The sequence below is a fragment of the Bartonella rattimassiliensis 15908 genome, assembly GCF_000278215.1.
GTDB lineage: Bacteria > Pseudomonadota > Alphaproteobacteria > Rhizobiales > Rhizobiaceae > Bartonella > Bartonella rattimassiliensis.
Map to the genome: position 1 here is coordinate 22,337 of NZ_JH725068.1, position 115,343 is coordinate 137,679.

At 36.7% G+C, this 115,343-nt stretch carries 96 protein-coding genes, 1 other RNA gene and 3 pseudogenes (1 of these 100 cut by a window edge); 51 read left to right on the forward strand and 49 right to left on the reverse strand.

Annotated features, from left to right (window positions below):
* Nucleotides 1-385: 385 nt before the first annotated feature.
* The 8 genes from MCY_RS06620 to MCY_RS06655 all read right to left on the reverse strand — a co-directional run bounded on the left by MCY_RS06620 (nt 386) and on the right by MCY_RS06655 (nt 4,957).
* Nucleotides 386-814, reverse strand: a complete 429-nt coding sequence (locus tag MCY_RS06620) for a hypothetical protein (RefSeq protein ID WP_007347597.1) — start codon at nt 812-814, stop codon at nt 386-388.
* Between the two features lie 197 nt (nt 815-1,011).
* The gene (locus MCY_RS06625) at nt 1,012-1,512 is read right to left on the reverse strand and encodes a hypothetical protein (RefSeq protein ID WP_019224163.1); all 501 of its coding nucleotides are present in this window, start codon (nt 1,510-1,512) and stop codon (nt 1,012-1,014) included.
* Complete coding sequence (locus MCY_RS06630) at nt 1,448-2,518, reverse strand: DUF1376 domain-containing protein (protein ID WP_007347599.1); 1,071 nt, start codon at nt 2,516-2,518, stop codon at nt 1,448-1,450. The genes MCY_RS06625 and MCY_RS06630 overlap by 65 nt, the downstream gene beginning before the upstream one ends.
* On the reverse strand, nt 2,508-2,873 hold the full coding sequence (locus tag MCY_RS06635; RefSeq protein ID WP_007347600.1) for a DUF1376 domain-containing protein: 366 nt from the start codon (nt 2,871-2,873) through the stop codon (nt 2,508-2,510). Before MCY_RS06635 ends, MCY_RS06630 begins: the two co-directional genes overlap by 11 nt.
* A complete protein-coding gene (locus tag MCY_RS06640) occupies nt 2,873-3,340 on the reverse strand; it encodes a crossover junction endodeoxyribonuclease RuvC (protein ID WP_007347601.1) in 468 nt (155 codons plus the stop codon). The genes MCY_RS06635 and MCY_RS06640 overlap by 1 nt, the downstream gene beginning before the upstream one ends.
* Nucleotides 3,341-3,387: 47 nt before the next feature.
* The gene (locus tag MCY_RS06645; RefSeq protein WP_007347602.1) at nt 3,388-3,603 is read right to left on the reverse strand and encodes a hypothetical protein; all 216 of its coding nucleotides are present in this window, start codon (nt 3,601-3,603) and stop codon (nt 3,388-3,390) included.
* Nucleotides 3,604-3,615: 12 nt separating this feature from the next.
* On the reverse strand, nt 3,616-3,963 hold the full coding sequence (locus MCY_RS10085; RefSeq protein WP_244427268.1) for a dATP/dGTP diphosphohydrolase domain-containing protein: 348 nt from the start codon (nt 3,961-3,963) through the stop codon (nt 3,616-3,618).
* Nucleotides 3,964-4,639: 676 nt separating this feature from the next.
* Nucleotides 4,640-4,957: a hypothetical protein gene (locus tag MCY_RS06655; RefSeq protein WP_007347604.1), complete on the reverse strand. Its 318-nt coding sequence runs from the start codon at nt 4,955-4,957 to the stop codon at nt 4,640-4,642.
* Nucleotides 4,958-5,063: 106 nt separating this feature from the next.
* Between MCY_RS06655 and MCY_RS06660 the strand changes: the two genes are divergently transcribed.
* The 8 genes from MCY_RS06660 (at nt 5,064) to MCY_RS06695 (ending at nt 10,094) form a co-directional block, all read left to right on the forward strand.
* On the forward strand, nt 5,064-5,396 hold the full coding sequence (locus tag MCY_RS06660) for a hypothetical protein (RefSeq protein ID WP_007347605.1): 333 nt from the start codon (nt 5,064-5,066) through the stop codon (nt 5,394-5,396).
* 228 nt (nt 5,397-5,624) lie between these two features.
* Nucleotides 5,625-6,035 (forward strand): hypothetical protein, encoded by a 411-nt coding sequence (locus tag MCY_RS06665; protein WP_007347606.1) that lies wholly within the window; start codon nt 5,625-5,627, stop codon nt 6,033-6,035.
* A gap of 45 nt (nt 6,036-6,080) precedes the next feature.
* Entirely contained in the window at nt 6,081-6,473 is a 393-nt protein-coding gene (locus MCY_RS06670; protein WP_007347607.1) for a Rha family transcriptional regulator, read from the forward strand.
* 9 nt (nt 6,474-6,482) lie between these two features.
* The gene (locus MCY_RS06675) at nt 6,483-7,244 is read left to right on the forward strand and encodes a phage antirepressor Ant (protein ID WP_007347608.1); all 762 of its coding nucleotides are present in this window, start codon (nt 6,483-6,485) and stop codon (nt 7,242-7,244) included.
* Nucleotides 7,245-7,256: 12 nt separating this feature from the next.
* Nucleotides 7,257-8,084, forward strand: coding sequence for a phage recombination protein Bet (bet, locus tag MCY_RS06680; protein ID WP_007347609.1), 828 nt, complete (start codon nt 7,257-7,259; stop codon nt 8,082-8,084).
* A gap of 1 nt (nt 8,085) precedes the next feature.
* Nucleotides 8,086-8,709, forward strand: a complete 624-nt coding sequence (locus tag MCY_RS06685) for a lambda exonuclease family protein (RefSeq protein ID WP_007347610.1) — start codon at nt 8,086-8,088, stop codon at nt 8,707-8,709.
* Nucleotides 8,710-8,829: 120 nt separating this feature from the next.
* A complete protein-coding gene (locus MCY_RS06690; protein WP_007347611.1) occupies nt 8,830-9,042 on the forward strand; it encodes a hypothetical protein in 213 nt (70 codons plus the stop codon).
* 8 nt (nt 9,043-9,050) lie between these two features.
* A complete protein-coding gene (locus MCY_RS06695) occupies nt 9,051-10,094 on the forward strand; it encodes a tyrosine-type recombinase/integrase (RefSeq protein ID WP_007347612.1) in 1,044 nt (347 codons plus the stop codon).
* Between the two features lie 85 nt (nt 10,095-10,179).
* Here the strand turns inward: MCY_RS06695 and MCY_RS10370 are convergent.
* The 3 genes and pseudogenes from MCY_RS10370 to MCY_RS06705 form a co-directional block, all read right to left on the reverse strand.
* Nucleotides 10,180-10,278, reverse strand: a pseudogene (locus MCY_RS10370) (SRPBCC family protein); the annotation flags it as partial.
* A 796-nt stretch (nt 10,279-11,074) separates the two neighbouring features.
* Nucleotides 11,075-11,641, reverse strand: a complete 567-nt coding sequence (rsmD, locus tag MCY_RS06700) for a 16S rRNA (guanine(966)-N(2))-methyltransferase RsmD (protein ID WP_007347613.1) — start codon at nt 11,639-11,641, stop codon at nt 11,075-11,077.
* Complete coding sequence (locus MCY_RS06705; protein ID WP_007347614.1) at nt 11,622-13,025, reverse strand: pseudouridine synthase; 1,404 nt, start codon at nt 13,023-13,025, stop codon at nt 11,622-11,624. The genes rsmD and MCY_RS06705 overlap by 20 nt, the downstream gene beginning before the upstream one ends.
* Nucleotides 13,026-13,294: 269 nt before the next feature.
* Here MCY_RS06705 and MCY_RS06710 point away from each other — a divergent pair, with 269 nt between their 5' ends.
* Nucleotides 13,295-13,741, forward strand: coding sequence for a nucleoside deaminase (locus tag MCY_RS06710; protein WP_007347615.1), 447 nt, complete (start codon nt 13,295-13,297; stop codon nt 13,739-13,741).
* 306 nt (nt 13,742-14,047) lie between these two features.
* Nucleotides 14,048-14,516, forward strand: a pseudogene (locus MCY_RS09185) (integrase arm-type DNA-binding domain-containing protein); the annotation flags it as partial.
* Between the two features lie 250 nt (nt 14,517-14,766).
* Here MCY_RS09185 and MCY_RS06720 read toward each other — a convergent pair.
* The 17 genes from MCY_RS06720 to gshB all read right to left on the reverse strand — a co-directional run bounded on the left by MCY_RS06720 (nt 14,767) and on the right by gshB (nt 40,151).
* Nucleotides 14,767-15,258: a hypothetical protein gene (locus MCY_RS06720; protein WP_007347616.1), complete on the reverse strand. Its 492-nt coding sequence runs from the start codon at nt 15,256-15,258 to the stop codon at nt 14,767-14,769.
* Between the two features lie 179 nt (nt 15,259-15,437).
* Nucleotides 15,438-18,353, reverse strand: a complete 2,916-nt coding sequence (gene ileS / locus MCY_RS06725; protein ID WP_007347617.1) for an isoleucine--tRNA ligase — start codon at nt 18,351-18,353, stop codon at nt 15,438-15,440.
* 249 nt (nt 18,354-18,602) lie between these two features.
* On the reverse strand, nt 18,603-20,348 hold the full coding sequence (locus tag MCY_RS06730) for an outer membrane protein (protein WP_007347618.1): 1,746 nt from the start codon (nt 20,346-20,348) through the stop codon (nt 18,603-18,605).
* A gap of 2,143 nt (nt 20,349-22,491) precedes the next feature.
* Nucleotides 22,492-23,361: an outer membrane protein gene (locus MCY_RS06735; RefSeq protein ID WP_007347619.1), complete on the reverse strand. Its 870-nt coding sequence runs from the start codon at nt 23,359-23,361 to the stop codon at nt 22,492-22,494.
* Nucleotides 23,362-23,698: 337 nt separating this feature from the next.
* Nucleotides 23,699-24,532 (reverse strand): outer membrane protein, encoded by an 834-nt coding sequence (locus tag MCY_RS06740; protein ID WP_007347620.1) that lies wholly within the window; start codon nt 24,530-24,532, stop codon nt 23,699-23,701.
* 1,491 nt (nt 24,533-26,023) lie between these two features.
* Nucleotides 26,024-26,335 (reverse strand): hypothetical protein, encoded by a 312-nt coding sequence (locus tag MCY_RS06745; RefSeq protein ID WP_007347621.1) that lies wholly within the window; start codon nt 26,333-26,335, stop codon nt 26,024-26,026.
* An 802-nt stretch (nt 26,336-27,137) separates the two neighbouring features.
* Complete coding sequence (locus MCY_RS06750; protein WP_007347622.1) at nt 27,138-27,758, reverse strand: ribonuclease D; 621 nt, start codon at nt 27,756-27,758, stop codon at nt 27,138-27,140.
* A complete protein-coding gene (locus tag MCY_RS06755; protein WP_007347623.1) occupies nt 27,751-29,145 on the reverse strand; it encodes a M20/M25/M40 family metallo-hydrolase in 1,395 nt (464 codons plus the stop codon). The genes MCY_RS06750 and MCY_RS06755 overlap by 8 nt, the downstream gene beginning before the upstream one ends.
* A gap of 86 nt (nt 29,146-29,231) precedes the next feature.
* The gene (gene mutM, locus MCY_RS06760) at nt 29,232-30,107 is read right to left on the reverse strand and encodes a bifunctional DNA-formamidopyrimidine glycosylase/DNA-(apurinic or apyrimidinic site) lyase (protein WP_007347624.1); all 876 of its coding nucleotides are present in this window, start codon (nt 30,105-30,107) and stop codon (nt 29,232-29,234) included.
* 265 nt (nt 30,108-30,372) lie between these two features.
* Nucleotides 30,373-31,650, reverse strand: coding sequence for an aminopeptidase (locus MCY_RS06765; RefSeq protein ID WP_007347625.1), 1,278 nt, complete (start codon nt 31,648-31,650; stop codon nt 30,373-30,375).
* 174 nt (nt 31,651-31,824) lie between these two features.
* The gene (locus MCY_RS06770) at nt 31,825-32,661 is read right to left on the reverse strand and encodes a cell wall hydrolase (RefSeq protein WP_007347626.1); all 837 of its coding nucleotides are present in this window, start codon (nt 32,659-32,661) and stop codon (nt 31,825-31,827) included.
* Nucleotides 32,662-33,642: 981 nt separating this feature from the next.
* Nucleotides 33,643-34,359 (reverse strand): phosphate signaling complex protein PhoU, encoded by a 717-nt coding sequence (phoU, locus tag MCY_RS06775; protein WP_007347627.1) that lies wholly within the window; start codon nt 34,357-34,359, stop codon nt 33,643-33,645.
* Between the two features lie 21 nt (nt 34,360-34,380).
* Nucleotides 34,381-35,139, reverse strand: a complete 759-nt coding sequence (gene pstB / locus MCY_RS06780; RefSeq protein WP_007347628.1) for a phosphate ABC transporter ATP-binding protein PstB — start codon at nt 35,137-35,139, stop codon at nt 34,381-34,383.
* Nucleotides 35,140-35,193: 54 nt separating this feature from the next.
* Entirely contained in the window at nt 35,194-36,483 is a 1,290-nt protein-coding gene (gene pstA, locus MCY_RS06785) for a phosphate ABC transporter permease PstA (RefSeq protein WP_007347629.1), read from the reverse strand.
* Nucleotides 36,480-37,940 (reverse strand): phosphate ABC transporter permease subunit PstC, encoded by a 1,461-nt coding sequence (gene pstC, locus MCY_RS06790; protein ID WP_007347630.1) that lies wholly within the window; start codon nt 37,938-37,940, stop codon nt 36,480-36,482. The genes pstA and pstC overlap by 4 nt, the downstream gene beginning before the upstream one ends.
* A 76-nt stretch (nt 37,941-38,016) precedes the next feature.
* A complete protein-coding gene (locus MCY_RS06795; protein ID WP_007347631.1) occupies nt 38,017-39,063 on the reverse strand; it encodes a PstS family phosphate ABC transporter substrate-binding protein in 1,047 nt (348 codons plus the stop codon).
* A gap of 149 nt (nt 39,064-39,212) precedes the next feature.
* Nucleotides 39,213-40,151: a glutathione synthase gene (gene gshB / locus MCY_RS06800; RefSeq protein WP_007347632.1), complete on the reverse strand. Its 939-nt coding sequence runs from the start codon at nt 40,149-40,151 to the stop codon at nt 39,213-39,215.
* An 86-nt stretch (nt 40,152-40,237) separates the two neighbouring features.
* Here gshB and MCY_RS06805 point away from each other — a divergent pair, with 86 nt between their 5' ends.
* On the forward strand, nt 40,238-40,993 hold the full coding sequence (locus MCY_RS06805) for a molybdopterin-synthase adenylyltransferase MoeB (protein WP_007347633.1): 756 nt from the start codon (nt 40,238-40,240) through the stop codon (nt 40,991-40,993).
* 1,529 nt (nt 40,994-42,522) lie between these two features.
* Here MCY_RS06805 and MCY_RS06810 read toward each other — a convergent pair.
* Nucleotides 42,523-43,068: a c-type cytochrome gene (locus MCY_RS06810; RefSeq protein WP_007347634.1), complete on the reverse strand. Its 546-nt coding sequence runs from the start codon at nt 43,066-43,068 to the stop codon at nt 42,523-42,525.
* A gap of 104 nt (nt 43,069-43,172) precedes the next feature.
* Between MCY_RS06810 and MCY_RS06815 the strand changes: the two genes are divergently transcribed.
* From MCY_RS06815 to truB, 25 genes and pseudogenes are all read left to right on the forward strand, one after another.
* Nucleotides 43,173-43,904, forward strand: a complete 732-nt coding sequence (locus MCY_RS06815; RefSeq protein WP_007347635.1) for a 3-deoxy-manno-octulosonate cytidylyltransferase — start codon at nt 43,173-43,175, stop codon at nt 43,902-43,904.
* The gene (locus tag MCY_RS06820) at nt 43,901-44,764 is read left to right on the forward strand and encodes a prephenate dehydratase (protein ID WP_007347636.1); all 864 of its coding nucleotides are present in this window, start codon (nt 43,901-43,903) and stop codon (nt 44,762-44,764) included. The genes MCY_RS06815 and MCY_RS06820 overlap by 4 nt, the downstream gene beginning before the upstream one ends.
* 557 nt (nt 44,765-45,321) lie before the next feature.
* Complete coding sequence (locus MCY_RS06825; protein ID WP_007347637.1) at nt 45,322-45,729, forward strand: hypothetical protein; 408 nt, start codon at nt 45,322-45,324, stop codon at nt 45,727-45,729.
* Between the two features lie 1,594 nt (nt 45,730-47,323).
* An RNA gene (gene ffs, locus MCY_RS09190) (signal recognition particle sRNA small type) lies at nt 47,324-47,421 on the forward strand.
* A 209-nt stretch (nt 47,422-47,630) separates the two neighbouring features.
* Nucleotides 47,631-49,571, forward strand: a complete 1,941-nt coding sequence (locus tag MCY_RS06830) for a DNA polymerase III subunit gamma/tau (protein ID WP_007347638.1) — start codon at nt 47,631-47,633, stop codon at nt 49,569-49,571.
* 14 nt (nt 49,572-49,585) lie between these two features.
* Nucleotides 49,586-49,909 (forward strand): YbaB/EbfC family nucleoid-associated protein, encoded by a 324-nt coding sequence (locus tag MCY_RS06835; protein WP_007347639.1) that lies wholly within the window; start codon nt 49,586-49,588, stop codon nt 49,907-49,909.
* Between the two features lie 30 nt (nt 49,910-49,939).
* Nucleotides 49,940-50,545: a recombination mediator RecR gene (recR, locus tag MCY_RS06840; RefSeq protein ID WP_007347640.1), complete on the forward strand. Its 606-nt coding sequence runs from the start codon at nt 49,940-49,942 to the stop codon at nt 50,543-50,545.
* Between the two features lie 64 nt (nt 50,546-50,609).
* Nucleotides 50,610-51,143: pseudogene (locus MCY_RS06845) on the forward strand (putative sulfate exporter family transporter); the annotation flags it as partial.
* 668 nt (nt 51,144-51,811) lie between these two features.
* The gene (locus MCY_RS06850) at nt 51,812-52,099 is read left to right on the forward strand and encodes an H-NS histone family protein (protein WP_007346479.1); all 288 of its coding nucleotides are present in this window, start codon (nt 51,812-51,814) and stop codon (nt 52,097-52,099) included.
* 827 nt (nt 52,100-52,926) lie between these two features.
* Nucleotides 52,927-53,613: a tRNA (adenosine(37)-N6)-threonylcarbamoyltransferase complex dimerization subunit type 1 TsaB gene (tsaB, locus tag MCY_RS06855; RefSeq protein ID WP_007347642.1), complete on the forward strand. Its 687-nt coding sequence runs from the start codon at nt 52,927-52,929 to the stop codon at nt 53,611-53,613.
* Entirely contained in the window at nt 53,613-54,104 is a 492-nt protein-coding gene (rimI, locus tag MCY_RS06860; protein ID WP_007347643.1) for a ribosomal protein S18-alanine N-acetyltransferase, read from the forward strand. The genes tsaB and rimI overlap by 1 nt, the downstream gene beginning before the upstream one ends.
* 31 nt (nt 54,105-54,135) lie before the next feature.
* Nucleotides 54,136-55,524 carry a tRNA (N6-isopentenyl adenosine(37)-C2)-methylthiotransferase MiaB gene (gene miaB, locus MCY_RS06865; RefSeq protein WP_007347644.1) on the forward strand — a complete coding sequence of 463 codons (1,389 nt, stop codon included), beginning with the start codon at nt 54,136-54,138 and terminating at the stop codon, nt 55,522-55,524.
* Nucleotides 55,525-55,641: 117 nt separating this feature from the next.
* Complete coding sequence (locus MCY_RS06870) at nt 55,642-56,727, forward strand: PhoH family protein (RefSeq protein WP_007347645.1); 1,086 nt, start codon at nt 55,642-55,644, stop codon at nt 56,725-56,727.
* A gap of 47 nt (nt 56,728-56,774) precedes the next feature.
* Entirely contained in the window at nt 56,775-57,266 is a 492-nt protein-coding gene (ybeY, locus tag MCY_RS06875) for an rRNA maturation RNase YbeY (protein WP_007347646.1), read from the forward strand.
* An 84-nt stretch (nt 57,267-57,350) separates the two neighbouring features.
* Nucleotides 57,351-58,376, forward strand: a complete 1,026-nt coding sequence (locus tag MCY_RS06880; RefSeq protein WP_007347647.1) for a hemolysin family protein — start codon at nt 57,351-57,353, stop codon at nt 58,374-58,376.
* Nucleotides 58,357-59,973 carry an apolipoprotein N-acyltransferase gene (gene lnt / locus MCY_RS06885; RefSeq protein WP_007347648.1) on the forward strand — a complete coding sequence of 539 codons (1,617 nt, stop codon included), beginning with the start codon at nt 58,357-58,359 and terminating at the stop codon, nt 59,971-59,973. Before MCY_RS06880 ends, lnt begins: the two co-directional genes overlap by 20 nt.
* Before the next feature lie 149 nt (nt 59,974-60,122).
* Entirely contained in the window at nt 60,123-60,536 is a 414-nt protein-coding gene (locus MCY_RS06890; RefSeq protein WP_007347649.1) for a helix-turn-helix domain-containing protein, read from the forward strand.
* Nucleotides 60,537-60,667: 131 nt separating this feature from the next.
* Nucleotides 60,668-61,936 (forward strand): methionine adenosyltransferase, encoded by a 1,269-nt coding sequence (gene metK / locus MCY_RS06895; protein ID WP_007347650.1) that lies wholly within the window; start codon nt 60,668-60,670, stop codon nt 61,934-61,936.
* On the forward strand, nt 61,933-62,634 hold the full coding sequence (locus tag MCY_RS06900; protein ID WP_007347651.1) for a tRNA (guanine(46)-N(7))-methyltransferase TrmB: 702 nt from the start codon (nt 61,933-61,935) through the stop codon (nt 62,632-62,634). Before metK ends, MCY_RS06900 begins: the two co-directional genes overlap by 4 nt.
* A 127-nt stretch (nt 62,635-62,761) precedes the next feature.
* The gene (gene rimP / locus MCY_RS06905) at nt 62,762-63,412 is read left to right on the forward strand and encodes a ribosome maturation factor RimP (protein ID WP_035008732.1); all 651 of its coding nucleotides are present in this window, start codon (nt 62,762-62,764) and stop codon (nt 63,410-63,412) included.
* 50 nt (nt 63,413-63,462) lie between these two features.
* Complete coding sequence (nusA, locus tag MCY_RS06910) at nt 63,463-65,094, forward strand: transcription termination factor NusA (protein ID WP_007347653.1); 1,632 nt, start codon at nt 63,463-63,465, stop codon at nt 65,092-65,094.
* Complete coding sequence (locus MCY_RS06915) at nt 65,095-65,730, forward strand: RNA-binding protein (protein WP_007347654.1); 636 nt, start codon at nt 65,095-65,097, stop codon at nt 65,728-65,730.
* Nucleotides 65,727-68,246, forward strand: coding sequence for a translation initiation factor IF-2 (infB, locus tag MCY_RS06920; RefSeq protein ID WP_007347655.1), 2,520 nt, complete (start codon nt 65,727-65,729; stop codon nt 68,244-68,246). Before MCY_RS06915 ends, infB begins: the two co-directional genes overlap by 4 nt.
* 125 nt (nt 68,247-68,371) lie before the next feature.
* Entirely contained in the window at nt 68,372-68,779 is a 408-nt protein-coding gene (rbfA, locus tag MCY_RS06925; protein WP_007347656.1) for a 30S ribosome-binding factor RbfA, read from the forward strand.
* Between the two features lie 4 nt (nt 68,780-68,783).
* A complete protein-coding gene (gene truB, locus MCY_RS06930; RefSeq protein WP_007347657.1) occupies nt 68,784-69,746 on the forward strand; it encodes a tRNA pseudouridine(55) synthase TruB in 963 nt (320 codons plus the stop codon).
* Nucleotides 69,747-70,957: 1,211 nt separating this feature from the next.
* Here truB and MCY_RS06935 read toward each other — a convergent pair.
* Nucleotides 70,958-72,586, reverse strand: coding sequence for an MFS transporter (locus MCY_RS06935; protein ID WP_007347658.1), 1,629 nt, complete (start codon nt 72,584-72,586; stop codon nt 70,958-70,960).
* A gap of 314 nt (nt 72,587-72,900) precedes the next feature.
* Here MCY_RS06935 and rpsO point away from each other — a divergent pair, with 314 nt between their 5' ends.
* From rpsO to MCY_RS06950, 3 genes are all read left to right on the forward strand, one after another.
* On the forward strand, nt 72,901-73,170 hold the full coding sequence (rpsO, locus tag MCY_RS06940; protein ID WP_007347659.1) for a 30S ribosomal protein S15: 270 nt from the start codon (nt 72,901-72,903) through the stop codon (nt 73,168-73,170).
* Nucleotides 73,171-73,420: 250 nt separating this feature from the next.
* The gene (gene pnp, locus MCY_RS06945; RefSeq protein WP_007347660.1) at nt 73,421-75,616 is read left to right on the forward strand and encodes a polyribonucleotide nucleotidyltransferase; all 2,196 of its coding nucleotides are present in this window, start codon (nt 73,421-73,423) and stop codon (nt 75,614-75,616) included.
* Nucleotides 75,617-75,689: 73 nt separating this feature from the next.
* Entirely contained in the window at nt 75,690-76,685 is a 996-nt protein-coding gene (locus MCY_RS06950) for a class I SAM-dependent methyltransferase (RefSeq protein ID WP_007347661.1), read from the forward strand.
* Between the two features lie 19 nt (nt 76,686-76,704).
* Here MCY_RS06950 and hslU read toward each other — a convergent pair whose 3' ends face one another.
* Nucleotides 76,705-78,012: an ATP-dependent protease ATPase subunit HslU gene (gene hslU / locus MCY_RS06955; RefSeq protein WP_007347662.1), complete on the reverse strand. Its 1,308-nt coding sequence runs from the start codon at nt 78,010-78,012 to the stop codon at nt 76,705-76,707.
* Nucleotides 78,013-78,594: an ATP-dependent protease subunit HslV gene (gene hslV / locus MCY_RS06960; protein WP_007347663.1), complete on the reverse strand. Its 582-nt coding sequence runs from the start codon at nt 78,592-78,594 to the stop codon at nt 78,013-78,015. It lies immediately after the preceding gene.
* A 218-nt stretch (nt 78,595-78,812) separates the two neighbouring features.
* Here hslV and MCY_RS06965 point away from each other — a divergent pair, with 218 nt between their 5' ends.
* The 4 genes from MCY_RS06965 to MCY_RS06980 all read left to right on the forward strand — a co-directional run bounded on the left by MCY_RS06965 (nt 78,813) and on the right by MCY_RS06980 (nt 83,323).
* The gene (locus MCY_RS06965) at nt 78,813-79,802 is read left to right on the forward strand and encodes an asparaginase (RefSeq protein WP_007347664.1); all 990 of its coding nucleotides are present in this window, start codon (nt 78,813-78,815) and stop codon (nt 79,800-79,802) included.
* A gap of 175 nt (nt 79,803-79,977) precedes the next feature.
* On the forward strand, nt 79,978-80,922 hold the full coding sequence (coaA, locus tag MCY_RS06970; protein ID WP_244427355.1) for a type I pantothenate kinase: 945 nt from the start codon (nt 79,978-79,980) through the stop codon (nt 80,920-80,922).
* A 13-nt stretch (nt 80,923-80,935) separates the two neighbouring features.
* Nucleotides 80,936-82,336 carry a leucyl aminopeptidase family protein gene (locus MCY_RS06975; protein WP_007347666.1) on the forward strand — a complete coding sequence of 467 codons (1,401 nt, stop codon included), beginning with the start codon at nt 80,936-80,938 and terminating at the stop codon, nt 82,334-82,336.
* 132 nt (nt 82,337-82,468) lie between these two features.
* Nucleotides 82,469-83,323: a C40 family peptidase gene (locus tag MCY_RS06980; RefSeq protein WP_026088045.1), complete on the forward strand. Its 855-nt coding sequence runs from the start codon at nt 82,469-82,471 to the stop codon at nt 83,321-83,323.
* Nucleotides 83,324-84,202: 879 nt separating this feature from the next.
* Here the strand turns inward: MCY_RS06980 and mutT are convergent.
* The 3 genes from mutT to MCY_RS06995 all read right to left on the reverse strand — a co-directional run bounded on the left by mutT (nt 84,203) and on the right by MCY_RS06995 (nt 87,049).
* Nucleotides 84,203-84,616 carry an 8-oxo-dGTP diphosphatase MutT gene (mutT, locus tag MCY_RS06985; RefSeq protein WP_007347668.1) on the reverse strand — a complete coding sequence of 138 codons (414 nt, stop codon included), beginning with the start codon at nt 84,614-84,616 and terminating at the stop codon, nt 84,203-84,205.
* A gap of 114 nt (nt 84,617-84,730) precedes the next feature.
* A complete protein-coding gene (argJ, locus tag MCY_RS06990; RefSeq protein ID WP_019224509.1) occupies nt 84,731-85,963 on the reverse strand; it encodes a bifunctional glutamate N-acetyltransferase/amino-acid acetyltransferase ArgJ in 1,233 nt (410 codons plus the stop codon).
* A gap of 132 nt (nt 85,964-86,095) precedes the next feature.
* Nucleotides 86,096-87,049, reverse strand: a complete 954-nt coding sequence (locus MCY_RS06995) for a peptidylprolyl isomerase (protein WP_007347670.1) — start codon at nt 87,047-87,049, stop codon at nt 86,096-86,098.
* 434 nt (nt 87,050-87,483) lie between these two features.
* Between MCY_RS06995 and secA the strand changes: the two genes are divergently transcribed.
* From secA to prmC, 4 genes are all read left to right on the forward strand, one after another.
* A complete protein-coding gene (gene secA, locus MCY_RS07005) occupies nt 87,484-90,201 on the forward strand; it encodes a preprotein translocase subunit SecA (RefSeq protein WP_007347671.1) in 2,718 nt (905 codons plus the stop codon).
* Nucleotides 90,140-90,631, forward strand: coding sequence for a Fur family transcriptional regulator (locus MCY_RS07010; RefSeq protein WP_007347672.1), 492 nt, complete (start codon nt 90,140-90,142; stop codon nt 90,629-90,631). Before secA ends, MCY_RS07010 begins: the two co-directional genes overlap by 62 nt.
* A gap of 218 nt (nt 90,632-90,849) precedes the next feature.
* Nucleotides 90,850-91,926, forward strand: a complete 1,077-nt coding sequence (gene prfA, locus MCY_RS07015; RefSeq protein ID WP_007347673.1) for a peptide chain release factor 1 — start codon at nt 90,850-90,852, stop codon at nt 91,924-91,926.
* On the forward strand, nt 91,923-92,789 hold the full coding sequence (gene prmC, locus MCY_RS07020) for a peptide chain release factor N(5)-glutamine methyltransferase (protein ID WP_007347674.1): 867 nt from the start codon (nt 91,923-91,925) through the stop codon (nt 92,787-92,789). The genes prfA and prmC overlap by 4 nt, the downstream gene beginning before the upstream one ends.
* On the opposite strand, the gene nrdF is transcribed toward prmC, so the two are convergent.
* Genes nrdF through nrdH form a run of 4 tightly spaced genes read right to left on the reverse strand, consistent with a single transcriptional unit; the run spans nt 92,786 to nt 96,526 of the window.
* Nucleotides 92,786-93,760, reverse strand: coding sequence for a class 1b ribonucleoside-diphosphate reductase subunit beta (gene nrdF, locus MCY_RS07025; protein WP_007347675.1), 975 nt, complete (start codon nt 93,758-93,760; stop codon nt 92,786-92,788). The genes prmC and nrdF overlap by 4 nt on opposite strands.
* 11 nt (nt 93,761-93,771) lie before the next feature.
* Entirely contained in the window at nt 93,772-95,922 is a 2,151-nt protein-coding gene (nrdE, locus tag MCY_RS07030; RefSeq protein ID WP_007347676.1) for a class 1b ribonucleoside-diphosphate reductase subunit alpha, read from the reverse strand.
* Nucleotides 95,904-96,302 (reverse strand): class Ib ribonucleoside-diphosphate reductase assembly flavoprotein NrdI, encoded by a 399-nt coding sequence (gene nrdI / locus MCY_RS07035; protein ID WP_007347677.1) that lies wholly within the window; start codon nt 96,300-96,302, stop codon nt 95,904-95,906. The genes nrdE and nrdI overlap by 19 nt, the downstream gene beginning before the upstream one ends.
* Nucleotides 96,302-96,526, reverse strand: a complete 225-nt coding sequence (gene nrdH / locus MCY_RS07040; RefSeq protein WP_007347678.1) for a glutaredoxin-like protein NrdH — start codon at nt 96,524-96,526, stop codon at nt 96,302-96,304. The genes nrdI and nrdH overlap by 1 nt, the downstream gene beginning before the upstream one ends.
* A 677-nt stretch (nt 96,527-97,203) precedes the next feature.
* Between nrdH and MCY_RS07045 the strand changes: the two genes are divergently transcribed.
* From MCY_RS07045 to MCY_RS07055, 3 genes are read left to right on the forward strand one after another with little or no spacing between them, the layout of a single operon-like run.
* Nucleotides 97,204-97,956, forward strand: a complete 753-nt coding sequence (locus tag MCY_RS07045) for an ABC transporter ATP-binding protein (protein WP_007347679.1) — start codon at nt 97,204-97,206, stop codon at nt 97,954-97,956.
* Between the two features lie 3 nt (nt 97,957-97,959).
* A complete protein-coding gene (locus MCY_RS07050; protein ID WP_007347680.1) occupies nt 97,960-98,829 on the forward strand; it encodes a metal ABC transporter permease in 870 nt (289 codons plus the stop codon).
* Nucleotides 98,830-98,838: 9 nt separating this feature from the next.
* Entirely contained in the window at nt 98,839-99,756 is a 918-nt protein-coding gene (locus MCY_RS07055) for a metal ABC transporter solute-binding protein, Zn/Mn family (RefSeq protein ID WP_007347681.1), read from the forward strand.
* A 1,594-nt stretch (nt 99,757-101,350) separates the two neighbouring features.
* Here the strand turns inward: MCY_RS07055 and MCY_RS07060 are convergent.
* The 7 genes from MCY_RS07060 to MCY_RS07090 form a co-directional block, all read right to left on the reverse strand.
* Complete coding sequence (locus MCY_RS07060; protein WP_007347683.1) at nt 101,351-102,397, reverse strand: sn-glycerol-3-phosphate import ATP-binding protein UgpC; 1,047 nt, start codon at nt 102,395-102,397, stop codon at nt 101,351-101,353.
* A gap of 2 nt (nt 102,398-102,399) precedes the next feature.
* A complete protein-coding gene (gene ugpE / locus MCY_RS07065) occupies nt 102,400-103,251 on the reverse strand; it encodes a sn-glycerol-3-phosphate ABC transporter permease UgpE (RefSeq protein WP_007347684.1) in 852 nt (283 codons plus the stop codon).
* Nucleotides 103,252-103,260: 9 nt separating this feature from the next.
* Nucleotides 103,261-104,145, reverse strand: a complete 885-nt coding sequence (gene ugpA, locus MCY_RS07070; RefSeq protein WP_007347685.1) for a sn-glycerol-3-phosphate ABC transporter permease UgpA — start codon at nt 104,143-104,145, stop codon at nt 103,261-103,263.
* Between the two features lie 95 nt (nt 104,146-104,240).
* Entirely contained in the window at nt 104,241-105,575 is a 1,335-nt protein-coding gene (ugpB, locus tag MCY_RS07075; protein WP_007347686.1) for a sn-glycerol-3-phosphate ABC transporter substrate-binding protein UgpB, read from the reverse strand.
* A gap of 823 nt (nt 105,576-106,398) precedes the next feature.
* The gene (locus MCY_RS07080; protein ID WP_007347687.1) at nt 106,399-107,121 is read right to left on the reverse strand and encodes a glycerophosphodiester phosphodiesterase; all 723 of its coding nucleotides are present in this window, start codon (nt 107,119-107,121) and stop codon (nt 106,399-106,401) included.
* Nucleotides 107,122-107,329: 208 nt separating this feature from the next.
* Nucleotides 107,330-108,886, reverse strand: a complete 1,557-nt coding sequence (gene guaA, locus MCY_RS07085; protein WP_026088044.1) for a glutamine-hydrolyzing GMP synthase — start codon at nt 108,884-108,886, stop codon at nt 107,330-107,332.
* Nucleotides 108,887-109,018: 132 nt separating this feature from the next.
* Nucleotides 109,019-110,305, reverse strand: a complete 1,287-nt coding sequence (locus MCY_RS07090) for an RsmB/NOP family class I SAM-dependent RNA methyltransferase (protein WP_007347689.1) — start codon at nt 110,303-110,305, stop codon at nt 109,019-109,021.
* A 496-nt stretch (nt 110,306-110,801) separates the two neighbouring features.
* Here MCY_RS07090 and MCY_RS09655 point away from each other — a divergent pair, with 496 nt between their 5' ends.
* On the forward strand, nt 110,802-110,948 hold the full coding sequence (locus tag MCY_RS09655) for a hypothetical protein (RefSeq protein ID WP_007347690.1): 147 nt from the start codon (nt 110,802-110,804) through the stop codon (nt 110,946-110,948).
* A 175-nt stretch (nt 110,949-111,123) separates the two neighbouring features.
* Here MCY_RS09655 and guaB read toward each other — a convergent pair whose 3' ends face one another.
* From guaB to MCY_RS07105, 3 genes are all read right to left on the reverse strand, one after another.
* On the reverse strand, nt 111,124-112,623 hold the full coding sequence (guaB, locus tag MCY_RS07095) for an IMP dehydrogenase (RefSeq protein ID WP_007347691.1): 1,500 nt from the start codon (nt 112,621-112,623) through the stop codon (nt 111,124-111,126).
* A gap of 159 nt (nt 112,624-112,782) precedes the next feature.
* Nucleotides 112,783-114,354 carry a phospholipase D family protein gene (locus MCY_RS07100; protein WP_007347692.1) on the reverse strand — a complete coding sequence of 524 codons (1,572 nt, stop codon included), beginning with the start codon at nt 114,352-114,354 and terminating at the stop codon, nt 112,783-112,785.
* Between the two features lie 455 nt (nt 114,355-114,809).
* Nucleotides 114,810-115,343, reverse strand: the 3' end of a protein-coding gene (locus tag MCY_RS07105; RefSeq protein ID WP_007347693.1) for a sigma-54-dependent transcriptional regulator. Its footprint extends 852 nt past the window's final position; the window shows 534 of its 1,386 coding nt (coding positions 853-1,386); its start codon lies off the right edge, out of view — the gene reads right to left on this strand; it ends in the stop codon at nt 114,810-114,812.

Genomic DNA, 115,343 nt, shown 5'->3' on the forward strand with positions numbered 1-115,343 from the left:
TGCGGTGTAAAGTCACACCGTTAACAACGCGGGTTTCATTAGTAAGTTCATATTTTGGAGATGTTTCTTGATTTGTAACTGTAGCTGTCATGCTAGTAGTCCTCGTGAATATTAAGTTTGTTATTGACAACCCATAAGGGCGCCGGGTGCTAACAAACACGGTCACAAGTCCGTCGTTACACTTTTCTCATAAAGAGTATTGTATGGTGTAACCACACCCGACAAAATCGTTATATGCCAACGATAGCATAAAAGAAAGTCAGTATTTTAAAGAATGGGAAAAACCTTTTCGTGGTTTATCCGCTTGTGATTTAGTGTTGTTAAGCACTTGCCAACCTTAATAAACGACCTTTTCTTTAAAGTCAATACGTATTTTTTATTTTTTTCACTTTTTTTCATTTTGATAATTACCCAATTGAATATCAAGCGCTTTTTCTAACTCACTGTCTATATCATAAGCTTGTGAATAACACTTCTCACCATCATCTCTAATCTCACAAATCAACTGATCTTTCACTGTACGTTTTTTGATTTTCTTATTCACCTCATCTATTAAAGGTTCATAACTCAATACGCTTTTTGGTAAATCACCTCCGTATATCCACGCTTTCACTTGTGCCTTGGTACTGTAATCAACTCTCTCTGGCTTTTCATGATACTGCCCGCCTTCAAATTCCTCGTATTCTCTTGATCCATCATCATATTCATAAAGATTATAAAAATACTCTGCTACCCCTAATCCCCATGGTGCATGCCCTCTTGCCATGGCTATAAATTTTTTTCGCACCGGCTGTTTACGATTTATTAAAAACATCTGTTTTAATATTTCCTAATCTAAATTCATAACTTTACCAATGGATTTATTTACCTCAAAATGGGCTGTACAGAAGCGTTTTTAATTTCGATATGGTTTACACCATAAAGTATCCAAATCGCTCTGTACGGTACCTTTTTATCGATTTAAACCCATATCTAATCCAGTATGAATACCAAACTTCACTAATTTGCTATCTAATCAATGTGCTTTACAATCCCACCAAGGCCATTAAAAACCTCTTCAAGCCTTTGTTTTTGAGCAAATGTAATGGGTTTGGAAAGCTCTATCGATGCTTGTTCTTTCAACTGCTGTTCACGTGTATTCAAAATCGCCTTGCGTACAAGATTGGCTTTCGTTAAAAGGTTGTTTTCCAAATCACGACACAACCTTACAAGTTCACGGGTGCTCGGAAAAAACGTATCTGATAAACCATCTATCTCATCACATAAAATCCGTTTAACCGTTGTCATTAGTGACCACGCAGAAACATTTTCCAAAACCATTCCATAAGTCAACGCCATGCCTTCATGATCTGCCTGTTGTGATATTTTCAAACCACATGATAACATGCGAATAGCCTTGGCTATATCCTCTTTGCTTGCTTTCACTGCAAACAGCTCTTGCAATTGATCACCAGCCTCTAAAGCAATCGCTTCCTGCTGTTTCGTTAATTGGCTGCCATCTTTCAAAATCAATGGAAAGCCCGGGGCTATCATCTTGTGAATGTGCTTCAAAGTACCCTCGATTTCCGATATCAAGGATGCTGTCTGCGATACGTTCCCCAATGCTTTTTTGCTTTTGAGTGTAATTTCCATAATTCCCACCTTGTTTATTTTTTGGATTATCTTTTGAATTTCTTACCCAATTGCGCCATGTTGCTTGCCAATCACGCTTGCTAGCGTCCTTACCTGCCTTGGCATTCCAAAAATCTCTAAATTTTGCGATTTCAACTTTCACACGCTCTGGAGGCAAGCCCTCTGTGAGAGCAAAATCGTAATCGGGTTCAAAATCTGCAGGCAATCGACAGCCTCTATCAGCTTTAACCCGCTTGGCTCTTTTGAGAACGCTTGCTTGCTCGTGAATGAGAGGTTGGTTTTCTGATGACGTTGCGTTTTGATCTGATTGGCTTTCAATCGCATCAACCTCGAGTGACGCTTCAATCAAATCCGTTGTTTCTAAATCTTCAAATTCAATTTCTTTTTTTGATAATACGATAGTATTATTTTTTTTATATATATTTGTATTGTTTGTATTGTTTGTTATGGCATCACAAGCATCATGCTTAGCATCATGCTTAATATTACAAGCATCATGCTTAGTATCATGCTTAATATTACAAGCATCTTTTGTATTTTTATCCCATCTTGCCTTTGCTGCCTTCTGTGCTCTCTCTGAAAACTTATTCAAATTCTCATTAGAGTTGTTAAGTTCCTCTTCAACTTGTAAACTCCACAAACGACCGTCTTCTAAACGTATCAGTCTCTCATCACTCAATAAAAAGTCTAGCGCTTTATTAAAAGCTTTTACTGAGCAACCAGAAATGCGTGCTAATATAGAGGCATTCTCAAGAATTGGCTGTCTCTTCTTATACATAAGCAATGTCAACATCATATAAGTCGATATTTGATGCGACGTCATTCCACTCGCTTCAGATACCCAATCAGAAGGAAAACAACGAACCCAAGCTAACTTAGTTGACATGCATTGCCTCCCCTCTTTTCTTACTCCACCTTGCTATTGCTGCTTTTGAAGCTCTTGCTGAAAATTTGCTGTTGGTATCATGAAAAGCTAATGACTTATGCCATAAGCTGCCATTCTCTAAACGCGTGATATGACCAGTGCTGATTAAACCCTCTAACGCCTTTTGAAACGTTTTCACTGAACACCCACACCAACTCGATAAATAAGACGCATTATTGATAAGAGGCGCTTTCCTATCATTCATTAGCAACACAAGTGTTGTATAAACAGCCTTCTCGGTCGATTTTAAGCCCATAAGATCTTTTAAAAACTGATCTGTACTAAACTTTACCCACGCCACTTTATTACTGGACATCACTCTAAGATCTCCTTCTCTTTAACCAAATATAAAATTGCTAAAGCATCCGCTTCATTATCATCACAAGGCACATGCCCTTTCGAACGCATTGCCTCTATCATCTCTTCTTTCGACGCATTCCCCTTCCCCGTCGTCGCTTTCTTAATCGTACTTACTGGTATCCCCTCATACGGTATCTGATGATGTTCACACCACGCCGTTAACGTTGCTAACAAGCCACCGTAAACATGCGCTGCATCAGTTCCAACATGACGCCTCACCTCTTCAAAATACACCGCGTCAATGCCACCTGCTGTTTGCTTTATCTCCGTTAGCCACTGCTTAAAGCGTAAATAACGCATCCCACCCCCTTCAAAACGACGGGGTTGGAAATTAATGGTACCACTTATGATACTATCGTCCCCTCCACGTATCGCCCACCCTGTCTTCGTACCTAGATCAAAACAAAGGATTGTATGAAGCATCTAACTCACCAGTATTTAAAATGATTGTTTTTTCTTAGAATGGTGCTTTAAATGACTTCTCTGCACACAATTTTACTGCAATTCACACAATAAGAAACGTTAGGAAGAGATAATTTTTGAATGAGCTTTTCTTGCTCGTTTATTATTTCACCTTTTTCATCTATCTCTTGTCTAAGCATTTTTATGTTTTTTAAATTGGTATAAATCGCATAACATGAAAACCAATTAACAATACAAGATACAATCAGTGCAATTAAGCTCATCTCTCTCCTCACTTACTTTTCTTCTTTAAACCGGTCATCACGACCAATCTGTTTTGCTTCGCATTCCATTAAGAAAAGAAGGCAACAAACCGCATGTGCCAAGTGTGATAAATCACTCTCAGCATCCTTACTTTCTCCACCAAACCATGCTAATAAATGACGCAAAGCTGCACCGTGAAAACGGCTCCAATCCATGCCATGACGCCAATTGTTTGCTCCGTATTTCTTGGCTCCAAACTCTAAAACTTTACCGATTTCAAGCAGTGCCAACGGCGGTACAAGCTCTAAACGTGGCTTGCCGTCATCATTCTTATGCGCTTCATTGGCTCCATTTGAGCTTTGTGAAATGTGTTTACGCATGTAAACTTCGTCGTTATCGCGAAAATCTTCATAATCACAAACATCTGCATTGCCGTAAATCTTGGCATGCTCTCTAATCTTGGCTTGCCCGTGTACTAACGCGTTATCATAAACTTTAGACTCATTGAAAACTTCAGCGTTGCCAAAAACCTTGGCTTGACCGTAAACACGAGACTTATTGTAAACTCGTGCATTCTCATAAATACGAGAATTGCCGTAAACTTCTGCTCCCCCTTTTACGAGAGCATTCTCATAAATTTGTGATTTACCATAAACACGGGTATGATCACCACAAACCTTAGCATTGCCATAAATCTGTGCTTGATCATAAACATAAGCATTATCAGAAACATCTGCACAACCATAGACCTTGGCATGTCCAAAAATACGTGCCCCGCCACCAACACGCGCATCACCATAAACCTTGGCATCTCCATAAACATAACCATTACCATAGGGTCTATCCGAACCAACTACCCAGCAATCTCCTTCGTGACTTAAGTTACCTTCATGTTCTATAAAACCACCTAAGTCACCTGCTTTTACTTTTCCAAAATCTCTTAATGCACGTATACGTTTAAGTGATACTATATGATGTAAAAACTCAGCAGGTTGACCAAGTCTAATCTCATGCTCCGTGAATTCATATTTCTTTTTAACAGCCATCATAAGCTCCTTAAGGCTGCAAACTATCGACGGTGGGATCAACACCGCAGCTCTTGCAAATTCTCGTTATTGGGGGGCATTGCTCTTGCATTAATTTTTGCAAGCGCTCAGGATAAAAAAAATCTTCTGGACGCAAATCTATACCATGATCACGGGCGTAATTTAAAAGCATCACTTGATATTTAGCTGGGATAATGCCGCCTTTACCCTCTCGCTTTTCAAAAGGATAAGCCCATTTATAAACAGCAGAAACATGACATTGAGAAATCAACGACACGCGTTTTGCACCGCCTAAATATTTTATAATCATAACTGCTGGAGTAATCATGTAATCCAAAATTTTCTGTCATATATTTACGTATTACGCAAATATAAACAAAATTTTCGTAATACGCAACATTGATTATTTAATAATTTTAATAGAGAAAAATAAAATGGATTTTCAAAAGCTAATAAAAATGTGGATTAATGAAAAATTAAATGAAATGGGGCATGGAAGCCGTAAGGCTTTAGGGCAACATTTAGGATTGGGTCCATCATCTATTACGCGCTTATTATCGATTGATGACTCTGACTCTAAAGCCTACCGTGATATCACCGCAGAAGAGCTAGTGAAACTACATAGTTTCTTTAAGGAGTATCCTCCGTATCCTGCTTTAAGCAAAATAGATCAAGATTTTTATGATCTATATTCGTCTTGTAATGAAGAAGAACGGAGGGCAACTTTAGCGTTTCTTCATACTTTAATCGAATCAAAAAAGCGATAGTTGCTATTTTTTCTTCATTTGATAATTGTAAAAATTTTTTTTTTGCAATCTTATAACCTTTCATAAAATCTCCAAATATCTATAAAAAAACACACTAATTTAGATAAATATTCATAAAATAATTTTCGTAATACGGTATTTTTGATATTGACATTACCGTAAAACGAAAATATGTTCACTCCATATCTTAGAAAATAACTTTTGCCAATAGGCTGTATGGAGGCATTTGTGACAAAACCAGTGTTTATAAATTCTGATGAAATTCTCTTAGTAGTATGCGAAAATGAAGAACAAAATCTCGCTAAATCTGGCCCGTTCTTAGAAGAAAAGGACATGATCAAATTTATCGACCAAGCCGATAATGCTGTTCAAATCTTCCGTGTGGAACCAACAACTAATCGTTGTGAAGATATTTCTGAAGATCTTGCCGAATGCTATCTTAAAGAATGTGAAGAACAGTGTTTCAATGGAAATATACCCCACGACTTTGTTCTACATAGCTCTGCATACGGTTTTTTTTTAGACGAAATCGAACAGCAGCGATATGAAGATGAAACTTACGGTACTTATGAACAGCAGCACCGTCTAACTCTTTCGGATGTCATTCCAAACTACCCTTCCTATAGAGGGCGTTTTTAAGAACGTCCCCTCTTTCCTCTTATTAAATATCTAATGGAGTGAAACGTGCCTAATCTTATAGAAGCAATAGAAAATGATTTTAATACCCAAACCCTTCCAACCATGTCTAGTCGTGAAATTGCAGAGTTTTGTGATAAACGACATGACCATGTTATGCGGGATATTCGTAAAATATTTAGAGAACTTAAAATCGACCTGAGTAATTTTGCTGGATTATACAAAGATTCAAAAGGGCGTACTCTTCCTTGTTACCATCTTCCTAAACGTGAATCTCTTATTGTCATTTTAGGTTACAACACTGTATTACGCGCAAAAATCATAGATTATTGGAAAAAATTAGAAGAGCAAGCTGCTAATCCTCAAATCGATTTTGCGAATCCTCAAACAATGACAGCTATCATAATGCATCTTAAAAATAAAATTAAACAAACTGCATAGGAATTCATCATGAATACTCTCATAGAGATAAAAGAACAAATCATTGATCAGGAAATCGTTCAGACAGTAAATGCACGTGATCTGCATGCATTCTTAGAGGCAAAACGTGACTTTTCAAATTGGATTAAGGACCGTATTACAAAATACAATTTTATCGAAGGACAAGACTTTGTAAAAACACAAGATTTGCGGTCGCCAAATTTGGCGAGCGCAAAATCTAGAGCTGTTATCGCGATTAACTACTACCTCACACTCGATAGAGCCAAAGAACTTTCTATGCTTGAGAACAATAAGAAAGGTAGAGAGGCTCGTTTATACTTTCTCGAATGTGAACGGCGTGCAAAGCAGGCAGTAACACCACAGCAAATCGATTACTCAAGTCCACAAGCAATGATTGGATTTTTGAATTACCTACAAGGACAAATAGATCAAAAAAACACTCTCATTAAAGAGTTAAAACCAAAAGCAATGGCTTTGGAAAGCTTACAACGTACAGATGGGCTCTTCGGGTTGACTGAAGCGGCTAAAATTCTCGAAATGCAACCAAGACAGTTCATTCTCTTCTTACAGAAAAAAAGATGGGTGTATCGACGAACTTTCGGGGCGCATTTATTGCCTTATCAAGACAAAATCCAAAAAGGTCTTATGGATTGCTCAACACACACTGTTCAAACTGAAAATGGAACAGAAAAAGTCATTCCTTCAGCAAAAATCACAACTAAAGGCATGGGGATGCTGTCTCAAGAAATTAAACGACAAAACATGCATTAAAAGGAAACAAACATGACAAATTCCCCTTTAACAACAATGGCTAGCAGATATGGATTTTCTCACGAGCAATTCCGTAAAACTATTATCAAAACATGTATCAATCATAACTTCTCTGATGAAGAATTCGCTGCTTTTATATCCGTAGCAAATACTTATGGATTAAACCCTTTAACAAAAGAAATCTATGCACTCCCTAAAAGAGGCGGCGGCATTATCCCTGTTGTCTCTATTGATGGATGGATTAAGATCATTAAATCTAATCCTCAATTCGATGGTATGACTTTTCAAGATCAAATCGATAACGATGGGAATCTGATCGCTATCAAATGCGCTATTCGTCTCAAAGGCATTAAAGACCCTATCGAAGTCACTGAATATTTAAACGAATGCAAACAAAAAACTGACACTTGGCAAAAATACCCAGCGCGTATGTTACGCCATAAAGCAACCATACAATGTGCACGATATGCTTTCGGTTTTTCCGGGATCTATGAAGAAGATGAAGCTGATCGGATCAATGAAGCAAGCCATAATACACAAGGACAATTTGTTTCTCATGCCATGCTCGAACAAATCAAAGAGTTAATCACACAAACAAAAACCAATGAAAAAAGTCTTCTCTCTTATGCAAACGTAGAAAAACTAACAGATCTGTCTCAAGAAAAAGCACTAGAGGTTTTAAGCCTTTTAGAAAAAAAGCAAAATATCCAAAGAGAAAAAACTCTCGAATACCTCCCTCAACAAAATCAAACAAACACACCTATACAAGAGGCCGAATATATTCATATTCAAGATATCGAATATGTCCCAACTCAACAAGAGCAACAAATGGCGGTGTGAAATGGAACAAAGAACTGCACAATGGTTTCAAGCAAGGCTAGGAAAAGTCACCGCTTCAAACGTTTATAACGTCATTAGTAAAACAGCAAAGGGAACCCCTACAAGCAAATATGAAGATTACAAAATCAAACTCATAACAGAACGTTTAACGGGGCAAACAAGCCCTTATTATGAAACCGAAGATATGAGATGGGGCATTGAACATGAAGAAGATGCTCTAAAAGAATATGCATTCATTTATGATACTGAAGTCACTCAATGTGGTTTCATCCAACATCCCACAATCAAAATGGCTGGGGCTAGCCCTGATGGGCTTATTGATAAGGACGGATTAATTGAAATCAAATGCCCAAGATCGACTACCCACATGCGTTTCTTTATCGATAATGAGATCAAACCAGAATATCATGCGCAAATGCAATTCCAAATGGCTTGTACAGAACGCAAATGGTGTGATTTCATAAGCTATGATCCACGTTTTACAAACCAAGCATCTCACTTACGCATGAAAGTCAAACGCATCTACCGTGATGAAAAACAAATCAAAGAAATTAATCAAGCCGTCGAAGCTTTTTTAGCAGAAATAGAACAAGAGATACAACGAATCTCAACAAAAGCCGCTTGAAATTATGGGGGTGCTTATCCTTACCAATGCCTCCTAGCACCCCCGCCCTTCATAACAATTTTTAATCAATGCGTGATTCACGCCACAGGTGAATTGCATCTCAATGTAAGGAGAAAAGATATGGCGCCTCGTCTAGCTACCATAACACAACCTGCCATTGCTCGGGCTTTAAGAGAAGCTAAAAAACAAGGCTGTGAACTCATAGAAATCAAACCTACTGGTGAACTGCTTATCTATCTGAAAGCAGATATCCCATTACCAAATTCAACAACACATCCTGATAAATTATGGAATTTATCGCGTGATGATTATGAATTTGATATCGTCTTATAGGTGATACCATGCCAAAACCACGCCCTCCTCATCTTGTGAAACAAATGACCAAAAGTGGCAAAATTGTATGGTATGTACGTATCGGTCATGGAAAACGCATTAGAATCCGTGGGACCTATGGAACGCAAGAGTTTGTTGATAACTACAAAAGTGCCCTTGTCGAATTACAAGGGTTAATACTCCCTAAATCCAAAACCGGTAAACTGGTTGAAGGATCATTTGCATGGTTGCTTAAACAATACTTTAACAGCTCCAATTGGCATAGCCTTTCTAAAACTACGAAAAGGCAAAGAGAGCTCATTCTTATGAAAATATGCGACTCCATAGGAAACATTCCATACCAAGCAATTAATAAGAAACATATCATAGCCGGTGTTGAACGGCGTAAAGAAACGCCAGCAATGGCTAGAGAATTTCTGAAAGTACTTAATGGGCTTTTTAATTGGGCAATTGACCAAGGTCTTTTGGAAAACAATCCCACGTTAGGCGTCAAAAAACCTCCTCTAAAAAATAAAGGGGGCTTTCCTGTCTGGACAGAAGAAGATGTCGAAAAATATTATAAAAGATGGCCACATGGTACCCATGAACGTGTTTGGATTGATGTTCTTCTTTACACGGGGTTGCGCCGTGGTGATGCGGTTCGTATTGGTTGGAAAGATGTGAAAGATAATATCATTCATCTCAAAACAGAAAAGAGCCAATTTAAAACAGATGTTTTTCTACCCATTTTACCAGAATTAGCAAAAACACTTAAAACTGGCCCCATAGGTGATGAAACATTCATTTGTAATAAACACGGGAAAAAAATACCCAAAGAAAGCTTCGGGCTTACATTTTATAATGCTTGTACCCAAGCAGGTATCAAAAAAACAGCCCATGGCTTAAGAAAATTAGCAGCAACACGTGCTGCTAACTCAGGGGCAACAGTCTCACAATTGAAAGCACTCTTTGGCTGGACAAATGATGCCATGGCATCTCTGTATACAAAGAGCGCAGATCGCAAAAAACTCGCTCTTGAAGCCATAAAAAAGCTTCAAAAAGATGGGGGATAGAGCCAAAAAAACGTAATAGAATCAGTAATCTTTAGATTACCTCATATTTGTTTAATATAATTGATTTTATTATAATGTAATATGCCCAGCAAGGCCATGTTGCTACGTCTTCCCACATAAACCAAATCTGCTCTGCACTTGCTTCTGTATTAATTTCTTCGCTATGTGTCCATTTAAACGTGATAATCTCCCCTTTTTTATAAAAATCACTTAATCTTTAGTGTTAAAAAATTAATACATAGATAACCCTTAAAGCTGCAAAACGATAAAATATTTAATATTCTCAAGTGTATTTAATAGGTAATAATTTAATAAACAAGCGATATTAATAAATTAAATACACAAACGTTCAATATAAATGAACACTATTTTCTATCTTAAATAAAAAGATCTGTTTTTTTAAGTTCATACAATAACAAAGATAGAATTTACTCACCATTTGGGATATAAATGTAGGCTATATAGCTTAAAGTTTTCAGCATTTGATAAAATGTTGAGGATCAATGTTTCACCAAAAGAAATGAGACAAAAAGGTATCATTGTCGTGAAATATATATTCTATTGGAGAAGAAATATTCATTGGTAATCAAGTTTAATAATACACTAAAGCTTTAACAATGCATTTCGCTTTTAATGTAGCTTAAATTAACAAACCAGTACATAACTTACAAAAATTAGCAGCAACACATGTTTTTCATTCAGATGCAATAATACCATATCTCAAAGCAATTTTTGGCTGAATAGAAGATTAGAGAACCTCACTTTAATATTATAACGTAAAAGGTTTTCTCTTGGAGCTATAAAAAAACTTCAAAAAATAGAGAGATTGAGACAAAAAGCATAATGAAATTAAAACGCATCAATTTCTTTGACATGAGAAGCTTTTATTGATTTTCTTCTTAACCTTTAAAGAAACCATATCAAATAAAGAAAACTGTAAAGAAGCGTTTTTTCATCCTACCAGATAAAAAAGAACTTTCTCAAGATGTCAGCGATCGTAATTTATAAAAACGTATTGCTGTCTCACCATAAAAACGCTCATCATCTAGATAAAACACGTCAGGTAAATGAATTATTGTATCTTTTTTTTCTTCAAGTACAAAGAGTGTATCAGCTTTTGCCCACCCTCCTCGCAAAGCTTCTACAAAAGCACGTTCTCCTAAACAACGGCTATAGGGAGGATCAGCACAGATAACATCAAATGGAAGCATTGTTCCAATATTGCCAAGTTTGGTTGCATCACGACGCAAAATCCGTCCTATCGACTGTAATTCAAAGGCTTCTATATTTTTTTGAAGCAACCCACGCCCCTCAACCGAGTTTTCAACAAAAACAGCAGCCTTTGCTCCACGTGAAAGTGCTTCGATACCTAAAGCACCAGTACCAGCAAATAGATCGAGAATGCGTTTATTAATCCAAAATTGCTCTTCACGGCTAGAAAGAATATTAAAAAGATTTTCACGCGTACGATCACTCGTTGGACGAATCGACTGATCAATAGGCGAAAACAAAACACGCCCAGCAAATTTACCGCCGATGATCCGCACGTAGACCTCCAAACCGCTTCAAAGTTTTTGCACCATCACCATGTGATTTAGATTTTTTCATAGCACCATCAAACGATTTTACTTTTTTCTTTCTCTTAAAAGAACGCTCCTCACAACCACCTTTTATCATTTTTTCTTTATTCTTTAAGAAGCGATCTTTCTTACCAAAGGTATGCGTCTCTTCATAAGATGTCTTGCCACGTTTTTGAACAAAAATTCCCTTCCTTTCTTTTTGCAAATGATTGTCTTTTAGTTTTTCCTTACCTCGATAAAAGGATTTTTTATCAGCCAAATTGCTCTTATGATCATGTAATTTCCCTTCATTATGAGAAGACTTTCTATGTACATTCTGCGGACGTGCTCCAGGAGCCATCCAAACATTAGCACGGCGAGAACGCGGTAGAAAACATTTTGCTTTTTCCTCCTCATTTTTTCCCTTATTCTTCACATTCTCATAAGACTTTGCTCTTAATCGTACACGATAATGCTCAACAGAACCATCTCTCGCTCTACGCCGTATCGCGCTTTCACTCGAGAAAACCCAACCATCATTTGTAACAGAAAGATCTTTCTGACCTTTCTTTTCTGCCACAACTGCAGAATTTGAAAATGGCTTAAGAATAGGAGCATCAAAATCTGCATTAGCCTGCATAATCAAATACTCTCCCAACTGATCTCGTAACATCCGACCTTTTAACTCTTGTACGGCTCCTTCTGCTAAATCAGAGAGATGAAATGGACCATAAGATACACGTATTAACCGATTAACTGATAATCCCAACGCCCCTAAAACATTCTTTATTTCACGATTTTTTCCTTCTCGCAAAGCGACAGAAAGCCATATATTCGACCCTTGTTCACGTTCAATTGAAGCTTCAATCGAACCATAAAAAATACCATTAATCGCAATACCATTTTTAAGATTATCCAACGCGCTCTGCTTTACTCTTCCATGAGCACGGACGCGATATCTGCGAACCCACCCCGTTACAGGAAGCTCTAATACACGTGCTAAACCACCATCATTGGTCAATAGCAGAAGCCCTTCTGTGTTAATATCAAGCCTTCCAACAGAAAGAACACGCGGCATTCCTTTTGGTAAATTACTAAATACGGTCGGTCTGCCTTCAGGATCACGGTTTGTAGTAACAAATCCTGCTGGCTTATGGTAAAGCCATAAACGCGTTCGTTCTATAGGAGATAAAGGTTTGCCATCAACTTTAATAACATCAGAGCGGCTAACATTAAAAGCAGGCGTTCTCACAACTGCACCATTCACAGAAACACGCCCTGCAACAATCATCATTTCTGCATCTCGACGTGAAGCAACACCTGCACGCGCTAACCTTTTAGCAATCCGTTCACTCTCATTATTCTCATTCATTTGCGTTTCAAACCAATCTCTACCAGTATGTTCAGAAAACTATTCGTATGCACCATACTGTTTATCCTAAAAGAGGAGGTAGCATAATCATTTATCATTTTCTATCCTTTAACGATAATAATATATCTATTGACTTGCAAATTTGTTTTAAACGCTTAAAAAAATAGATATATTCCTTTCATTATAAAAGCGTATAAATTATTCATTTTCCATAGCATTCCTTATCGAGAAATCTTTAGAGTTTCTATGCCTTTAGCAGAAAGAATATTATGACTTTGACACACATGGAAATAGCCCTTTTGGAAGCACAATGGGCTGCAAAAAAAGATGAGGTTCCCGTAGGCGCTGTCATTACACGCGGAAAAGCTATTATTGCACGTGCTGGTAACTTTATAAAATCTGCCTATGATCCTACAGGACACGCAGAAATGCGCGCAATTCGTATGGCCTGCGAAACATTGCAAAGTGAAAGGCTTCCTGATTGCGATCTTTATGTAACACTGGAGCCCTGTGCTATGTGTGCTGCTGCTATTTCATTTGCACGTATAAGACGTCTCTATTACGCAATAAATGATCCCAAAGGAGGAGCTATAGAAAATGGCCCACGTTTTTATCAACAACCAACCTGTCATCACAAACCTGAGATTTATTCTGGTTTTCAGGAAAAAGAAGCTGCTCAACTGCTTAAAGATTTTTTTGTACAAAAGCGATACTAAAAACAATTCTTCATCCATAACTTTCACTCTTTAGAACCTATCCTGTTTCTAAAAAGACTATTAATCCTTCGATATACTGAAAGCTATTTCGAAACATTTTTTCTATCATATCCTTTTAACACTACATATTGCTTCTATTAGATGATACATTCACTTATTATTTATAAGAATAATTTATTGTCCTTTATATAAAATATCGTGGAATATTCTCATTTCAAATAACGTTGAACCAATAAAAATCACTTTTTTACACTTCTACAAATGGGATGAGCGCGTGGATAAAATTTATATAAAAAAGAACTAAAAATGCCTCTTATGAACTATCTTTATGCAAGTGCTGTCGAACATTGGAGGCTGGAAAATATAATGATGGTGCTGGCTTGCTTCTCCACAAACATAAAGATGGGGATGCTCAATGGATTTACCGCTATACCATTCACTGGCGCCGTCGTGAAATAAGTTTGGGTACCTTAAGAGATGTTTCTTTAAAACAAGCGCGTGAAGCTGCAACAAAATGGCGTTCTATTTTACGTGAGTAGCGTAACCCCATTAAAGAATGCAATAAACAAAAACGTGAGACAAGAAGCAATCTCCATCATTTAAAAAACATTGTTTTGGATACTTTTGAAAGTCACAAAGCTGAATTAAAAGAGGATGGTAAGAATGGGAACTGGTTTATACCCTTAAAATTCATATTCTCCCCAAATTAGGCTGCATTTCCGTTTCAGAGATTATCCAAACAGAGATACGCAATACACTTGCCCCTATTTGGCATAAAGGTGACGATACGTAAAGGTTTTATCCTATATCATCCAAACAAGCGCGTTGTGAAACCGATTTAAAATCTTTAGAAAAATTCCTTGTGAAAGAGAGACACCAAACTACTCTCTCAATGCTATTAGCATATTGCTATTTCACAGAAATAATAATCTTTTCATATCAGTACTATAATTCTGGGTTAATGAAAACTTTATATGATAAGTATTGGAAGGACACTTAACATATTTTAATATTTTTTCTTTTCCCTAGCGACCAGTAGGTGTAATCTTTGCTGGTTGGCGATAATTTAAAGGTGGTTCCGTGAGATAGCGACGGTATTTTGGACTTCCAACTTGTGCTCTCTGACGACGTGAATATTCTCGTCGTTGTTTTGCATTCAACTGTGAAGAATTTTCTGAACCAACGCCATTAAATGAAGACTCTTTGTGAAGAAAAGAAGTATTTTCTTGATGTTGTTTCGATTCTGCTATTTTATTGACAAATCTATCTTGTTGTGGCAGCGGTAAAAATCTACGTGAACGAGGACTTGGTATCACAAGTTTTGGATGAGGCTTCATAACAAGCTGACTGCTGTTATTTGTTGGTGTTAATGAAGCAATATTAGCAACATCTTCAAAAAACTGTATCGAAACTGGTTTATCGGTCCCATAGGTAGGAGCAGATAAATTGCACCCTGTTAAAACACAGCATATACCTAAAATTGCTATTGGAAATATTTTTACTTCACGTTTTCTCACTACTTATTCCATTTCCCAAGTATACGGATGATTAATATTCCCGCTATTTACAAGAGAACGATCCATACACAAGTTTCCCCCCTGCAGATAAAACAACGCGGGATTTATCTCATACCATAAAAAACTATATTAATCAATATGAGAAATCTACTTGTATTTCTTTCCCTTGATTTAAAATTTTAAATCTTACCAAGAATCTGTAATTCCCGCAAAGCAGCTGCATCACGAGCAGATACGTCCGGATAAGCTTGATCACTCCCAACATCTTGCGTATAACGCCATGATCGAGCACATTTTTTTCCCAACGCCTTCTCTGGATATACACCAACACCTTCAACATCACTCAAAGTAAAAGCATTGGGAGGCACTACATCCTGCGTAATTGTTAGAGCACTGGTGATACAGATCTCCGCCATATCCACATTTTCTAATGCCTCTCGTAAAACCGGATCGGAAATAAAAACAATAGGAGCAGCTTCCAAAGAAGAGCCAATACGCTTATCAGCACGTTCAAGTTCTAGAGAACCTGTCACAACTTTACGGACCTGCCGAATTTTTTTCCAACGCTCAGCCAAAGATTGGTTTTGCCACTCTTCTGGTACAGAGCAAAATTGCTCCAAATGCACTGATGGCTTTTCTGGATAACGCTCCAACCAAGCTTCTTCCATAGTAAAAGGCAACATTGGAGCGAGCCATGTTACCATACGCTCAAAAATCTCACGAATAACCTGCAAAGAAGCCTTACGTTTTTTTGATGAAGGTGCATCACAATATAGAGAATCCTTGCGGATATCAAAATAAAATGCCGATAACTCAATGATTGAAAAATCTAATAATGCACGCATAACTTTTTTAAAATCAAACTCATCGTAAGCTCGATTGATTAACTGGTCAAGTTCAAAAAGCCTATGCAATATAAATTTCTCAAGATCAGGTAATACACAATAAGATATTTCTTCTCCTTCATCATGCGCTAAAATTCCAAGCATCCAACGAATTGCATTCCGTAATTTACGATATGAATCCACATTTGTTTGAAGAATTTTCTTTCCTAAACGCTGATCCTCCCAATAATCTGTTGTCATTACCCAAAGACGAAAAATATCAGCTCCAGATGTTTTAATGATTTCTTGCGGAACAACCGTATTACCTAAAGATTTAGACATTTTCTTACCATTCTCATCCAAAGTAAAACCGTGTGTAACCACTGCCTTATAGGGAGAGCAAGCACGTGTACCACAACTTTCCAAAAGAGAAGATTGGAACCATCCACGGTGTTGATCAGAACCTTCAAAATAAACATCTGCAGGCCACTTTAAATCAGCCCTATCTTCTAATACAAAGCTATGGCTTGCTCCAGAATCAAACCAAACATCCAAAATATCATAAACCTGCATCCAAGGCTCATGCGCACGATCACCCAAAAAACGTTCACGTGCCCCTTCAGCAAACCATGCATCTGCCCCTTCTGCTTCAAAAGCCCGTAAAATACGCTCGTTTACGCCTTCATCTTTTAGAACAATACCATCCTCATTTGCAAAAATACAAATAGGAACTCCCCAAGAACGCTGACGAGAAAGAACCCAATCAGGGCGATCTTCTATCATAGCAGCTAGGCGATTTTGCCCAGAAGATGGCACAAAACGCGTTTTTGACACAGCTTCTAAAGCCCGACTGCGTAAAGTTGAACCATCCCCAAGATCTTTATCCATTGAAATAAACCATTGCGGCGTATTTCGAAAAATAACGGGTTTTTTTGAACGCCAACTATGGGGATAGGAATGTTTTAAACGACCACGTGCAAACAATCGATCTGCTTTAATTAAAGCATTAATGACCTCTTTATTGGCATCGCCCATTTTTCCATTATCATCAATAACACGTGCTGGTCCCCCTTCACGATCCGGTCCTAAACCTGGAACATCTTTGGTATAGAAACCCGCATCATCAACAGGAAATGGTATTGATGAATCAATTCCCGCTTGCTCTAATAGAGGCTTATAATCATTCCAAATTTCAAAGTCCTCACGCCCATGGCTTGGTGCTGTATGGACAAAACCTGTACCAGCACTCTCTGTTACATGGGCTCCTTCAAGCAGCGCTATCTTATAATTATACCCTCCAGCCAAACCTTTGAGTGGATGAGAAAGAACAAGAGCTTTCAATTCGTCAGTAGAAATAACACGCAAACGATTTAAAACAAGTTTAGCTTTTTCTGCACAACTCATAGCTAGAGCATCTGCAAAGAAGAGCTTTTCTCCTGCTTGAGGACCGAAATCATTTTCCGCACTTTCAACTTCGTAAAGACTATAAGCAATCTGCGAAGAATAACTCACTGCGCGGTTAGCAGGAATTGTCCACGGTGTTGTTGTCCAAATAACGACATAAGCACCATATAAATCATCAGAATTTGCTTCAAAAACAGGAAACTTAACCCAAATCACCTCTGATTCATGATCATGATATTCAATCTCAGCCTCTGCCAAAGCCGTACGCTCCACAACAGACCACATCACCGGCTTGGAACCACGATAAATCTGATCTGACATAGCAAATTTTATCAATTCACTCGCAATGCGTGCTTCTGCATGAAAAGCCATTGTGGTGTAAGGTGTATTAAAATCCCCCACGACACCAAGACGTTTAAATTCTTCACTTTGAACTGTCACCCAATGCTGTGCAAATTCACGGCATTCTTGACGAAACTCATTAAGAGATACCTCATCCTTATTTTTTCCTTGTGTTCGATATTTTTCTTCAATTTTCCATTCAATTGGAAGCCCATGGCAATCCCAACCAGGAACATAGTTTGCATTAAAACCCCGCATTTGGAATGAACGGACAACCACATCTTTTAGAACTTTGTTTAAAGCATGCCCGATATGAATATGACCATTCGCATAAGGCGGGCCATCATGAAGAACATAAAATGGACGATCTTTTGCTTGTTGCCGCAATTGCGCATAAAGTCCTATATTTTCCCAACGCGCCATCAATTCAAGCTCTTTTTGCGGAAGCCCTGCACGCATAGGAAAATCTGTCTCTGGGAGATAAAGAGTTTTTGAATAATCTATTGTTTCATTTTTCACAGTCATTGTGAAATATTCCTATCCACTTTTACGATTTCATTTTTGCATAACTTCCCTGAACCCTGCAACTCTAGTTTTTATCTATAAGGAAAGCCGAGCTTATCATTCGTATTAAGCAGTGATCAAGAAAATATATCATCACATTTTATGGGCTTTATCATGAAACTCACAAGAAAAAAAATAAAAAATGATCTTAAAAAAAAATAAAGGCTCCACTCTCAGTGAAGCCTCTTAGAAATTTACTTTAAAAAAAGATTAGAATTTGTAAGCTACACCAACACGGAAATCATTGGTTTTGTAATTAACTTCAAATTTTTCCTTTGCAAATTTCTTTTTACCAAAATCGAAGTAACGATATTCTGCACGTACAATCACATTATCCAGCAACGCGAAATCAATACCACCACCAATAGTGTAACCAATCATTGTTTTGGTTTCATCGGTTAGATTTTTAGAAGAAATGGCGCCTCCATCTTCATTTTTAACCGATATTGATACAGTGTCTTGGAATTGCCCATAAGCAATACCACCAGCAAGATAAGGCATAAAGCGATCAGCAGCAAAACCGATCCGTACTCGTGTAGCACCACCCCAGTTTTGTTTGAAAGTGTGGCTTAAAGCTTCAACTTCATCCTCTTGGTCAAGACCAAGCTCAGAAGCTACCTTTTTCATCTGTTCTACACCGTATACACTGGAATCGCTCTTATTCTCTGCCACTTGGGCGCTTTGTGCGCCATGTCCAGCCACACTCTGTCCACCATGTGGGTGAGTACCGTGTGGGTAACTACCAGAACCATGTCCGTGATGTGAGCCGTGCGGATTAGCATTACTTCCGTTACCATAGGCACTAGAATGACCTCCGTGTTGGGCTCCACCTGTTCCATTGGAAACGTTTGTTTCTGATCCAGATGCTCCTGATCTCGCTAATTTTAGTCCCGCACTCGGTATTGTTTTTTCTGCTGCTGTTTTTACTATTGGCCGATTTGATTCTGTTCCTGTTGATGAAACACTTAAGGATACTGGTTTTTTTTCAACCGTTTGAACGGGAGTTGATGTTACAGAGGTTCTGGATTCATTTACTCTCGCTTCTAGTTGCTGTCCGCCTGTGTCTGATCTTGCCAACGAGAGTGATGCTGATCGCTCTGAAGCTCCAGCCTCTGTGTTGGAGGATGATGGCTTAGGTGCAACTGGTTGCGGTCCACTTACCCCACTTACCGATGACGTTAATTGCATCCTGTTTGTTCCAGTGTCGGAGGATCCCGGTTTAGATCCAGGAGCAGATTGTGCTGAACTCTTTAACGCTGTATCTCCCACTGATTTTGTTTGAGATTCTGTCACTTCGTTAGAGGAAGTTTGTGGTCCTGCAGGTGTTGGCGAGCCCAATGCTACGCTCCCCTCCACTGATTTTTCTCCTGTTGCGGGACTAACACTTTTTGTCGATCCTTTTGGTAAGTTCCCTGTTGCTTTTAGTAGCTGAGTTGGTGAAGCTGGTCTCGTTGCAACTGGTTTCACTGCAACTGGTTTCGCTGCAACTGGTTTCGCTGCAACTGGTTTCGCTACCGGAGGTGCCGATGCTGCTGATCTGCGAGATCTTCCTACTGTATTCTCTACTGTAGTGCTATCAGCTGCACCTATAGTAATAGTCTTTGTGTGTTTTTTCCCAGATAGCATTAAATCTGTATCGATACTAAAAATGAAGTTATCACCAAGATCAATATTAGAACCTGCATAAAAACCACCGATAAAACCTGAAAGTTTAGGAGAGACCTCTTTATCCAGTGGAAAACTTTTATCTTGATCAATAAGCGCCAGATCAGCTTTGCTCGAAAAACCACCAGCTTGAACACCTAAATAAAGACCTGTCCATGAAAAAGTAGGTACAACAATGGCAGAGGAAGTCGATGATGCTGGTTGTTGAAGAATCTGAACATCAGCAGCTAATGCTGTAGACGCTGAAATTAAAGAAAAAACAGATGCTGTTATTAAACGTTTTGTGTTCATAAAATCTCTCCAAATATCCAAAATGACATGTATATAGAGCATCTTTTTTGAAAGATCTGTAGCAAAAATGACACACTCACAAAAAAATAAAGAATTTTTTAAAATAAAGCTTCTTAACTATTTAGTGTTGAATCCAATGAGAATTTATAAACTAAATTACACTAAAAATTATGTGTATTAATAATTGGATTTATTTCCATTAAATTTTTACATGACTGTTAATGACAACATTCTTTGCAAATTTCTTTTTAGCTAATCTAAATAACGGTATTCTGGACTCAACAGAACATTATCTATCATTACAAAATCAACGCTAGCCCAAACTGTGAAACCAATCATTGCCTTTTTTAAAACCAAATACCATCAGAATTTCATCAAATAAAATACTCATAAAAAACTTTAGATTATTTGGGAAAATATCTCCATTCTTTTACATCATTCTGATTTATAAAGATAACTTATTTTATGTTAAATGAAAAAGCCTAATATTGTAGAATTCTCTCATTTAAAACCTGTTTATGGTAATTTAACCAAAACCCTGTATCTTATATGCCACAACAGGATTCGTGTGTATAAAAAACATTAAAACAAGACTAGAAGTGCCTCTATGAACACTCTTAACAGCCACAGTTTATCCGCACATTGGTGGCTAGCAAAGTGTATGATAATGCCAAGTATATGATCTGCTAAGTTGCTATTTTATTCAGCCTACTCTTTTTTATTAAGTGTAAAGGTGTGATATTCAATGAATTTTATATTATACTGTAGCTTTATCATTTTATTCCATTCACGGATACTGACATGAAGTGTGTATGATATACCTTGAGAAATATTTTTTTTAAATAAATGTATGAATACGCAAAAAAGTATACTCTGTTTAGGGCATTCTATTTTGCATGAGCGGTGTGATCCCTGTAGAGATAAGTAAGTGTAAAGCCAGATATGTTATGTGGTTATTGTTTGACTCAGTGTTTGATCAAAATCTAGAATATTTCTCCAATCTATTGTCGGTACGTTTTGTGCTTTATGGCGTTGTTTTTCTAACAAGGCTCGTGCTTTTGTCGTTGCCTGTAAATCAACCTATAATCCCAAGGCAGCCGTATGTTAGAAACAAAGATTGAAACAGTTTCATGTTTTACAAGCTATATCAGCCTTTGTACGCCAGATAGGAGAAAAATGGTATTGCGTATCTCTGTTTGTAATCTCTGAAACGAGAATGCAGCCTAATTTAAGAAGAATATAAAGACACAAAAACGAAAACCACTTCCCATCTTGTTGTCCTCCTTTAATTCGGCTTTATGATTTTCGAAAACCTCTAGAGCAATGTCTTTTTAAAAACGAAGATTACACATGTGCTTCACACTTTTGTTTATTGCATTCTTTAATGAGATTCGCTCCTAATGCAAAACAGAATGCTTCAAATGGGAAATATACTTGTATTGCCAATTCATGCGCTTACTTTAAAAAGGCATATCTCAAACCTCTCAAGTCCATTTCATAATGTTTCTTGTGGTGCAACAATGTTCGTAATGTAATAGTATTTGTTCATGAATAATATAAAATTTATAGAGCACGACCATCTTTATGCTTAATAAAAGAGAAAGTCGGAACCATCACACATTTCGCCAACTCTCAAATGTTGCCGATAATCCTTGACACTTGAAAGTATTAAGAGACATTTTTACATCTTTTCTAGTATTTTACCCCCACATTAGCCCCCTTTGTAACGTCACAAGAAAGTGATACAACGATTTTGATTGATTCAACATAAAATAAATTTTAAATGAGTGTATTCTACAATGCTCAGGACTCTCATTCAACATAAAAAACGATTAATTATTTTTATAAATCAATATATTGCCCCATTGCAAGATGCAATAAATAAAAACACAAGACAATGCGTCATCTTTATTATTTATCAGGCTCATTATTTATAAAAACATTGTTTTAAATACTTTTGAAAAATATAAAGCTAAATTAAAAGAAATAGACAAACTTTTTTCTTTGAAGTCTTATAATACAAAATGATATAATAAAAATAAAAGGAATTAAGAGAGATTAAAATAGATGGTTAATAAAACAAAGTCCTCGTTTAACGAGGACTTCATATTTTTTTGTGCCTATCGATTTTATTTTGATAAAATTAGAATTTGTAAGCAACACCAACACGGAAATCATTGGTTTTGTAGCTGAATTCATATTCATCATTTGCGAATTTCTTTTTACCAAAATCGGAGTAACGATATTCTGCACGCAACAGAACATTATCTGCCATTGCAAAGTCAACACCACCACCAATAGTGAAACCAACCATTGTTTTGGTATCATTAGCCCAAGTACCACCAGTCAAAACTACCTGGCTCGGCTGATCGTTCTGAGCTTTCTCTTGACTAACAGTTTGATTTCTTGTTCCTGCAACGGATTGAATGCCCTGTACCTGTGCATAGGCAATACCACCGGCAATATAAGGCATAACACGGTCAACAATAGCAAAACCGATACGAACACGTGTTGCACCAGACCATTTTTCTTTGTAACTATGCGTTTTCGTTAGTTTGTCTTGGGCTTTAAACCGTTGATCATCTTTTAATTCAACTTTAGCTTTTTCCAGGGCAGTATTAAATTTTGTTGCTTGATCCTCTGTAAGAGTCAATTCACCGACTTTTTTTGTTTCTTCACGGCCTGCCCAAACTGCATCAGTTTCAACACCTAAAATGATACCATTGCCGAGATCTACGTTAGATCCTGCATAAATACCACCTATGAAACCAGAAGGTGTAGGTGTGTTATCCTTTTTGAAAAGTTCTTTGTCTTCTCCTGAACTAGTTACTTTAGTTTTGCTTGAGAAGTTGCCAACTTGACCACCGATATAAAAACCTGTCCAAGAAAATGAAGGGACTGCCGCGATGACTGCTGGGGCTGTTTCACGAGGAATAATAACATCAGCAGCTTGTGCCGCAGAAGCTGAAATAAACGCGACAACAGAAGTCGCTATTAACGATTTTGTATTCATAATTTTGCTCCTAATTTATTTATGAGGCAGTGTTACAAAATTATAAAAAGAAAATCTGTAGTAAAAATGATACAGTCATAGAAAATGGAGAGGGGACCCAAAACAAAACCACTTCATTGCTTTGTTTTGCATGAAAAACTATAAATTAAATGTAAAAATAACCCATTGATTTTAAATGTGATTATTTTTTCCTTTATGAAAAAAACTTATTTAAGAAAATCTGAATAATACCTTTCCACACCCACAATAAATATGGGATATGTGATAATATAGCAACAGAAAAATAACAGAGGCTCTGTCAAAGACAGAGCCTTTTTATTATTTAACCGGCCATCTGTTAAAATTTGTAAGCAACACCAACACGGAAATCATTGGTTTTGTAAGAAGTCTCATATTTATCATTTGAGAATTTCTTTTTACCAAAATCTGAGTAACGATATTCCGCACGAACAATAATATTATTGGTCATTGCTAAATCAACACCAGCACCAAGAGTGTAACCAACAAGAGTCTTTTTTTCATCAGATAAAGTACCAGAAGCGATTACTTTATCTGAATCTTTATCCGTTATTGAAATCAACACACTATCTTGAAGCTGTGTATAAGCAATACCACCAGCAACATAAGGCATGATACGCTCAGCTGCAAAACCAATACGTACGCGTGTTGCGCCAGCCCACTTTTCTTTAAAAGTGAAACTATGTGTTCGTTTAACACCGTTTTTAAGTGCATCTTCACCAATATTAATTCCAGATTCTTTTAACATCCTCTTAATATAATCTGCATGATCTAGAGTAATAACATATGTTTTTCCTGTCTTCGTATCATCTTTATTAGACCACATGATATCTGTATCAGCACCTAAAATAAGGCCATTGCCGAGATCGATATTGGAACCTGCATAAATGCCCCCCATGAAACCAGATAGTTTAGGCAAAAAATCATCACTCACCGGAATCTTTTTTCCGTTAGCGAGAATATCCATTTTCGTTTTACCCGAAAAACCACCAATCTGCCCACCAAGGTAGAAACCTGTCCAAGAAAAAGATGGGGCAACAATAACGGGAGCAACAGGTGTTGGACTCGGAGGAGCAATAACATCCGCTGCCTGCGCCGCTGAAGCTGCAACAAAAGCGAAAGCAGAAGCTGTTATTAACCATTTCATATTCATATTTTCTCTCCATAGCTGAATATTTTTGAACACGTCATTTCATATAGAGCCCCTTCTCCAGATATCTGTAGTAAAAATGATACACTCATAAAAAAAACAAAAAGCTAATCACCACACCCTTAATTGTTTGATCCGTAATAAATGAAAATTAAACTATGCTAATGCATAATGTCGTTTTCTTATCACATTTACTCTTCCTTTATAAATTTCCCAAAAAACTGCATCATCCCACCCCTATCTGTAAAGTCTATGCTATTGATTATGGAAAATATTATATTTGATAATGTCGTTTATATTTCATCTGCAATATTAAAGATGCTCTTTTTACTATAAAGGAGCCAAAATCATTCCTATGTACATTACAAACAAGCAAGTGTGTGAGGATAAAATAGTTACAAAAAACTAAGCATGTCTTTTATGAACACTCTCAATATCAAGAACAACGAAGACTGTTATAATATTGAGAACAGGCAAACACTCTTTTTCCATTGAAATGCTACAAATAACATTTTTAGCTTCACCTTTCGCATCACCAAATCTGAATAGCTATTTGATTGTTTTTTCATCATTGAAAAGCATGCTTGTATCGCACAAACAAGACTTCCAATACTCCATGAATTGCAACAAGACCCCATAAAATTTTCTCATGCACGCTCTTTGTTTTTTAGGCATTTATTGTTTTTTTAAATCTTGACCATTTTTTTGCTTCTCTTAAACTTAGAAGAGCTTTGTTCACAACTTCAGTCTTACTTGTACTCTTTTATAGACTATATTATAAAAAAACGCTTATAAGACCAAACGCTGATGTGATAAACATTGAAACTTATATAAAAAGCTCTTTAAATCTGAAAAGATAAAAGGTCTTTCTTAAAGTTCTCAACCCATACTTTCTTTAAAAAGCATGAATTTGGCAAACACTCTGGCAGAAAAAATATTTTCTTTTATTTAGATCAAAATATTTTTAACCTCGTCGAAACACCTATCAAAAATCAAAAGTCAATCATTAATCTAGTTACTCCTCAACTTGTACGAAATATCCTTTCACATCCTGTCACTAGACAGCCTAGATTCTTGTCAACTGAATTTTTTTTGGTTTCTACTCATGTAATTCACTTAAATTAAAGACTCTTTCAACGAGTTCTGCAACACACCCTACTCCCTACTCTAAAAGAATTTATCAAGGAGCTTTATATGACTTATATAACCCCAGCTAAAATGACCGTATTTACAACCTAATAAAGTAACCCTAAATCTACAGATTATATTCGTCTAAATTCACGGACTTTATAACGAGCGATTGCCCTTATATTGTGTACTCTTTACCAACATCTACCTACTCATATCTTTTTCGAACACTATTTCTGGTCCTCATAGTGCACAATCAGAATCCCCTTTGCAAACAAATACCCCCCACTTTTTAAGTGATAAAAACATCTTACTTCTTCAACTCCCAAGCATATGTTACATTTCTTAATGTTGTTCTCTTACTTTTTAAAAACTCATTGGACCTCGTGTAAATAGGCTTGGCCGTCCTCTTCTCCCTCTAGGATTCTGGCCTCTTTTTTTACCAGAGTATGATACAGGTACCAACTCAACTGATGTTAAGCATTGGCCGTTATTTCCGCAAGAAAGTTCTATTTGAAAAACTTCAGATAAAATCTTGCTAAGCTGTTCACCAAAAAAGTGATCTCTCGAAGCAGATGTATTCTGTATAAACTTTTGAGAAGACAAAAAAGGAGAACCCTGAGCTACAGAAATTGAAACAAAAGTAGCAAAAGTTGTCATAAAATATTTTATATTCATAAATCTAACCTCATAAAATATCCATAATGAATTTTATCTAGTGCTTTCATTAAAAGTTTCCAGAAAAAATAATATGTTTATAGATAAAAAATGAGAATCCTTAAAAACAAAGCTTTCGAAGATTTTAATTTTAAAATAAATGCAAATTGTCCTGCTCTGCAAACATAGAAATCACTTGTTTGAAAATAAATTAAAGATATGAAGTATCCTCTAAGGATAATAAACTACATAAATCCTACCTCAATATATTGATTTATTTATAATTTAAAATACATTCCTATTGGATTAGCCCCCTAAATATCGCAAGATTCTTTTATTTCAAACTTTATTCATGATGCATTAAGCAAAATTATTTGCTTACACATCATAAATAAAGTTGACATATGGATAAAACACTTCAAAAAAGAAATTGCTTCTTATGAAGTCGTTTAAATACAAAACTATTGTAACATTTTGATTTAATAAAAAGCGCTACTGCTGACTTATTTCTAAAACATTTTTCCAAAAATCGTTCTTTGCATTGTTCAATATCATTGTGGTTACCTTTATATATTAAAGCCTTTAATCTACCATGTGTTTCAAGCTTCTCCTCAAAACTGCTTTTTTCAAATAAAAGCTGTTACAAACACAAAAAATATGAATTCATAAATGGTCTTTTATTGCCTAAACTTTAAAGAAACAGTACTTAAGAATGATATTATAACTCTTATCAGAAAAGATAAGAGGAAAAAATGTTCGGCATTATGAGCATTTTATCCTCTCGCATCAATAATTAACTTCATTTAAAAGCCAATTCTTAAAATTAGCTATGCGCAAAAATATCAACTTCCGCCCACCCTAAAAGGTCGAGTTTAGCTCTCATAGGCAAAAATTGAAAGCATGCTTTGGCAACACTTTCTCGCTTTTCACGTCTTAAACGTTCTTCCAATATAACCTTTAAACGATGCAAATATAACACATCTGATGCAGCATATTCAATTTGTGCCTGTGACAACGTTTCTGCCGCCCAATCCGAAGATTGTTGCTGTTTAGAAATATTCACATTTAGCAATTCATTACAAATTTCTTTCAAGCCATGACGATCTGTATAAGTACGCGTGAGTTTTGAAGCGATTTTTGTACAAAAAACAGCTTCTGGCATAACACCAAATGTATGCGCTAAAACAGCAAGATCAAAACGCCCAAAATGGAATATTTTGATAACTGTATTATCTTCAAGAAGCTTGACCAAATTAGGCGCACTCTTTTGTCCTTTAGCAATCTGTATAAGATCAGCAGTACCATCTCCAGAAGAAAGCTGAACAACACATAAACGATCACGATGCGGTTGTAACCCTAAAGTTTCGGTATCAATTGCAATAGCATCAGTTTTATAATTGTCTAAGTTTGGTAAATCACCTTGATGAACACGAATCTCAGCCATTTATCCTCCTATTTGCGAAAGCTGCAAGAATACGCGCCCAAGACCGCTGCCCCTTATGAAACGATTTTAAATTATACTTTTCATTGGGAGAATGAATACGATCATTATATAATGCAAATCCAACCAGAACAGATTCCATCTCAAGAATTTTCTGAAAATCTCCAACAACCGGAATTGATCCCCCCATAGCATCAAGTACAGCAGGATTGCTCCATTCTTGCGATAAAGCCTCTCTTGCTGCCTCAATAAAAGGTGAATCATAAGGAATTTGAATCGCAGAAGAACCACCATGCTCCTTAAATTTAACACTACAATCAGAAGGAACAAGGCTGTTCACGTAATGACGAAAAGCTTGGCGTATCTTCTCTGGATCTTGTTTATGCACTAAACGAAAAGATACCTTCGCATTCGCTTGAGAAGCGATAACCGTTTTGATTCCTTCTCCTTCATACCCACCACTAATTCCATTAATTTCTGCTGTAGGACGCGCCCATACAAGTTCTAAAATGCTCCGCCCTTTTTCACCAACAGGAACGGAAAGTCCTATAGGACCAAGAAAATTTTCAACCGTACAATTAAGCTCATTCCATGACTGTAAAATATGCGGAGGTGTTTCTTCAACCCCATCATAAAAACCTGGAAGCGTTATCCGACCATTGTCATCATGAAGTCCTGCTAAAATTTTCGTTAAAATATGAATAGGATTAGCTGCAACCCCTCCAAAAGCACCAGAATGCAAATCACGATTGGCTGCTGTAATCGTGACCTCTTCTCCTAAAATACCCCGAAGAGCAATACAAACAGATGGTGTATCTGTATTCCACATTGCTGTATCACAAACCAATGCATAATCAGCCTTAAGCTCATCCCTATTTTCTTTTAAAAAAGGAACAAGAGAAGAAGAACCACTTTCTTCCTCTCCCTCAAATAAAACAGTAACTTTAATGGGTAGCTGTCCTGTTTCTTTCTTAAACGCACGACACGCCTCAATAAAGGTCATGAGCTGACCTTTGTCATCGGAAGCTCCACGAGCACAAATAACTTGTTCTCCATCTCTTTCTTTTAAAGAAGGTGAAAATGGGTCACCCTCCCATAAATTCAGTGGATCAACAGGTTGAACATCATAATGTCCGTAAAATAACACATGCAAACAATCATCTGAAGGTCCTGGGTGATGCCCAACAACCATTGGATGCCCCGGTGTATCGCGGCGTGAAGCCTCAAAACCAATGCTTTTTAAATCTTCTACTAACCAATCAGCTGCTTGACGACATTCATCCTTATAAGCTGGGTCTGTAGAAATCGATTGAAAACGTAAAAGAGAAAAAAGGCGTTCAAGGCTCTTTTCCATATTCTCATCAAGATGTGTTAGTACTTTATTCAACATAAAAAAACTCTCAAGCCTTGTATATTCATAATAATTGTAAAAAAACTGACTTTAAGCCTCTTGTAGAATTTTGCAAGACACCTTATTCATTTTTGACACTGTGAGCAGTAAAAGCTTGAACGTCCAGCCTGTAAAATACGTAGAATAGGCGTTCCGCATTCCAAACATTCTTTACCTTCTCGTCCATAAACTGAAAAAGTATGTTGAAAATAACCAAGTGAACCATCAATATGCATATAATCACGTAACGAAGAGCCTCCAGATAAAACAGCTTCGGAAATTACATTGCGTATATTCTGCGCTAAGGAATCTGCAAATTCGCGTGCACGGGCCGTTTTTAATGCCAATGTAAATGCACCACGTTGTGGAGACAAACGACTCCTCCAAAGTGCTTCGCAAACATAAATATTTCCAAGTCCTGCGACAATAGACTGATCAAGTAAAATGCCTTTGAGAGAAATTTTTTTATTAACAAAAGCATTTTGTAAATAACGACCAGAAAACGAGTTACTCATAGGTTCAAGCCCTAACTTATTTAAAAGTGGATGTTCATAAAGCTTGTCCGTCTCGACTAAAAGCATAAACCCAAAGCGACGCACATCATTATAAATAAGATGATAAACTTCACCATTCCTTGTATGGATATCCATGACAAAATGGTCATGCTTAACCAATTTACTGGTCGTTGAAAAAGTTTTTCTTAAAAAATCATTCTCTATACGCCATGAACCAGACATCCCTAAATGGCTTAAAATTGTTTCATCTTGAGAAAGATGAAATAATAAATATTTTGCACGCCGGCCAAGTTCTATAATTGTCCTGCCGATAAGGCGCTCAGAAAAAGCCTCAGGAAAAGGAAAGCGCAAATCTCTACGATTAAGTTTGACAGATACTATCTTTGCACCAGTTACTACAGACTCAAGTCCACGACGAACTGTCTCTACTTCAGGAAGCTCAGGCATTACTCTTCTTTAATGATTTATGTTATGCACTTTATAATAATTTATGTAACTTCTAATCGTATCACTGGTAAATTTACTTTCTCTCCTCATAAAAAAATGAAATATCTCAATAGATTTGCTTTGTAAAAAACTCAGATTCTTATTGAGTGCATTTTACTTGGCTTCCTATTCATGCGATTTACTTCACTGATCTACAGTAAAGCCCTGCCTTCCACGTACTCTAAAAACACTTCAAGTGTCAAGGAAGCTTACAGACCCTCCCATCTCAAATGACAGTGTTTACGGCATAACAGGATGAAGCCCATTCACCCTTATGAAATACAGGAACCCTTATACCATCATGAGTAATGCCATCTATATCAATTTCACCAGAACCAATCATCCAGTCGATATGAATGACACTTTTATTACCACCACGTGCTGCAATCTCTTCTGACGTCAATGATTCTCCACCTAAAAAGCATTTGGAATAACACTGTCCTAAAGCAATATGACATGCAGCATTTTCATCAAATAAGGTGTTATAAAAAAGGAGGTTACTCTTAGAAATTGGTGAAGAATGAGGCACAAGGGCAACCTCGCCCAATCGGTTTGCACCCTCATCACTTTGCAAAACCTTCTGTAAAACTTCCTGGCCTGTTGATGCACAGGCTTCAACAATACGCCCCGCTTCAAAACGCACTTCAATATTATCAACCACTGTCCCTTGATAGGAAAGGGGCTTTGTTGAACGAACAAAGCCTTCAACCTTATGAGCATGAGGAGTCGTGAAAACTTCTTCTGTTGGAATATTAGGATTACAAACAACACCATTTTGAGCAATGGATGCACCACCATGCCATTCATGATCATCTGCCAAACCAACCGTTAAATCAGTCCCTGGCCCTGTGAAATGCAAAGCAGAAAAACGCTGCTCATTAAGCCAAGATGACCGTTTCTTCAAAGTTTCATTATGGACAGTCCACGCACGCACCGGATCTTCTTCTGTAACACGTGAAGCAGAAAAAATCGCATCAGCTAATTTCTTAATCGCCTCATTAAGGGGTAAAGAAGGAAACATCGCTTCAGCCCATCCTGCTGTTGGGTAAGCAACAATCGACCAATTGACAGCAAAATTCGATATTTTTTTGAGAGCAGGCTGGTAAGCTAACGAAGTAGCCTTATTCAAACGCGCAACCTTATCAAAATCTTGATTGGAAAGGAGCAAAGGATTATCACCAACGATCGCTAAACGTGCAGCCCCATTTTCAAAAGCCTTCGCCATCCCCTCATAGAGCCAAGAAGGAGCACAGTCAAAACTAGCCGTATGAGCATTTTCAAAACGTATAAGTGATAACAGATCATCACTAAAAATTGGTGTAATGATACCAGCACCAACTTTATAAGCATGATACGCAATACGTCGAACAAAAGGTAATGCTGAAACTGGAGCAGTTAAAATAAGATCCTGCCCCTCTTGTAAATTCAGTCCCACTTTTACCGTAATTTCTGCAAGACGATTAAGCATTTCAGGCGAAATCGTCTTATGAATATCAAAGCACATCACCAATACCCTTCTTTATTTAAATAAAATACGTTCTTTACGTCGTCATATTCTAAATTGTTTTCCAAGATCCTCTGAGATTACTTCCTCCATCTATATTTGTGAGTGTCATTATTGCTAAAGGGTTCCTTTAATTCATAAATCACAACGAATCTTTCTTTTATTATGCAAAAATTATCGGCTTATGTACCGTTTTTCTAACATTGCAACAATTGCATTTAACTGATCTGATGAAGGCAATGGCATAATCGACTTATTTTCCTCTCTCCTAACTAGATGTTGAGGTGCATAGGTGGGAATGGGAACTTTATCAAGCTGTACCACAGCAAAAGGCGTAGGATGTAATATCTTGGACTGTGCCACCTGTGTCGAAGGCGATGCCCCCTTTTCTGTTCTTATTCCCCTACTTTCTAAACTTTCATCCATAAAGCTTGGCGCATTACTAGAACGTTCTTGAGCAAAAGCATAAGCAACATCATAAGGGCGATTATTCGTAGGAACTTGAAGAGACCCATCACGTGATCGTTTTTCATAAAAAGCATTTCCTCCAGCAACATGGACATAGTGCATATTTCTGTAAGGAAAAGACAAACCAGCCGTATGAAAAAACTTAGCGTGTTTAACTTTTTTATCTCGTTCACCCCGTAAAACAGCATCAGCTGCCTCTCTCACGCGAGCAATAGATGCTCTCTCCGTCATAGGACGCGTTAAAACACCAGGAGCAAACTGCTTATATTGACCAACAACACCACAAATCGTCTTAGGAAAGGCAGTTGAATTAACACGATTCATAACAACCGTTCCAACGGCAATCATTCCTTCACGGCTTGTACGATTTGATTCAAAATACATCGCTCGCATAAGGCATTGGCGCTCTGTTAATGGATACGGAACTGTTTTTGTCTTATCATTATTTTCTTTTCTAGTATCTAAATGATTTGCAGCGCAGCCCACAACAACTAATGGTGCTATGCAACAAGTAACAAAAACATTCCAATGATTTTTTTTCATCTTATGTAATATATTCCTATTAATCTCTAAGCTATTCAAATTCTGAAATGAGCTTTAAATGTATGCTTAAATAAAGTACACAACTAAGTGTTACTACTCAGTAAAATACTAATACAAGCAGCTATAAAAAACATCTATGCAAAATAAAAAATAAAAAACTCTTAATTTATAGATCAATATTTTTGCTCTTCATAGGAAAACATAGATCATAATAATCTTCATGTTGCAATCCCAATAAATCATATGTTTCTCGAATACTCTCCACTCATTCTACATATGAAAAAGATTTGAGTACGACTGACACCAATATTGAAAAAATAATATAGATATCCCCTTTAATATAAACTTTAAAAAAATAATCAGAAAAAAAAATTTCTTTAGAAAATTTTCCCCCAATCACAATTTGAATGATAATATCATTCAATATATAAATATATCAAATCAAGAGTTAACAATCTTCCGTGCTACCTTGAAAAACCTTTTTTGCTTTTTTGTAATTTTTCATAATATATCTCTCATATTCTTCCTTTTTACAAAGACATATCTTAAGGTTTGTCATATCTATTTCACGTCAGCGCCCATGAAGATTATAACGATAAAGCCCTCCATGAATAAGATAAAATTTATAAAGCACCTTTATTTTTATGCTTATGAAGAAGAAAATCAGCACCATCACATTATTTCCCATCTCTTGGGTGTTGCTACAGCCCTTAGTACTTGAGAGTATTTATTAAGAGGTATTTTTACTCTTTTTTGTAGTGTTTTACCCCCATGCTAACCGTACTTGTGACGCGTCAAAGTATGATTTTATTGCTTCAACATAAAACAGGTTTGGAATGAGAGAATCCTATAATATTCAGACCTATCAGTGAATATGAAAAAACATAAACTATCTTTATATGGCTTATAGTATAGCTGTACTTTAAAAAATTCTTAATATATCTATAAGCTTAATTTTACACACCGAAGAAAAATTTGAATCTATTTTTTCTCATCTATCCCAACTTTATAAGTAAGATCATCACGAGGACGATCAAAAGACATATGATAACCCGTTATGATATAATGCAACATTTCAGCAATATTGGTAACATGATCACCAATTCGTTCAATATTTTTTAAACAAAACAGTAAGTGCGTACAAACTGTAATATTGCGCATATCTTCCATCATATACGTTAAAAGTTCACGAAAAAGAGAAGTATATAAAGCATCAATCTTTTCATCGCGCTCACGTACAGCATCAACGCGTTCTAATAGGCGACTCGTATAAGCATTTAAAACTTCTTTTAATTGATTAAGTGCTAAAGCTGTAATGGTTTCAAGTCCATGATAAAAGGAAGCGGATTGACGGATTTCTGAAAGTGCAACAGTCCTCTTAGCAATGTTTTTGGCCATATCCCCAATCCGCTCAAGATCAGAAGAAATACGAATAGCTCCAATAATTTCACGCAAATCAACAGCCATCGGTTGACGTTTGCAAATAATAGCAACCGCTTTTTCATCAATGTCACGTTCTGCTTCATCTAAAAACACATCATCGGCAATCACGGCCGTTGCAAGTTGAAGATCACTACACACAACCGATGCGATAGAACGTTCAATCATTCTTTCTGCATGGCTCCCCATTTCTGTAATTCTTGCTTTTAAATATTTTAGTTCTGCATCATAAGAACGGACAGTATGGTTCATAGACATATCTTATACTCCTTAATTCACCTATCCAAAACGCCCCGTAATATAATCTTGCGTTCGTTGTTCTTTTGGTGAGGTAAAGATCATTTCAGTCGCACCAACTTCCACCAAATGCCCTAAATGAAACATAGCTGTATATTGAGAAACACGTGCGGCTTGTTGCATGGAGTGTGTTACGATAACAATTGTATAATTTTGCCGCAACGCATCAATAAGCTCTTCAATCCGTGCCGTCGCAATGGGATCAAGTGCTGAACAGGGCTCATCCATCAAAATAACTTCAGGACTCACTGCAATGGCACGCGCAATACACAAACGCTGTTGTTGCCCTCCTGATAAACTTGTTCCAAGGTCATGAAGACGGTCTTTTACTTCTTCAAACAAACCAGCCTGCCTTAAACTCTTCTCAACCACATCATGAAGTTCAGAGCGTGTTTTAACTAAACCATGAATGCGTGGACCATACGCAACATTCTCAAATATAGATTTTGGAAAAGGACTAGGCTTTTGAAAAACCATTCCAACACGAGCACGCAATTCTACAACATCAATCCTCTGGTCATAAATATTTTCTCCATCTAAGGTAATAAAACCCGTTATTTTAGCACCTTTAATCGTATCATTCATACGATTAAAACAACGCAAAAAAGTCGATTTCCCACATCCTGATGGACCAATTAAAGCAGTCACTTGATGTTCAGGAATATCAAGCGTAATACCATGGAGCGCTTCTTTGTCTCCATAAGAAACCTTTACATCCTGACCACGCATTTTAATCTTCATTACAAAAACTCACCTTACAAAAATCTTATCAAAGTTGTTTTTTTATTAAAATTACTAGCGGCGTTCAAATCGTCGACGCAAAAAAACTGCAACAATATTCATGATCGCAAGAAAAATCATTAATACAATAATAGCCCCCGACGTCTTTTCAACAAAAGCGCGCTCTACTTCACCCGCCCACATAAAAATTTGAACAGGCAATGCCGTTGCTGGATCCATGGGAGTCGTAGGAATATTCACAACAAAAGCAACCATTCCAATCAAAAGTAAAGGTGCAGTTTCACCCAAAGCCTGGGCTATTCCAATAATTGTTCCTGTCAAAATACCTGGCGCGGCTAAAGGAACAACATGATGAAAAATCATTTGTGTTTTTGACGCCCCCAAACCTAAAGCTGCAGCACGAATAGAGAGAGGAACAGCACGCAGAGCAGAACGTGTTGCAATAATGATCGTGGGGAGTGTCATAAGTGCTAAAACAAGACCACCGACAAGAGAGGCTGAACGTGGCAATCCCCAAAAATTAACAAAAATAGAGAGTCCTAAAAGACCAAATACAATCGAAGGAACAGCTGCAAGATTATTGATATTAATTTCAATAAAATCTGTAAATTTATTTTTGCATGCATATTCTTCCAAATAAAGAGCCGTTGCTATGCCTATCGGGAGCGAAACCAATAAAACGATGCCTACCATATAAAGAGAACCAATTATCGCAACACCTAATCCCGCAGTTTCAGGACGACTTGAAGCACCACATGTAAAAAAACCAAAATTAAATGTTTTATAAAGCGTACCATCCTGCGCTAAACGGTTTATCCATTCTACTTGTCGATTAGAAACTTTACGATTTTTTTCTGCGATATGTAGATTAATTTGCCCCTTATAAGCAGAATCGATATCCGCAGCTGCCAAAACTTTGATTTTTTGCATTGTACCAATCAGTTTTGGATTCTTTGTCACCATTTCACGGAGTTGAACACGTACACCATTTGAAAACATACGGTCGATATCCCGCAGAGAGGCGCGATCATTGTGATCAACATCAAGTTTCTTCGCTAAAGCATTGCGTACAAGAAGCGGATAATTCGCGGTTATGAGGACTTGTGGATTTGTAGTACGTTGACCACTTGGATCAATAATCTTTTCATCCAAATAAATCGACAATGTCATTTGACTTTGAAAAAAAACTGTATAGCCTTGACTAATGATAGATAATAAAAGCGCAAATAAAAAAAACAAACCAATAAAAATGGCAATCAAACCATAAGCGCGAAAACGGCATTCAGCCCAATAGCGACGCTTCAGGCTAATATTGCGACGAGGCAAAAGAAGCTTTTCATTCATTCATATTGTTCCCGATATTTATGCACAATATAAAGAGCTAGAATATTCATCAAAAGTGTCATAACAAAGAGTGTCATCCCCAAGGCGAAAGCCACCAGAGTTTGTGGAGAGTTAAACTCAAAATCACCGGTCAATTGATTAACAATCTTAACAGTCATCGTAGTCATTGCTTCAAAAGGATTGAGTGTTAAGTTCGCAGCAACACCTGCCGCCAAAACGACAATCATTGTTTCCCCAATTGCACGCGATGCCGTCAACAAAATTGCCCCCATAATCCCTGGAAGCGCTGCTGGCATAACGACTTTCTTAATTGTTTCAGATTGCGTTGCTCCTAAACCATAAGAACCTTCACGTAAAATGCGTGGAACAGCCGTAATAACATCATCCGACAAAGAAGAAACAAAAGGAATCAACATAATTCCCATTACAACTCCGGCAGTCAAAACACTTTGTGCCATAATAAAACCAACCCCACCTGAGAGAGAAACAGAGAGATCACGTAAAAATGGCCCTACAACATTCAAAGCAAAAAAACCATAAACAATGGTTGGGATACCAGCAAGAACTTCCAACAATGGCTTCACAACTGCCCGCAACCGTGCAGAAGCATACTCAGCCATATAAAGAGCTGAAAATAATCCTATAGGTACAGCAAAAAGCAAGGCAACAAATGCAATATAAAGTGTACCAGCAAGGAGCGGTATTAAACCGAATTGTCCTATTTCACCGTTTGAATCATTCGCGGAAAAACGCGGATCCCAAACTGTTCCTAAAAAGAAATTTGAAAAGGATACAGATTGAAAAAAGCTTACTGTCTGAAAAAACATAGAAAGTGCAATGGCTATTGTCGTCAAAACTGCAACGATAGAAGCACAAACCAGTCCAATAATAATCAAAGATTCAACCTTATTACGCGCTCGTTGATGAGGAGCAATTTGCATAAATCCATAGATTAAACCAAAAGACGCAATAATAAAAAAGAAACTATGACCAATAACCTGAAGCTTTTCAAAAGAAAATACCCATGACTGTGCTATTTTAAACACATCATCCGAAACTTCTTGAGGTAAAATAATCCCCTTTGCAAATAACTGTGCCTGCACTTCCCTATAAGAAGCGGTAGAAAGATCCCCTTCAAAGCGATAAAGCATTCTGACGAGACTTCGAAGAGTCTCCCATAGTAGATCATGATTTATAGGTTTTGTTACATGCGCACTATAGGCCCCAAATTCTCGAGAGGCATTATATTCTAAATAAATTGTACTCCCAGCATCCCAAAAAATTAAAAAAATAACGGCCGGAATAACAGTAATCAAAAATGTCCACCAGCCATAATAATACGCACGAGAATGCATTTTATATTGTCTGTATTCAAGAGTGCGTGCTCGCATATAAGAAATACAAAAGCCACAAAACCCGAGACTTAATAACAGCAAAATAATGAAGGAAATTCGCATTTTATCTTTCAGTTTTTATAAAAAAATAGCACCGAAAACTTCTACTCCGGAAATCCAACAAATTATTCCCAGCAAGTTATTTCACCGTCATTACTCGACCAGCAGAAAAATTAGAACGCTGTACCTGACGCTCCTTTTCAGGAGAAACAATTAAACCATATTCAGCCAAAGGACCCTCTGGACCAATCATTTGATCAGAAAGAAAAAAATCAACATACTCTCGCAAACCTTGAACAATATTTAAATGTTCTTTCTTAATATAGAAAAAAAGAGGACGAGAAACTGGATATTGACCACTAGAAATCGTCTCAACGGTTGGCGGAAAACCATTAATATCGGCAACCTTTAGCCTATCAGCATTATTTTGATAAAAAGATAAACCCAAAATACCAACTCCTGTTTTATTAGAAGTTAGACGTGCAAACGTTTCTGAATAATCACCATCAATATCAACCGCTTTTCCATCTTTTCGTACCGCAATACAAGCTGCGTGTATCTCTTTATCATCCATCCCTAAAGACTTCATCGTCTCAACTGCTCCACTCTCTTTACAGCCTACAGCAAGTAATTTTTCTTCAAAAACTTCACGCGTTCCATGCTTTTCTCCAGGTATATACGCTGCTATCGTCCAATTAGGAAGAGTATTATTAACTGCATTCCATTTCGAAATATTATTGGGCTGCAACTTTCCATCTATGATAACTCGAGCAGCAAGAGCTTTATAAACATCCAGCGGCTGTAACTTCCAATCAGGTCCTTTAATATCTGTTGCAAAAACAATGCCATCATACCCAATGCGTATTTCCTCAACATCTTTTACGCCAGCATCAAAACAAGACTGTAATTCACTTGATTTCATTGCTCGCGAAGCATTAACAATATCAACAGTGTTTTCCCCAATACCACGGCAGAATTCCTTAATACCAGCTCCTGTTCCACCCGATTCGATAACAGGAACCTTAAAATGAGGATAAATCTCTCCAAATGTCTCAGCAACAATCTTTTGATAAGGTAAAACTGTAGATGAACCAGTAATCTGTATTTGATCACGTGCATTGCCTACATTTGCTGACAGTAGCAATGCAAAAACCAATCCTACTCCCATTGCTAATCCTCTGCTCATCTATAGACTCCCTAAAATTGAGGAAAAAACCTCTTTGTAATATTTATACCATGCGGTCATTTTAGTTCACATGTACAATATCACAAATATAAAAAACAACATGGATTATTTTTTTTACAAAATCATGTTTTGCTCTTCTATTAAATAAATTAATTTAAACGTTGGGATTCAATAACATCCCAAAACAGATGGGCAACATCTGTACCAGCAAAACGTTTAATTTCACGAATTCCCGTAGGAGACGTCACATTAATTTCTGTTATATAACCTCCAATCACATCAATCCCTACAAAAAGAAGACCACGTTCCTTTAAAGCTGGACCAATACGTTCACAAATCTCATAATCACGTTTTGTTAACTCAATATTTTCCGCGCGACCTCCAACATGCATGTTAGAGCGTACATCTGTTTTTATCGGAATTCGGTTAATAGCTCCAACAGGTGTACCATCAAGCAAAATAATCCGTTTATCTCCTTTTCGCACTGCCTCTAAATAGCGCTGAACAATGAAAGGTTCGCGATAAATTTCCGCAAACATTTCCAGAAGCGATGCTAAATTGTGATCATCTTGTTTTAAATAAAAAACACCAGCCCCCCCATTCCCATAAAGTGGTTTAATAATAATATCGCCAAATGTCTCTCTAAAAGCTGTGATTTCTTCAATATCTTTAGTAATTAATGTTTCTGGCATCAAATCAGAAAATTCGGTAACAAAAATTTTTTCTGGACTATTGCGTACCCACACCGGATCATTCACAATAAGTGTTTTAGGATGAATACGTTCTAACAAATGAGTCGTGGTGATATAACTGAGATCAAAAGGGGGATCTTGTCGTAGAAGCACCACATCCATATCTGTTAATTCCGTGCGAAAAGGCCTTCCTAATTGATAGTGGTTCCCTTCTTCATCATGTACAGTCAAGGGCTCTAGTCGTGAAATCACACAACCATCGCATAAAGATAAACGATCTGGTGTATAATGGAAGAGAGAATGTCCACGTTCTTGTGCCGCTAAAGCAAGTGCGAATGTCGTATCCCCTTGAATCCGAACTGTTGAAATATGATCCATCTGAATGGCAATTTTCATAAATAAATCCTCCCTGTCTAAAAGCAGACTAGTCTATGCACCATAAACTTAGTAAACAATAAAAGAATTATGACAAGAGAAAACTCATGACACAAGAACCAGATACAAAATTAAGCAACGAAGAAATCAAACGCTATGCACGCCATATCATTTTGCCTGAAATTGGTGGTGCCGGGCAACAAAAACTAAAACACGCGCGTGTTCTTGTTGTGGGAGCCGGTGGTCTTGGTGCTCCCATCTTAACCTATTTGGCTGCCGCAGGTGTTGGAACCCTTGGAATTGTAGATAACGACACCGTTTCACTTTCCAATTTACAACGCCAAATTATTCATACGACAAATGCCATCAATCAAAGAAAAACAGACAGTGCTGAAACCACTATAAAAGCAATAAATCCCCACGCTATGATTGAAAAACACACCCTGCGCTTAGATAAAAGTAATGTAGATAAACTGCTGAATGCTTACCACATCATTATTGATGGAAGTGATAACTTTACAACACGCTATCTTCTTGCTGATCACGCTGCCCAATGCAAAAAACCTTTAATAAGTGGTGCTGTAGAACGTTTTAATGGCTCATTAACTGTGCTTATGCCGTATAAAAATAATAATCCTCACTATCGTGATTTATTTCCTACCCCTCCTGCTCCCGGTACTATCCCAACATGTGCTGAAACTGGAATCATCGGTGTTTTACCCGGCATTATTGGAACCCTACAAGCAATGGAAGCAATTAAAATGATCACAAATATCGGAGTTCCACTAGTAGGAAAAATTCTCCTTTATGATGGATTATTAGCACAATTTCGTGTCATTACCTACTCCAAAAAAATACCATAAATATTAAAAAATTTAGAGAATCATGATTTATTCTCCCTTCTGTTCCCTTATATTCTTCTCGTGTATTCTGAAACTGTAAACATCAATATTTCCGTAGTATTATTGGAACTCTACGCGTAATAAAAACCACTAATCTTATCGCAAATATCGTTTGTAGAAAAAATCCTCTTCTGTAATTGATTATCAGCGTAATTTTATGTTATCATTTATAAACAGTCAGAGATTCATGAAAACATGGCTGTTATCAATGTTCAAGGATCTTCTAGGTGGATCAAAATATAATCAGAAAGATGATATTCAACTATCTCTCCATTCATACATGATAACCTCTTCATGTGAGACAGTGTTTTAATAGCTCTAATCTGCCTTACAAAGGGATAACTTCGTGATATTTTTGTAAATGATGTAAAAATGCCTGCACACTTGCATCAATAAAAAGCGTTTATTCATCAAAAATTCAGAGCAATCCGTTTTTTCTGTTCCTAAAAAATACAGAGCTAATTAATGGAGCACAGAAAAAACACGATCAACTTCTCATAAAGTTTTAATCACACAACCATTGCATTCAAAAATAAAAAAAACTGTGATTCATAAATTGATAACCATTCAGCATAATTTCACTTACAAGAATATGTAAGGAAGTGAAACAAAAGGATCTTTAAAAACAATCTAAAGATCACACCATAAAGAACACATTTTCTTAAAAGTAAAATTGCTGACGAATATCATTAAAAGTAATCTGCACCTTGGACAACAACATCCCTATAAATGTAAACTCCAATGTTCTTTTTCTGAAATTGCCCTCTATGATCTCTGTTGTTTAATCAACATGAATTATAATATCTATACCCTAGAAAACATCATATAATTCTTTCGTTCACTGTAAAGATTCTTTTTAACCAGAAACTAAACACTGTTTTTTTTACGTTGCATCAAAATAGGTGCACCCTCATCTGTTTAAAGAAGTTCCCCTTAGATTTTTACCCACAACTGCTTTGTGATAGAAATGTTAGAAATTTTGGAACTCTTGATTTATTGAACTATTTTTAATAGCTTTTTCTTTTCTCATAGCAAGCATACACTGATTTATAACTTATCGTTTCACGTATTATTAAGTGAACACTCCAAATACTGTAATATTTTCTCATTTCACTCCCTTTCCTTATATCAAATCAATCAAAACTATTATCATCCCATAAGTGGGCATAGCATGGAGCAAAAATTCCTCCTATGAACTATCTTAAATAAGACTATTTTAACATTAGGAACTGAAATAATATGATGGAGCCTAGATCTTATACTATTCATGGAAACCGTGATAAAATGAGCTTGAATATATTGAGAAAAATCTTTTAAAACAAGCGTATGAATGTGCAACGTTAAGTGTGTTCTGTTTTACATGATAGGCTTTTCCCCTATCAAAACATCAAGAAGAGCTCTTTTGATAAAATCCTAAAACCAAAATTACAAAAAATCGGATTTCTTTCTAAAATAAACATCTATAATACACATTAGCTGGCGTGTTCGCTTTATTTATTATCCAGTGGTAAAGGAATGGGATGATCTGATAAACTACGCAGATAAAGTAAAAGATCAGCACGATCTTGGTCATTTTTAATTCCGCGGAAAGACATAATGGTTCCAGGAAATGCTTCACGTGGAGAATGCAGATAACGATCCAAAGTGATAAAGTCCCATTTTTGATCTGAATGCGCACGCAATGCCCGTGAATATGCAAAACCTTCTTCTGATGCCAAAGGGCGATCAACAATTTCCCAAAGAACTGGACCAATGCGCCTTAATTCATTGCGTTCAGAAGCATGACATAGGGCACATTGGCGGAAAAGTTTACGCCCATTTTCAATATTACCTTGTTGAAGACGGCTATTTAGTGATAAAGAGACATCAGATGTTTTTTGTTTTTCTTGAAGCGTATCATTCTTAGTAACTGTGTGATAATATTGAACTGATGTAGAATAATCGTAAACTATATCGCTGAGGGTGGAAATTCCTACAACAATGACCAACACACATAAACAAGCAAAAACAAAATAGATAACTTTCAAGTGATTCATAAAAACTCAAATATTCACGTTTTCATTACCAATTTTAGTTTAAACTTTTTCCGTATAACACACAACCTCATAAATACACTACAGATGGTATTTGGAATCTTGCAATGACTCTTAAACCAATTATTCTTATTCCTGCCCGTATAGGCTCAACCCGCCTTCCTAAAAAAGCTCTCGCTGAAATCGGTGGAAAACCGATGATTGTTCATGTTGCAGAGCAAGCCCAAAAAGCGTCAATAGGGCGTACAGTCGTTGCAACAGATCATAATGATATTGCTAAAACTGTTGCAGATTATGGTCATGAATATATCATAACACGAAATGATCATAAATCTGGATCTGACCGTATTTACGAAGCTTTAATGCACATTGATCCTGAACAACGCTACAATGCCATTTTAAATATACAAGGTGACCTCCCAACAATAATGCCTCGTGAAATTATTTGTACACTACGACCTTTAGAAAACAGCTGTACCGATATTGCAACATTGGGTGCCAAAATCATTGAAGAAAATGAAATAATAGACCCTAATGTTGTCAAAATCATTGGTACACCACTTTCTCCAAATCGTCTTCGTGCTCTTTATTTCACTCGTGCTACAGCCCCCTATGGAGATGGTCCTCTTTATCATCATATTGGAATATACGCCTATAAGCGCCAAGCACTTGAGAAATTTGTATCATTCAAGCCATCTACACTTGAGAAACGTGAAAGACTTGAACAATTACGTGCATTAGAACATAATATGCGTATCGATGTGGAAATAGTTGATACAATTCCTTTAAGTGTAGATACACAGTGTGATCTCGATAAAGTACGTAAGATTTTAGCATGAAAACACTAAAAAAAACCAAAAAAATCTCTTTCCAAGGAGAATACGGTGCTAATTCTCATATTGCTTGCTCTAATATGTTTCCTAATATGGATGCTATTCCCTCTGCTACTTTTGAAGATGCCCTTAATTTAGTGGAAAACGGGAAAGCTGATCTTGCTATGATCCCTATTGAAAATACTCTTGCTGGACGCGTTGCAGACATTCATCATCTTTTACCGCAGTCATCTCTTTATATTATTGATGAATATTTTTTACCTATCCATTTTCAATTAATGGTTTTGCCCGGCGTTACACATGACGAAATTAAAACCGTCCACAGCCATCCGCATGCCCTTGCTCAATGCCGAAAAATCATACGAAAAAACGGTTGGAAACCTGTTGTTTCTGCTGATACCGCTGGAGCAGCAAAATTTATTAAAAAAAATGCTCAACGTTCACAGGCAGCTTTAGCACCTTTAATTGCAGCAGAGCTTTATGAACTCGATATTCTTGAAAGAGATGTTGAAGATAACCCTCATAATATTACCCGTTTTGTCATTCTTTCACGCTCCAAGCGACATGTTCCCAAACCTACAAACGGCGAAAAAATTATCACTAGCCTTCTTTTTAGAGTGCGCAATGTCCCCGCTGCTCTCTATAAAGCTATGGGAGGATTTGCAACGAACGGTATCAATATGACAAAATTAGAAAGCTATCAAATTGGTGGAAATTTCAATGCAACACAATTTTTTGTTGATATTGAAGGACATCCTGAAGACCCTATGATGAAACTCGCCTTAGACGAATTGTCTTTCTTTTCTGCAGAAGTGCGCATTATCGGTACTTATCCGGCACAAAACGATCGAACATCGCATATATAAAAATAATTAAGCTACCATCATTTTTTGCTCATATCAAAAAATATCGCAAAAACCCCCATGATGCAATGTATCTTGGAAGAACTCATTTTTTCTACTAAACATCCTTCATAAACACTGAAGAAGAAAAAATAATTCATAACAGAATATATAAATTATCTCGATAATATCTTTTTACGAATTATTTCATTATAAACAGCAATTTAACTTGTACAAAAAACAATATACAAAAATGCTAGTAACAACCAGAAATAAAAACGCTTATATTATCTATTTGCCTTTATATACTAAAGGGGAAATTCTTAAGAAAGTTCATTTTCTATAACAATTTATTCCAATAAAAATAACAAAAGTTTCAATTAGCTTTAAAAACAATTTAAATTATCCGTTAGAGTATATGCATAATGGAGCATTTAAATATTCATTAGATTGAAATTATTCTGAACATAATTTAATGCTAAGAACGCAAATTAGCTTTACTTTTGATGTTAAGTTCTAACTTTCATATTTATAAAAGCTGATTCATGATTCACCCCATTCTCGGAAAAAGAGAGAGGATAATGAAGAAAATCTTCACGCAAGGATTATTAGTTGCAAATATTTTCGCTTACTCTAGCATTGCATTTGCCGGTTTTGGTGAGGAAAAATGGCATTTTGCGCCAGATGAAAGCGTTACAATTATTCCCTCCGATATAATTCGTCAAGGAGCTGAATATTCTTGCAAGGTCTTTAATCCAAAGAAAGTGTCCTTTACTTTATCGTATTCCACTCCTTCTGATTTAAACAAATTGAGAATTGTTGTTGATGATGAAAAAAAAATAATTCACGATAAAGAAAAAAAGATCTTTACAATGAAAAATATAAAATCTCTTCACATCAGCTTTCCTTCATCAGGAAATTACATTTTTAAAAATATTACGAAGAAAAAAGTTATTGGAACAAATTGTGATACAGGAGATTATGATTAACAATATTTCTAATCAACATTTAAGTTTCAGAAAAATTATCCTGTTTTTTATTTTTTTCAAAATCCAGCATCATGAACTACTAAAGATAATTGCTGAATAGGTGCTTTTATACTGATAAGGTAAATTTAAGCTGCTCAGAAAGCTAGATATTAAAGGGTTTTTGTAAAAACTAAAAAAATAAACTTAAATTGTTCTGTATTCTCTACCATCAGATCTTATTTTAAATAAGAATATAACTTTTATCTTCGCAATTCATCCATTTTAAGTACTATAAGTACATCATAAAAAAAATCCCTTATCAATTAAGAAAAGAAATAAAAATGGCTTTATAGAGGCATTTCTCACTGAATTTCCAATTATATTCATTCAAACTTCTTGTAAAATTCATATCATTTCTCTCTTCTTGTTAAAGAATTTAATTATTTAAAGCTATAAAATGTCGCTTATATAAAAATACCTTTTACAGTTATAAAATCATAAATCTGTGCCACTATTATTGTTCTATAGCTTTTAAGGTTGCATCTTCGCTTACATGAGTACAATCCTTAAAAGATATATAAACTCTTTTTACAAATAATGGAGACTCATATATTGATTCATCTTGTGATAAGCATCAATATTTTTAATGAAGAAAATCAATACTCAAGAAAAAAAGCGATAATATCTACTCAGTCTTCAAATTTATAGATGTTCAAAGATTTATAGATGTTAAAGGAAAAAATATTATGTATTTTGATATTCTCATTTACCATAGAAATGATGGGGTATCTTATAAAGAAATATATTAACTTATAACAATAAGTATTTTATTTTCTTATATTTAATTGTAACTATGAAGATAGTAATTTTTTTCCATCTTTATTATTTATATTGAATCGATTAAAATCGTTTCCTTTAAAGTTATAAGTGGAAGTGTGGAAGTGATGTTGGGTAAGCAATTACTTCTTACGAAGCCTCTCAAATATAAAGAATTGTAATATTGAAGTACTTTCAAGAGTATGAAGGTACTTTCTTATAATTTTATTAAACATAAAAATGGTGGTGCACAATGAATTTATAATTCAGCAGTAATATGTATACACTTGACAAGCGATGTTGTGAAATAGCATGAGGAGCATAGAAAAGTATTTCTTAAAACATATCAGTGGATAATATTTATTCTGTTTGAGATGTTCTGTTTTGTATGAGAGGAAAAACACCATTAAGTTAGTGTTTTATAATTATTCATAAATAATATTCTTTCTCTAATTTTTTATTTTAATTAATTACATGATCTATAGATTTTAGTTATTTTTTACCATTGCAAATTTTTAATGATTTAACTTCGTCGTTTTAAAACAGACGTGCCTTTCCAAAAACTCTTACAGGTTTGAGCTAATAAGCGTATCCTGGCAACCTATCATTCTTTTAAACAAAGCAAATATTTCAGACAAAATAAATATGAACAGCCACCGCTATGAAAACTGATAAATCCTCAATCCTTTTGTTGTTTCTATATCAATAAATTAAATGCAAAGAAAAATTCTTCATCGTTCTTATGATATTTTTCGTTTCTGAGCTTGATTTTTCATTTTAAATAGACAATATGAACGTGGGAGGTTGGTGGTGGACGAACTACTCGCCAACTGGGTCAGGTCTGGAAAGAAGCAGCCCCAACGAGTTCTAGTACGGGTCATCGTGCTAGCCTCCTATTTTGTTGAAGATTTTTTTATGCTGTCTTTTAGCGAAGTATTTTAATCTTCAAAGAAACATCGATATGCAATGAATAAAGGGATTTGGTTTTCTTTAAATAAATTGTCTCATAAATAATTTGATTAAGAAAAAATCCTTTTAAGAATACAATATTTGCCTATGCCTTTGTATTATCAATACGCATAAGAACTTCGAAATTGGAAACATTTATGGAAAATGTACCGGTAGAAATGGCCTATCGTGTTCTTGCTCGTAAATATCGACCTCAAAACTTCTCTGACCTTATTGGTCAAGAAGCTATGGTGCGTACTCTCACCAATGCCTTTGAAAAAGGTCGCATTGCACAAGCGTGGATGTTAACAGGGATTCGTGGCGTAGGTAAAACCACAACAGCACGTATTTTGGCACGTGCACTCAATTATAAAACAAAAGATATTAATCAACCAACAACCATATTAGACTCTCTTGGAGAACATTGCACACAAATTATCGAAGGACGTCATATCGATGTTATAGAAATGGATGCCGCTTCTCATACGGGAATTGATGATATTCGTGAAATTATTGAACAAATACGCTATCGCCCTGTTTCTGCACGCTACAAAGTTTATATTATCGATGAAGTACATATGCTCTCAACACAAGCCTTTAATGGTTTGTTGAAAACTCTTGAAGAGCCACCATCCCATGTAAAATTTATTTTTGCCACAACCGAAATTCGCAAAGTTCCTATTACAATCCTTTCGCGTTGCCAACGTTTTGATTTGCGACGTATTGAATCAAAAGCTTTGAGTACGCATTTGCGTCAAATTGCGAAATATGAAAAAGTGGACGTAGAAGATCAAGCACTCGCTATGATTGTTCGTGCTGCGGAAGGTTCAGCACGTGATGCATTATCCATTTTTGATCAAGCGATTGCCCATAGCAATGGCAATGTTAATGCTATTGCAGTACGTACAATGTTAGGGTTAGCTGATCAAGCGCGTATTATTGATCTCTTTGAATTTATCATGAAGGGTGATGTTGTAAATGCATTACATGAATTACGCAATCAATATGATGCAGGCGCTGATCCTCTTACTATACTAACAGAACTAGCCGATTTTAATCACCTGGTTACACGTTTACGTTTCACACCAGAAATAGTGGAAGACTTCTCACTGACTGAAGAACAACGTTTAAGAAGTTTAGACTTTTCAAAAAAGCTTTCCGTTCCTGTGTTATCCCGCAACTGGCAAATGTTACTCAAAGGTTTACAGGAAGTTAATCAAACTGCACGTCCACTTCAAGCAGCTGAAATGCTTTTAATTCGTCTTGCTCATACAGCTGACCTACCAACTCTTGATGAGGCTTTAAAAAAGCTTACGCAAGAAAAAACACCTCTCACCTTTGTTAAAAACTCTTCTCATCAGGAATCTACGAATGCAAATAGTATAATAAAAGAAGGAACGGTCGATTTCTATGCTTCCTCAAGCGTTTCAAGTATATTACCAGATCAATCAGATTTAAAAACATCCTTGAAAAACCAATTAGACTATGCCTTACAACCAGAAAATTTAGTTAAAAATCAAACTATTGATAAAACCAACATCCAAGAAGTAATAGAGACTCTTGAAACCTCTCAATCTACTGATCTTTCTAAAAAAACTATAGATTTATCGCATTCTGTCACGCAAACAACAGAAGAGTTTGCTGAGCCTAAAATTCTAGCGATTAATTCTTTGCACGATATTGTTAAACTAGCCGAACAGCATAATGACACTCCTTTCAAGCTTCTTGTTAAAGAATTTATTCATCCTGTTTCTTTTGAATCTGAGCATATTACCTTAAGACTTTCTGAAAATACTCCTCAATTTTTTGCTCATGATATAGAAAAAAAAATATCTCTATGGACTAAAAAACGCTGGACAATAACTTTTGTTAATGAAGGAGGTGGGCCAACCTTACAGGAAGAAAGTATAGCGATTAAAAAGACTCTTCTTTCCAATGCTGAGACAGATCCTGATATCGCTAAAATTCTCAACCATTTCCCAGAAGCAAAAATTGTCGATATTCGACTCAATAAAAAAGAAAATGATCTTGATTTACTCCCCAATACCTTTAAAAATGCCGATATCTTTACAAATAAAAATGATATCAATAATGAATGAGGATACCTATTCCTATGCGTGAAATGATGAGCATGATGAAAAAAGCCAAAGAAATGCAAGAGAAAATGCAGAAAGTTCAGGCAGAAATAGCTAATCTGCAAGCTATGGGCACTGCGGGGGGTGGTCTCGTCCATATCACTTTAAATGGCAAAAATATTATAACAGCAATTCAAATTGATCCTTCATTACTCAACCCTGAGGAAACTGAAATTCTTGAAGATCTTATTGTAGCGGCTTATAATGAAGCAAGAACAAAAATCGAAGCCCTTATAGAAGAAAAAACCAGAAGTATGACGGCAGGACTACCACTCCCTTCAAATTTCAAGCTTCCATTTTAATGAAACGGACTTCTTCCGTGGAACAAAAATATGTCTAAATACATTGCAGGGCCTGAGATTGAACGTCTCATTCAAATTTTAGCGCGTATACCAGGTCTCGGGCCGCGGTCAGCGCGTCGTGCTGCGCTTCATCTTATCAAAAAAAAGGAGACAGTGCTGGAGCCTTTAGGAGCAGCAATACAAGCAGCTATAGAAAAAGTTGGCATTTGTTCTGTTTGTGGAAATGTCGATACCGTTGATCCTTGTTCAATTTGTACAGATTCACGCCGTGATGATACAACAATCATTGTAGTTGAGGATATTGCTGATCTGTGGGCTCTCGAGCGTGCAAAAACTTTAGCCGCACGTTATCATGTATTGGGTGGACATCTCTCCCCTTTAGATGGAATAGGTCCTGACGAGCTTAACATTGCCCCCTTAATACAACGCGTTGTACAAAACCCAATTACAGAAATTATTCTTGCTGTCAATGCTACTGTCGAAGGGCAAACAACCGCTCACTACATCACTGATCAGCTTTCTAATTTTTCAGTTAAAATTACGCGACTTGCTCATGGTGTCCCTGTAGGGGGAGAGCTCGATTATCTTGATGATGGAACTCTAGCAGCAGCCTTACAAGCAAGAACCAATCTTTAAGAATTTTTTCGCTGTTATCTCTTTTTATTTGCTATAATTTCTTGATTATGCAGGAGATATTAAAGTGATAAAAAAGTCTCTCGCTTGTAAACGATTTCTTGGTATCCTAGCATGTTTACTCGTATCAATCTTTGCTTACGGTTTAGAAGTCATATAAAAACAGCTTTTTAGGCAAGTATGATTAGAAAATCTTTTCTTGGCAATTCTCTTAGGATCCATCATCCATAGTTGTTGTCCTTTGCCAATATATTTTCAAAAAGGTATAGTCTTTTATGCAAAAACAATTATTGAATTTGATATCGTTTTTCTAGGAGCAAGCATTAGTGTACACGCCGTTTTTTCAACCGGTTGGAGCTTGCTTGCTAATATCGTATTCGTTATATTCGTAACAATTCTGATTAGCTTTTTTCTCGGCCAAGTTCTTGGACTTTCTTTACATTTAGCAATGTTGGCTTCTTGTGGAAACGTTATTTGTGGCAACTCAGCTATCGTTGCTGTCGCACCTGTTATTAAAGCAAAACACGAAGAAGCCACTGCATCAATTGCTTTTCCTACTCTTTTAGAAGTTATTATTATTATGTTTCTCACTTTCATATATTTCTTATCTCGAGATAACTAATATCTACACATCCCCTTGATACAAGCAGGTATAGCATTCTTATTTCATCATCATGCCCTCCCGTAGTAACTGTTGCAAATTTATCATTTAAATTAAAACTAAGACCATGCTTTAAAGAGTTCTCCAAAATTTCACTTCATGTGATTTCTGGATAGAATAGTCAAGCAATATCAATAACCTGATGCTTTTAAGCCTATTCAAAAAAATGTTATGTACCAGAATCGCTAATTCAAACACTGAATACCCTACCCTTGTATAGCAAAATGGGTACCATCAGCACCAATAACGACAGATTTTGCGTCTTCTAGTAAAGCTTTAATCTCTTTTTCACTTTTAATAACGAGTAAATTCCCCTATCTTCTTGTGACATACGCATTTCACATTTTGTACTTCTTATTCATACGAGTCAGGGAGGTATGATGGCATTTGCGCACCGCATTTAGCAGTTTCAGTAACTGAACCGGTAAATGATGCGGTGGCGGCAGTTGATATACAAATAAATAATTCTTTGTAGCTCAAAGCACATCTCCATCAAAGTGATATATTTATCATAATGTTAATTTCGATAATAAATAGGCAAAAATTGTCTATAATTGTGTTTAAAATATGGCAATGAGAAATTCTTTTTTGCAAGGGGAGTAATTAAAGTGAATGATCTTAAAAATATGAATTGTGATGAATTACAAGAGATGCGTACACAAATCGATGTAGAATTGAAAAAACGACACGCAAAGGAAAAACAAAATGCGAGGCGAAAAATTCTCGAAATTGCTAATACTCATGGAATTGATATCGCTGATCTTGTGAACAAAGAGCGTCATTATAGAAATCCAAATAACCAATGGGAATTATGGAATGGGCGGGGACGTAGACCTAAATGGATTAAAGAATGGTTGGAGAATGGGTATACACTGGATGAATTAGAAGTAACATAATGCATGTGCGATAATTACAAAACAAGGGAATACCAAAAAATATAAATGCAAGAAGTAGACTCCTCTTGGTAATGTAATATACCAAGCTTAATGAATGGATCTGAAATATTGAGGGATCGAATATAACGATAGGGAGCATAAAAAATGCATTTAAATGAAAAAAGTATTGTTGTAATAAGTTGGCATCATCATTAAGATTGCCAGCTTAAAATGCTGTAATTGCTCTTAGCATTGAATGGGATCACGTCCCTTATGTGAAAGAGATATGTCTTAAAGCTCATTACATCCATTTCATGATGGAGCTCGTAAGGGATATAACGATAAAGCGCTTCCATGAAGAATATAAAATTTAATAAAGTATTCCCATTTTTATGCTTAATAAAAGAAAAAGCTTTCAGCATCTATACGGTATCAGCTCTTGGGTATTGCGACACTCTTAGGTGTTGCGAGAGCCTTGTGTGCGAGCGCCCTTAGCACTTGGAAGCATGAAGCATTTTTACAACTTTTTTCGTGTTTTCACTCCCACGTTAGTCCCACTTATGATATTCAGAGTATGATTTTGCTTACCTCAATATAATGAGAGGAGAGGACAATATTCGGGGTTTCTTATTCAACATGTGAACAATAAATTATTATTATTATTATAAATCAATACGTTGATAACAAAAATAAACAAGAATCAAATCAGCATCTCATCTTATTCTATAAAGAAATATTTTTGCTTATTGGAACTAGCAATTTTCTTACAAATGAAATATATGATAATAAAGAAAATTAAAAATACAGCAGATCTTTTGTTTATCGTTTTACTCAACTAAAATACTTTTATGCTTATCCTTGCTATAGATACTGCTTCAATTTACTGTGCTGTTGCGCTCGTTCGTTGTAAGTCTGTTATTGCGCATACCGGTGAGTGCATGAACAAAGGGCATGCTGAAAGACTTATTGGGCAGATTACACAAATAATGACACAAGCCAATATGACGCTTGATCAAGTTGAGCGTATTGCTGTCAATGTTGGACCTGGATCGTTTACTGGTATACGTGTCGGTGTTGCAACTGCACGCGCTTTAGCACTAGCACTTGAGATACCAGCTGTTGGAGTGACTGCACTTGAAGCGTTAGCAGCACAAGTAACAACCAGCAAAAATACTGCATCAGCAATTACTGTTGTCATTGAGGCAGGGAGAGAGATGTTCTACCATCAAAATTTCCATGAAGATCTCACACCTTTGGGAGCGCCAGGATTAAAAAAAATTGAAAATATTCTTGAAGATTTACCCCCCAAAGCCCAACTGACTGGCCCCGCAGCTGATATCGTCGTGCAGCATATTAAAAACCACAAAATAAATGAAAAAATTGTTCTAGAAAAAATTCCTTGTGAAACAGCCGATATTGTAAACTATGCTTATCTTGCTGCAAACAAAAAACCACAAAATTCACCTCGTCCACTCTATCTACGCAGTGCTGATGCAAAGCAACAAATCAATTTTACTTTACCACGAAAACAATAATGTTCAAATTTTCATCTATTAAAGAAAACTTTGGGATTGCTCCGTTACAAATTAATGATAGTGCTCCTCTTCATCAAATTCATCAACATTGTTTTACCATTGCTTGGGGAAAACAAGCTTTTGATAATTTCTTAACAGATCACTCTATCTTCGGGTACAAGGTTTTTCTCACTGATAGCTCTAATCAGATTTTAGGCTTTTGCCTATGCCGACTCATTCTTGATGAAGCAGAAATCATCACAATTGCTGTCCATCCTCATTATCGTCAACAAGGGATTGGTACCTTTCTTATAGATCATACAGTTCGCCATCTTCACAACAAGCGCGCTATAAAATTACTCTTAGAAGTAGAGACTACAAACCTTTCTGCTTTGAACCTTTATAAACGCTTCGAATTTCAAAAAATTTCTGAACGTCTTGCCTACTATCCATCAAAAAATGGTCGCGGTGATGCAATTGTCATGCAAAAAACTTTTAAGCCAATAGATTGAGATTTGTGCAAAAAACATTTAGACATGTGCTATGAGTAAAATAAACCCTAAAAATATACCTCCTGTTGCTCCTAAAAAGGTTTTTATCAAAACCTACGGATGTCAGATGAATGTTTATGATAGCCAACGGATGACTGATAGTCTCAGTTCACAAGGCTATGTGACAACACAAACTCCTGATGATGCCGATCTTATTCTTGTTAATACCTGTCATATTCGTGAAAAAGCAGCAGAAAAACTTTATTCTGATCTCGGTCGTTTGCGCATTATGCGTCAAGAGCGCACACCTGATACCCCCCTGATGGTGGGTGTAACGGGTTGTGTTGCACAAGCTGAGGGAAGTGAAATTTTGCGCCGTGCTCCAACAGTGGATCTTGTTATCGGTCCGCAAATGTATCATCGTTTGCCTGAATTTTTAGAAAAAGCTAAACAAGGAAAAAAAATTATCGAAACAGACTATGCTGTTGAAGATAAATTTGCTCATTTACCGCCTCATAATAAACGTGCCGTACAAAAACGGGGGGTGAGCGCATTTTTAACAGTACAAGAAGGTTGCGATAAATTTTGCACCTTTTGTGTTGTTCCCTATACGCGAGGTGCTGAAATATCACGATCTGTAGAACAAATTACCGAAGAAGCCAGACAACTCATTGAAGCTGGTGTTAAAGAAATTACGCTCCTTGGACAAAATGTTAATGGTTGGCACGGACAAAGTACTGATGGCAAAACTTGGCGTCTTGGTGATCTTCTGTATCATCTTGCAAAACTCGATGGTTTAAAGCGTTTACGTTACACAACTAGCCACCCACGTGATATGGATGATAGCCTTATTGCCGCACATCGAGATCTTGATATGTTAATGCCTTATCTCCACCTGCCTGTTCAATCAGGTTCAGATCGCATCTTAAAAGCTATGAATCGCCAACACAAAAGTTCGCATTATCTTCACCTTATCGAAAAAATTCGGGATGCACGACCAGATATTGCTTTTTCAGGCGATTTTATTGTAGGATTTCCAGGAGAAACAGATGAGGACTTTAAAGAGACCATTAAACTTATTCAACAAGTACAGTACAGTTCAGCTTATTCTTTTAAATATTCCCCCCGTCCTGGAACAGTGGGAGCCACAATGAGAAACCATGTTGATGAATCTATAAAAGATGCTCGGCTTCAACATTTGCAAGTCCTCCTCCTTGAGCAACAAAATGCATTTTTGCGTTCTAAAATTGGTCAAAAAATTAACGTTCTCATCGAAAAACCTGGACGTCACTCAGGACAAATGGTAGGACGCTCCCCTTGGCTTTTACCTGTGGTCGTAGATACAGAAGCCTCTACGGGAACCATGATAGAAACTCATATTAAAAATGCAAGCTCAAACAGTTTTGTCGGTGAAGTAATAAATAGGTCAATATGCCTCTAATGCCTTGTTCATAATAAATATTTTTGAAAACTCTTTTATTTTTAAAGAAAATGATTACATCTAAAGCGTGCGTTTTTGTGAAAGAAAATTTATCTTTTAGAGAGTTCACTCAAAAAGATGTATAATATTTATGTAGATATGGAGAATAGGCTGAAAGCTTCAAATAAAAAAATAAGTAATGCCATTGAAAAGGCTGATGCTTCAAAACAAGCAAACGCTTCAGATACAAGGCAAGTTGTTTTGATTTTTGAAAATAATAAATATGCAAAAGTGGTTTTTGGTAAATTTGACGAAAATCTTACTTATATCGAAAAAAAACTTGGACTTCGTATTCATCCGCGTGGTAATGAAGTCTTAATCTATGGAAATATTTCTGTTATAAAACGTGCGCAGTATGTATTGCAGCAGCTTTATGAACGTGCAAAAACGCATCAAGAGCTCACTTTATCAGATATAAAAGGAGCGATTGCTATGACAAGTATACCCAAAAAACAAAAAGAAGGCATAATAACACACAAATCTGCAACGAAAAGTATACCAGTACGGTTGAGTACTCATAAAAAAATAATCTATGCACGGACTCCAACACAAGATGCTTACATACGCGCTATGGAGCACACTGAACTTGTATTTGGTGTAGGACCAGCAGGAACAGGCAAAACGTATCTTGCTGTTGCTCATGCTGCAATGCTGCTAGAACGTGGTATCATTGAGCGAATTGTTCTCTCACGTCCTGCTGTTGAAGCTGGAGAACATCTTGGTTTTCTTCCCGGTGATCTCAAAGAAAAAGTTGACCCATATTTGCGACCACTTTATGATGCCCTTTATGATATGATGCCCGCTGAAAAAATAGAACGCACTTTAGCTTCTGGTGTCATAGAGATTGCGCCTCTTGCCTTTATGCGCGGGCGAACACTTGCCCATGCTGCTATTATTCTTGATGAAGCACAGAATACCACGCCTATGCAAATGAAGATGTTCCTCACACGTATTGGAGAAGGAACTCGTATGATTGTTACCGGTGATGTAAGCCAAATTGATTTGCCTACAGGGCAAAAATCAGGTCTTATTGAAGCAATTCGCATTCTTTCAAATGTAGAAAATATTGCAATTGTGCATTTTGATGAAAAAGATGTTGTACGCCACCCACTTGTTACTGCTATCGTTCGCGCTTATGATCATGATTCTGAAATGCAAAATTAAAAAAAATCACCCGCATGCTATACATTAAAAAATAAATTTGATTCATCATGATTATTATTGATATAATGATTAAAAGCGTGGGGTGGAATGATGAGGAAATGCTTTATAATATCACTGAAAAAGCATTAACGACAGTAATGCATCATGTTTCATTGGAAAATGTTGTAAGCGAGATTAGCTTGCTTTTTACGGATGATGAACATATGGCACAAATCAATGCACAATGGCGCAATCAAAATAAATCCACCAATGTATTATCCTTTCCTGCTTTTCCACTTAAAGTTGGAGATTCCCCTGGCCCCATACTGGGTGATATTATTATTGCGCGAGAAACTGTTGTTCTCGAAGCAGAGAAAGAAGGAAAAACATTTCAAGACCATTTAACGCATATGATTGTTCATGGTATCTTGCATCTACTTGGTTATGACCATGAAACCGATGATGAAGCACATCAAATGGAAACACTCGAAAAAGAAATTCTTCAAAAGCTTTCCATAAAAGATCCTTACGCTGAATTGTCTATAAATGAAAAAAATTAGCTTTTAAAACTAATATTACGAGCATATCATTTAAAGCCTCTTATTCATCTATTATAAAAAGAAAGTTTAGAAGATTTCAAAACCATGGCAAACAAAATAAATGCGCAAAATAATAATCAAACATCTTCTAATAATGAAAAAAATCCTTCTCAACAGACGAATCATACAGAAAAATATTCCCTGATGAATCATTTGTTTTCATTCTTACGTGGTCGTAATTGTGCATCTACATCACTGCGCGATGATCTTACCGTTGCACTCACGACTGAAAATGAAAAAGATACCACCCTCTTTTCACCTGAAGAACGTACTATGTTGCATAATATTTTACGCTTACGTGAAGCACGCGTAGATGATGTTATGATACCCCGTTCTGAAATCGAAGCATTAGAAATAAACACCTCGCTTGGAGAAGCGCTTAAATGTTTTGCAAAAATTGGCCATTCTCGCGTACCCGTTTATGCTGAAACTTTAGATGATCCGCGTGGCATGATTCATATCCGTGATATACTTAATTATATGACTCGCTTTATTATCAACCCAACAGAAACCGAACAGAAATCCGATTTGCTTCAATTAAATCATACAGATTTGCATACTCCAATCGGTGAATTGGATCTGATCCGAACCGTTCTCTTTGTTCCTAGCTCTATGCTTGCAAGCAAATTGTTAACACGGATGCAAACCACACGAACACAAATGGCTTTAGTTATTGATGAATATGGGGGAACAGATGGTCTCGTCTCAATGGAGGATATTGTTGAATTAGTCGTTGGTGATATTGAAGATGAACATGATAATGTCGACAACGCGATCGTACGTGAACCCAACAATAAATGGCTCGTTGATGCTAGAACTGAACTAGAAGATGTGGAGAAAGCTCTGGGACCTGATTTTATCGTAGGGGAATATGGTGATGATGTTGATACTATTGGTGGTTTGATTGTCTCCATTCTTGATCGCATTCCTGCAAAAGGTGAAATTGTCGAAGCTGTCCCGGGCTACAGATTTCGTATTTTAGAAGCTGATAAACGCCGGATTAAGAGGTTGCGCATTTTTCGCATTCCAGAAAAAGAGAATTTTGAGAACAATGCTACCTCTAAAGAATAGTCAAGTGTTTTTAAACAGTTTCATTGCTTTTTTGTTTTCTGTTACCAGATGGAAGCGGCAAGCACTAATTTTTCTATGTGGTGCTTTTACTTCCTTTGCACTTCCACCCTTTTATTTAACGCCTCTTTGCTTTTTAACTTTTCCCATCTTTATTGTTTTACTGGATTCAATACAAAACATCAAAAACAATAAAAAAAAATTTTTTACCTTCGCTTTAAGCTGTGGAATCTTTGGTTTTAGTTATTTTATTTGCGGCCTTTGGTGGCTATGCAATGCTTTCTTGACAGATCTAGATTCTTTTGGTTGGGCAATACCATTAGCTATTTTAGTTCCTCCACTCTACCTTTCTCTTTATTGGTTTTGTTCTGGTTTTATTGTCGGTTTGTTATGGACAAAAGGAATAGCGCGCTTTTTTGCTTTAGCCTTTGCATTAGGATTAGCCGAGTGGTTACGTGCGTTCTTATTCACAGGATTTCCATGGAATTCTCTTGGCTATACAGCTATGCCAACCCCTATGTTCATGCAATCTGATGCAATCGTGGGACTTTACGGAATGAATATTCTTGCTGTTTTAGTCTACAGTTTACCCACTGTTTTATTAACGGATGAAAAAAAGAAGTTAGCACTTTTTCTTTGCTTATCCCTTATATTAATTCACAGTGGTTTTGGATTTTACCGTCTCCATACTATAGAAAATACAGCTGAAGATCAAAAAAAAACTTATTGGGTGCGTATTATTCAACCTTCTATCCAACAAAATGTAAAATTACGCAATAATACACGAGAAGCCATGTTGGAAGCGCATATGAATCTGAGTGCAATACCAACAACCGATAAAAATCCAGAACCTGATTTTATCGTATGGCCTGAAGCATCCGTTCCTTACCTTCTCTACGATAAATCATCTATTTCCATGCACATTGCTTCTCTTTTAAAACCTAAACAATGGGCTATGATAGGAGCGGTGCGCGTTAGTAATGATCCACCTTACTCTCAAATACAATATTTTAATACAATTGCAGTTATTAACGCTCAAGGTAATATTTTAAACACTTCCGATAAACTTCATTTAGTCCCTTTTGGTGAGTATCTTCCCTATCAGAATTTATTAAAAAAAATTGGATTGCGTATCCTCGCTGATAATATTGGTGGATATAGCGCTGCACATGTACGCAAAACTGTCACAATGCCAAACGGATTTTCTTATCTACCCTTGATTTGTTATGAAGCAATATTTCCCCATGAAATGACTTTTAAAGGTGCCCCGCCTCAAGCAATCATTAATGTTACAAATGACGCATGGTTCGGTGTAACACCAGGCCCTTATCAACACCTTCAACAAGCACAGCTTCGTGCCGTTGAACTAGGAATCCCCCTCATACGAGCAGCCAATAATGGAATATCAGCTGTTATTGATTCTTATGGACGAATCGTTGTAGCCCTTGCACAAAATACTGTGGGTATTATTGATTCACAAATTCCATCACCTATTACCCCTATAGGAAGCAATGAATACAGAACTTTCTCTACTTTTATCTTATTCATCCTTATGCTATTGTGTCGTATTGGTTTTGGTTTTACAAAACAGCTTAAATGATTCAAGTGCCCTTTGTATGGTATTATGTTGCGTGTACCAGTAATATTGGGAAAAAATATTACATATTATTTTAATTATATGATAAACCAGCTTCGCATAAATCTGATGTTGGTTTAAAAGAAAAGTGCTGGAAATTAAAGAGTTGCATTATGACCGAAACTAGAAAAAAACCTGACCCTATAGATATCTATGTTGGAACTCGTATTCGTTTACGTCGTAATATTTTAGGACTTACTCAAGAAAAACTAGGTGAAAAATTAGGCATTACTTTTCAGCAAATCCAAAAATATGAAAAAGGAACAAATCGTATTGGTGCCAGTCGTCTTCAAGCGATAGCAGAGATTATGGATGTTCCTGTTTCTTACTTTTTTGATAAAGGTCTCACCTCTCAACAAGTAGAGGGTTTTGCTGAAAATGAGCACAATTTTATGGACTTTTGTTCTAGCAGCGAAGGTATACAACTCATGCGAGCTTTTACAAATATATCTGATGCTAAAGTACGTCGAAAAATCATTGACTTAGCAAAAGCACTTTCTGAGGAAGATTTGACAGATAAGCTATAAAATCAAAATTATATTTTTTCTCTCTTGTTCATATAAATTTGAATTGATGATTTGCTCTGAAATTGGCAAACCTTAGCAACTTTAGTAGGCAATTAATTGAATTATTGGTTTTCTTTTTTAAAGGAGTTCCTATGCCGCATCAAGATTATCTTTTTACGAGCGAATCGGTATCGGAAGGGCATCCTGATAAGATTTGTGATCGTATTTCCGATGAAATCGTTGATATGATCTATAAAGAAGCGCAAAAAACTGGTACTGATCCTTGGTTAATTCGTGTTGCTTGTGAAACTCTCGTCAGTGTAAACCGTGTTGTTATTGCTGGTGAAGTGCGTGTTCCCGATACGCTCTTAAAAAAAAATAAAAATAAAGAATTTATCTATGATAAAACTGGCTTTCCACTTATTAATCCTACGCGCTTTCGTACAGTAGCACGCCGTGCTATTCGTGCCATTGGTTATGAACAAGCAGGCTTTCATTGGAAAACTGTTAAAATTGATGTTCTATTGCGTCCTCAATCAACTGACATTGCAAGAGGTGTTGATAATGCTACAGATCGACATGGAGAAGAAGGAGCAGGTGATCAAGGCATCATGTTTGGATATGCTTGCCGTGAAACACCTGATCTCATGCCTGCGCCAATTTATTATGCACATAAAATTCTCAAACTTCTTGCCGTAGCCCGTCATAAAGGAGAAGGAGAAACTGGAAAATTAGGACCAGATGCTAAAAGCCAAATAACTATACGCTATAAAAATGGGAAACCTATAGAAGTAACATCCATCGTTCTTTCAACACAGCACCTTGATGAAAGTTGGGATTCTAATAAAGTACATACCGTGGTTGAGCCTTACATTCGCCAAGCTTTACATGACATTCCTATTTCTGCTCAATGCAGTTGGTATATAAATCCAACAGGAAGATTTGTCATTGGTGGTCCTCAAAGTGATGCCGGATTAACGGGACGCAAAATTATCGTAGATACTTACGGAGGCGCAGCCCCCCATGGAGGCGGTGCTTTCTCAGGAAAAGATACGACAAAAGTTGACCGTTCCGCAGCATATGCGGCACGCTATCTGGCTAAAAATATTGTTGCTGCTCATTTAGCAGAGCGATGCACCATTCAGCTCTCCTATGCAATTGGTATTGCACAACCTTTATCTATTTATCTTAATCTTCATGGAACAGGAAAAGTTGATGAAAAGGTTATTGAAGCAGCCATTCGTAAAATAATGGACCTTTCCCCTACTGGAATTCGAAAACATCTTGACCTTAATAAACCGATCTATACAAAAACAGCTGCTTACGGTCATTTTGGACGAAAACCAAAACATGATGGTTCGTTTTCGTGGGAAAAAACTGATCTCGTGGAAACACTTCAAACGATGATTCAAGTCACATGATTAAATATAATACGCGCAAGAATGAAGCTTTTTTTGGACGCAGACAAGGAAAACAGCTACGAAACAGTCAACTTACGCGTATGAAAATGCTCCTCCCAAATTTTAATATTGATTTAAATGTCCCTCCTCCTTCAAACCTTACATCTTTATTTTCGAGCAAAGTAAAAGAAATTCGACTTGAAATCGGCTTTGGAAGCGGTGAACATTTACTCCATGAAATGGAAAATTTTCCACAAACCGGTTTTATCGGAATCGAGCCTTTTATCAATGGCATGGCAAAAATATTGTTGTATCTTGAACAATATAAACACTATCAAAATCATCTTCGTCTTTATAATGATGATGCTACACACTTACTTGATTGGCTTCCCGATAATTCGCTTGATGGAATAGATCTCTTCTATCCTGACCCTTGGCCGAAAAAGAAACACTGGAAACGGCGTTTCATCAACATAAAAAACCTTAATCGTTTTGCTCGCGTTCTTAAAATGGGGAAAAAATTGCGCTTTGCTAGCGATATAGACAGTTATGTAAACTGGACCTTATACCATTGTGCACAACATGAACACTTTGAGTGGGCAGCAGAAAAACCTCAAGACTGGAGAAAACCTTATCCACTATGGAGAGGAACACGTTATGAAGCAAAAGCTTTCCGCGAAGGACGAACGCCAACCTATCTTACCTTTATCAAAAAATAAACAATTAAGTGCTTTTCTCATAAACAACTTGAAAAATTTTGAATTTAAGAGTATCTGTAGTTAAATTCTTGGTCTTATGATGAAGAGTGGGTCTTTGGATCTGCTCTTTTTTAATATCATAAAACTGATGAAAATAACTTGGATAAAATGTATGAACGAAACTGAGAAAATAAGCAAGCTTGATGAACCTCGCCTGTTTGAAGAAGATGGTATCGAAGCACAAGTTGCTTCTCTTGTCATACCAGTGCTTAAACCTTTAGGTTTTCGTTTGGTTCGTGTGAAACTTCTTGGGCAAAATGGTTTAACACTTCAAATTATGGTTGAACGCGCTGATGGTTCTATGACCGTAGAAGATTGCGAAATTGTTAGTCGGACTGTTTCTCCCCTTCTTGATGTGCAAAACGTTATTGAGCGCAAATATCATTTAGAAATCTCATCGCCTGGAATTGATCGTCCATTGGTGAGAAAATCTGATTTTTTTCATTGGCAAGGACATATTGCAAAAATTGAAACTAACATAACAATTGACGGGCGCCGAAAATTTCGTGGAGCACTTACAAATATCACGCAAGACGGATTTGTTTTAAACACTGATAAAGCTGCCTATGGAGAAGCCATATCTACCCCTATTTCTTTTTGTGATATTATAAATGCGCATTTAGTGCTTACCGATGAACTCATTCGCGATGCTTTGAAAAAAAATAAAGATTTAAGTCAACAATTCATTCCCGAAAATAACCCTAACGACTCAATACAGACACTTAATTTCGAAAAGTAATAATATCACTGGGAAATACCCATCGTGTGGTACAAAGAAGGAGAAAATTGATGGCTACAAGCGCTAACAGACTTGAGATTCTGCAAATTGCAGATGCTGTTGCACGTGAAAAGTCAATCGATCGTGAAATTGTCATTTCTGCGATGGCTGATGCTATTCAAAAAGCAGCACGTTCTCGTTATGGTCAAGAAACCAATATCCGTGCTGAAATCAATTCTAAAACAGGCGAAATTAAATTACAGCGCTTGCTTAAAATTGTTGATGTCGTTGAAGACTATACAACGGAAATTACTTTGTCCGATGCCCTCAAACGTCAAGCAGATGCAAAAATTGGTGATTTTTTTGCTGATCTTTTACCTCCTATGGATTTTGGACGTATCGCAGCACAATCGGCTAAACAGGTCATTGTACAAAAAGTACGTGATGCAGAGCGTGATCAGCAATATGAAGAGTTCAAAAATAAAGTTGGGGAAATTATCTCTGGTACAGTAAAGCGTGTGGAATATGGTAATATTATCGTCGATCTAGGACGTGGTGAAGCTATTGTGCGCCGAGACGAATTAATTCCCCGTGAATCCTTCCGCTATGGAGACCGGATTCGTGCTTTTGTCAATGATGTACATCGTGAAACCCGTGGACCACAGATTTTCCTTTCACGCACACATCCTCAATTTATGGTCAAACTTTTCACTATGGAAGTGCCAGAAATTTATGATGGTATTATAGAAATCAAATCCGTCGCTCGTGATCCAGGTTCACGGGCTAAAATCGCCGTTGTTTCACGCGATGGTTCCATTGATCCTGTTGGTGCATGTGTTGGAATGCGAGGAAGCCGTGTACAAGCTGTTGTTGCAGAATTACAAGGCGAAAAAATCGATATTATTCCCTGGTCACCCGATGCTGCAACATTTGTCGTTAATGCACTGCAACCTGCTGAAGTTTCTAAAATCATTCTTGATGAAGATGCTGAACGTATTGAAGTTATCGTGCCTGATGATCAACTTAGCCTTGCTATTGGACGACGTGGTCAAAATGTTCGTTTAGCTTCGCAATTAACAGGATGGAACATCGATATTTTAACGGAAAAAGAAGAATCTGAAAATCGTCAAAAAGAATTTACTGAACGCAGTAAATTGTTTATGGAATCTTTAGAGGTTGACGAAATGATCGGACAGGTTATGGCATCAGAGGGTTTTTCTTCTATCGAAGAGATCGCCTATATTGATCTTGAAGAAATCGCTTCTATTGATGGTTTTGACCATGAAACCGCTGCTGAAATCCAGAGTCGTGCTCGCGAATATCTTGATCATCAAGAAAAAGAACTCGATGAAAAACGCAAAAAGCTCGGAGTTTCTGATGAATTGCAAACACTTCCTGGAATGACAAGTGCTATGTTGGTTGCAATTGGTGAGGATGGTGTAAAAACGATAGAAGACTTTGCTGGTTACGCCGTTGATGATTTAGCTGGTTGGAGAGAACGTAAAGAAGGTCAAATAAAAAATTTTGCTGGTATCCTAAGCCCATTTGATATTACACGTGCTGATGCAGAAGCTATGGTTTTAGCCGCACGTGTACAAGCAGGTTGGATAGACCAAGTTGATCTTGTTACAGAAAATTCTGTAGAAGTTGAAAATTCTGCAGAAAATAAAAAAACAAATGATTTGAATGTGGATACATTTTAAATGAATGAACGAACTTGCATTGTGACTAGAAAAAATACCTCAGTGCAAAAGCTGATCCGTTTTGTTATTGGTCCCAATAACCAAATTGTTCCTGATCTTAAAGCTAATTTACCAGGGCGTGGCGTTTGGGTTTCTGCCCATCATGCTGTTATTGAGAAGGCAATTAAACAAAAATCTTTTCATAAAAACTTTAAAACAGATGTTGAGGTTGCACCAAATCTTGGGCATGTTGTTGATACTCTTTTACTAAAAGCTGCGCTTGCAAGCCTTTCCATGGCACGAAAAGCAGGAGCGATTATCATGGGAGCAACAAAAGTTGATGCCGCTATCCGCTCCGGTCAAGTTATTCTTGTACTTCATGCCAAAGAGGCAACAGAAGATGGAAAACGAAAAATTGCACAGGCTATCCATACAATACAACAACAAACAAATCGCACTATAAAAACCATGTCTTTATTTACAAGCGATGAAATGCGCGTGGCTTTTGGCTCTAATCTTGTAATGCACGCAGCCTTATTGGATACAAAAGCTGCTGAAGGATTTCTCAAAACGACACATAAATTGATCACCTATCGTGATGACAAACATAGTAAGCTTGGTGAGATGACGGCACAAGCCGTGAAGGAAGTACAATGAGTGAAAATAACAACGACAAAACAACAGTCAAGAGGACACTAACCCTCAAGCGGTCTGTCTTGGAAACGAGTACGGTCAAACAAAACTTTAGTCATGGCCGTACAAAGGCTGTCGTTGTCGAAACAAAACGGCGTAAAATTGCGCGACCTGATGAAAAAATTGAAATCCAACAGCCTATTACAAAGCCGCATGTGGCTCCTCAGCGCTCTAAACCACGTTTTGAGGAAAAAAAACCTCAAGAATCTGTGTCCAAAAGTAATCTTTCATCAGCTGAAATGGAAGCAAGACTTCGTGCATTAGAAGAAGCACATATCCAAGAAAGAATAACGCGCGAACAAGCTGAAGAAGAAGCAAGACGCGCTAAAGAACGGGAGGAAATTTTACAGAAAGAAATTAAAGAAACAGAAATACAAAGACAAAAAGAAGAAAAAAAACCGTCAGTACAGACTCCACCTGTTCTCCCTCTCATCGAACAGACAGATATTCCTATTGCACCCCAAAACACAACTGTCATTGAAAAACGCAAAATAGATGAAAATAAAGAGGAAGAACGGCATAGCCGACGTGCTAATCCTGCTAAATCAGAAATACGTGTGCCAAAAGTTGTCAAAGGAGCTGATGAGCGACGTCGTGGAAAACTGACTCTTAATAGCGCACTAGACGAAGAAGGGAGTGCCCGGGGGCGTTCAATGGCTGCAATGCGGCGTAGACAGGAAAAGTTTAAGCGTGCACAAAATCAAGAACCAAGAGAAAAAATTTCTCGTGAAGTTGTTCTTCCTGAGACAATTACCATTCAAGAACTCGCACAACGTATGACTGAGCGATCTGTTGATGTCATTAAATTTTTAATGAAACAAGGACAAATGATGAAACCCGGCGATATTATTGATGCAGATGTTGCTGAACTCATCGCTGTTGAATTTGGTCATACTGTTAAACGTGTTTTAGAATCTGATGTAGAAGAAGGTATCTTTAATATAACAGATAATCCTCAAAATATGCAATCGCGTCCTCCTGTTGTAACCATTATGGGCCATGTTGACCATGGAAAAACTTCTCTTCTGGATGCTATCCGCAAAGCAAATGTTGTTTCTGGCGAAGCAGGCGGTATTACGCAGCATATTGGTGCCTATCAAGTAGAACAAAATGGTCAAAAAATTACCTTTATTGATACACCGGGGCATGCTGCATTTACGGCAATGCGTGCTCGTGGAGCTCGTGTTACCGATATTGCTGTTCTCGTTGTAGCCGCTGATGATAGTGTCATGCCTCAAACGATTGAATCAATCAATCATGCCAAAGCTGCTGGCGTACCTATCATTGTTGCTATTAATAAAATTGATAAACCAGCTGCGAATGCACAAAAGGTACGTACAGAACTTCTACACCATGAAGTATTTGTTGAAACTATGGGAGGGGAGACGCTAGACGTTGAAGTTTCTGCTAAAACTGGTCAAAACCTTGATAAACTTCTCGAAGCTATTCTTCTTCAAGCTGAAATACTTGATCTAAAAGCAGATTCTCAACGAACCGCAGAGGGCATTGTTATTGAAGCTAAACTGGATCGGGGACGTGGATCTGTTGCAACAGTTCTTGTTCAAAAAGGTACATTGCATCCTTCTGATATTATTGTTGCTGGTAATGAATGGGGACGCGTACGTGCTTTGATTGATGACCATGGTCGGCACATCAAAGAAGCAGTTCCTTCTACACCTATTGAAATTTTAGGTATGCAAGGGACACCACAAGCAGGTGATCGTTTTGCTGTGGTCAGTCATGAGGCAAAAGCACGTGAAATTGCTGAATACCGTCAGCGGCTAGCACGTGACAAAGCTGTAGCTCGACAAACTGGTTCTCGTGGTTCTCTTGAACAAATGATGACAAAATTGCAAACTACTGGCATTAAGGAATTTCCTCTTATCATTAAAGGAGATGTGCAGGGATCAATTGAAGCAATCGCTTCAGCATTAGAAAAACTAGGGAATGAAGAAGTACGTGCGCGTATTGTACATTCTGGTGCTGGTGGTATCACTGAAAGTGATGTTTCTCTTGCTGAAGCATCTAATTCAGCTGTAATTGGCTTTAATGTTAGAGCTAATAAACAGGCGCGTGATGCTGCTAAAACACAAGGTATTGAAATTCGCTATTATAATATCATCTATGATCTTGTTGACGATATAAAAGCTGCTATGTCAGGATTACTCTCACCAGAACAGCGCGAAACTTTCCTTGGAAATGCTGAAATTCTAGAAGTCTTTAACATTACAAGAATCGGAAAAGTCGCAGGATGTCGTGTTATAGAAGGTAAAATAGAACGGGGAGCAGGTGTTCGTCTTATCCGCGATAATATTGTCATTCATGAAGGAAAACTTAAAACACTCAAACGCTTTAAGGATGAAGTCAATGAAGTGCAAAGTGGTCAAGAATGTGGAATAGCCTTTGAGAACTATGAAGATATGCGTGCAGGAGACATCATCGAAACCTTCCATATCGAACATATTAACCGCACATTATAAATAAAATAATCAAATAACTTTACTCTGTTGTGCGATGAGAAAAGCTATTGGATTCTTACACAATATCTCTTTTTTTCCTTATCTAGACGATCAAAAAAAGGGTTTATAGCAAGGATAAAGCTTTGATGAAAAATGCAGGGACATCACAACGGCAACTTAGAGTAGCAGAGCAAGTACGTCATGCAGTAGCGCATATACTACAGCGTGGTATTTTGTTTGATGATATTTTGAAGGATGCTGTCATTTCTGTCTCTGAAGTACGTATGTCACCAGATTTAAAAATTGCTACTTGCTTTGTATCACCTCTCAGTACTTTTAAAAATGCTTCTCATACTGATGTCGTTAATACTCTCAATAAACATAGTCGTTTTCTCCGTGGAGAAATCAGTCACGCATTGCGACAAATGAAATATATGCCAGAACTGCGTTTCCGACTTGATAATAGTTTTGATAATTTTTCAAAAATTGATGCTCTACTTCGTTCGCCTGAGGTAGCGCGCGATCTTCACCATAGTGAAAAAGATGAGGATTAGAAACATGATACGGCAACACAAAAAAAAGGGACGTCCTGTTTCTGGCTGGGTCATATTTGATAAACCAAAAGGAATGAAATCAACAGAAGCTGTCTCACAAATCAAATGGCTCTTTCATGCACAAAAAGCAGGACATGCGGGTACACTTGATCCTCTTGCTTCTGGTCTCCTGCCCATTGCATTGGGCGAAGCAACTAAAACCGTCCCTTATGTGATACAAGGCAAAAAAACTTACCGTTTTCATATCGCTTGGGGACAAGAGCGTGCAACAGATGATCTAGAGGGAGAAATAACGAAAACATCTCTCAAACGTCCGACACAAGAAGAAATACTTACTCTTCTTCCTCAATATACAGGTGTTATTTTGCAAACACCTCCACAATTTTCAGCAATCAAAATTGCTGGCAATCGCGCCTATGATCTAGCACGTGAAGGAGAAGTCATCGAAATTCCGCCTCGTGAAGTGGAAATAGAAACTTTCAAGTTAATAGAAACTCTTAGCAAAGAGCAATCTGTCTTTGAAATAACCTGCGGAAAGGGAACTTATGTGCGCTCTTTAGCACGCGATCTGGGACGCGATCTGGGTTGCTATGGATATATCTCTGACTTAAGACGTATTGCCGTAGCCCCTTTTGATGAAGAGGATCTCATTACATGGGATGAACTAAAAGCGGCCATCCTGCCAAATAAAAATATTACAGATGAAAATAATAGTTCTTTTGAAAAAAAATTCTCAATACTCGATGAGCTCTTAATTGAAACGAGCACCGCATTGGATTGCCTCTCTCATTATACCCTTAATGAAACTCAAGCACAGAGAGTTATGAAAGGTCATTCTATATCCTTGTGTCATAACAAGATATCTCTTGATGAAGATGAGATTTGTGTCCTTTATAAAGAACAACTTCTTGCCATCGGTATCCTCGACAAAGATCTATTTAAACCAAAGCGGATTTTCACAATTTAATCGATTCTTTCCCACAACTACCTGTTGTGGTAAAGTATTCTTCTCTATCCTCTAAGAAAAATGTATTGCTTTTTATCGTTTACATTCACTTTATTCATATCAAACCTTAAATTAATGATACAAGCCAATACCATCACATACTTTATTCATTTCTCATGTTGTAACCCTCCTTATATTTAAAAAGATTTATGAGAGGCATTTTTATCCCTTTTTTAAACGTTGTATTTTAGAAAAATAACGTGTTTGTTTATCGGCTCTAACATTAAAACAAATTTTTTTTCCGCATTAACTTTCATTTGTAATATGTAAGCGAATGATTGAGACTGATGCAACCTAAACAAATTTAAAATGAGACAATCCTGTAATATTCTAGACCTTTACATTCAATATAAAAAACAATTATCTATTCTTATAATCAATGCGTTGCAATCACATTTATTGCACCCAACCTTTAAAATTCCCCAAAATCTATGTTAGTTTAATCACCACTTTGATTATTACAATATAGATCTACATACTCTCTTTTTTGCTAAAAAAACTGTTTAGAATAGAAAAACTCAAACCTTAGAATTCCAACGCATGTTAAAGATAATGCTCACAAACTATATGTTTCAGCAAAAATTGATCGTTGATTACCTACAAATGGTATAATTATGCTATACGCTTTGCCTCACGTTTTTATTTCTCTCGTTTTTTTAATATTCAAAGTAAAAGTCTCAAAATAGAAAATTGTTGTTTTGCCTATTCACACGCTTTTTTAAGAAACGTTTATTAATGCACTTGAACCTATTTCAAAACAGCGCTTGTAATAAAATGTATAAAACCCATCGCACATTGCTGCATCTTTACAATTAATAAAAATATAAGGTATTCTCATCATTTTATCTTATCATTTAAAATATCATCAGGAATCTTTGCACTTAAGGGAGTTCATCAGAAATCCTTATTTTTCTATCGTTTTTATCATATTCACTATACTTATGACGTATAAGAAAATGGCTTTTATTGATTCAATATAAAGTAAATTAAATAAATTTGAAATGAGAGACTTAAGATCTTCAAAACTATCACTCAATACGAAAAAAATAAATAGTTATTATAAATCAATTTATTAACTATTAAAGTAGCAATTTTTTTGTTGTACTTATGCTAATAAATTAATCGAAATAATATGAACATATTCAACTATTTTACAAAAAAACTGCTTTCACTTAAAGGAGATGATCAGAGGAAGCTTTTAAAAGCATCTCATTCGCTTGGGGTATTGTCTGCCGTTCAATCATGCGGTGCACTCTTATACCGTTAGGAGCGCAATTTAAATGACGTAGACGCTTATTGACTTCTGCATCCGCTTTTGTCCGACGATGATTATGGCGTAAATAATCTACCCATGTTGGCATATGATAAGCCTCTGTCCAATATTCAGGTCTTTCAAGATCTCGTAAAAGAACCCATTGACGCGCACCATCACGTAACCGAATATGGCGTCGACGCGTCATCACTTTGAGAAACTCTTCAAGGTCATTTTCATGAATTTGATAATCGATCATTATCATGATCGGACCACTTCTTGCTTTTAGGTCGAGGAACAATTCCGGCTCTCTAAAATGATCAAGAGGATCTAAATCTATCTGAGGAACTTCTTGAATTCTAAATTTTATCCCCGCAAGAGCACCAAAAATCAAGAATAAAGAACAAACGATCAGAGCAATTGTTGGAGAATAACCATCAGCCAAAACTCCCCAGATTGCACTTCCAATAGCCATCCCCCCATAAGATGATGTTTGATAAAGTGCTAAAGAACGTGCAACAACCCAGCGTGGTGTAGAGAGTTGTATAGATGTATTAAACAATGATAATGCCAACACCCAACATAAACCTGCAGGAAATAAAGCAATATGGCTGACAATCAGCGAGCGGTTTATTCCCAATAAAAAGCAAGAAAAGGCAAAACCAATAAATGCACTTGCAATAATTGTTTCTGAACGAAAATGATGTCGTAAAAACGCATTAATAATACCTGCTGTTATAGCTCCTAACCCAAAAAAACCAAGCAATGTACCATAAAGAAAAGCACTTCCTCCAAGAACTTGATGCGCAACAATTGGTAAAAGTGCTAAAATCGAAATTGCTCCTATACCAAAAAGGAATGCTCGAACCATTATATGCAGAAGATTAGGTGACATTGCAACATAACGTACACCATCTGAGACAGCTCCTAACAATCTTTCTCGTGGCAATGAATTATTTTCATAATTCGATTTCCAGAAAAATAACGCGCCGATAAGCGGAATATAGCTTATAGCATTAAACAAAAAAGCAGCAGATGCCCCCAAAATTGCAATGATGGCTCCCCCAATAGCAGGACCAATACTCCGCATCAGATTAAAGCCGACACTATTCAAACTAACAGCAGCAGGAATATTTTCCCTGCTCACAATATCTCCTATCGTTGCTTGCCAAGAAGGATTATAAAAGGCTGTGCCACATCCAATAAAAAACGTAAAACATAACAAAAGCCAAGGTGTTAGAAATCCCATATAGGCTAAAACAGATAAACTCATGGATATAACCATCATCATAATTTGGGCGCACAACATAATTTGACGCCGATTAAAATTGTCCGCTAACGCCCCTGCCATCAAAGAAAACATAACAAGTGGTAATGTTATCGCACTCTGAATAAGCCCAACCATGGAATGCGAAGAACTAATTAACGTCATTAACCACCCAGCTCCAACAGCTTGTATCTGCCCCCCTAAATTAGAAATAAGAGTAGATGACCATAAATTTCGAAATACCGAATTATGAAAAAGTTTCAATGTTGAAATGCTTTGCATCTTTTTCCTCCAAATCGGCATTTATCACTTTTTACCACACACATGCTCATAATCTTTGTCTCAAAAGAATGCGTAAATTTTAAATAAAGACTTCTCATAAAACCCGATTTAAATCAATATTTCAAAACAAAAGTCTTTCTTTAAATAAAGGCTTTAAAATGCTTATCAGGACTAGTATTTTAACCTCCTTTCCTATATAAGAGCGAAAATAGGTAAGAGTCTTTGACCCTTCTTATTTCTTCGTGGACCCTAGCTGAACGACATCTCGGCTATGGGTGTCTTTTTGTTTCTTCGTTTTTTGAAAGGATGATACGATGTCGATTACAGCTGAACGTAAACAAGCCCTTGTCGCAGAATACGCAAATAAAGTTGGTGATACAGGATCACCAGAAGTACAGATTGCTGTACTTTCTGAACGTATTTCTAATTTAACAAATCATTTTAAATCTCATAAAAAAGATAACCATTCTCGTCGTGGTCTTTTAAAGATGGTGTCTCAACGTCGGCGCCTTCTTGATTATCTTAAAGGAGTTGACCAAAATCGTTATCAAATACTTATCAAGAAGTTAGGTTTGCGTCGCTAAAAGAAAAATGGGGTGGTGTAAAAAAGCCACCCATTTTTCAACATGTTGCTTGTAATTAAAAATTTTAAAAACTGACACGTTATTATGGGATAGGACTGCTCATCATTTCGCATTTAAGGTGATTTATCTCTCTCTCTTCTCATACAAAGATAGAAGTAACTTGTTGTTCAACACAAAGCTTGAAAATATGCTACGCAAAGCCATACTGTGAGCAATCAAAGATTTAAACACTGGTCATTAAGGATAAAAAATGTTCAAAACGCACAAGATAGAAATTGAATGGGCCGGGCGTCCGCTCACCCTTGAAACAGGGAAAATAGCGCGTCAAGCTGATGGTGCAGTGATTGCTACCTATGGAGAAACTATAGTCTTAGCAACTGTTGTGTCAGCCAAAAGCCCAAAACCAGACCAGGACTTTTTTCCACTCACCGTTAATTATCAAGAAAAATCCTACGCTGTTGGTAGAATACCTGGTGGCTATTTAAAACGTGAAAGTCGGCCAAGTGAAAATGAAACTTTGGTTTCACGTTTGATTGATCGTCCGATTCGTCCTCTCTTCGTTGAGGGTTATAAAAATGATACACAAATCATTGTTTCCGTTATACAGCATGATCTCGAAAATAATCCCGATATCCTTGCGATGATTGCCTCCTCTGCCGCATTGACCCTATCAGGTGTTCCTTTCATGGGACCTATAGCGGGTGCCCGCGTTGGCTATTGTAACGGACAATATGTTCTCAATCCTCATATCGATGAAATGCCTGAATCAAAACTTGATCTTGTGGTTGCTGGAACAGAAAGTGCTGTATTGATGGTTGAATCAGAAGCACAAGAATTGCCGGAAGATGTCATGTTGGGTGCTGTAATGTTTGGTCACAAAGGTCTGCAACCTGTCCTTGATGCCATCATCAAACTTGCTGAAGTTGCTGCAAAAGATCCTCGTGATTTTATTCCTGAAGATCTTTCTAATCTTGAAAAGGCGATGCAAGAAATGGCAGAAGAGGATATACGAAGGGCTTACACAATTACGGATAAGCAAGAGCGGTATGCTGCAATTGACGCACTAAAAACAGAAATCATCAATAAATTTATGCCAGAAACAGAAGAGGATTGTAAATTCAGTGTGGATCAAATTGCAACCGTATTTAAACAATTGCAGGCAAAAATTGTTCGTGGAAGCATTCTTGATACACAGAAGCGTATTGATGGACGCAATCTTTCTACTGTGCGTCCTATTCAATCAGAAGTAAGTATTTTACCCCGCACACATGGATCAGCTCTCTTTACACGCGGAGAAACACAAGCTATTGTCGTTGCAACACTGGGAACTAGTGAAGATGAACAATATATTGATGCCTTAACGGGATTGTATAAAGAAACATTCCTCCTCCATTACAATTTTCCACCATTTTCAGTGGGGGAAACAGGACGCCTTAGTTCTCCTGGTCGTCGTGAAATTGGGCATGGTAAATTGGCATGGCGGGCAATTCATCCCATGTTGCCAACTAAAGAATCTTTTCCTTACACCATTCGTGCTGTTTCAGAGATTACTGAATCCAATGGATCTTCTTCTATGGCAACGGTTTGTGGAACATCACTTGCTCTCATGGATGCTGGTGTTCCTCTCGCTCGTCCCGTTGCAGGTATTGCTATGGGTTTGATTAAAGAAGGAGAACGCTTTGCTGTTCTATCTGATATCTTAGGAGATGAAGACCATCTTGGAGATATGGATTTTAAAGTTGCAGGAACAGAAAATGGTATTACTGCTTTGCAAATGGATATCAAAATTGATGGTATTACCGAAGAGATTATGAAAATCGCACTTGAACAAGCCAAAAGTGGACGAATCCATATCCTTAATGAAATGGCGAAAGCTTTAACCAGTGCACGTTCTGAACTAAGTGAATTCTCTCCACGAATCGAAGTTATGAATATTTCTGTTGATAAAATCCGTGATGTTATCGGCTCTGGTGGTAAAGTGATTCGGGAAATTGTGGAACAAACGGGAGCGAAAATTAATATTGAAGATGATGGTACCATTAAAATTGCTTCTGCTGATGCTAAAACTATTGAAGCAGCAAAACGATGGATCCACTCTATTGTCGATGAACCTGAAGTTGGTGCTATCTACCAAGGGACAGTTGTCAAAACTGCAGAATTTGGTGCATTTATAAACTTCTTTGGTTCTCGTGATGGGCTCGTCCACATCTCTCAACTTGCAACAGAGCGCGTCACCAAAACAACCGATATTGTTAAGGAAGGTGATAAAGTTTGGGTTAAATTAATGGGGTTTGATGAACGTGGAAAAGTTCGGTTATCAATGAAAGTTGTTGATCAGGAAACCGGAAAGGAAATCACCGATGATAAATTGATGAAAGAAGAAAAGTACATGGATGAAAAAAAACAGTCTGAAAGTAAGCGCCGCCGTAAGAAAAAAGAAAAATAAGTTTTGCTTCTTATTGTAATCATGAAATGCCATCCCAATATTGGAGTGGCATTTTTCTTTGAAAGGGCCATATGTGTTATCATTTTTGCCTTTTGAAAATCATGAACTACCGTATCCAGATCCAAGCCAATGTTGGCTAAGTTTCGGTTTAACAGAAATCCCCGCTCCAGAATGGGCACAAAATTTAAAAGTTATTACGCCTTGGCGACCAGATTTTTTAAAATTTGTCAATACTCAATTTCACTGCTCTCCTCAAATAGATAAAACTTTCATCTATGATGGTGCATTTTTGCGTTTGAGCAAATATCGTGGTTTTAACCAAAATTGTTTTCTTGATTTATTAGAATGCGTTAAACCCAGTGGATGGATTGTGATCAGTGGGAATAAAACGGTTGGTGCTGCTTCAATGATGAAATGGGTCAAAACTATTGTTCCCATCACCAATAAACTGTCTAAAAATCATGGTCTTGTATTTTGGCTACAAGTTCCCCCACAAATAAAGAAACAGACTATTGCACAATTGCGCTCACTACCGCTTTCTTTTGATAAATTTCAAACCACTTCTGGTATGTTCTCACACGGTCGTATTGATCCAGGATCTGCTACGCTTGCTTCTTATATCCCCAAAGTTATTTCTGGAAAAACGGCTGATTTTGGTGCTGGCTGGGGCTTTCTTTCTTATGTTGCACTTGAAAGCAATGTAAAACTTACGTCTCTTGATCTCTATGAAGCAGACTACAACGCTTTGAGAGCAGCAAAACAGCACCTTAAACACATTACAGCTCCTTTTCCAATTCATTTTTATTGGCATGACCTTGTGCATGAACCTGTTACAAATCTGTATGATACAATCATTTCAAACCCACCGTTTCATACACAACAAACAACAGATATTTCATTAGGAAAACATTTTTTTATAAATGCTGCGAAATGCCTAAAACCAAGTGGCAGTCTGCTTCTTGTTGCAAACCGCCACCTTCCTTATGAAACATTGTTAAAAGATATATTCCACACAGTGTTAATCCATGAACAAACCCATGGTTTCAAAATTATCGAAGCACGTAGATAAACTAAACAAGCGATAATTTTCAAAGAATAAAACGTGAAAGATCGATATCAGCAGCAAGCTCACCAATAGATTTTCTCACATAAGCAGCATCAATTTTAAACGATGTTCCAGCTTTATCAGGTGCCGTAAAAGAAATTTCATCCAAAACACGCTCCATCACTGTTTGCAGACGACGTGCTCCTATATTTTCAATCCTCGCATTTAAATCTACAGCAATATCTGCTAAAGCATCAATTGCATCATCTGTAATTTCCAGATGAACCTCTTCCGTTTCCATAAGAGCAATATATTGTTTAATCAAGCTGGCTTCTGGTTCTGTTAGAATGCGTCGTAAATCTTCCCTTGTTAAAGGGTTGAGCTCTACGCGAATGGGTAAACGTCCTTGTAGTTCCGGCAATAAATCAGATGGCTTGGAAACATGAAATGCACCTGAAGCAATAAAAAGGATATGATCTGTCTTGATCTGCCCATATTTCGTAGCAATTGTGGTTCCTTCAACCAAAGGCAAAAGATCACGTTGGACACCCTCACGCGAAACCGCAGCACTTGCTCCACCATCACGGGTTGCAATTTTATCAATCTCATCGATAAAAACAATACCTTCATTTTCAGCAACACGAAGCGCTTCCTGAATAATTTGTTCCTGATCAAGGAGTTTCTCGGATTCATCATCAATGAGCGGTTTAAAAGCATCTCTTACTGTCGTCTTACGGACTTTTGTACGACTTCCCATTTTACCTAAAATATCTGATAAATTCATAATGCCCATTTGTGCTCCAGGCATACCAGGAATATCAAAGGTTGAAGCACTATTATTATTATCGGCTACTTCAATTTCAATTTCTTTCTCATCCAATTCACCTTCACGCAATTTTTTACGAAAACTATCACGAGTCGTGGGACTTGCTGTTTTACCAACAAGAGAGTCTAAAACACGCTCTTCAGCATTCATGTGAGCTTTTTCTTTTATTTCATCCCGTTTCTTTTCACGGACAAGAGAAATTGCAATTTCAACAAGATCTCGAATAATTTGCTCAACGTCACGTCCTACATAACCAACTTCAGTAAATTTTGTCGCTTCTACTTTCACGAAGGGCGCTCCAGAAAGTTTTGCTAATCGACGTGCGATCCCTGTTTTACCAACACCTGTTGGCCCTATCATTAAAATATTTTTTGGCATAACTTCTTCACGCATCGGCTCATCAAGTTGTTGTCGACGCCACCGATTGCGCAGTGCAATAGCCACAGAACGTTTGGCATCATTTTGGCCAATAATAAAACGATCAAGTTCAGAAACTGTCTCACGAGGGGAAAATACAACACACATTTAAATAGCTTTCTCTAAAGAAGATAATTCTGCATCCAATGTTTCAATCGTAAAATGATCATTGGTGTAAACACAAATTTTAGCGGCAATAGTCATAGCTTTACGAGCAATGGTTTCTGCATCCAAATCCAAGTCCATGAGTGCCCTTGCTGCTGAAAGAGCAAAATTTCCTCCAGAGCCAATTGCCATAACCCCGTCTTCTGGTTCTAAAACATCACCGAGTCCTGTTAGAGCCAAAGTTACTTTCTTATCAGCCACGAGCATCATTGCTTCAAGACGACGCAGATAGCGATCTGTTCGCCAATCTTTTGCAAGTTCTACACATGCACGCATAAGCTGATCAGGATATTGCTCAAGCTTTGTTTCCAATCTTTCTAATAATGTGAAAGCATCTGCCGTAGCACCTGCAAAACCAGCAAGAACCACGCCACTTTTTCCAAGATGACGAACTTTACGTGCATTGCCTTTCATAATCGTCTGTCCAAGAGAGACCTGACCGTCGCCAGCCATCACAACTTTGCCACCTTTTCGTACCGTAATAATTGTTGTACCATACATTATGTCTGGCTTATGTTCTGCCATAAGGAGACTCCTTAAATATTAACTTTTCTTTTTAACATTGTCTTTTCATACAATGTAAAACTCTATTACTATTGTCCTATTTAAGAACATATACAGTAAAACACAATGATTCAGCATAATTCAATTTGTTGAAATTGAAAAAATGATATCATTGTTGTCAATGTAAATTGCTGCTAAATAGCTTTATGTAAAAAGTTTATACCTTTTAGAGGAAAATTATGAAAAAAATAGCCATAGGAACCTTAGGTGGAACAATTGCAATGACTGCTGATAGTTTTGGGCATATGCAACCGACTTTAACCTCAGATAATCTCATAAAAAGTGTTCCTAATTTAAATAACGTTGCTGATATTCATGCGCAAACATTAATGCAAATACCAAGCGGATCTTTATCTTTTAAAATTCTTTTTGAAATAATCGAGTGGGCAAAACAACAAATAAACGCTGGAGCAGAAGGGATTGTTTTAACGCAAGGGACTGATACTTTAGAAGAAACAGCTTTTTTTCTTTCTCTTTATTGGAAGGAAGCTGAACCACTCATCATAACCGGTGCTATGCGTACCCCTCATGAAGCAGGCGCTGATGGACCCGCTAATATTTTAGCCGCAACTCGTGTCGCGGCAGCCCCACAAAGTCGTAATAGAGGCGTTCTCGTTGTCATAAATGATACGATTCATTCACCTTATTGGCTCTATAAAAGCCATACCGTCAAAGTTGAAACATTTCAATCAGGACTCGTAGGTATTTTAGGAACTGTTTTAGAAGGAAAACTCATTTATTTCAATGATCAGAAATTTTTCCCGACAACGTTTGATCTTCCCCAAAAACACAATCATCAAATTGCACTCCTCTATTCTTCTTTATCATCTGATACACAATTAATGAAACTTTGCCTTGAAAGTGGGTATTATGCTGGACTTGTTATCGCTGGTTTTGGTGCAGGACATTGTAGTTTTCAAGAAGCAGATCTTGTACAACAATATGCACAAAAAATACCAATCATTATCGCTAGTCGTTGTTGTAATGGCTCAACAACTCGTATAACTTACGGCTACAAAGGCTCAGAAATTGATCTGTGTGCTTCTGGTGCTCTTATGTCTGGTTATTTAACAGCTATAAAAGCACGTCTACTTTTATGGGCTTTTTTAGCACAAGGGGACTCATTGGCACAAATCCGTGCACACTGGAATGACTGGACAATAAGCTAGCAAAAAATGATTTGTTACTCAAAAGAAGAAAGCATGCAAAACAAAACTTTTTTGAATACAAAGCAGTTCACCTGTCCGTTCTTAATCCATTGCCACGGTAAAAACATCTCGACCAATACAAATGATTGATACGTCTATACAAAAAATTAATCAGGAAAATAATCTGATCAAAGTTATCTCTGACCAATATTCACCCTATCGTGTCTTCACTGCACAACAATGGTCAGAATTCCGTGCCGACACACCTCTTACTTTGACTTTCGATGAAATTAAACGGTTACGCTCTATTGATGATCCTATTGACCTTGAAGAAGTCCAACGCATTTATCTTTCTTTATCCCGTCTGTTATCATGCCATGTTGAAGCAGTACAGGAACTTTTTCACAAACGTCAGCAGTTTCTCCATCAAAAAGAAACTCAAAAAACACCCTTTATTATTGGAATTGCTGGTTCTGTCGCAGTAGGAAAGTCAACCACCGCTCGCATTCTTCAAGAACTCCTGAAACGTTGGACATCTAGTCTGAAAGTCGATCTAATTACAACGGATGGTTTTCTCTATCCTAACGCGATCTTACAAAAAAAAAATCGTATGAATCGGAAGGGATTTCCTGATTCTTATGATATTAAAAAATTGTTGTGCTTTCTTTCTGCTATAAAAGCAGGCATTGGAAATGTCTGTGCCCCGCTTTACTCACATATGACCTATGATGTTCTAGAAAACCAGACAATTACCATTGACCGCCCCGATATTTTAATTGTTGAAGGTGTTAATGTATTACAGGTTAGTGATCTTCCTAAAGATGGCAAAGCCATTCCTTTCGTATCAGATTTTTTTGATTTTTCAATCTATGTTGATGCTGAAACAGAAGTCATTCGTCAGTGGTATTTGGAGCGCTTTAAGCGTTTGCGTAAAACAGCTTTTCAAAATCCTAAATCCTATTTTCATCGTTATGCCCTGCTCAATGAAAAAGAAGCCTCAAAAATTGCTGAGGATCTTTGGCAAACAATTAATTTAAAAAATTTACAAGAAAATATATTACCAACACGACCACGGTCGAATCTCATTCTACGAAAGGGAAAAAATCATTTAGTCGAGTATGTCGCACTTAGACGACTATAAGGATCTCATCACCATGCAGCACTACCACATTCATTTTACCTCAACGCGTATCGATAACAGTTGTCCTATTATCTTGGTAAATCAAAGAAGTTTGGCCAACTTATCACTTGATGCGTCAACAACAGCATGGATCAAGGTTAATGACTTTACTGGTAAAGCAGGACAAATACTCTTTGTTCCTCGCAAAACTGGACATTTGAAAAAAGTTTTATTTGGAATTGGCAATGGTAACGATCCCTTTATCACAGGACTGATTTCCCAAAAACTGCCTGCTGGTCAATGGCATTTAGAAGGTGAAACCTCTGATGAAATAAATACCTATCTTGGATTGGCATTCGGTAGCTATCAATTTAATCGCTATCATCAAAACTCTTCTTTCAAATCATTATCCATCCATGTCAATGAAGCCGTTGATCTTAATGAACTACAACGAATTTATGAAGCTGTCTTTTTCGTGCGTGATCTTATTAACATTCCAGCCAACGATATGAATCCTGATACTCTCGAAGAAGAAGCACGACAACTAGGAAAAATTTATGGTGCTCATATCCAAAGTATTTGTGGAGATGATCTCTTAACTCATAATTTCCCGATGATTCATGCCGTAGGGCGAGCAGGCAATACTGCACCACGGCTGATCGAGTTACTATGGGGACAAGAACATCATCCTAAAATAACGTTGGTGGGCAAAGGTGTAACTTTTGATACTGGAGGACTCGATATTAAATCTGCCAATAACATGTTACTTATGAAAAAAGACATGGGGGGTGGGGCAAACGTTTTGGGATTGGCTAAACTTATCATGGATGCAAAATTGCCCTTCCGTCTGAGGGTTTTGATTCCTGCCGTAGAAAATGCAATTTCTGCGAATGCTTACCGACCAGGTGATGTTCTCAAAAGTCGTAAAGGCTTAAGTGTTGAAGTGGGCAATACAGATGCTGAAGGGCGACTTGTCCTTGCTGATGCACTCGCTTATGGTGATGAAGAAAGTCCTCAATTTATGCTTTGCATGGCTACTTTAACGGGTGCAGCACGTATAGCATTAGGACCAGATCTTCCCGCATTTTATTGTAATGATTCAATATGGGCACAACAAATTTCTGAATCTTCTCTCGCTGTTTCCGATCCTCTTTGGCAAATGCCCCTTTGGAAACCTTACCAAGAGATGTTATCATCACCAATTGCTGACCTTAACAATGTAACTGGAAATAATTTTGCTGGCTCTATAACTGCTGCTTTATTTCTTAATTATTTTGTTGAAAAAGCTGAATATTTTGCGCATTTCGATCTTTACGGATGGGTTCCAAAAGAAAAACCAGGATACCCTAGTGGTGGATCAGCACAAACCATTCGTACCCTTTATAATATTTTTAAAAAGCAAAGTTTAACACAAAATATCCACAAAGATGGATAATTTTTTGGGTTGAAGGATAATTGCGATTTTCTTAAACTATATTCTTGGTTTTATGGGAAGATAAAAATCTCACCAGTGCAATTTTTATGAGTCTGTTTAAAGGTGAGAAGCCTAAAAATGGAAAGCAAAAAGATAATCTCTAAAGACTCTAGACTTCACGCAGTCAGAGATGATCTAGCAGATCAACGCCTTGAAACAGAAGTTACAGCTCAGCGCTTTGTTCAAGGTGAAAAAAAACGCGTTAATGCAGCGGTCGCTGGTCTTTTTAAAGAAAATAGTAAAAAAAGTGAAAGACAAACAGAATGTTTATTTGGAGAAGAACTTCTCATTTTTGAACAAGGAGAAGCGATATCGTGGGGGCAATCACTCAAAGATGGTTATGTTGGTTATATTGATACAACAGCTCTTTGTACATCAACCATAAAACAAACACATATAGTTTCAGTTCCACGCACATTTAAATATTTACGTGCTGACTTACGTGGACCGATAGAGTCCCCTTTATCTATGGGAAGCAAAGTCAGTGTTATTGATGAAATTGAAGTCCGTGATACAGTATATTCTATTCTTGAAAATGGAAAAGCAATCATTTCTAGCCATCTCAGCCCCATTGGACGCGTGTACGAAGATTATGTTACGGTTGCAGAAACCTTTATCCGTACCCCTTATCTTTGGGGTGGTGTCAGTGGTTTTGGAATTGATTGTTCGGGACTCATCCAACTCTCTATGATGATGACCGATCAAATAGTTTTACGTGACACCGATATGCAGCAAAAAACTATAGGCAAACTTCTCACAGACGCTGATAAACTTCAACGAGGCGATTTGATTTTTTGGAAAGATCATGTTGCTATTATGGTTAATCATGAAAATATTATTCATGCAAATGGCTTTTCTATGGATGTTATGATCGAGCCATTGGAAGAAGCAACTACGCGTATCGCTAAAGCAAGTCAATATCCCATCGCAAAACGTCGCCCAGTTTAGGGAATTTAATACATACCTCCTATAAAAAACAACTCATTGAATGTTTTTATTACATAAAATAATTGATTTATAAGGATAATTAGCCATCCTTCATCTTGAATCAGAAAATATTATAAGATTCTCTCATAATGAAGATTGCACAATTTCTTATATTTTTACCTCTTCCATTCTATCTAAAATCTAAAAGTTTCACAAAAAACTCTCATATTAATTTATACTTTTCATTTATACATTTAACTTAGATAGACTTTTCTTAACTTTCAGGACTATACTCCCCCCTAAGCACTCTTTTCTTCACGCTTTTTTTATATTTAATAGTTTATTAGCTGTATATTTTAATCATTTTAAAATTGTTTTTCAAATTACATATATTAGTATGTTATTGAATTTTCTTGATTAACAAAGAGCAATCACAAAATGCTTTCTTCTAAAGAATATTCTACAATCCCCCTATCATTGCTATCTCATGAAATAAATACCCCTGATATCTCTGAATACATCCAAACCCCTCTCCCAACATAATCGCAAAAAATATAATTCATTTTCTACCAACATTTTTATGCTTATGAAGTGTGTAAAGGCGCCCTTCTACACTTTGCTAATTCGTCAATATTGCGATAACCCTTAGCTGTTGGAGAGCATTCTTTTAGCACGCATTTTTTTTCTTAAATAGTTTTTTATCCGCATGTCTCTCCTCGCTTGAAACGTGTAAAAAACTAAAACGTGCAAGAAAATGTTTTTTATCGATTGGATATAAACAGATTTGAAATGGAAAAAATTTACGAGCTTGACTCTCTTATTCAACATAAAAATTACAAGCTATTATTATAAATCAATATATTGATTTATATTAAAACAATATTGCCTTCTTATAACCCATTAAAGAAGACGATTTTTTAGGACTTGAACCAATGGCTTATCAGCATCAGGCATCGGATATTTATCAAGATCACCAATAAAAACCCATGATAAGTCTTGCCCTTCTCGCCCTTGCGCAACACCCTCATAATGCTCACAGAGATACAATGGCATTAAGAGATGAAACGTTTCATAGCTATGACTTGCAAATGTTAAAGGATATAAATTATTTTGCTGAACATACACACCAAGCTCTTCTTCTAGCTCACGAATCAATGATATTTCTGGAGTTTCACCTTGCTCAACTTTTCCACCAGGGAACTCCCATAAACCAGCCAGCGACTTTCCTTCAGGACGCTTGGTAAGCAAAACACAATTATTTTGATCAAACAATGCGCACGCAACAACAAGAAGTACGGAATTTTTTATACACATATCACTCTCCAATTGGGATCATACAGATAACTATCTTCTCTTCACTGCTCCTAAAAGAGCTCACATACCTCTTTTTCTCTGAAAAATAATAAGCTGCTAAATATAATACATCCATTAACTTCTGTAATCACTGTTAATCATAACGTACTCTTTTGTTAAATCGCAAGACCAAACCGTCGCCCTACCATTACCCAAACCGATATCAACACGAATTGTGATGTGTTTACCTTGCATATAAGATCCTATTGTCTCTTCACAATACTCAGGATCTCGTTCACCATTCACTGCCACACGATGTTCACCAAACCAAATCGTCAACAGATCACGATCGACTTCAACACCGGCCTTCCCAACAGCCATAACAACCCGCCCCCAATTGGCATCTTCACCGGCAATAGCTGTTTTTATAAGCGGTGAATTTGCAATTGACAAAGCAATTGTTTTTGCATCATCATTTGTTGTAGCACCAATTACATTAACCTCAATTAAATGACGAGCACCTTCACCATCACAAACAATTTGTAATGCAAGCTCGTGCAAAAGTACACTCAAGTGCTTTGAGAACACTTCATAACGTGGATCTGTTTTGCATGTAATGCAAGGAAAATTTTCTTTTCCTGTCGCAAACATCATAAGAGTATCTGACGTTGAGGTATCGCTATCAACAGTAATTGAGTTGAAAGAGCTTTGAACCGCCTCTGATAATATAGATTGAAGTATATTCGAAGAAATTCCTGCATCACTTACAATAAAAGAGAGCATTGTTGCCATATCTGGTGCAATCATACCAGAACCTTTGGCAATCCCATTAATGGTAACAGTCTCTTCTCCGCAATCAAAAGTGCACGTAGCAAGTTTTGGAAATGTATCAGTTGTCATGATAGCCTTTGCAGCTTCCAACCAATTTTCTTCTTTTGCTCTCTCTGCCATACTTGGCAAAAGATTTATAATACCCGATGCATCCATTGGCTCACCAATAACACCTGTGGAAGCTATGAAAATTTCATTTTCTCTAACCTTTAAAGCTTTCGCTGCTGCATATATTATTTCACCTGTTGTATGCTTTCCTTTACTTCCTGTAAAAGCATTTGCATTTCCAGAATTTACAACAACACCTCTCGCAATCCCATGAGGAAGCGATGCACGACAATGCTCTACAGGGGAAGATGGACATTTTGAACGCGTAAAAACACCGGCCACACTCACAGGCTTATCGAATACAATCAAAAGAAGATCTGTACGATTTTTATATTTAATCCCCGCTTCAGCTGTTGCTATCCGTACACCCGATAATGGGGAAAGTTCTTGGATCTTTTGGGGCGACAAAGGAGATAATTTCAAAACCACAATATGCTTTCTATAAAAACAAAGAAAATAACGACAAATCAATAACCTCTCATAAAAAAACTGCTAAGCTTTTTGAACAAAACTAATTCCGCAAATTCTCTATTAAAGAGGCTATCCACTTATTTTTTCTAGCTATTCTGTATCTTCTTCATCGGATGTCTCATCGGGAAGCAGCGTTCCAGTTTGATTAAGCGATTCCATGGCTTTTGTAACATTAGGATCAGGATATTTCACATCCATCTTGCTACGTAAATCAACAATTAGTTCCTGATAGCGCTTTTTTATCATCTGTGTACGCAACATCTCTTTAACATCATCAAATGCAGGAGGTTGCTTTAAACGACGATCTTCTAATTTAATAATATGCCAACCAAAAGGACTTTCAACAGGTTGTTTCGTGTATTCGCCAACCTTCAAACTAAATGCTGCATCTTCAAAAGGCTTGACCATTTGACCATGGCTAAAATAGCCAAGATCACCTCCAACAGCAGCAGAGCCATCTGTTGAACTTTTCTTTGCAATCTCTTCAAAACTTTCGCCTTTATTTAAATGCTTAATAATAGCTTCTGCTTCTTTTTTCGTTTTGACCAAAATATGACGTGCTTTAACTTCATCCTCTTTAGGTAAAGCAGAAACTTCTTGCTTATAAAGGGCTTCCAAGTCAGTATCTGAGATTTGGTCAACAATCGTCTGTTTAAAATAAAGCTGTTGAAGAACGTTGTCACGCATGACTGCCATACGTTTATCGTAAGCTTCTGTCTTATCAATGCCCTTGCTTCTTGCGGCTTTTGCAAGTGCCTGCATATCCAAATAAGCTTTTAAAACCATAATACGGCGTTGTTCATCAGGAAAACGCGTTAAATTAGGATTTATTTCAAGTGCTAAATCATCTAATTGACCTGCTGTAATATTCTTTCCATCAATAACTGCCATAACATGAGAAGGAGAAATTGTTTTTTCAGAATCTTTCTCCAAAATCTTTAAATCATTCAACGGTGAATTCAAACTCTCTTGGGCTTTCACCCCTAAACTTGTACTTGCCAATAAAGTTGATACTAAAAACAGTGTAATAAAGTTGAATTTCATAAATATACTCCTTAAAAATGAAGGCAGGTTCAAGATTCCATTTTTTTACCATAACACTTTAGATTTTAAACAGAGAAATAAATTAGTAATTTGTTTTAAAAAATATAAAATCATCCTTTCATTTCCGTTTTTCAAACCCTATCTAATACAAGTGAAAAACATGATAATAGAGAAAAATGATATATTGTATCTTAAATTACTTTGTATTGTATCCGTTAAATAGCATATCTAAAGTTGACATAGTACACTTAGCCTCTTATCTCTATTTACAATTAAAGTGGGAAATTGCACACTAACAAGTATAATGGTACCATCTGCATTTTATGATACCTCTATGACATCAGAAAACTTAAAGAAAATAGAAAATGTAGAATATGAGAAGAGCATATGAACTACCCAACAAGAGTGACAACAATTAAAAGAAAGGACCAGAGATGGTCAATTTAAGTGTTTTTGCACGTAAATTTTTTGGTTCAGCTCATGAGAAACGTCTCAAAGTGCTCCGCCAGAAAGTTGCACAAATTAATGCTTTGGAGGAACAATTCGTAAAATTAAGCGATGAGCAGCTTTGCCAAAAAACAGATGCCTTTCGTAAACGTCTTCGTGAAGGTGAAAATGTTGATTTACTCTTACCAGAAGCTTTCGCAACTGTTCGTGAGGCAGCGAAACGTGTTTATAATATGCGCCCTTTTGACGTACAACTTATTGGTGGAATGGTCCTTCACGACTGTAGCATAGCTGAAATGCGTACCGGTGAAGGTAAAACGTTAATGGCAACTCTACCAATTTATCTCAATGCATTGGAAGGTAAAGGCGTTCATGTTGTGACGGTAAACGATTATCTTGCAAGTCGTGATGCTGAAACAATGGGAAAAATTTTTAGTTTTCTAGGACTTACAACAGGTGTGATTCTTCATGATCTTGATAGTGATGCCCGTCGAGAAGCCTATGCATGTGACATCACATATGCCACAAATAATGAACTAGGTTTTGATTACTTGCGTGATAATATGGCCTTTGATCATAGTCAAATGGTCCAACGTGGACATCATTATGCAATTGTCGATGAAGTAGATTCGATCCTCATTGATGAAGCCCGTACACCCCTTATTATTTCTGGTCCTCTAGAAGATCGTTCGGACTTCTATAACCTTATTGATACATTTATTCCTACCTTAACTTTAGAAGACTATGAAATAGATGAAAAACAAAAAACAACCACCTTTACAGAAGTTGGTACCGAAAAAATTGAAAAAATGCTCGAACAAGCTGGGTATCTTAAAGGTGAAAATCTTTATGACATAGAAAATGTTGCCATCGTTCATCATGTGAATAATGCTCTAAAAGCTCATAAACTGTTTATTCGCGATAAAGATTACATTGTTCGCAATGATGAAATCGTTATCATTGACGAATTTACAGGGCGAATGATGCCTGGACGGCGTTATTCTGAAGGACTTCATCAAGCATTAGAAGCTAAAGAGCATGTTACTATTCAACCAGAAAATCAGACACTTGCTTCAATCACTTTCCAAAATTACTTCCGTATGTATAGAAAATTGTCTGGAATGACTGGAACTGCAACAACAGAAGTAGAAGAATTTAGAAATATTTATGGTCTTGATGTTATCGAAGTCCCTACAAATTTACCAATACAGCGTCTTGATGAAGATGATGAAATTTATCGAACAGCAGAAGAGAAATATCGAGCAATTGTGCGCGATATCCGTCAAGCGCATGAAAAAAAACAGCCTATTCTTGTTGGAACAACTTCTATTGAAAAGTCAGAACAATTGGCAGAACGTTTGCGAAAAGAAGGCATTACCCGTTTTAGAGTCTTAAATGCTCGCTATCATGAGCAGGAAGCATACATCATTGCGCAAGCAGGCGTTCCTGGAGCTATCACCATCGCAACAAATATGGCGGGACGTGGTACAGATATACAGCTTGGTGGTAATTTTGAAATGCGTATCCGGCAAGAGTTACAAAATACCCCTGAAGGTCCAGAACGGACAGTTAAAATTGAAGAAATCAAAAAAGATGTCAAGCAGCTTAAAGAAAAAGCTTTAGCAGCTGGAGGACTTTACGTTATCGCTACTGAACGTCATGAAAGTCGTCGTATTGATAACCAGCTTCGTGGACGTTCTGGTCGCCAAGGTGATCCAGGTCGATCAAAATTCTTTCTCTCTCTTCAAGATGATCTTATGCGTATTTTCGGCTCCAATCGTATGGATGGTATGTTGCAAAAACTTGGATTAAAAGAAAATGAAGCTATTATCCATCCGTGGATTAACAAAGCTATTGAAAAAGCACAAAAAAAGGTCGAAGCAAGAAACTTTGAAATTCGTAAAAATTTGTTAAAATATGATGATGTCATGAATGATCAACGCAAGGTTATTTTTGAACAGCGTATGGAGGTCATGAACGCAAATGATTTAACAGAAATGATCCTTGAAATGCGCAATGAAGTTGTGGAAGATCTTGTAGAGACTTATATTCCCTCCGGGACATATTCTGAAAAATGGGATGTAAAAGCTCTCGAAGAAGAACTTCAACAACTCTTTAATCTTGAGCTTCCTGTGGCAGAATGGGCGAAAGAAGATGGAATTGCCGAAGAACAAATTTTAGAGCGTATCTTAAATGCTGTTATAAAACTTGAAAATGAGCGTAGTGAACGCTATTCGCCAGAGATTATGGCTTATTTTCACAAAGCAGTATTGCTCGAAACTATTGACACGCTGTGGCGTGAACATCTGGTAAATTTAGATCATTTGCGTTCCGTTGTTGGTTTTCGTGGTTATGCACAACGCGATCCACTCAATGAGTATAAGACAGAATCATTTGAACTCTTTCAAAGTATGTTGAGAAATTTGCGCAGAATTGTCACTTCTAAGCTTATGCGCTTTGAAATTATTCAACATTCTACAGAACCAACCATATCTGAAAAAACTAATAATAATTCAACTGTCTTTAATAATCAAAGTCAAAAAAACGGTTCTGCCTCATGGGCACTATCACAAGAAAATAGACTTGTTAATCCACAAGATCGTGACCCTAATGATATAACAACATGGGGAAAAGTTGGACGTAATGAGCGTTGTCCTTGCGGTTCAGAGAAAAAATATAAACACTGTCACGGAGCCTTTGTTTGAAAAGCAAACAATGAAAATGAATAAAAAGCGAAACTATGAGCAAGAATTGCGCACAGCTGGTTTAAGAGTAACGCGCCAACGGCGTATTATTCTTGATATTTTGACTGATACAAATGATCATCCCAATGCATTTGAAATTTTTCAGCGTGCAAACAAAATAGATTCAAGTATTTCACTCTCAACAGTTTATCGAACCATGAAAACATTAGAAGGAAATGGGACAATTCATCGACATACTTTTAGTGGTGGTCCATCTCGTTTTGAGCAAGCAGATGGGCAACATCATGATCATCTCATCGATATAGAAACAGGACAAGTTATCGAGTTTCATTCTGATATTATTGAAAAACTGCAAGAAGAAATTGCAAAATCCCTTGGCTATAAGATTGTTCATCATCGCCTTGAACTTTATGGAAAAAAAAAATCTTAAAGAGATGATTATATAGCATTAGATAAAATATCTCAGAAAAACTAGATTTTGTAAAAATTTGTCTTTAAAATATAATAGTTTTCATTGGCAAAAGAATTTTTCTGCTTTATTACCCTTTTTTTTCGCTATGCGATAATTTATTGCTAGTGTTATAACAAAACGTTATTGCAACAAAATATTTTAAAAAATTATATTATGAAAATTAGGCTACTATTATCATGGTTTCTTTGCCACAAGATCGTATGAAACAACTTGAAAAGCGCTTTGAAATAATTGAAAGCCAAATGACAACCAATCCAAATGCTGAAATATATGTGAAATTGGCTTCTGAATACGCAGAACTGCAACCAATTATTGCCTCTATACGCGCATTAAACGTTCTTTACAAAGAGATTTCAGAATTAGAAACGATTATTAACGATAAACAAACAGATATAGAGATGCGTAATCTTGCCCAAGAAGAGCTACCATCGTTATATAAAAAAGTAGAACAACTTGAAAAAGAACTCCAGATTCTGCTTTTGCCTAAAGATGTTGCTGATGAAAAAAGCGCTATTGTTGAAATTCGAGCAGGAACAGGTGGATCAGAAGCAGCACTTTTTTCTGGTGATCTGTTCCGCATGTATGAGCGTTATGCCCATGCTCATAATTGGAAAGTAGAAGTTATTTCAATCAGCGAAGGAGAAGTTGGCGGATATAAAGAAATTATTGCAACCATTTCAGGAAAAGGTGTCTTTTCTAAATTGAAATATGAATCAGGTGTCCATCGTGTGCAACGAATCCCCGAAACAGAGACCGGTGGACGTATCCATACATCTGCTTCTACCGTTGCAGTGCTTCCAGAAGCTGAAGAAATTGATATTGATATTCGTCCTGAAGATATTCGTATCGATACAATGCGTGCCTCTGGAGCAGGAGGACAGCATGTTAACACAACAGATTCAGCTGTTCGTATCACGCATATTCCAACAGGAATTATGGTTGTACAAGCAGAAAAATCACAACACCAAAACCGAGCACGGGCACTTCAAATTTTACGGGCACGCTTGTTTGACATTGAAAGACAAAAAGCGGAAAGTGAACGTTCCGCTTCTCGTAAAAGCCAAGTTGGTTCTGGTGATCGTTCAGAACGTATTCGTACCTATAATTTTCCACAAGGACGTGTCACGGATCATCGTATTAATCTGACTCTTTATAAGCTTGATCGAATTTTGGAAGGAGATCTTGATGAACTTATTCATGCACTCATTTCAGATCATCAAACAGCACTCTTGATGGAAATGGATAATAATTGAGCAAATATTCTTTCAAAAATGTCATCCAACGAACGCAAGAAAAATTACGCGCGAAAGGAATTGTGGAAGCCGATCTCGATGCAAAAATACTTATCGAATGGATAACAGGAATAAAGGCTGCTGAAAGAATTTATAAACCAGATATGCATCTGTCTTCTGAACACATTATACAAATAGAACAGGCTGTACAACGACGTCTTGTAGGCGAACCTGTCTATCGTATCATAGGAGCACGAGAATTTTATGGCATATCCTTTGCATTGTCTCAAGAGACGTTAGAACCCCGTCCTGATACAGAAACGCTAATCGATCTTGTTCTCCCTTTTCTCAAAAAACAGGTTGAAAATTCAAAAAAAACAACATTTCTTGATATGGGAACAGGAAGTGGCGCCATTGCCATTACTATTCTTAAACAAATTCCCCAATCCTATGCAGTGGCGGTCGATATTTCTGAAGATGCCCTTAAAACAGCTACAAAAAATGCAAAAAATGTTGAAGTAATACATCGCTTCACACCTCTTCTTAGCAATTGGTTTGATTCTGTCGCAGATCGCTTTGATTTTATCGTTTCCAACCCTCCCTATATTCCCGCAGAAGATATCAGAAAACTCGCAAAAGAAGTACGCTTGTATGATCCATTGCGCGCTCTAGTGGGTGGAAAAGACGGGCTTGATTTTTATCGAAAGCTTGCCCATGAAGCAGCCAACTACTTAAAAGAAAACAGCTATGTTGCTGTTGAAATCGGTTACTCTCAAGAAAAAAAAATCTGTGATTTGTTTGAAAAAAATGGCTTTCAATGTCTAGAAATGCGCAAAGACCTCAGTGGAATACCCCGCGCACTTCTGTTTTCACGGAAACATTAAAATTCCCAATCATCATCCGTAGTAGCAACCGCCTTTCCAATGACATAAGAAGAACCAGCTCCTGAAAAAAAATCATGATTTTCATCAGAGTTTGGTGATAAAGATGCCAAAATAGCGGGGTTAACATGACAAACCTCAGGTGGGAAAAGGGCTTCAAAACCCAAATTCATTAAAGCCTTATTTGCATTATAATGAAGAAAAATTTTAACATCTTCCGTCAATCCAAGTGCATCATAAAGATCTTCAGTATATTTGCACTCAATATTATAAAGGTCAAAGAGCAAATTAAAAGCAAAATCTTTCACTTCTTTCTTTTTGGCTTCATCAAGCTTTGCAAAGCCCAATTGGAATTTATAACCTATATAATAACCATGGACTGCTTCATCACGAATGATCAGTCGAATGAGATCTGCTGTATTGGTCAACTTAGCGCGACTAGCCCAATACATGGGCAAATAAAAACCAGAATAAAATAAAAAGCTTTCCAGTAAAGTAGAAGCAATTTTTTTCTTGAGTGGATCATTTGCTTCATAACGCTCAAGAACTAATCTAGCCTTTTTTTGCAAATGAATATTTTCTTCAGACCATCGAAATGCATCATCAACTTCTGCCGTTGAGCAAAGAGTTGAAAAAATAGAGGAATAAGAACGCGCATGAACCGCTTCCATGAACGCGATATTTGTTAAAACCGCTTCCTCATGCTCTGTTATTGCATCAGCTAGCAGTGAAATGGCTCCTACAGTATTTTGAATTGTATCTAGAAGCGTTAACCCTGTAAAAACACGAACTGTTAGCTTGCGTTCTTCTTCCGTTAAACTTGACCATGAAGGAATATCATTAGAAAGCGGAACTTTTTCAGGCAACCAAAAATTTCCAGTTAAGCGATTCCATACTTCAAGATCTTTCTCATCATGTAATCTATTCCAATTAACAGCGCACACAACAGGATTCTTGGTCGTAATCTTTGTCATATGATGATCTCCTATAAACTACACGAAACACAGCCATCTACTTCTGTTCCACGCAATGCTACTTGCCGCAATCGTACATAGTAAATACTCTTTATACCCTTTTTCCAAGCATAAATTTGTGCGCGATTAATATCACGTGTGGTAGCCGTATCCGGAAAAAATAATGTCAACGAAAGACCTTGATCAACATGCTGTGTTGCAACAGCATAGGTATCTATAATTTTTTCAGGGCCAATTTCATAAGCATCTTGGTAAAAATTCAAATTCGTATTATCCATATAAGGAGCAGGATAATAAACGCGCCCAATTTTTCCCTCTTTGCGAATTTCAATTTTTGAAGCAATTGGATGAATAGAAGAGGTAGCATGATTAATATAGGAAATAGATCCTGTGGGTGGCACAGCCTGTAGATTACGATTATACAGTCCGTATTTAACAACTAAATCCTTGAGTTCCTGCCAATCCTTTTGATCTGGAATAACGATATTGTTCCGCGCAAAAAGCTCTTGTACAAGCGAAAATTGCGGTTTCCATTCTTTTTCAATATATTTCTTGAAAAAACGTCCATCGGCATAAGCCGACTTTTCAAACCCTACAAACATTTCTTGACGTTCGCGCGCAATTAAATTGGAAGCACGTATGGCATGATATGTCACAATATAAAAATATATATTAGTAAAATCAATCGCTTCTGGAGACCCATAATAGATATGCTCACGTGCTAAAAAACCATGCAAATTCATTTGTCCCAAACCAATCGCATGACTTTCAGCATTACCTTTTGCAATAGAAGGCACACAAGCAATATTACTCATATCCGAAACTGCTGTAAGAGCACGAACAGCAGATTCCACAGTCTGTCCAAAATCAGGACTTTCCATTGCTTTAGCAATATTCATTGAACCAAGATTACAGGATATATCACTTCCAATCGTGCGATAGGTTAAATCCGTTTCCAGTTCACTTGCCTCACTAACCTGCAAAATTTCTGAACATAAATTACTCATACTTATACGCCCAGCAATCGGATTCGATCGATTAGCAATGTCTTCAAATAAAATATAGGGATAACCAGACTCAAACTGAATTTCTGCCAATGTCTGGAAAAAAACACGTGCACTTATTTTCTTTTTACGAATCTTTGCATTATCAACAAAAGAGCGATAATGCTCCGTTAAAGAAATATCACTAAAAGATTTGCCTGTCACACGCTCAATATCATAAGATGAGAAAAGATACATATCCTCATTATTTCGTGCAAGCTCAAAAGTAATATCAGGAATAACCACACCAAGCGAAAGCGTTTTGATTCTGACTTTTTCATCAGCATTTTCGCGCTTTGTATCCAAAAACTTCATAATATCTAAATGATGTGCATGCAAATAAACAGCTCCAGCTCCCTGGCGTGCCCCAAGCTGATTGGCATAAGAAAAAGAATCTTCCAAGAGTTTCATCACTGGTAAAACACCTGAGGATTGGTTTTCTATTTGCTTAATTGGCGCTCCAGCTTCCCGCAAATTTGTTAAACAAAGCGCTACACCTCCACCCCGTTTTGAAAGCTGCAAAGCCGAATTAACCGAACGACCTATTGATTCCATATTATCTTCAACACGTAGCAAAAAACACGAAACTAATTCACCACGTTGTTTTTTCCCAGCATTTAAAAATGTCGGCGTTGCAGGTTGAAAACGTCCTGTAATAATTTCATCCACAAAACTTTCAGCAAGCGCTTTATTCCCTTGTGCTAAATATAAAGCCACAAGACAAACACGATCTTCATAACGTTCAAGATAACGCTTTCCATCAAAAGTTTTTAACGTATAACTCGTATAGTACTTAAATGCGCCTAAAAAAGTAGGAAAGCGAAACTTAAAAGCATAAGCACGTTTAAAAAGCTTTTTAATAAAAGAAAAATCATAAAGCTCAAACAAAGCGTCTTCATAATAACCTTCTTCTATTAAGTAATCTATTTTTTCCTTCAGGTTATGAAAAAAAACCGTATTTTGATTAACATGCTGAAGAAAATATTGCCGCGCAGCAAGCCGGTCCATATCAAATTGAATATGACCATTTTCATCATAAAGATTAAGCATTGCATTTAGTGCATGATAATCGGTAATCTGACCTAACTTCTGCGACTGTTTTATATCAATTGTTTCCAAAATCTTCTCAATCCCTTTTTTACACAAATAATGTCTTCATCAGTTCCACGCAGCTCAAAACGATAAAGGCAAGGTACACAACATTTTTCAGCGATGATTTTACTTGCTAAATTATAATAGCGACCAAAATTACGATTCCCACCACCAATGACACCACGAATTAATTTGCGGTTCTCAGCTTCATTAAGAAAATGGATAACGGCTTTTGGGACCGCCCCTCTTCCTTCACCATCTGCATATGTCGAAACAACGAGGACATAAGGCTCACTAACCAATACAGAGGGTTTTCTTTTATCAATTTTGAAGAGTCGTTGACCAAGCTGCGAGACAAAATGTTCTGTATTACCTGTTGCACTGGAATAATAAACAAGAAGCCCCATTAAGCACAAAGACCACTAATCATATCTGGTCTAAAACCAGACCAATGATTTTCACCACAAACAACAACAGGAACCTGACGATACCCCAAAGATTGAACAAAACTGTATGCTTGTTCATCACGGGAAATATCAACAACTCGATAATGAATGCCTTTTGCATCAAAAGCGCGGCGTGTAGCATCACATTGAACACAAGATGGTTTGCTATAAATCGTGATTGACATTTTCTTCAACTTTCATAATTCCAAATAATCAACCCTAAAAGGTCAATCTAATAATTTGATAGGTACTTAAGAATAACAAACAACAGAAATTGTATACAAAATGGATGATTAATTTCAAGGAGCATACAACTTCCTGAACATAACAGAATTTCTCATCAAATAACTTAGACACTATGATGAGAATAAGCGATTATTCTACAACTTAAATGGCAAAGCTCCCCAGTTATAAAATAACCTTTTGCTTGCATTACAATTCCCTCCTACTGTCACGTTCTAAACCACCGTTTTTTAAAGAGTTCTGTTTCACTCTCTGTACGGCAAAAATTAATTACAAAAACGAAAGGAAATTCTTCCAAAAGAGACAATTCAGCAAGCACACGGTTATACCCTTGCTCAACAACCCTTTATATTTACATTATGGAAATAACTTAGATACCAAACGAAACACACTAACACCCTCTCTTGTGCTTATTTAGAATCACCAATCATTTTAATACTATATATAGTATATACTCTCTCTATTTCGTCAAGGATAATTCAAACATTATTTTGAATTTTCCACGATCTTCCCGCTAAAATATTTAGCATTTAAAATAAACGTAATAATATAACATTTTATTGACAAATGTTATATTATTACATAGTGTCCGAGGTGATTAATAACGATAGTATAAATTATGGATCTGCATTTCAATAAGATAACATTGGGCTACAGGAATAGAATAGCAATAAGAAGCTTTTCAGCAAAATTAAAAGCTGGTTCATTGGTAGCAATAATAGGTGAGAATGGTGCTGGAAAATCAACGCTGCTAAAAGCCATCGCTGGATTGATTAAACCTCTTAAAGGAAAAATTACAAAACCAAAAAAAAGCCGCATTGCTTATCTTGCTCAGCAATGTGATATAGATCCAACATTTCCAATTGATGTACAAACGCTTGTAAAAACAGGCCTGTGGTCTTTTTGTGGATTGTGGAAAAACCAACGCCCTTATGACTCTAAGATTCAGAATACACTTGAAATGGTTGGGCTCACAGAACTCGCCACCCATTCGCTTGAAACATTATCAAATGGGCAATTACAACGCGCTCTTTTTGCACGTATCATTATACAAGACGCTGACATCATTTTGCTTGATGAACCTTTCAATGGCGTAGATCGTAATACCCAAAAAGACCTTCTTACACTGATCACACACTGGCAACAACAAGGACGGACAGTTCTCACAGCACTCCACGATCCTTTCATCGTACAAGAATTTTTTCCCCAAATGATCCAAATTAATCAACAAAATGCCTTGTATGGACAAACAACGCTGTTTCTAGATAATACCATTCACCACATTATGCCCCCCTTTACATCCAATCTTTCGTGTATTAGCGCACAAAAGAGTCACCTTTTCACCAATGATTCTCTTTGTCTTAGGTTATAGTACGTGTATACATTTTTTCTTGCCCCCTTTGTTGATTTCCACTTTATGCAAAATGCTCTTATTGGTTCTATTCTTTTGTCTATTAGTGCTTGTCCCGTTGGTGTATTTTTGATGCTCCGTGGAATGAGTTTGACGGGAGATGCTATCTCTCATGCCATTCTTCCTGGTGTTGCAACTGCTTTTTTGATTTGCGGTTTCTCCCTTATATCTATGACTCTTGGCGGTATCTTCGCTGGCATCATCGTTGCTTTAGCAACCATTTTAATTTCACGAAATAGTTTTCAGAAAGAAGATGCATCAATGACCGTCTTTTATCTTATTGCACTCGCAGCAGGTGTGATTATTATCTCACTGAAAAACTCAACAATTGAGCTGCTTCATCTCTTATTCGGATCGGTTCTTGCACTTGATACGCAAACTCTTTGGTTGATCACCACCATAATGCTGATCACGCTGTGTTGCCTCGTTATTTTTTGGCGTGCACTCGTTTTAGAAAGCTTTGATCCGCTTTTTTTTAAATCACTTTCTCCATTAAGCAAATATATTCATATTTCATTACTTGGGCTTGTCGTGTTGAATCTGGTTGGAGGATTTCAATCATTAGGAACATTACTTTCCGTTGGTATTATGATGATTCCAGCTATTACAGCCCGTTTTTGGTTTTCACGGCTAGGACCTATTTGCGTGCTTTCCGCTCTTTTTGGAATCATTTCTAGCATATGTGGTCTCCTGCTTTCTTTTCATCTATCACTTCCCTCTGGCCCTGCTATCATCATTGCCGCAGGGTTTATTTATCTTGTTTCCTGCTTGATAAGTCCGCGCGGGTTTATTGTCACTTGGTTTCCCCACCTCTTTTATACCTCCTCATTTTAAGGAAAAAATGTGTCTAAGTTTACTCAAAAATTTGCTCTTCTTGGAGCTTTATTGCTTGCCATTTCTCCATTTTCTGCTTCTGCACACAATAAAATCAAAGTTGTTGCAAGCTTTTCTATTCTCGCAGATTTAATAAAAAATGTGGGAGATAACCATATCTCTATGACCACTTTTGTAGGCCCCAATGCGAATACCCACACTTATGAACCTACTCCTCATGATGCTCAAGCTCTTAGAAATGCTCAAATTATTTTTATCAACGGACTTCATTTAGAGGGATTCATTGACCGCCTCATCACAGCAAGCGGTACAAAAGCACTTCTTGTTAAAGTCAGTGCTAACGTTCCCCCTCTCGAAATGAAAAAACAAGAACATGAAGCCCATCACCACCATAGCGTTATTGATCCACACGCTTGGCAAACAATTCCCAATGTCGAAATCTATGTGAAGAATATCGCGGAGGCTTTTTGTAAAGTTGATCCACAAGCCTGTACGTGCTACAATAAAAATGCCGAAGCCTATATCCAAAAGCTTAAAGCAACACAAAACGCTCTGAAAACAAAAATTGCTACTATCCCTAAAGATAAACGTATCATTATCACATCTCATGATGCCTTTGGTTATTTTGCCAAAGAATATGGCTTTACTATCCTTGCTCCCCAACGTGCTTCAACAGAAGCAGAAGCAACTGCAGCCGATGTAGCCAAACTTATCAAACAAATTAAAACCAAGAAAGCAGCTGCCCTATTCGTTGAGAATATCTCTAATCCCCGTCTTATAAAACAAATTTCAAAAGAAACAGATTTAAAAATTGGGGGAACACTTTATTCTGACGCATTATCCAATGAAAATGGCCCTGCAGCAACTTATCTTGATATGATGGAACATAATGTGAATACCATCATTGATGCTATCACGAAACATTAAAAAATCTTCTATGAAAGAGAGAAGAAAGAGTTCATATAGCCATAGCTCTACAATTATATGACCGATGATATTTACGCCCCATGATTGATGACATTTATAGAAGAATTGATTTTAGAGATAAAATCTATACCTAAAGGATGCTGAAGTAGATAAAGTTATAAATGGATTTATTGACTCATGATGCCCAAACCATCCGCATTATTATTTATTTTTCAAAGCTTCTTTTATGATAACTCTCAACACTGGAAAAAAGTCAATAACTGTCGTACCATTGGAGACATACCACAAAAAATATTGACTTTATGAGATAAGCAACCTTATAAGATTATAAGGATACAGATAGACTAGCAATATAGTGAGGAGATATACTAATTTTTTAAAATACTTTGCAAAATAATAAGGACAGCGCAGCTAGCTTTGTCTCTGTTTGTTTTTATTAGATGCTTACTCCAATCTTTTATATCATATTCATAAAGAGCGGTTTAAAGATGATCCATAAACAATTTTTAACTCAAGAATATGAAAAGCTGATAGGATGTTTCAACAAAATTTCACCTTCCTGTACTATTAAATGTAATGGAAATTCTAGAATAAGTGCATCTTTTATCTCGCAATCATTTTTTTGCAATAGACTTAAATCGTTACGCAATGATATATTGATTTATAAAGATAATATAACATTATTCATATTGAATTAGACCCCCGAATATCGTCAGATTTTTTCATTTCAAATCTGTTTGTCTTGAATCAATCAAAACCTCTCACTTGCTCATCATAAACGGAGTAAGTGTGTAGATGGAATTTGTACAAGAAAGGAGTAAAAATGGCTCTTATAAATCGTCTTAATGTAAGGACTCTCACAACATTGGGGGCTGAAAATGTAATGATAGTGCCCGCTTGCTCCTCTACAAGCATAACATAAAGATGGAAGTGCCACTGGATTTACTGTTACTATTCACGGTCGCTGAGAACTCTATAGTGATTTACATAAAATAGAATTTGATGTATATATCCTCATAGATTGTATTCTAATTTATATGATTGGTAGAAACAACAGATACCCCTTATTATAAGAGCTCTGAAACCATTCTAAATCCTATGGTCGGCGGGTAAAGTAGAATGCGCACCGATTCTTGTTCAGACTATCTAAAACAGCGTTGTATTTTTAGATAAAATAGGCTCTTTTATATAATGGATCAAAGTTAGATATAGGGGTATAATGCCATCATCTGTAAATAATCTTCTCTCCATTTTTCTTATTCATTCTTTATAAGATATACACACTATTACATAAAGAATCTTTTCAAATGAGTAAAATTATGGTTAATAAATGATTATTATCTATTGATGTTTTTCTACAATAAAAAGAACTATACTTTAAAATAATATTCTTCTTACAAATCCTGAGAATGCAAAATTTATTATATGAGTTTTTCAGTATTCTCGGTATTATGTGGTAATGAATCATTACTAAAATTTTTTGTTTTTAATCTCATTGGTTATACTTTGTTTTTGTGAATGTAATCAAAAAAAGCAAAATTGCCACATTATTATGATGCAGCATAAAAAAAAGCCTTATCATATCAATCAATGTTTACTTATTACTTGTGCGCTTTCCAGTGTTTTTGTTAAAAGTATGAAAATCCTGATAAGTAACAGTGAAACTTAGTTTTTGACCATACTCTCTTGTAAGACGTTCTCTTATTTCAATTGTAAAAATGATATCACTCCAACGCGTTAAAACATGACAACCTGTTCCGACAGGCTTGATAAGCTCAATTTGTGTATGAAAGACAGGTCCTTTATCTGGATGTTCACCTAATAAGATTATTTCAGGTCTGAAAGCTAAAAAATCCGTTTCTTTACCATAAGAAAGTGAATACCCTAAATATTGTTCTAGGACATGACGATCAAGAAAATTCATAGGAGGAGAACCAATAAAATCGGCAACAAATATGGTTGCTGGAGTATCGTAAATTTCCATTGGTGTTCCAATTTGCTCGATAGCTCCTTTGTTCAAAACGACTATTCTATCGGCTAATGTCATGGCTTCTAGTTGATCATGGGTAACATAGAGGCTGGTTGTTCCTAATGAACGCTGTAACGTTTTTATCTCAATACACATTTGCGCTCGTAATTTTGCATCAAGATTTGAAAGAGGTTCATCAAAGAGAAAAACACGTGGTTGACGTACAATCACACGCCCCATTGCAACACGCTGGCGTTGTCCTCCTGATAATTGTCGTGGTTTACGATCAAGAAATGGTTCTATCTCCAAAAGTTTTGCAGCATGTGCAATGCGTTTTTTAATTTCTTCTTTAGGAGTTTTACGATTTTTAAGACCATATTCTAAGTTTCCACGAACTGTCATATGGGGATAAAGAGCATAATTTTGAAAAACCATAGCAATATCACGATCAGCTGGTTCACGATCATTGATACGCTCGTTATCAATACACAGTTCACCTGAAGTAACTTGTTCAAGTCCTGCAATAATACGTAACAAGGTTGATTTTCCACACCCTGAAGGTCCAACAAGAACAAGAAGTTCTTTATCAGCAACAGTTAAATTTAAATCATCAATGACCAGAATGCCATCATCATACCGTTTTTTTATATTTGACAACTGGATTATGGCCACAATTACTTCTCCGTTTCAATAAGGCCTTTGATAAAAAGCCGCTGCATGAAGATAACAACAAGAACAGGTGGTACCATAGCAACGACCGATACTGCCATAAGTATATTCCATTGAGGATCATGTTGAAGTGATTCGACAATAAGCTGTTTTAAAATAATCAGAATCGTTTGATGATTTTGATCCGTTGTGATGATAAGAGGCCAGAGATATTGTATCCATCCATAAATGAACATAATGATAAATAAAGCAGCAATATTGCTTTTACTAAGCGGAAGAAGAATATCCTTAAAAAATTTAAATGGTCCTGCACCATCAATACGTGCCGCCTCTAAAAGTTCATCTGGAACAGTCAAAAAAAACTGACGAAATAAAAATGTAGCGGTAGCAGATGCAATAAGTGGAATAATCATTCCACTATAGGTATCGATCATCCCCAATTTTGCAACAACCATATAAGTTGGAAGAATACGCACTTCAACAGGAAGCATCAATGTAACAAAAATAAGAACAAAAGCGATTTTTCGGAAAGGAAAACGCATATAGACAATTGCATAAGCAGACAAAAGTGAAATAATAATTTTTCCAATACTAATCCCCAAAGCCATAATAAGTGAATTCATTAAAAGTGGCCAAAGATTAGGCAAACCATGCTGTGAAAGGCCATTACCAAAGATTATTTTATAATTTTCCAAAGCATATTGCCCAGGTAAAAGAGGAAGTGTTCCTGAGTTAAATACTGCTGAACTATGCGTTGATGCAATGATAGCAACATAAACTGGAAAACAAATAATGATAATGCCAACAATGAGAGTAATATGGGTTAGAAATTTCAAAACAGGGCGATTTTCAACCATATTTTTTTCCTAATATTGTACACGACGCTCAATCCAGCGAAACTGGATAAACGTTAAGACAATAACCATAAACATCAATATTGTTGATTGTGCTGCTGATGCACCGATTATTTGATTTCTAAAGCTATCATCATATACTTTATAGACAAGGATATTTGTTGCACGCGCAGGACCTCCAAAAGTTGTATTATCAATAATACCAAAAGTATCAAACATAACATAATTAATATTGACAATAAGAAGGAAGAATGTCGTTGGTGAAATTTGCGGAAAAACAACAGTCCAAAATCGTTTAAAAGGACCAGCACCATCAATGGCTGCTGCTTCTATTTGAGAAAGCGGAACAGACTGAAGACCTGTAAGAAAAAAGAGGAAATTATAAGAAATCTGTTTCCAACTAGCCGCAATGACAATAAGAATCATCGCTTGAGTACCATTAACACGATAATTCCATAGCACCCCTATTTTTTCGAGAAGAAAAGGGATAATCCCAATAGTGGGATGAAAGATAAACAACCATAATATACCAGACAATACTGGAGCAACAGCATAAGGCCAAAGCAAAAGCATTGTATAAGCCTTTTTTGCACAGACGACACGATCAACACAAACGGCTAAAAGAAGTGATATTATCATTGAAACAACAGTAACAGAGATAGAAAATACTGCAGTTATAAGAAGTGACTGCCGATAAGTAGGATCAGAAAGAACGGTTAGATAATTTTCAAGACCAATAAAAGTTGTTGTAAAGCCAAAAGGATCTTCACGTTCAAAGGATGATTTTATTGCTTGTGCAGCAGGCCAAAAGAAAAACAAAAAAGTCACAAGGAGCTGAGGAAAAAGCAGTCCGTAAGAAAGGAGATTGCTTTTAAAATATGCGTGTTTTTCTTGCATTCGTAGGGCTCTTTAAATGTAGAGACTTTAAAAAAGAAAACAAAAAGGACTCAACTGTTTTTGTTGAGTCTTTGATGTTTAACGATAAAATGAAATTAATGATTGGATTTCTCAAATTCACGCAAGAGTTTATTTCCACGCTCAACAGCCTCATCTAAACCATCTTTCGGTGTTTTTGAACCACTAAGAACAGCTTCAAATTCTTGATCAAGAATGGTACGTATTTGTGGTAAATTACCAAATCTTATCCCTTTTGAGTTCATTGTTGGCGGATTAAGATTGATCTGTTTAATAGCAATATCAACACCTGGTGTTTTTTCATAGAAATGTTGTTTTTTACTCAATTCATAAGTTGCTCTTGTCGTTGGGAAGTAACCTGTTTCCTGATGCCATTTTACTTGATTTTCTGTTTTTGAAAGAAACTTGAGAAAAGCTGCTGCTCCAGCATATTCCTTTGGAGTATGACCCTTAAAGGCCCAAATAGAAGCTCCCCCAATAACTGAATTTTGTGGTGCTCCTTCCGCATCTTGATAGTACGGTAGCATACCAACACCCACATTAAACTGAGCTTCAGAAACAATTCCAGCATGTGATCCTGAAGACTGCATAAAAATTGCACAATTTTGTGCCATAAACATTGGTGCTGAATCTAATGCGCCCGCAGGACCACCATAGCGGAAAACACCTTGATCAGACCACCTTTTCAAATCAGTCCACATACGCACTTGTAAAGGCCCATTAAATGTAAGTTCTGAATCAAGTCCTTTAAAGCCATTTTCCTTCGTTCCAAAAGGAACATTATGCAACGCTGAAAAATTCTCTATACCAATCCATTGAGCAGCATAAGCCATTGTAAAGCCACATGTTGCTGCTTTAGTCTCAAGAATTTTTTTGGAAAAATCTTCTATATCTTGCCACGTTTTAGGAGGATGTTCTGGATCAAGCCCTGCTTTTTTAAAGATATCTTTATTATAATAAAGGATGGGTGTTGAAATATTGAATGGCATAGAGACCATACGCCCCTGTTCATCAGAGTAATAACTACTAATAGCAGGAAAATAATCTGTAAAATCGAATTCTTGTTTTGTGTCAATCATAAGTTGATAAAATGGATAGATCGCACCTTTCGTAGCCATCATAGTTCCAGTACCAACGTCATAAATTTGGGCGAGGACTGGCTGTTTCTTTCCACGAAATGCAGCAATGAGTGAAATTAACCCTTCTTCATATTCACCACGAAATGAAGGAATAACTTTATATTCAGATTGACTGGCATTAAAATCATTAATGAGACTTTCAGTTTGCTTTCCTAGTTCACCACTCATAGAATGCCAAAAGCTGATTTTTGTCTGTGCGAAACTTGATGTTATTCCTGCTATTGTCATTATGATAACGACCACAGCCGCTATGGAAAGATAAAAACATCTCATGACTCACCCTTTCTGAAGTGATGGAATACAAACTACCCCTAAAATCTATAGTATGAAATATGAACATGCTACGATAGTTTTATTTCAGAAATACATTCATTTAAACAGGAACCACCAAAAGGTCAAATAAATTTGTTTAGATTTATTCGTTTTCTTTTATAAGCTTTCTTATAGCTTAATGAGACACTCGTTTGTAAATATTTGAAAAAATAAAAGAGTTTAAATAAGAAAGGTCAGACGTACAAAGCTATAGGTCACCAATGTCATTCAATCTACTCTTGTAATATCTGAATTTATTTAAAAAAAGAGTTGTTTAGTCTTCCTTTATTTGTCTTAAAACCTTAATATTATACTGATACTGAATGAACGAAGAGCTATAAAAAATTTTTCAATATATTAACAGCCATTTCATGATAGCTTCTATAAAATAAAAACGTCAAAGCTCCCTCTCTAAGTGAATAAGATTTTTTGTATTGCCACCATTTTCACATTTCATAAAAGTGCACAACAGAACTATTATACTTTAAAAAACCTTCCATTTGAAATGCGCTTCAATGGATATTTTCATTCTTTTCTCAAAAGATTTTTATCCACACCCTAAGCCTGCTTGTAATGCACGAACAAACGATTTAGGCTAATGCATTATAAAAAGATTTGAAATAAGAAAATTTTACATGTTAAGATCTCTCATTTAATATGAAAAACGTTGAATTATCATTAATAAATTGATGTGTTATTACGTGTAAAAAAATACTTCTTATTCTCTCCCATTAAGTTGACTTGATAAAGATATGGGATCTTCTCTTAGTAAGATATATCTTTTTTACCTTTGTGCACGCAATTGCAATGCAAGATCAGGTTGATCTGTCGTAATATAATGTACAGGCATATCAAGCCAATGTGATAGCCGAGCTTTTCCGTTAATCGTCCATACCCCTACAGTAAAATCAGCTTCAAGAGCTGCTTCAATAAAATCCTGTGAAACAATGGAACCATCTAAACTTAAATCAGAATAACCCAATTGTTTCCATTCAAAAAAATGACGGTACATATCACCTTCAAAATTATCAACACAAGGACCAGATGGTATGCCTGATTCAATAAAAGGACGAAGGACCAAAGGATCAAAACTAATGGCAGAAACCCGTTCTGATAAGTTTCGGCTTTTTATGAGCGCAAGCGCTTTTTGGGATAATATTGTTTCACGCTCTACTTCACCACATGTTTTGATTTCAAGATGCAATGCAACATTAGTGGATGTTAAAAGATCAAGCACTTCTTCTAATAAGGGGGGGGCCTCTCGACTTCCTTTCACGCAAAGTTGTTTGCGTGTTTCATTATCAATATCATGAATATATCCTTTTTTGCCAACCAATTGATCTAAACGGAAATCATGAAAGACAACCACTTCACCGCTTTTTAGTAAATGAACATCGCATTCAATTTCATTAACATTTAACGCTATAGCATTATTAAATGCCGAAAGAGTATTTTCAGGATAAAGATGAGCGCCCCCACGGTGTGCAATAATTTTTTTCTCATACATGCAAATTTCACACTTCTTAGTCTTAAATGATATTGGTCAATTTTAAATGACGTTGGCTCTAAATGATATTAGCGGACAGATGCTCAGATAAAGGACTTATATCCTCTAATAAACGTGCACAATTATTTTTTCAGACTTTTTATACACTTTCCTGAATATCAATTCTTCAATCATATTTTATCATTAAAAAGCTTATCCTTCATTTCCATTATTCCCATTCAATGGTACCAGGAGGCTTTGAGGTTACATCATAGACAACACGATTAATTCCTCTAACTTCGTTAATAATACGTGCTGCTGTCTTACTTAAAAATGCCATATCATAGGGATAAAAATCAGCAGTCATTCCATCTACAGATGTGACAGCACGAAGAGCACAAACAAATTCATAAGTACGACCATCCCCCATAACACCAACGGTTTGAACGGGAAGAAGAATAGCAAAAGCTTGCCAAATTTCATCATAAAGACCAGCCTTACGGATTTCCTCAAGATAAATGGCATCTGCTTCACGTAAAATTTCTAATTTTTCACGTGTTACAGCACCTGGACACCGAATTGCAAGACCAGGACCTGGAAAAGGATGACGACCAATAAACTGCTCCGGCAACCCTAACTCTCGTCCTAAAGAGCGAACCTCATCCTTAAAAAGCTCACGCAACGGTTCTACAAGTTTCATATTCATCTGTTCTGGTAACCCGCCCACATTATGATGGCTTTTAATGGTTATCGATTCACCAATAGCCGATACACTCTCAATAACATCTGGATAAAGTGTTCCTTGTGCTAAAAACTCTGCACCTCCTATTTTTTTCGTCTCTCTTTCAAAAACATCAATAAAAAGGCAACCAATTATTTTGCGTTTTTTTTCTGGATCTGTCTCACCTTCTAAAGCATGAAGAAATATATCAGCAGCATTAACGTGAATCAGCTCTATGTTATAGTGATCGCGGAATAATGTAAGAACTTCCTGAGCTTCATTCTTACGCATTAATCCATGATCAACCAAAATGCATGTCAATTGATCTCCTATGGCTTCATGAAGGAGCACCGCTACAACAGATGAATCTACTCCCCCTGAAAGACCACAAATCACACGACTTTTCCCAACTTTTTGTCGTATTGTCGCAATTGCCTGCTCACGATAAGAGGCCATTGACCAATTGCTTTTAATAGCAGAGATTTTATAAATAAAATTTTGCAAAAGTTTTGTACCATCCGGTGTATGGATAACTTCAGGATGAAACTGTACCGCATAAAAATGTCTTTTTTCATCTGCAATAGCCGCATAGGGAGCACCTTTTGAGGTGCCTATGACACGAAAACCTTCTGGTAAAGCTGCCACACGATCACCATGACTCATCCATACTTGATAACAAGAACCTTTTTCCCATACTCCATCAAAAAGTGCACTCTCTTCTTGCACTTCCAAAAAAGCGCGCCCAAATTCACGCTCATGTCCTGCTTCAACCTTCCCTCCAAGCTGAACACACATGACTTGTTCGCCGTAGCAAATACCAAGAACAGGAATACCAGATTCAAAAATTTCCATTGGAGCACGTGGTGAATCTTCATCTATAACGGAATAAGGACTACCTGATAAAATAACAGCTTTAGGATTTATGCGACGCACAGCATCTAAAGCCAATTGAAAAGGAACAATTTCACAATATACCCCCATTGCTCGCACCCGTCGTGCAACAAGTTGTGTTACTTGTGAACCAAAGTCAATAATAAGGATAGTGTCTGGATATGATATGTTCATAGAAAACCAATCAACAATTGTAAAAAAGAATTTATGAGAGTTATGATTCAATCTTTCTCTTTGCACAAGACTGTTTTCTTAGGAAAAAGATTATTCTCGTAAAATTTATGATAAAAAATGCAAAAATATGAATTAATGTTTTTTTTGCAACACAGATAAAAAGAAACCATCTGTTTGTGTTGTTGCGGGCGATAAAGTCAGTCCATAATTTGAAAAGACTGGTTGCATAGGAGAAAAACTAAAATGTTTCTGCCAAAGTGCCGATATATCTATAGGATAAAAATGAGAATACCGTTGAAGAAAATGGGAAATTTGTTCCTCATTTTCATCTACAAGAAGAGAACAGGTAATATAGACTAAGCGCCCATTCGGCTTAAGATAATCTATCGCTTCATTCAAAATAACCCTCTGTTCTTTTTGGCGTTGTCTGACCTGCTCTAATGTTAAACGCCATTTCGCATCTGGACGACGACGCCATGTTCCTGTCCCACTACAGGGTGCATCGAGTAGAATTCTATCCATCTGGCCTATTAATGGCTTCAATTCTTCTCTTTGCGCTCGTATTTGTACATTGCGAACACCAGCACGTCGAAGACGATCAAAAATAGGGGCTAGGCGCCCTTTATCAGAATCATAAGCATAAATTTGCCCACGATTGTCCATATCGGAAGCTAAAGCTAAAGTCTTTCCACCAGCTCCTGCGCAATAATCCAATACTTGCATACTTTCTTGTGCTTCCACAAGATGAGCAACAATTTGAGATCCTAAATCCTGTATTTCAAAGTGCCCTTTTTGAAAAGCTATTTCCGCTTGAACATTGGGATGGCGATCAAATTTTTTAATCGGGGCAACTCTTAAAGCTTGCCGAAACCATGGAAAAGACTGAAGTTTGGTCTTTGCTAACTCTTTCAGCACCTTTTCTGGTGTTGCCTTTAGACTATTCACCCGTAAATCTAAAGAAGGACGCGTTGCTAACGCAGCAGCTTCAGTGATCCAATTATCACCAAATAAAGGACAAAGATGTGCTTGACACCATTGAGGAATATCACCGCGAATATAGTCTGGAGCATCCACTAATCGCCTCTTTTGCCACGATTGGCGCTGTTTATCTGCTAATAACTGCGGAGCAAAACGATCTCCTTCTAACGCACTGTCAATTTGCTCCAATGTCATTTTTCCAGTATCTAATAAGGTAGCAAAAACAATATCCCGAACATCATCACTCTCCATACGCCATTGTAAAGAATATCGTCGTCTTAAAACATCATAAACGATTGTACCAATAGCTGCACGATCACCTGCTCCAGCAAAGCGATGAGAAAGCCCCCAATCCTTTAAAGTTTCTCCTACTGGGCGATGCCTCATTTCTATCTCTTTGAGAACATCTATTGCTGCTTGCAACCGCCCACCTAATCGCATTCATTTCTCCTATTAAAATAATATTATCTTATTACTGCCAATGAAACCTGTTCAAAGCTACCAAAAATTTACATTCACTTTTAAAATAATCTGAGTATATTCTTTATAAGATCCAATTTAATGTATCTAGATTTTTTCTTTCATTTTCTGTCCATTGGCTTTTTATCTTTCTAAAATACATGAAATCCTTTTACACTAAAAGATACGCTATCATCCATAAATAACCTCTTTCCGCCATGCATTAAAAAAACAAACTCTTTAATTATTGTATAAAATGGAATTTTATCGACTTATATAAACAACAGGAAAAATTAAATCTCTTCCATTTTAAAAATGTTATCCCTCCGAAAAAATAGAAAAAGCTTCTAATAAGATGAGACAGGATCATCTTATTCTCAACAAAAAATTAACTTTTTAGAAAATGCTTGGAACCACTATTTGGCATGGCCGTTTTTATTACACTGGCAACTGCCAGACAATTTAAAAGGAGAAAATAATGACTTATAATAATGGAAAAACAACTTCATCTAAAAGCCGTCATAATACAATGCCCTCAAACAATGGAAAGAAATCCGTCCAAAGTGATCAGACAAACACTCGCCAACGTGCGTCAAAGACGGAACGCAAGACAACAAAAGGTTAATTCTAACTTTATATAATTCATCTTACATAGCCTTAACAGAAAGAATTAGAGTTTTGACCTCTAATTCTTTCCTTCAGATATTATTACCCAAATCACAGATAGAAAAAAGATCAGTCCCTCTTCTTTGTTTGTAGGAGATTAGATATATGCGATCTGACGCCAAGCTCTTACTCCTTCAAACTGGACCCCGATAGTTTGGACTCTCCCGTGTAATAGAAACATCATGCGTATGGCTTTCATGGAGTCCCGCATTCGTAATACGAACAAACGTTGCTTTTTCACGAAACTCTACGAGATCTTTTGCCCCAACATATCCCATCGAAGCACGGAGTCCCCCAGCAAGCTGGTGTAAAACCGATGCTATAGGACCCTTATAGGCCACTTGCCCCTCTACTCCTTCAGGAACCAACTTAAGTTCATCACGAACGTCATCTTGAAAATAGCGATCTGCTGATCCTCGTGCCATAGCACCAACGGATCCCATACCGCGATAGGCTTTAAAAGATCGACCTTGGTAAAGATAAACTTCACCCGGACTTTCTTCTGTACCTGCTAAAAGAGAACCGATCATAGCTGCACAAGCTCCACCAGCTAAAGCTTTAGCAAAATCACCTGATGCTTTGATTCCACCATCTGCAATTATGGGAATGCCCGCTTTTTCAGCAACTTCTGCAGCATTCATAATGGCAGCAAGTTGAGGGACACCGACACCAGCAACAATACGCGTTGTGCAAATAGAGCCAGGACCAATACCAACTTTTACCGCATCTGCACCACTGTCAATTAATGCCTGCGTTGCTTGAGCTGTCGCTACATTCCCAGCAATAACAGCTGGAGAGAAAGCCATCTTTTTAATTCGTTCAACAGTTTCTAACACACGTTGAGAATGTCCATGTGCTGTATCAATGACCAGAACATCAACACCTGCATCAATGAGACGTTCAGCACGCTCAATCCCATCATTTCCAACACTACTAGCTGCTGCTGCACGTAAGCGCCCTTGAGAATCTTTAGCAGCATTTGGATTTAATTTTGCTTTTTCAATATCCTTAACTGTTATCAAACCGACACAACGATTTTGTTCATCCACAACCAATAATTTTTCAATACGGTGATGATGTAAAAGATATTTTGCTTCATTGAGTTGGACACTTTCACGCACTGTGATCAAATTTTTATGCGTCATTAATTCATAAATTTTTTGTTTTGGATCCGATGCAAAACGTACATCTCTATTGGTCAGAATGCCAACAAGCCGTCCCGCTGGACCACCTTTAACACTATTTTCAACAACCGGAATGCCTGAAATACCATGAGAACGCATCAAAGCTTTCGCTTCTTCAAGTGTTGCATCTGGTCTAATTGTAACTGGATTAACAACCATACCAGATTCAAACTTTTTTACCTGGCGTACCTCTTCTGCCTGCTCTGCAGGAGACATATTACGATGAATAACCCCAAGCCCCCCAGCTTGAGCCATAGCAATTGCCAAACGCGATTCTGTTACCGTATCCATTGCAGCAGAAAGCAATGGCAAATTGAGCTTAATATCAGCTGCAATGCGCGTACTGAGATCCACTTGGCTAGGCATAACAAGAGAATGACCGGGCTGTAACAGTACATCATCAAAAGTCAATGCCAATTCACCTGTCCCCGTTTCAACAATCTTTGCCATAGCAAAATTCCTTTTATAATAAAATTATAATAAAACACCGCAAGGAGCTTTAAAATACAACTGCGGTTCTCATACATGGTAGATTGGCAAAAAATTATGCCATGCTACAAACAAAATGAAAAGAAAAATAAATATTTTTTAAGTGTACTTAATAAAAATTTATAATTGTGATTCAATTGGCAACCAACTTATTATTTTTGCAAAGACACGACGCCAAAAATTGCTTTCTGGTTCATAATCAATGCTATACTTTTTTTTATTTTCAATAAAATCCCAATAAATACGATCATTATCACCAAGGCGAAGATGATAACTCATTTCCTCCGTTGTTTCTTCAGAAAACAACAAATCTAACCTTGCTGTAATGGGAGCACATTCAAAAAGAATACCCATCTCGGTATTTAATGCTGCCGATCTAGGATCAAAGTTTAAAGATCCAATAAAAGCTGTTTTACGATCAACTAAAAAAGCTTTAGTATGTAAACTTGCCTTACTCGATCGAAACAACCGTAACCCATGGGTGTTGCCTTCCGCTTTTAATTCATAAAGCTTAACACCACTTTTCAACAGCGCCTTACGATACAATACATAACCACCATGCACCAATGCTACATCGGTAGCCGCTAAGGAATTCGTAAGAATTTTGACATCAACACCTTTTGAAACCAAATCACTAAAATTCTGCGCACCAACCTTACCAGGAACAAAATAAGGGGACGTAATTTGAACCGTTTTTTGAGCGTTACCAATAACCTTTGAGAGCACCTTCATAAGCCAATTGCTTGCTTCTTTGCGCAATGCTTTTTCTGGAGGATCAGAAAGAACAACAACTTTATCTGCTAAAAATAACCGCTTTCCTGTTTGGATAAAACAATCAAAGTTAATGTGCTCTTTGACATAATTTAAATAAACTCTTGCAACTTTCGAATCCCGAAACTGTCGTAATTTATCTTTCCAATAGCTAAGATCACTTGCACTTTTAGGAACAACCAAAGTATGAATTGGCAAAACAACAGAACTGTTCCAAAAATCATCAAAGATACTTTCCACCTTTTTGACAGAGGGACCAATTAACATCAAATCCAAATCTCGAAAATGGGATTCTTCACCAGCATCAAAATAAGAATCTGCAAGATTACGCCCTCCTACAAAAGCAACCCGACCATCAACAATAAAAGCTTTATTATGCATTCTGCGTGTGACCATAATTGCCCGCAATATAATTTCTAAACCACGGCGTAACCCTCCTTTACGCGATAGACCTGGATTAAACATTCTTACCTCAATATAAGGATGTTTATCGAGCGCAATATAAGCTGGATCACGTGCCTGAGCGTTAATATCATCCAAAAGAAGCCGTACCCGAACACCCCGATCAGCTGCCTCAACTATTTCACTTAATAATAGACGCCCTGTTAAATCATCATCCCAAATATAATACATCAGATCAAGGCTACGCCCAGCCTCTGCAGCCCCTACCGCACGTACACAAAATGCATCCAAATTACTGATGATGAGGGATAGGGCATCTTTATCAACCCCTAATCCATTTTCTTCTTCAGCTAATTGACTAACGATACGATCAAGCTTAGTTTCATCTTTCTGAATAGGCAATGCATATGAACACTGCCCCCTAGCACTTTTCATAAAACGCCCATATGTATAGATTGCCAACATAGATGCAATAAAAAAAAAGAGGACAAAACCAATAATAATCTGTAAAAGAGTCAAAGAGGATAAACTTTCTATGTTTATTTTAAACTATTGAATCACCAGTGATACAAACAATAATACTGAAACTAATCATTCAACAATGCTAAAACTAATTATTTTATTTAATCGTTTAGCAGATAAAATGCCACTTTTTGCTTAAGCAATAGTATAAATTAATATCCATAATGAAAAAATTTTAGCTGCAATACTTAAAAATTTAATTTAAAATCTTTAAAAATGCCTCTCAAATTTAATAAATATAAACTTAAATAATAAACTGTTAAATCGAAACAAATAATAAAACAATCAAATAAAATTTATGCTTGATTTAAACCTACAACATGATCCTCAATACATAAACTTTACAATAAATGATCGTTTTATTAAGTTTTCCCCTCTTTGGACTTTATCATAAAGCCCTTTCTATTTTTTTGAAAGTCATGCTTTTCATGAAAAAAGATTGGTTATGAACCTTACTTTCGTTCTTGATTTCTGACTGCTCTCAATTCTTCCATTTTTCTATAAAGTGTAGAACGACCGATATGAAGGCGGCGCGCAATCTCACTCATATGTCCTTTATAATGTTTAATTGCTTTCTCGATAATATCATGTTCCATCTCTGCAAAAGTACGCACATGTCCATCTGCATTCAAAAATTGTAAAGACTCTCGTTCATTATTTTCTTGCATATTGCCTTCAATGATATTGGGAACATTCATTAATGAGCTTCCCATTAATTGGGGAAAATCTCGAACAGTTAATAATGGCCCTTCACTGAGTAAAATCGCACGAAATAAAAAATTTTCAAGCTCATTTCTATTACCAGGCCAATCATACTGCATAAGCAAGGAAAGAGCCGATCCTGCTAAACCATGAACATGTGATCGTCCTGTTTCTGCTATAATGCGATTAATCAAATATTGAGTGATCTCTGGAAAATCATCCCTTAATTCTCGTAAAGCAGGAACGCTAATAGACAAATGAGAAAATTGTTCAAATAAACTATG

What these genes read in the sequence shown, in the direction of transcription:
- MCY_RS06620 (WP_007347597.1), bottom strand. Translation starts at nt 814, where the DNA reads ATGTTTTTAATAAATCGTAAACAGCCGGTGCGAAAAAAATTTATAGCC.
- MCY_RS06630 (WP_007347599.1), bottom strand. Translation starts at nt 2,518, where the DNA reads ATGTCAACTAAGTTAGCTTGGGTTCGTTGTTTTCCTTCTGATTGGGTA.
- MCY_RS06635 (WP_007347600.1), bottom strand. Translation starts at nt 2,873, where the DNA reads ATGTCCAGTAATAAAGTGGCGTGGGTAAAGTTTAGTACAGATCAGTTT.
- MCY_RS06640 (WP_007347601.1), bottom strand. Translation starts at nt 3,340, where the DNA reads ATGCTTCATACAATCCTTTGTTTTGATCTAGGTACGAAGACAGGGTGG.
- MCY_RS06645 (WP_007347602.1), bottom strand. Translation starts at nt 3,603, where the DNA reads ATGAGCTTAATTGCACTGATTGTATCTTGTATTGTTAATTGGTTTTCA.
- MCY_RS10085 (WP_244427268.1), bottom strand. Translation starts at nt 3,963, where the DNA reads ATGCGTAAACACATTTCACAAAGCTCAAATGGAGCCAATGAAGCGCAT.
- MCY_RS06655 (WP_007347604.1), bottom strand. Translation starts at nt 4,957, where the DNA reads ATGATTACTCCAGCAGTTATGATTATAAAATATTTAGGCGGTGCAAAA.
- MCY_RS06660 (WP_007347605.1), top strand. Translation starts at nt 5,064, where the DNA reads ATGGATTTTCAAAAGCTAATAAAAATGTGGATTAATGAAAAATTAAAT.
- MCY_RS06675 (WP_007347608.1), top strand. Translation starts at nt 6,483, where the DNA reads ATGAATACTCTCATAGAGATAAAAGAACAAATCATTGATCAGGAAATC.
- bet (WP_007347609.1), top strand. Translation starts at nt 7,257, where the DNA reads ATGACAAATTCCCCTTTAACAACAATGGCTAGCAGATATGGATTTTCT.
- MCY_RS06685 (WP_007347610.1), top strand. Translation starts at nt 8,086, where the DNA reads ATGGAACAAAGAACTGCACAATGGTTTCAAGCAAGGCTAGGAAAAGTC.
- MCY_RS06690 (WP_007347611.1), top strand. Translation starts at nt 8,830, where the DNA reads ATGGCGCCTCGTCTAGCTACCATAACACAACCTGCCATTGCTCGGGCT.
- MCY_RS06695 (WP_007347612.1), top strand. Translation starts at nt 9,051, where the DNA reads ATGCCAAAACCACGCCCTCCTCATCTTGTGAAACAAATGACCAAAAGT.
- MCY_RS06705 (WP_007347614.1), bottom strand. Translation starts at nt 13,025, where the DNA reads ATGAATGAGAATAATGAGAGTGAACGGATTGCTAAAAGGTTAGCGCGT.
- MCY_RS06710 (WP_007347615.1), top strand. Translation starts at nt 13,295, where the DNA reads ATGACTTTGACACACATGGAAATAGCCCTTTTGGAAGCACAATGGGCT.
- ileS (WP_007347617.1), bottom strand. Translation starts at nt 18,353, where the DNA reads ATGACTGTGAAAAATGAAACAATAGATTATTCAAAAACTCTTTATCTC.
- MCY_RS06730 (WP_007347618.1), bottom strand. Translation starts at nt 20,348, where the DNA reads ATGAACACAAAACGTTTAATAACAGCATCTGTTTTTTCTTTAATTTCA.
- MCY_RS06735 (WP_007347619.1), bottom strand. Translation starts at nt 23,361, where the DNA reads ATGAATACAAAATCGTTAATAGCGACTTCTGTTGTCGCGTTTATTTCA.
- MCY_RS06740 (WP_007347620.1), bottom strand. Translation starts at nt 24,532, where the DNA reads ATGAATATGAAATGGTTAATAACAGCTTCTGCTTTCGCTTTTGTTGCA.
- MCY_RS06745 (WP_007347621.1), bottom strand. Translation starts at nt 26,335, where the DNA reads ATGAATATAAAATATTTTATGACAACTTTTGCTACTTTTGTTTCAATT.
- MCY_RS06750 (WP_007347622.1), bottom strand. Translation starts at nt 27,758, where the DNA reads ATGGCTGAGATTCGTGTTCATCAAGGTGATTTACCAAACTTAGACAAT.
- MCY_RS06755 (WP_007347623.1), bottom strand. Translation starts at nt 29,145, where the DNA reads ATGTTGAATAAAGTACTAACACATCTTGATGAGAATATGGAAAAGAGC.
- mutM (WP_007347624.1), bottom strand. Translation starts at nt 30,107, where the DNA reads ATGCCTGAGCTTCCTGAAGTAGAGACAGTTCGTCGTGGACTTGAGTCT.
- MCY_RS06765 (WP_007347625.1), bottom strand. Translation starts at nt 31,650, where the DNA reads ATGTGCTTTGATATTCATAAGACGATTTCGCCTGAAATGCTTAATCGT.
- MCY_RS06770 (WP_007347626.1), bottom strand. Translation starts at nt 32,661, where the DNA reads ATGAAAAAAAATCATTGGAATGTTTTTGTTACTTGTTGCATAGCACCA.
- phoU (WP_007347627.1), bottom strand. Translation starts at nt 34,359, where the DNA reads ATGTCTATGAACCATACTGTCCGTTCTTATGATGCAGAACTAAAATAT.
- pstB (WP_007347628.1), bottom strand. Translation starts at nt 35,139, where the DNA reads ATGAAGATTAAAATGCGTGGTCAGGATGTAAAGGTTTCTTATGGAGAC.
- pstA (WP_007347629.1), bottom strand. Translation starts at nt 36,483, where the DNA reads ATGAATGAAAAGCTTCTTTTGCCTCGTCGCAATATTAGCCTGAAGCGT.
- pstC (WP_007347630.1), bottom strand. Translation starts at nt 37,940, where the DNA reads ATGCGAATTTCCTTCATTATTTTGCTGTTATTAAGTCTCGGGTTTTGT.
- MCY_RS06795 (WP_007347631.1), bottom strand. Translation starts at nt 39,063, where the DNA reads ATGAGCAGAGGATTAGCAATGGGAGTAGGATTGGTTTTTGCATTGCTA.
- gshB (WP_007347632.1), bottom strand. Translation starts at nt 40,151, where the DNA reads ATGAAAATTGCCATTCAGATGGATCATATTTCAACAGTTCGGATTCAA.
- MCY_RS06805 (WP_007347633.1), top strand. Translation starts at nt 40,238, where the DNA reads ATGACACAAGAACCAGATACAAAATTAAGCAACGAAGAAATCAAACGC.
- MCY_RS06810 (WP_007347634.1), bottom strand. Translation starts at nt 43,068, where the DNA reads ATGAATCACTTGAAAGTTATCTATTTTGTTTTTGCTTGTTTATGTGTG.
- MCY_RS06815 (WP_007347635.1), top strand. Translation starts at nt 43,173, where the DNA reads ATGACTCTTAAACCAATTATTCTTATTCCTGCCCGTATAGGCTCAACC.
- MCY_RS06820 (WP_007347636.1), top strand. Translation starts at nt 43,901, where the DNA reads ATGAAAACACTAAAAAAAACCAAAAAAATCTCTTTCCAAGGAGAATAC.
- MCY_RS06825 (WP_007347637.1), top strand. Translation starts at nt 45,322, where the DNA reads ATGAAGAAAATCTTCACGCAAGGATTATTAGTTGCAAATATTTTCGCT.
- MCY_RS06830 (WP_007347638.1), top strand. Translation starts at nt 47,631, where the DNA reads ATGGAAAATGTACCGGTAGAAATGGCCTATCGTGTTCTTGCTCGTAAA.
- MCY_RS06835 (WP_007347639.1), top strand. Translation starts at nt 49,586, where the DNA reads ATGCGTGAAATGATGAGCATGATGAAAAAAGCCAAAGAAATGCAAGAG.
- recR (WP_007347640.1), top strand. Translation starts at nt 49,940, where the DNA reads ATGTCTAAATACATTGCAGGGCCTGAGATTGAACGTCTCATTCAAATT.
- tsaB (WP_007347642.1), top strand. Translation starts at nt 52,927, where the DNA reads ATGCTTATCCTTGCTATAGATACTGCTTCAATTTACTGTGCTGTTGCG.
- rimI (WP_007347643.1), top strand. Translation starts at nt 53,613, where the DNA reads ATGTTCAAATTTTCATCTATTAAAGAAAACTTTGGGATTGCTCCGTTA.
- miaB (WP_007347644.1), top strand. Translation starts at nt 54,136, where the DNA reads ATGAGTAAAATAAACCCTAAAAATATACCTCCTGTTGCTCCTAAAAAG.
- MCY_RS06870 (WP_007347645.1), top strand. Translation starts at nt 55,642, where the DNA reads ATGTATAATATTTATGTAGATATGGAGAATAGGCTGAAAGCTTCAAAT.
- ybeY (WP_007347646.1), top strand. Translation starts at nt 56,775, where the DNA reads ATGATTATTATTGATATAATGATTAAAAGCGTGGGGTGGAATGATGAG.
- MCY_RS06880 (WP_007347647.1), top strand. Translation starts at nt 57,351, where the DNA reads ATGGCAAACAAAATAAATGCGCAAAATAATAATCAAACATCTTCTAAT.
- lnt (WP_007347648.1), top strand. Translation starts at nt 58,357, where the DNA reads ATGCTACCTCTAAAGAATAGTCAAGTGTTTTTAAACAGTTTCATTGCT.
- MCY_RS06890 (WP_007347649.1), top strand. Translation starts at nt 60,123, where the DNA reads ATGACCGAAACTAGAAAAAAACCTGACCCTATAGATATCTATGTTGGA.
- metK (WP_007347650.1), top strand. Translation starts at nt 60,668, where the DNA reads ATGCCGCATCAAGATTATCTTTTTACGAGCGAATCGGTATCGGAAGGG.
- MCY_RS06900 (WP_007347651.1), top strand. Translation starts at nt 61,933, where the DNA reads ATGATTAAATATAATACGCGCAAGAATGAAGCTTTTTTTGGACGCAGA.
- rimP (WP_035008732.1), top strand. Translation starts at nt 62,762, where the DNA reads ATGAAAATAACTTGGATAAAATGTATGAACGAAACTGAGAAAATAAGC.
- nusA (WP_007347653.1), top strand. Translation starts at nt 63,463, where the DNA reads ATGGCTACAAGCGCTAACAGACTTGAGATTCTGCAAATTGCAGATGCT.
- MCY_RS06915 (WP_007347654.1), top strand. Translation starts at nt 65,095, where the DNA reads ATGAATGAACGAACTTGCATTGTGACTAGAAAAAATACCTCAGTGCAA.
- infB (WP_007347655.1), top strand. Translation starts at nt 65,727, where the DNA reads ATGAGTGAAAATAACAACGACAAAACAACAGTCAAGAGGACACTAACC.
- rbfA (WP_007347656.1), top strand. Translation starts at nt 68,372, where the DNA reads ATGAAAAATGCAGGGACATCACAACGGCAACTTAGAGTAGCAGAGCAA.
- truB (WP_007347657.1), top strand. Translation starts at nt 68,784, where the DNA reads ATGATACGGCAACACAAAAAAAAGGGACGTCCTGTTTCTGGCTGGGTC.
- MCY_RS06935 (WP_007347658.1), bottom strand. Translation starts at nt 72,586, where the DNA reads ATGCAAAGCATTTCAACATTGAAACTTTTTCATAATTCGGTATTTCGA.
- rpsO (WP_007347659.1), top strand. Translation starts at nt 72,901, where the DNA reads ATGTCGATTACAGCTGAACGTAAACAAGCCCTTGTCGCAGAATACGCA.
- pnp (WP_007347660.1), top strand. Translation starts at nt 73,421, where the DNA reads ATGTTCAAAACGCACAAGATAGAAATTGAATGGGCCGGGCGTCCGCTC.
- hslU (WP_007347662.1), bottom strand. Translation starts at nt 78,012, where the DNA reads ATGTGTGTTGTATTTTCCCCTCGTGAGACAGTTTCTGAACTTGATCGT.
- hslV (WP_007347663.1), bottom strand. Translation starts at nt 78,594, where the DNA reads ATGGCAGAACATAAGCCAGACATAATGTATGGTACAACAATTATTACG.
- MCY_RS06965 (WP_007347664.1), top strand. Translation starts at nt 78,813, where the DNA reads ATGAAAAAAATAGCCATAGGAACCTTAGGTGGAACAATTGCAATGACT.
- MCY_RS06975 (WP_007347666.1), top strand. Translation starts at nt 80,936, where the DNA reads ATGCAGCACTACCACATTCATTTTACCTCAACGCGTATCGATAACAGT.
- mutT (WP_007347668.1), bottom strand. Translation starts at nt 84,616, where the DNA reads ATGTGTATAAAAAATTCCGTACTTCTTGTTGTTGCGTGCGCATTGTTT.
- MCY_RS06995 (WP_007347670.1), bottom strand. Translation starts at nt 87,049, where the DNA reads ATGAAATTCAACTTTATTACACTGTTTTTAGTATCAACTTTATTGGCA.
- secA (WP_007347671.1), top strand. Translation starts at nt 87,484, where the DNA reads ATGGTCAATTTAAGTGTTTTTGCACGTAAATTTTTTGGTTCAGCTCAT.
- MCY_RS07010 (WP_007347672.1), top strand. Translation starts at nt 90,140, where the DNA reads ATGAGCGTTGTCCTTGCGGTTCAGAGAAAAAATATAAACACTGTCACG.
- prfA (WP_007347673.1), top strand. Translation starts at nt 90,850, where the DNA reads ATGGTTTCTTTGCCACAAGATCGTATGAAACAACTTGAAAAGCGCTTT.
- nrdF (WP_007347675.1), bottom strand. Translation starts at nt 93,760, where the DNA reads ATGACAAAGATTACGACCAAGAATCCTGTTGTGTGCGCTGTTAATTGG.
- nrdI (WP_007347677.1), bottom strand. Translation starts at nt 96,302, where the DNA reads ATGGGGCTTCTTGTTTATTATTCCAGTGCAACAGGTAATACAGAACAT.
- nrdH (WP_007347678.1), bottom strand. Translation starts at nt 96,526, where the DNA reads ATGTCAATCACGATTTATAGCAAACCATCTTGTGTTCAATGTGATGCT.
- MCY_RS07045 (WP_007347679.1), top strand. Translation starts at nt 97,204, where the DNA reads ATGGATCTGCATTTCAATAAGATAACATTGGGCTACAGGAATAGAATA.
- ugpE (WP_007347684.1), bottom strand. Translation starts at nt 103,251, where the DNA reads ATGGTTGAAAATCGCCCTGTTTTGAAATTTCTAACCCATATTACTCTC.
- ugpA (WP_007347685.1), bottom strand. Translation starts at nt 104,145, where the DNA reads ATGCAAGAAAAACACGCATATTTTAAAAGCAATCTCCTTTCTTACGGA.
- ugpB (WP_007347686.1), bottom strand. Translation starts at nt 105,575, where the DNA reads ATGAGATGTTTTTATCTTTCCATAGCGGCTGTGGTCGTTATCATAATG.
- MCY_RS07080 (WP_007347687.1), bottom strand. Translation starts at nt 107,121, where the DNA reads ATGTATGAGAAAAAAATTATTGCACACCGTGGGGGCGCTCATCTTTAT.
- guaA (WP_026088044.1), bottom strand. Translation starts at nt 108,886, where the DNA reads ATGAACATATCATATCCAGACACTATCCTTATTATTGACTTTGGTTCA.
- MCY_RS07090 (WP_007347689.1), bottom strand. Translation starts at nt 110,305, where the DNA reads ATGCGATTAGGTGGGCGGTTGCAAGCAGCAATAGATGTTCTCAAAGAG.
- MCY_RS09655 (WP_007347690.1), top strand. Translation starts at nt 110,802, where the DNA reads ATGACTTATAATAATGGAAAAACAACTTCATCTAAAAGCCGTCATAAT.
- guaB (WP_007347691.1), bottom strand. Translation starts at nt 112,623, where the DNA reads ATGGCAAAGATTGTTGAAACGGGGACAGGTGAATTGGCATTGACTTTT.